Origin of the sequence: Rhizobium subbaraonis, assembly GCF_900220975.1 — a bacterium.
In the GTDB taxonomy this organism is placed as follows: Bacteria; Pseudomonadota; Alphaproteobacteria; order Rhizobiales; family Rhizobiaceae; genus Mycoplana; species Mycoplana subbaraonis.
Window position 1 is genome coordinate 1 of the sequence record NZ_OBQD01000017.1, and the last position, 107622, is coordinate 107622.

Annotated in this window: 127 protein-coding genes and 4 tRNA genes (1 of these 131 only partly in view); 80 read left to right on the forward strand and 51 right to left on the reverse strand. The window is 62.3% G+C overall.

What is annotated here, in order from left to right:
• Positions 1-552: 552 nt before the first annotated feature.
• The 27 genes from rpsJ (at position 553) to rplQ (ending at position 15692) form a co-directional block, all read left to right on the forward strand.
• A complete protein-coding gene (rpsJ, locus tag CRO48_RS22765; RefSeq protein ID WP_003547547.1) occupies positions 553-861 on the forward strand; it encodes a 30S ribosomal protein S10 in 309 nt (102 codons plus the stop codon).
• 171 nt (positions 862-1032) lie between these two features.
• The gene (rplC, locus tag CRO48_RS22770) at positions 1033-1716 is read left to right on the forward strand and encodes a 50S ribosomal protein L3 (RefSeq protein ID WP_097142068.1); all 684 of its coding nucleotides are present in this window, start codon (positions 1033-1035) and stop codon (positions 1714-1716) included.
• A gap of 12 nt (positions 1717-1728) precedes the next feature.
• On the forward strand, positions 1729-2349 hold the full coding sequence (gene rplD / locus CRO48_RS22775) for a 50S ribosomal protein L4 (protein ID WP_097142069.1): 621 nt from the start codon (positions 1729-1731) through the stop codon (positions 2347-2349).
• Positions 2346-2639, forward strand: a complete 294-nt coding sequence (locus CRO48_RS22780) for a 50S ribosomal protein L23 (protein ID WP_097142070.1) — start codon at positions 2346-2348, stop codon at positions 2637-2639. The genes rplD and CRO48_RS22780 overlap by 4 nt, the downstream gene beginning before the upstream one ends.
• A gap of 31 nt (positions 2640-2670) precedes the next feature.
• The gene (gene rplB, locus CRO48_RS22785; RefSeq protein ID WP_097142071.1) at positions 2671-3507 is read left to right on the forward strand and encodes a 50S ribosomal protein L2; all 837 of its coding nucleotides are present in this window, start codon (positions 2671-2673) and stop codon (positions 3505-3507) included.
• Between the two features lie 16 nt (positions 3508-3523).
• Complete coding sequence (gene rpsS / locus CRO48_RS22790; RefSeq protein WP_075627127.1) at positions 3524-3802, forward strand: 30S ribosomal protein S19; 279 nt, start codon at positions 3524-3526, stop codon at positions 3800-3802.
• A 2-nt stretch (positions 3803-3804) separates the two neighbouring features.
• The gene (rplV, locus tag CRO48_RS22795; protein WP_097142072.1) at positions 3805-4194 is read left to right on the forward strand and encodes a 50S ribosomal protein L22; all 390 of its coding nucleotides are present in this window, start codon (positions 3805-3807) and stop codon (positions 4192-4194) included.
• Positions 4194-4910, forward strand: a complete 717-nt coding sequence (gene rpsC, locus CRO48_RS22800) for a 30S ribosomal protein S3 (RefSeq protein ID WP_097142073.1) — start codon at positions 4194-4196, stop codon at positions 4908-4910. Before rplV ends, rpsC begins: the two co-directional genes overlap by 1 nt.
• Before the next feature lie 34 nt (positions 4911-4944).
• Complete coding sequence (rplP, locus tag CRO48_RS22805; RefSeq protein WP_097142074.1) at positions 4945-5358, forward strand: 50S ribosomal protein L16; 414 nt, start codon at positions 4945-4947, stop codon at positions 5356-5358.
• A gap of 10 nt (positions 5359-5368) precedes the next feature.
• Positions 5369-5569, forward strand: a complete 201-nt coding sequence (gene rpmC, locus CRO48_RS22810; protein ID WP_097142075.1) for a 50S ribosomal protein L29 — start codon at positions 5369-5371, stop codon at positions 5567-5569.
• A 12-nt stretch (positions 5570-5581) separates the two neighbouring features.
• The gene (gene rpsQ, locus CRO48_RS22815; RefSeq protein ID WP_097142076.1) at positions 5582-5818 is read left to right on the forward strand and encodes a 30S ribosomal protein S17; all 237 of its coding nucleotides are present in this window, start codon (positions 5582-5584) and stop codon (positions 5816-5818) included.
• 247 nt (positions 5819-6065) lie between these two features.
• Positions 6066-6434, forward strand: a complete 369-nt coding sequence (gene rplN / locus CRO48_RS22820; RefSeq protein WP_003495199.1) for a 50S ribosomal protein L14 — start codon at positions 6066-6068, stop codon at positions 6432-6434.
• 13 nt (positions 6435-6447) lie between these two features.
• Positions 6448-6759, forward strand: coding sequence for a 50S ribosomal protein L24 (gene rplX / locus CRO48_RS22825; RefSeq protein WP_097142205.1), 312 nt, complete (start codon positions 6448-6450; stop codon positions 6757-6759).
• Positions 6752-7309, forward strand: a complete 558-nt coding sequence (gene rplE / locus CRO48_RS22830) for a 50S ribosomal protein L5 (protein ID WP_097142077.1) — start codon at positions 6752-6754, stop codon at positions 7307-7309. The genes rplX and rplE overlap by 8 nt, the downstream gene beginning before the upstream one ends.
• A gap of 34 nt (positions 7310-7343) precedes the next feature.
• On the forward strand, positions 7344-7649 hold the full coding sequence (gene rpsN / locus CRO48_RS22835) for a 30S ribosomal protein S14 (protein WP_097142078.1): 306 nt from the start codon (positions 7344-7346) through the stop codon (positions 7647-7649).
• Between the two features lie 12 nt (positions 7650-7661).
• Positions 7662-8060: a 30S ribosomal protein S8 gene (gene rpsH / locus CRO48_RS22840; protein ID WP_097142079.1), complete on the forward strand. Its 399-nt coding sequence runs from the start codon at positions 7662-7664 to the stop codon at positions 8058-8060.
• A gap of 42 nt (positions 8061-8102) precedes the next feature.
• Entirely contained in the window at positions 8103-8636 is a 534-nt protein-coding gene (rplF, locus tag CRO48_RS22845) for a 50S ribosomal protein L6 (RefSeq protein ID WP_097142080.1), read from the forward strand.
• 12 nt (positions 8637-8648) lie between these two features.
• Positions 8649-9011 carry a 50S ribosomal protein L18 gene (gene rplR / locus CRO48_RS22850; RefSeq protein ID WP_097142081.1) on the forward strand — a complete coding sequence of 121 codons (363 nt, stop codon included), beginning with the start codon at positions 8649-8651 and terminating at the stop codon, positions 9009-9011.
• 124 nt (positions 9012-9135) lie between these two features.
• Positions 9136-9702 (forward strand): 30S ribosomal protein S5, encoded by a 567-nt coding sequence (gene rpsE, locus CRO48_RS22855; protein WP_097142082.1) that lies wholly within the window; start codon positions 9136-9138, stop codon positions 9700-9702.
• A gap of 13 nt (positions 9703-9715) precedes the next feature.
• Complete coding sequence (gene rpmD, locus CRO48_RS22860) at positions 9716-9919, forward strand: 50S ribosomal protein L30 (RefSeq protein WP_097142083.1); 204 nt, start codon at positions 9716-9718, stop codon at positions 9917-9919.
• 13 nt (positions 9920-9932) lie between these two features.
• Positions 9933-10403 (forward strand): 50S ribosomal protein L15, encoded by a 471-nt coding sequence (rplO, locus tag CRO48_RS22865; protein ID WP_097142084.1) that lies wholly within the window; start codon positions 9933-9935, stop codon positions 10401-10403.
• Between the two features lie 402 nt (positions 10404-10805).
• Positions 10806-12146, forward strand: a complete 1341-nt coding sequence (gene secY, locus CRO48_RS22870; RefSeq protein WP_097142085.1) for a preprotein translocase subunit SecY — start codon at positions 10806-10808, stop codon at positions 12144-12146.
• Complete coding sequence (locus tag CRO48_RS22875) at positions 12143-12721, forward strand: adenylate kinase (RefSeq protein WP_097142086.1); 579 nt, start codon at positions 12143-12145, stop codon at positions 12719-12721. Before secY ends, CRO48_RS22875 begins: the two co-directional genes overlap by 4 nt.
• Before the next feature lie 233 nt (positions 12722-12954).
• Positions 12955-13323, forward strand: coding sequence for a 30S ribosomal protein S13 (rpsM, locus tag CRO48_RS22880; RefSeq protein ID WP_097142087.1), 369 nt, complete (start codon positions 12955-12957; stop codon positions 13321-13323).
• A gap of 263 nt (positions 13324-13586) precedes the next feature.
• The gene (rpsK, locus tag CRO48_RS22885; protein ID WP_023513823.1) at positions 13587-13976 is read left to right on the forward strand and encodes a 30S ribosomal protein S11; all 390 of its coding nucleotides are present in this window, start codon (positions 13587-13589) and stop codon (positions 13974-13976) included.
• Between the two features lie 103 nt (positions 13977-14079).
• Positions 14080-15090 carry a DNA-directed RNA polymerase subunit alpha gene (locus CRO48_RS22890; RefSeq protein WP_097142088.1) on the forward strand — a complete coding sequence of 337 codons (1011 nt, stop codon included), beginning with the start codon at positions 14080-14082 and terminating at the stop codon, positions 15088-15090.
• A gap of 179 nt (positions 15091-15269) precedes the next feature.
• On the forward strand, positions 15270-15692 hold the full coding sequence (gene rplQ, locus CRO48_RS22895) for a 50S ribosomal protein L17 (RefSeq protein WP_097142089.1): 423 nt from the start codon (positions 15270-15272) through the stop codon (positions 15690-15692).
• A gap of 310 nt (positions 15693-16002) precedes the next feature.
• Here the strand turns inward: rplQ and msrQ are convergent, their stop codons facing one another.
• Both msrQ and msrP read right to left on the reverse strand, forming a co-directional pair.
• Complete coding sequence (gene msrQ, locus CRO48_RS22900; RefSeq protein WP_097142090.1) at positions 16003-16647, reverse strand: protein-methionine-sulfoxide reductase heme-binding subunit MsrQ; 645 nt, start codon at positions 16645-16647, stop codon at positions 16003-16005.
• 2 nt (positions 16648-16649) lie between these two features.
• The gene (gene msrP / locus CRO48_RS22905) at positions 16650-17591 is read right to left on the reverse strand and encodes a protein-methionine-sulfoxide reductase catalytic subunit MsrP (RefSeq protein ID WP_097142091.1); all 942 of its coding nucleotides are present in this window, start codon (positions 17589-17591) and stop codon (positions 16650-16652) included.
• 201 nt (positions 17592-17792) lie between these two features.
• Between msrP and CRO48_RS22910 the strand changes: the two genes are divergently transcribed.
• Complete coding sequence (locus CRO48_RS22910) at positions 17793-19184, forward strand: DegQ family serine endoprotease (protein WP_097142092.1); 1392 nt, start codon at positions 17793-17795, stop codon at positions 19182-19184.
• Complete coding sequence (locus tag CRO48_RS22915) at positions 19181-20491, forward strand: replication-associated recombination protein A (RefSeq protein ID WP_097142093.1); 1311 nt, start codon at positions 19181-19183, stop codon at positions 20489-20491. The genes CRO48_RS22910 and CRO48_RS22915 overlap by 4 nt, the downstream gene beginning before the upstream one ends.
• Positions 20492-20525: 34 nt before the next feature.
• On the opposite strand, the gene CRO48_RS22920 is transcribed toward CRO48_RS22915, so the two are convergent.
• The 10 genes from CRO48_RS22920 to CRO48_RS22960 form a co-directional block, all read right to left on the reverse strand.
• On the reverse strand, positions 20526-20864 hold the full coding sequence (locus CRO48_RS22920) for a DUF1883 domain-containing protein (protein ID WP_097142094.1): 339 nt from the start codon (positions 20862-20864) through the stop codon (positions 20526-20528).
• A 143-nt stretch (positions 20865-21007) separates the two neighbouring features.
• Positions 21008-21304, reverse strand: coding sequence for a hypothetical protein (locus CRO48_RS22925; protein ID WP_245423632.1), 297 nt, complete (start codon positions 21302-21304; stop codon positions 21008-21010).
• Between the two features lie 29 nt (positions 21305-21333).
• A complete protein-coding gene (locus CRO48_RS22930; protein ID WP_097142095.1) occupies positions 21334-21522 on the reverse strand; it encodes a hypothetical protein in 189 nt (62 codons plus the stop codon).
• Positions 21523-21525: 3 nt separating this feature from the next.
• Positions 21526-22443, reverse strand: a complete 918-nt coding sequence (dapA, locus tag CRO48_RS22935) for a 4-hydroxy-tetrahydrodipicolinate synthase (protein ID WP_097142096.1) — start codon at positions 22441-22443, stop codon at positions 21526-21528.
• 19 nt (positions 22444-22462) lie between these two features.
• Positions 22463-22921, reverse strand: coding sequence for a hypothetical protein (locus CRO48_RS22940; protein WP_097142097.1), 459 nt, complete (start codon positions 22919-22921; stop codon positions 22463-22465).
• A gap of 15 nt (positions 22922-22936) precedes the next feature.
• The gene (locus tag CRO48_RS22945; RefSeq protein ID WP_097142098.1) at positions 22937-23158 is read right to left on the reverse strand and encodes a hypothetical protein; all 222 of its coding nucleotides are present in this window, start codon (positions 23156-23158) and stop codon (positions 22937-22939) included.
• A gap of 226 nt (positions 23159-23384) precedes the next feature.
• Positions 23385-23543 (reverse strand): hypothetical protein, encoded by a 159-nt coding sequence (locus CRO48_RS32335; protein ID WP_176526851.1) that lies wholly within the window; start codon positions 23541-23543, stop codon positions 23385-23387.
• A 37-nt stretch (positions 23544-23580) separates the two neighbouring features.
• Positions 23581-23898 carry a chaperone modulator CbpM gene (locus CRO48_RS22950; protein ID WP_097142099.1) on the reverse strand — a complete coding sequence of 106 codons (318 nt, stop codon included), beginning with the start codon at positions 23896-23898 and terminating at the stop codon, positions 23581-23583.
• A gap of 1 nt (position 23899) precedes the next feature.
• Positions 23900-24811, reverse strand: a complete 912-nt coding sequence (locus tag CRO48_RS22955; protein ID WP_097142100.1) for a DnaJ C-terminal domain-containing protein — start codon at positions 24809-24811, stop codon at positions 23900-23902.
• A 171-nt stretch (positions 24812-24982) separates the two neighbouring features.
• A complete protein-coding gene (locus CRO48_RS22960; protein ID WP_097142101.1) occupies positions 24983-25489 on the reverse strand; it encodes a hypothetical protein in 507 nt (168 codons plus the stop codon).
• Between the two features lie 286 nt (positions 25490-25775).
• Here CRO48_RS22960 and CRO48_RS22965 point away from each other — a divergent pair, with 286 nt between their 5' ends.
• Together CRO48_RS22965 and CRO48_RS33290 are read left to right on the forward strand one after the other, a co-directional pair.
• The gene (locus CRO48_RS22965; RefSeq protein WP_176526852.1) at positions 25776-27773 is read left to right on the forward strand and encodes a Calx-beta domain-containing protein; all 1998 of its coding nucleotides are present in this window, start codon (positions 25776-25778) and stop codon (positions 27771-27773) included.
• 134 nt (positions 27774-27907) lie between these two features.
• Positions 27908-29101 carry a M23 family metallopeptidase gene (locus tag CRO48_RS33290; protein ID WP_176526853.1) on the forward strand — a complete coding sequence of 398 codons (1194 nt, stop codon included), beginning with the start codon at positions 27908-27910 and terminating at the stop codon, positions 29099-29101.
• Positions 29102-29134: 33 nt separating this feature from the next.
• Here the strand turns inward: CRO48_RS33290 and CRO48_RS22975 are convergent, their stop codons facing one another.
• Together CRO48_RS22975 and CRO48_RS22980 are read right to left on the reverse strand one after the other, a co-directional pair.
• The gene (locus CRO48_RS22975) at positions 29135-30157 is read right to left on the reverse strand and encodes a glycoside hydrolase family 25 protein (protein ID WP_097142104.1); all 1023 of its coding nucleotides are present in this window, start codon (positions 30155-30157) and stop codon (positions 29135-29137) included.
• Between the two features lie 311 nt (positions 30158-30468).
• A complete protein-coding gene (locus CRO48_RS22980; RefSeq protein WP_097142105.1) occupies positions 30469-32457 on the reverse strand; it encodes a PhoX family protein in 1989 nt (662 codons plus the stop codon).
• Between the two features lie 249 nt (positions 32458-32706).
• Here CRO48_RS22980 and CRO48_RS22985 point away from each other — a divergent pair, with 249 nt between their 5' ends.
• The 3 genes from CRO48_RS22985 to CRO48_RS22995 all read left to right on the forward strand — a co-directional run bounded on the left by CRO48_RS22985 (position 32707) and on the right by CRO48_RS22995 (position 37350).
• Positions 32707-33378 (forward strand): CBS domain-containing protein, encoded by a 672-nt coding sequence (locus CRO48_RS22985; protein WP_097142106.1) that lies wholly within the window; start codon positions 32707-32709, stop codon positions 33376-33378.
• 85 nt (positions 33379-33463) lie between these two features.
• Positions 33464-35920 (forward strand): phosphoketolase family protein, encoded by a 2457-nt coding sequence (locus tag CRO48_RS22990; RefSeq protein WP_097142107.1) that lies wholly within the window; start codon positions 33464-33466, stop codon positions 35918-35920.
• 110 nt (positions 35921-36030) lie between these two features.
• Entirely contained in the window at positions 36031-37350 is a 1320-nt protein-coding gene (locus tag CRO48_RS22995) for a glucoamylase family protein (protein WP_097142108.1), read from the forward strand.
• Positions 37351-37369: 19 nt separating this feature from the next.
• On the opposite strand, the gene CRO48_RS23000 is transcribed toward CRO48_RS22995, so the two are convergent.
• Positions 37370-37552 carry a YegP family protein gene (locus CRO48_RS23000; protein ID WP_097142109.1) on the reverse strand — a complete coding sequence of 61 codons (183 nt, stop codon included), beginning with the start codon at positions 37550-37552 and terminating at the stop codon, positions 37370-37372.
• A 287-nt stretch (positions 37553-37839) separates the two neighbouring features.
• On the reverse strand, positions 37840-41658 hold the full coding sequence (locus tag CRO48_RS23005; protein ID WP_097142110.1) for a vitamin B12-dependent ribonucleotide reductase: 3819 nt from the start codon (positions 41656-41658) through the stop codon (positions 37840-37842).
• A gap of 810 nt (positions 41659-42468) precedes the next feature.
• Here CRO48_RS23005 and CRO48_RS23010 point away from each other — a divergent pair.
• Entirely contained in the window at positions 42469-45249 is a 2781-nt protein-coding gene (locus tag CRO48_RS23010; protein WP_176526854.1) for a M10 family metallopeptidase C-terminal domain-containing protein, read from the forward strand.
• A 42-nt stretch (positions 45250-45291) separates the two neighbouring features.
• On the opposite strand, the gene gpt is transcribed toward CRO48_RS23010, so the two are convergent.
• The 3 genes from gpt to CRO48_RS23025 all read right to left on the reverse strand — a co-directional run bounded on the left by gpt (position 45292) and on the right by CRO48_RS23025 (position 47741).
• Entirely contained in the window at positions 45292-45789 is a 498-nt protein-coding gene (gpt, locus tag CRO48_RS23015) for a xanthine phosphoribosyltransferase (RefSeq protein WP_097142112.1), read from the reverse strand.
• 136 nt (positions 45790-45925) lie between these two features.
• Positions 45926-46768: a universal stress protein gene (locus tag CRO48_RS23020; protein ID WP_176526855.1), complete on the reverse strand. Its 843-nt coding sequence runs from the start codon at positions 46766-46768 to the stop codon at positions 45926-45928.
• Between the two features lie 217 nt (positions 46769-46985).
• Positions 46986-47741 (reverse strand): competence/damage-inducible protein A, encoded by a 756-nt coding sequence (locus CRO48_RS23025; RefSeq protein ID WP_097142114.1) that lies wholly within the window; start codon positions 47739-47741, stop codon positions 46986-46988.
• A gap of 173 nt (positions 47742-47914) precedes the next feature.
• Here CRO48_RS23025 and wrbA point away from each other — a divergent pair, with 173 nt between their 5' ends.
• Positions 47915-48514 carry an NAD(P)H:quinone oxidoreductase type IV gene (gene wrbA, locus CRO48_RS23030; protein ID WP_097142206.1) on the forward strand — a complete coding sequence of 200 codons (600 nt, stop codon included), beginning with the start codon at positions 47915-47917 and terminating at the stop codon, positions 48512-48514.
• A 188-nt stretch (positions 48515-48702) separates the two neighbouring features.
• Here wrbA and CRO48_RS23035 read toward each other — a convergent pair whose 3' ends face one another.
• On the reverse strand, positions 48703-49902 hold the full coding sequence (locus tag CRO48_RS23035; protein ID WP_097142115.1) for an amidohydrolase family protein: 1200 nt from the start codon (positions 49900-49902) through the stop codon (positions 48703-48705).
• 215 nt (positions 49903-50117) lie between these two features.
• Positions 50118-50193, reverse strand: a tRNA-Val gene (locus CRO48_RS23040).
• 592 nt (positions 50194-50785) lie between these two features.
• Between CRO48_RS23040 and CRO48_RS23045 the strand changes: the two genes are divergently transcribed.
• From CRO48_RS23045 to CRO48_RS23165, 25 genes are all read left to right on the forward strand, one after another.
• A tRNA-Asp gene (locus tag CRO48_RS23045) sits at positions 50786-50862 on the forward strand.
• A gap of 51 nt (positions 50863-50913) precedes the next feature.
• Positions 50914-50990, forward strand: a tRNA-Asp gene (locus CRO48_RS23050).
• Positions 50991-51502: 512 nt separating this feature from the next.
• Entirely contained in the window at positions 51503-51868 is a 366-nt protein-coding gene (locus CRO48_RS23055) for an NADH-quinone oxidoreductase subunit A (protein WP_097142116.1), read from the forward strand.
• A complete protein-coding gene (locus CRO48_RS23060) occupies positions 51859-52437 on the forward strand; it encodes a NuoB/complex I 20 kDa subunit family protein (protein ID WP_097142117.1) in 579 nt (192 codons plus the stop codon). Before CRO48_RS23055 ends, CRO48_RS23060 begins: the two co-directional genes overlap by 10 nt.
• An 18-nt stretch (positions 52438-52455) precedes the next feature.
• Positions 52456-53061 carry an NADH-quinone oxidoreductase subunit C gene (locus CRO48_RS23065; RefSeq protein WP_097142118.1) on the forward strand — a complete coding sequence of 202 codons (606 nt, stop codon included), beginning with the start codon at positions 52456-52458 and terminating at the stop codon, positions 53059-53061.
• A 48-nt stretch (positions 53062-53109) separates the two neighbouring features.
• On the forward strand, positions 53110-54300 hold the full coding sequence (locus CRO48_RS23070; protein WP_097142119.1) for an NADH-quinone oxidoreductase subunit D: 1191 nt from the start codon (positions 53110-53112) through the stop codon (positions 54298-54300).
• Entirely contained in the window at positions 54300-54554 is a 255-nt protein-coding gene (locus CRO48_RS23075) for a hypothetical protein (protein ID WP_097142120.1), read from the forward strand. The genes CRO48_RS23070 and CRO48_RS23075 overlap by 1 nt, the downstream gene beginning before the upstream one ends.
• Positions 54555-54565: 11 nt before the next feature.
• Positions 54566-55666: an NADH-quinone oxidoreductase subunit E gene (locus tag CRO48_RS23080; RefSeq protein WP_097142121.1), complete on the forward strand. Its 1101-nt coding sequence runs from the start codon at positions 54566-54568 to the stop codon at positions 55664-55666.
• Positions 55667-55677: 11 nt separating this feature from the next.
• Positions 55678-56982: an NADH-quinone oxidoreductase subunit NuoF gene (nuoF, locus tag CRO48_RS23085; protein WP_097142122.1), complete on the forward strand. Its 1305-nt coding sequence runs from the start codon at positions 55678-55680 to the stop codon at positions 56980-56982.
• 4 nt (positions 56983-56986) lie between these two features.
• A complete protein-coding gene (locus CRO48_RS23090; protein ID WP_097142123.1) occupies positions 56987-57763 on the forward strand; it encodes a hypothetical protein in 777 nt (258 codons plus the stop codon).
• A gap of 127 nt (positions 57764-57890) precedes the next feature.
• A complete protein-coding gene (gene nuoG, locus CRO48_RS23095) occupies positions 57891-59969 on the forward strand; it encodes an NADH-quinone oxidoreductase subunit NuoG (protein WP_097142124.1) in 2079 nt (692 codons plus the stop codon).
• An 18-nt stretch (positions 59970-59987) separates the two neighbouring features.
• Positions 59988-61034 (forward strand): NADH-quinone oxidoreductase subunit NuoH, encoded by a 1047-nt coding sequence (gene nuoH / locus CRO48_RS23100; RefSeq protein WP_097142125.1) that lies wholly within the window; start codon positions 59988-59990, stop codon positions 61032-61034.
• Positions 61035-61071: 37 nt separating this feature from the next.
• A complete protein-coding gene (gene nuoI, locus CRO48_RS23105) occupies positions 61072-61563 on the forward strand; it encodes an NADH-quinone oxidoreductase subunit NuoI (protein ID WP_097142126.1) in 492 nt (163 codons plus the stop codon).
• Between the two features lie 145 nt (positions 61564-61708).
• Positions 61709-62323, forward strand: coding sequence for an NADH-quinone oxidoreductase subunit J (locus tag CRO48_RS23110; protein ID WP_097142127.1), 615 nt, complete (start codon positions 61709-61711; stop codon positions 62321-62323).
• A 28-nt stretch (positions 62324-62351) separates the two neighbouring features.
• Positions 62352-62660, forward strand: a complete 309-nt coding sequence (nuoK, locus tag CRO48_RS23115; RefSeq protein WP_097142128.1) for an NADH-quinone oxidoreductase subunit NuoK — start codon at positions 62352-62354, stop codon at positions 62658-62660.
• Between the two features lie 6 nt (positions 62661-62666).
• The gene (nuoL, locus tag CRO48_RS23120; protein WP_097142129.1) at positions 62667-64664 is read left to right on the forward strand and encodes an NADH-quinone oxidoreductase subunit L; all 1998 of its coding nucleotides are present in this window, start codon (positions 62667-62669) and stop codon (positions 64662-64664) included.
• A complete protein-coding gene (locus CRO48_RS23125) occupies positions 64664-66175 on the forward strand; it encodes an NADH-quinone oxidoreductase subunit M (protein ID WP_097142130.1) in 1512 nt (503 codons plus the stop codon). Before nuoL ends, CRO48_RS23125 begins: the two co-directional genes overlap by 1 nt.
• Before the next feature lie 17 nt (positions 66176-66192).
• On the forward strand, positions 66193-67635 hold the full coding sequence (gene nuoN, locus CRO48_RS23130; RefSeq protein ID WP_097142131.1) for an NADH-quinone oxidoreductase subunit NuoN: 1443 nt from the start codon (positions 66193-66195) through the stop codon (positions 67633-67635).
• Positions 67632-68399, forward strand: a complete 768-nt coding sequence (locus CRO48_RS23135; protein ID WP_097142132.1) for a biotin--[acetyl-CoA-carboxylase] ligase — start codon at positions 67632-67634, stop codon at positions 68397-68399. Before nuoN ends, CRO48_RS23135 begins: the two co-directional genes overlap by 4 nt.
• Positions 68400-68416: 17 nt before the next feature.
• A complete protein-coding gene (locus CRO48_RS23140) occupies positions 68417-70084 on the forward strand; it encodes a ribonuclease J (protein ID WP_097142133.1) in 1668 nt (555 codons plus the stop codon).
• Positions 70085-70130: 46 nt separating this feature from the next.
• Positions 70131-70535 (forward strand): methylmalonyl-CoA epimerase, encoded by a 405-nt coding sequence (mce, locus tag CRO48_RS23145; protein WP_097142134.1) that lies wholly within the window; start codon positions 70131-70133, stop codon positions 70533-70535.
• 192 nt (positions 70536-70727) lie between these two features.
• A complete protein-coding gene (locus CRO48_RS23150; protein WP_097142135.1) occupies positions 70728-70997 on the forward strand; it encodes a DUF1467 family protein in 270 nt (89 codons plus the stop codon).
• A gap of 564 nt (positions 70998-71561) precedes the next feature.
• Complete coding sequence (gene proS / locus CRO48_RS23155) at positions 71562-72887, forward strand: proline--tRNA ligase (protein ID WP_097142136.1); 1326 nt, start codon at positions 71562-71564, stop codon at positions 72885-72887.
• A 215-nt stretch (positions 72888-73102) separates the two neighbouring features.
• Positions 73103-74410, forward strand: a complete 1308-nt coding sequence (locus CRO48_RS23160) for a lipoprotein-releasing ABC transporter permease subunit (RefSeq protein ID WP_097142207.1) — start codon at positions 73103-73105, stop codon at positions 74408-74410.
• Positions 74411-74423: 13 nt separating this feature from the next.
• Entirely contained in the window at positions 74424-75110 is a 687-nt protein-coding gene (locus CRO48_RS23165; RefSeq protein ID WP_097142137.1) for an ABC transporter ATP-binding protein, read from the forward strand.
• 151 nt (positions 75111-75261) lie between these two features.
• Here CRO48_RS23165 and CRO48_RS23170 read toward each other — a convergent pair whose 3' ends face one another.
• Complete coding sequence (locus CRO48_RS23170) at positions 75262-75846, reverse strand: FG-GAP repeat protein (RefSeq protein ID WP_097142138.1); 585 nt, start codon at positions 75844-75846, stop codon at positions 75262-75264.
• Between the two features lie 386 nt (positions 75847-76232).
• On the opposite strand from CRO48_RS23170, the gene dnaE reads away from it, so the two are divergent.
• Positions 76233-79733, forward strand: coding sequence for a DNA polymerase III subunit alpha (gene dnaE / locus CRO48_RS23175; protein ID WP_097142208.1), 3501 nt, complete (start codon positions 76233-76235; stop codon positions 79731-79733).
• A gap of 246 nt (positions 79734-79979) precedes the next feature.
• On the opposite strand, the gene CRO48_RS23180 is transcribed toward dnaE, so the two are convergent.
• Both CRO48_RS23180 and CRO48_RS23185 read right to left on the reverse strand, forming a co-directional pair.
• The gene (locus tag CRO48_RS23180) at positions 79980-80372 is read right to left on the reverse strand and encodes a PRC-barrel domain-containing protein (protein WP_097142139.1); all 393 of its coding nucleotides are present in this window, start codon (positions 80370-80372) and stop codon (positions 79980-79982) included.
• A gap of 84 nt (positions 80373-80456) precedes the next feature.
• Positions 80457-80714, reverse strand: coding sequence for a hypothetical protein (locus tag CRO48_RS23185; protein ID WP_097142140.1), 258 nt, complete (start codon positions 80712-80714; stop codon positions 80457-80459).
• A 255-nt stretch (positions 80715-80969) separates the two neighbouring features.
• Between CRO48_RS23185 and CRO48_RS23190 the strand changes: the two genes are divergently transcribed.
• A tRNA-Leu gene (locus CRO48_RS23190) sits at positions 80970-81054 on the forward strand.
• A gap of 75 nt (positions 81055-81129) precedes the next feature.
• Here CRO48_RS23190 and CRO48_RS23195 read toward each other — a convergent pair.
• Together CRO48_RS23195 and CRO48_RS23200 are read right to left on the reverse strand one after the other, a co-directional pair.
• On the reverse strand, positions 81130-81714 hold the full coding sequence (locus tag CRO48_RS23195; RefSeq protein WP_097142141.1) for a hypothetical protein: 585 nt from the start codon (positions 81712-81714) through the stop codon (positions 81130-81132).
• A gap of 82 nt (positions 81715-81796) precedes the next feature.
• Complete coding sequence (locus CRO48_RS23200; RefSeq protein ID WP_097142142.1) at positions 81797-83254, reverse strand: TrkH family potassium uptake protein; 1458 nt, start codon at positions 83252-83254, stop codon at positions 81797-81799.
• A 117-nt stretch (positions 83255-83371) separates the two neighbouring features.
• On the opposite strand from CRO48_RS23200, the gene ilvA reads away from it, so the two are divergent.
• From ilvA to CRO48_RS23215, 3 genes are all read left to right on the forward strand, one after another.
• Positions 83372-84619: a threonine ammonia-lyase gene (gene ilvA, locus CRO48_RS23205; RefSeq protein ID WP_097142143.1), complete on the forward strand. Its 1248-nt coding sequence runs from the start codon at positions 83372-83374 to the stop codon at positions 84617-84619.
• Positions 84620-84775: 156 nt separating this feature from the next.
• On the forward strand, positions 84776-85090 hold the full coding sequence (locus CRO48_RS23210) for an HlyU family transcriptional regulator (RefSeq protein WP_097142144.1): 315 nt from the start codon (positions 84776-84778) through the stop codon (positions 85088-85090).
• A gap of 119 nt (positions 85091-85209) precedes the next feature.
• Entirely contained in the window at positions 85210-86499 is a 1290-nt protein-coding gene (locus CRO48_RS23215) for a GGDEF domain-containing protein (RefSeq protein ID WP_097142145.1), read from the forward strand.
• Here the strand turns inward: CRO48_RS23215 and CRO48_RS23220 are convergent.
• Complete coding sequence (locus CRO48_RS23220; RefSeq protein ID WP_097142209.1) at positions 86461-86922, reverse strand: Lrp/AsnC family transcriptional regulator; 462 nt, start codon at positions 86920-86922, stop codon at positions 86461-86463. The two genes, CRO48_RS23215 and CRO48_RS23220, sit on opposite strands and share 39 nt — an antisense overlap.
• Positions 86923-87092: 170 nt before the next feature.
• Between CRO48_RS23220 and ald the strand changes: the two genes are divergently transcribed.
• Positions 87093-88211 (forward strand): alanine dehydrogenase, encoded by a 1119-nt coding sequence (ald, locus tag CRO48_RS23225; RefSeq protein WP_097142146.1) that lies wholly within the window; start codon positions 87093-87095, stop codon positions 88209-88211.
• A gap of 352 nt (positions 88212-88563) precedes the next feature.
• On the opposite strand, the gene CRO48_RS23230 is transcribed toward ald, so the two are convergent.
• The 21 genes from CRO48_RS23230 to CRO48_RS23325 all read right to left on the reverse strand — a co-directional run bounded on the left by CRO48_RS23230 (position 88564) and on the right by CRO48_RS23325 (position 99623).
• Positions 88564-89811 carry a Rossmann-fold NAD(P)-binding domain-containing protein gene (locus CRO48_RS23230; RefSeq protein ID WP_097142147.1) on the reverse strand — a complete coding sequence of 416 codons (1248 nt, stop codon included), beginning with the start codon at positions 89809-89811 and terminating at the stop codon, positions 88564-88566.
• Positions 89811-90050, reverse strand: a complete 240-nt coding sequence (locus CRO48_RS23235) for a hypothetical protein (RefSeq protein ID WP_097142148.1) — start codon at positions 90048-90050, stop codon at positions 89811-89813. The genes CRO48_RS23230 and CRO48_RS23235 overlap by 1 nt, the downstream gene beginning before the upstream one ends.
• Positions 90047-90511: a hypothetical protein gene (locus tag CRO48_RS23240; RefSeq protein WP_097142149.1), complete on the reverse strand. Its 465-nt coding sequence runs from the start codon at positions 90509-90511 to the stop codon at positions 90047-90049. The genes CRO48_RS23235 and CRO48_RS23240 overlap by 4 nt, the downstream gene beginning before the upstream one ends.
• Entirely contained in the window at positions 90504-90809 is a 306-nt protein-coding gene (locus CRO48_RS23245; RefSeq protein ID WP_097142150.1) for a hypothetical protein, read from the reverse strand. The genes CRO48_RS23240 and CRO48_RS23245 overlap by 8 nt, the downstream gene beginning before the upstream one ends.
• Positions 90806-91267 carry a hypothetical protein gene (locus tag CRO48_RS23250; protein WP_097142151.1) on the reverse strand — a complete coding sequence of 154 codons (462 nt, stop codon included), beginning with the start codon at positions 91265-91267 and terminating at the stop codon, positions 90806-90808. The genes CRO48_RS23245 and CRO48_RS23250 overlap by 4 nt, the downstream gene beginning before the upstream one ends.
• A complete protein-coding gene (locus CRO48_RS33005; RefSeq protein WP_097142152.1) occupies positions 91260-91715 on the reverse strand; it encodes a hypothetical protein in 456 nt (151 codons plus the stop codon). The genes CRO48_RS23250 and CRO48_RS33005 overlap by 8 nt, the downstream gene beginning before the upstream one ends.
• A gap of 177 nt (positions 91716-91892) precedes the next feature.
• Entirely contained in the window at positions 91893-92594 is a 702-nt protein-coding gene (locus CRO48_RS23260; RefSeq protein ID WP_097142153.1) for a hypothetical protein, read from the reverse strand.
• Positions 92591-92812: a hypothetical protein gene (locus CRO48_RS23265; RefSeq protein ID WP_097142154.1), complete on the reverse strand. Its 222-nt coding sequence runs from the start codon at positions 92810-92812 to the stop codon at positions 92591-92593. The genes CRO48_RS23260 and CRO48_RS23265 overlap by 4 nt, the downstream gene beginning before the upstream one ends.
• A complete protein-coding gene (locus tag CRO48_RS23270; protein ID WP_097142155.1) occupies positions 92812-93009 on the reverse strand; it encodes a hypothetical protein in 198 nt (65 codons plus the stop codon). Before CRO48_RS23270 ends, CRO48_RS23265 begins: the two co-directional genes overlap by 1 nt.
• Entirely contained in the window at positions 93010-93639 is a 630-nt protein-coding gene (locus tag CRO48_RS32340; RefSeq protein WP_176526856.1) for a hypothetical protein, read from the reverse strand.
• Positions 93636-93920 (reverse strand): DUF3850 domain-containing protein, encoded by a 285-nt coding sequence (locus CRO48_RS23280; RefSeq protein ID WP_097142156.1) that lies wholly within the window; start codon positions 93918-93920, stop codon positions 93636-93638. Before CRO48_RS23280 ends, CRO48_RS32340 begins: the two co-directional genes overlap by 4 nt.
• Positions 93917-94402, reverse strand: coding sequence for a hypothetical protein (locus CRO48_RS23285; protein ID WP_097142157.1), 486 nt, complete (start codon positions 94400-94402; stop codon positions 93917-93919). The genes CRO48_RS23280 and CRO48_RS23285 overlap by 4 nt, the downstream gene beginning before the upstream one ends.
• Positions 94399-94785 (reverse strand): HNH endonuclease, encoded by a 387-nt coding sequence (locus CRO48_RS23290; protein WP_245423633.1) that lies wholly within the window; start codon positions 94783-94785, stop codon positions 94399-94401. The genes CRO48_RS23285 and CRO48_RS23290 overlap by 4 nt, the downstream gene beginning before the upstream one ends.
• Before the next feature lie 70 nt (positions 94786-94855).
• Positions 94856-95143: a helix-turn-helix domain-containing protein gene (locus CRO48_RS23295; RefSeq protein WP_097142158.1), complete on the reverse strand. Its 288-nt coding sequence runs from the start codon at positions 95141-95143 to the stop codon at positions 94856-94858.
• Positions 95143-95919, reverse strand: coding sequence for a recombination protein NinB (locus CRO48_RS23300; RefSeq protein WP_097142159.1), 777 nt, complete (start codon positions 95917-95919; stop codon positions 95143-95145). Before CRO48_RS23300 ends, CRO48_RS23295 begins: the two co-directional genes overlap by 1 nt.
• 1 nt (position 95920) lies before the next feature.
• Positions 95921-96886: a recombinase family protein gene (locus tag CRO48_RS23305; RefSeq protein WP_097142160.1), complete on the reverse strand. Its 966-nt coding sequence runs from the start codon at positions 96884-96886 to the stop codon at positions 95921-95923.
• Positions 96886-97914 carry a hypothetical protein gene (locus CRO48_RS23310; protein WP_097142161.1) on the reverse strand — a complete coding sequence of 343 codons (1029 nt, stop codon included), beginning with the start codon at positions 97912-97914 and terminating at the stop codon, positions 96886-96888. The genes CRO48_RS23305 and CRO48_RS23310 overlap by 1 nt, the downstream gene beginning before the upstream one ends.
• Positions 97915-97936: 22 nt before the next feature.
• On the reverse strand, positions 97937-98089 hold the full coding sequence (locus tag CRO48_RS32345) for a hypothetical protein (protein WP_176526857.1): 153 nt from the start codon (positions 98087-98089) through the stop codon (positions 97937-97939).
• Positions 98090-98093: 4 nt separating this feature from the next.
• Entirely contained in the window at positions 98094-98693 is a 600-nt protein-coding gene (locus CRO48_RS23315; protein WP_097142162.1) for a hypothetical protein, read from the reverse strand.
• A 4-nt stretch (positions 98694-98697) separates the two neighbouring features.
• Positions 98698-99285: a hypothetical protein gene (locus tag CRO48_RS23320; RefSeq protein ID WP_097142163.1), complete on the reverse strand. Its 588-nt coding sequence runs from the start codon at positions 99283-99285 to the stop codon at positions 98698-98700.
• Positions 99285-99623, reverse strand: a complete 339-nt coding sequence (locus tag CRO48_RS23325) for a hypothetical protein (protein ID WP_245423634.1) — start codon at positions 99621-99623, stop codon at positions 99285-99287. Before CRO48_RS23325 ends, CRO48_RS23320 begins: the two co-directional genes overlap by 1 nt.
• 763 nt (positions 99624-100386) lie before the next feature.
• Here CRO48_RS23325 and CRO48_RS23330 point away from each other — a divergent pair.
• Complete coding sequence (locus tag CRO48_RS23330; protein WP_097142165.1) at positions 100387-100608, forward strand: hypothetical protein; 222 nt, start codon at positions 100387-100389, stop codon at positions 100606-100608.
• A 403-nt stretch (positions 100609-101011) separates the two neighbouring features.
• On the opposite strand, the gene CRO48_RS23335 is transcribed toward CRO48_RS23330, so the two are convergent.
• The 3 genes from CRO48_RS23335 to CRO48_RS23345 are packed head-to-tail and all read right to left on the reverse strand — an operon-like array spanning position 101012 to position 102361.
• Positions 101012-101248: a hypothetical protein gene (locus CRO48_RS23335; protein ID WP_097142166.1), complete on the reverse strand. Its 237-nt coding sequence runs from the start codon at positions 101246-101248 to the stop codon at positions 101012-101014.
• The gene (locus CRO48_RS23340) at positions 101248-101652 is read right to left on the reverse strand and encodes a hypothetical protein (RefSeq protein WP_141402104.1); all 405 of its coding nucleotides are present in this window, start codon (positions 101650-101652) and stop codon (positions 101248-101250) included. The genes CRO48_RS23335 and CRO48_RS23340 overlap by 1 nt, the downstream gene beginning before the upstream one ends.
• A 13-nt stretch (positions 101653-101665) precedes the next feature.
• Positions 101666-102361, reverse strand: coding sequence for a hypothetical protein (locus CRO48_RS23345; RefSeq protein WP_097142168.1), 696 nt, complete (start codon positions 102359-102361; stop codon positions 101666-101668).
• A 93-nt stretch (positions 102362-102454) separates the two neighbouring features.
• Between CRO48_RS23345 and CRO48_RS23350 the strand changes: the two genes are divergently transcribed.
• The 12 genes from CRO48_RS23350 to CRO48_RS23390 all read left to right on the forward strand — a co-directional run.
• Positions 102455-102697: a hypothetical protein gene (locus CRO48_RS23350; RefSeq protein WP_176526858.1), complete on the forward strand. Its 243-nt coding sequence runs from the start codon at positions 102455-102457 to the stop codon at positions 102695-102697.
• Positions 102694-103308, forward strand: coding sequence for a GIY-YIG nuclease family protein (locus CRO48_RS23355; protein ID WP_097142170.1), 615 nt, complete (start codon positions 102694-102696; stop codon positions 103306-103308). Before CRO48_RS23350 ends, CRO48_RS23355 begins: the two co-directional genes overlap by 4 nt.
• Entirely contained in the window at positions 103305-103691 is a 387-nt protein-coding gene (locus tag CRO48_RS23360; protein WP_141402105.1) for a hypothetical protein, read from the forward strand. The genes CRO48_RS23355 and CRO48_RS23360 overlap by 4 nt, the downstream gene beginning before the upstream one ends.
• 1 nt (position 103692) lies before the next feature.
• Positions 103693-103869, forward strand: a complete 177-nt coding sequence (locus tag CRO48_RS32350; RefSeq protein ID WP_176526859.1) for a hypothetical protein — start codon at positions 103693-103695, stop codon at positions 103867-103869.
• 97 nt (positions 103870-103966) lie between these two features.
• On the forward strand, positions 103967-104200 hold the full coding sequence (locus CRO48_RS31870; protein ID WP_141402106.1) for a hypothetical protein: 234 nt from the start codon (positions 103967-103969) through the stop codon (positions 104198-104200).
• 165 nt (positions 104201-104365) lie between these two features.
• Positions 104366-104674: a hypothetical protein gene (locus tag CRO48_RS23365; protein WP_141402107.1), complete on the forward strand. Its 309-nt coding sequence runs from the start codon at positions 104366-104368 to the stop codon at positions 104672-104674.
• Positions 104671-105204 (forward strand): hypothetical protein, encoded by a 534-nt coding sequence (locus CRO48_RS23370; protein ID WP_097142173.1) that lies wholly within the window; start codon positions 104671-104673, stop codon positions 105202-105204. The genes CRO48_RS23365 and CRO48_RS23370 overlap by 4 nt, the downstream gene beginning before the upstream one ends.
• Before the next feature lie 88 nt (positions 105205-105292).
• Positions 105293-105631 carry a hypothetical protein gene (locus CRO48_RS23375; RefSeq protein ID WP_097142174.1) on the forward strand — a complete coding sequence of 113 codons (339 nt, stop codon included), beginning with the start codon at positions 105293-105295 and terminating at the stop codon, positions 105629-105631.
• A complete protein-coding gene (locus tag CRO48_RS23380; protein ID WP_097142175.1) occupies positions 105628-106251 on the forward strand; it encodes a hypothetical protein in 624 nt (207 codons plus the stop codon). Before CRO48_RS23375 ends, CRO48_RS23380 begins: the two co-directional genes overlap by 4 nt.
• Positions 106248-106400, forward strand: coding sequence for a hypothetical protein (locus tag CRO48_RS32355; protein ID WP_176526860.1), 153 nt, complete (start codon positions 106248-106250; stop codon positions 106398-106400). Before CRO48_RS23380 ends, CRO48_RS32355 begins: the two co-directional genes overlap by 4 nt.
• Positions 106397-106975, forward strand: a complete 579-nt coding sequence (locus CRO48_RS23385; RefSeq protein ID WP_245423635.1) for an MT-A70 family methyltransferase — start codon at positions 106397-106399, stop codon at positions 106973-106975. The genes CRO48_RS32355 and CRO48_RS23385 overlap by 4 nt, the downstream gene beginning before the upstream one ends.
• A gap of 5 nt (positions 106976-106980) precedes the next feature.
• On the forward strand, positions 106981-107622 hold the 5' portion of the coding sequence (locus tag CRO48_RS23390) for a DnaB-like helicase C-terminal domain-containing protein (RefSeq protein ID WP_245423638.1). Its footprint extends 816 nt past the window's final position; the window shows 642 of its 1458 coding nt (coding positions 1-642); its start codon is at positions 106981-106983; its stop codon lies beyond the right edge, outside the window.

The window sequence follows — 107622 nt, forward strand, 5'->3', positions numbered from 1 at the left end:
TCGATCGTCGAGTAATCGACGAGGGCGACGGGGCCGAAAGCTGCCGACGGCTGATAAGTGGTGCAGATGGCGCGCAAGCGCGATCTGCACGCGGCGCCGGCATCGTCGCCTCGATCGTCGAGTAATCGACGAAGGCGACGGGGCCGAAAGCTGCCGACGGCTGATAAGTGGTGCAGATGGCGCGCAAGCGCGATCTGCGCGCGGCACCGGAATCGTCGCCTCGATCGTCGGGGTATCGACGGCGCAACAGCGGAGAACCCGGATCGCGGTGCTATGCGGTCCGGGCATAGCCGCCACGAAAGAATTAGTCGGTCGCACCGCTTGCCGACGACGCGAAAATAGTGCAAATGGCGCGCAAGCGTGATTTGTACCGTGCTTCGTCCGGTGCGATCGCCAGGAACAAGGCCAGCCTTGGCCGCTCAAATAGGAAGGGGCAGGGGAAACCCTGTCCCTCCGATCTTTGAAAAGTTAGCGGACTGGCTGAAGATTAAACGAAGTTCAATGCGTGTTCCCTAACGGGAGCCGCGACAAGCAAGAACAAGGACAAGTCGTATGAACGGCCAGAACATCCGCATTCGCCTCAAGGCGTTTGATCACCGGATCCTCGATGCCTCCACGCGCGAAATCGTGTCGACGGCCAAGCGTACCGGTGCCAGTGTCCGCGGCCCCGTGCCGCTCCCGACACGTATTGAGAAATTCACGGTCAACCGGTCGCCTCACATCGACAAGAAGAGCCGCGAACAGTTCGAGATGCGCACTCACAAGCGTCTTCTCGATATCGTCGACCCGACCCCTCAGACGGTCGACGCCCTGATGAAGCTCGATCTCGCCGCCGGCGTCGACGTAGAGATCAAGCTCTAATCAGGACTTTGTGAAAGTCCGGCGCAAGCCGAATAACAAGGAAGGTACGTGGCGGTGACGCCAACGGCTTCTAGGAACGGGAAACCCGAAGGTCGGATGGCCTCCGTGGAATCCTTAAACAAGAGGCGTGTAGGGGCCTTGCCCCCACAGGACTTCTAAGAGGAATGAACCATGCGTTCAGGTGTGATTGCACAGAAAGTGGGAATGACTCGCGTCTACAACGACGCAGGAGAGCACGTTCCCGTAACAGTTTTGCGATTGGACGGCTGCCAGGTCGTCGCTCATCGCACGGAAGACAAGAACGGCTACACCGCAGTTCAGCTGGGTGCCGGCCGCTCGAAGGTTAAGAATACGTCGAAGGCGCTCCGTGGCCAGTTCGCTGCCGCCAGCGTCGAGCCGAAGGCGAAGCTCGTCGAGTTCCGCGTTTCCGCGGACAATCTGATCGACATCGGTGCGGAACTTTCCGCCAGCCACTTCATCGCCGGCCAGCTGGTCGACGTGACGGGCACGACGATCGGTAAGGGCTTTGCCGGCGCGATCAAGCGTCACAACTTCGGTGGCCTGCGCGCCACGCACGGCGTATCCGTCTCGCACCGTTCGCATGGTTCGACCGGCTCCAACCAGGATCCGGGTCGCGTCTGGAAGGGCAAGCGCATGGCTGGTCACATGGGCCAGACGCGCGTCACCACCCAGAACCTCGAGGTCGTTTCGACCGATGAGGACCGCGGTCTGATCCTCGTCAAGGGCGCGGTCCCGGGCTCCAAGGGCGCCTGGATCGTCGTTCGCGACGCCATCAAGTCCGGCACGCCGGCCGACGCTCCGCGTCCTGCCGCTGTCCGCGCTGCAGCTAAGTAAGGGAGCCTGGTTATGGATCTCAAAGTCACGACCCTCGAAGGGAAGGACGCCGGCAAGGTTTCCCTCTCCGACGCGATCTTCGGCCTCGAGCCGCGCGAGGACATCATTGCCCGCGTCGTTCGCTGGCAGCTCGCCAAGAAGCAGCAGGGCACGCATAAGTCCAAGGGCCGCGCGGAAGTTTCCCGCACCGGCGCCAAGATGTACAAGCAGAAGGGTACGGGCCGCGCTCGTCACCATTCGGCTCGCGCTCCGCAGTTCCGCGGCGGCGGCAAGGCTCACGGCCCGGTCGTTCGCAGCCACGCTCACGACCTTCCCAAGAAGGTTCGCGCCCTCGGCCTGCGTCATGCCCTCTCGGCCAAGCTGAAGGCTGAAGACATCATCATCGTTGATGACTTCGTCGCCAAGGAAGCCAAGACCAAGGCGCTGGCCGGCTCGTTCGCCAGCCTCGGCCTGACCAACGCCCTCTTCATCGGCGGCGCTGAGCTCGACAACAACTTCAAGCTCGCAGCCCAGAACATCCCGAACGTGGACGTTCTGCCGATCCAGGGCATCAACGTGTACGACATCCTGCGTCGCGGCAAGCTCGTGCTTTCCAAGGCTGCAGTCGAAGCTCTGGAGGAGCGGTTCAAATGACGGATCTTCGCCACTACGATGTGATCGTCTCGCCGGCGATCACCGAAAAGTCGACGCTGGTATCCGAGCATAACCAGGTCGTATTCAACGTTGCCAAGACCGCTTCCAAGCCTGAGATCAAGGCTGCAGTCGAAGCGCTCTTCGGCGTCAAGGTCACGGCTGTGAACACGCTCGTCCGCAAGGGCAAGGTCAAGCGTTTCCGCGGCTTCTCCGGCCGGCAGGGAGATGTCAAGAAGGCTATCGTCACGCTTGCTGACGGTCAGTCGATCGACGTCTCCACCGGGCTCTAATCGGGCAGTCGGCTAAAGAGGACATAAGAAAATGGCATTGAAAAGTTTCAATCCGACCACCCCGAGCCAGCGTCAGCTGGTCATCGTCGACCGTTCGGGCCTCTACAAGGGCAAGCCGGTCAAGGCGCTGACCGAAGGTCTCTCCAAGAGCGGTGGCCGTAACAACCTCGGTCGCATCACGGCCCGCTTTATCGGTGGCGGTCACAAGCGCACCTACCGTCTGGTTGACTTCAAGCGTCGCAAGTTCGACGTCGAAGGCACCGTCGAGCGTCTGGAGTACGACCCGAACCGCACCGCGTTCATTGCGCTCGTCAACTATGCCGACGGCGAACAGGCCTACATTCTCGCTCCGCAGCGCCTCGCTGCCGGCGACAAGGTCATCGCTTCGGAGAAGGCTGTTGACGTCAAGCCTGGCAACACGATGCCCCTGCAGTACATCCCGGTTGGCTCGATCGTTCACAACGTCGAGATGAAGCCGGGCAAGGGCGGCCAGATCGCCCGTTCGGCAGGCACCTTCGTCCAGCTCGTCGGCCGCGACCAGGGCATGGCGATCCTGCGTCTGAACTCGGGTGAGCAGCGCCTCGTGCACGGCTCCTGCCTGGCTTCGATCGGCGCGGTTTCCAACCCGGATCACGGCAACATCAACGACGGCAAGGCCGGTCGTACGCGTTGGCGCGGCAAGACCCCGCATAACCGCGGTGTCGTCATGAACCCGGTCGACCACCCGCACGGTGGTGGTGAAGGCCGCACGTCCGGTGGTCGTCACCCGGTTTCCCCGTGGGGCAAGCCGACCAAGGGCAAGCGCACCCGTTCGAACAAGTCGACCGACAAGTTCATCATGCGCTCGCGCCACCTGAAGAAGAAGTAAGAGAGGTTAGTCAGAAATGGCTCGTTCAGTATGGAAAGGCCCGTTTGTTGACGGCTATCTTCTCAAGAAGGCTGAGAAGGTGCGCGAGGGCGGCCGCAACGAAGTGATCAAGATCTGGAGCCGTCGCTCCACGATCCTGCCGCAGTTCGTCGGCCTCACGTTTGGCGTCTACAACGGCAGCAAGCACGTTCCGGTCAGCGTCAACGAAGACATGGTTGGACACAAGTTCGGTGAATTCTCTCCGACCCGGACCTACTACGGTCACGGTGCGGACAAGAAGGCGAAGAGGAAGTAACGATGGGCAAGGCAAAAGCCGAACGTCGGCTGAAGGATAATGAGGCGCAAGCAGTTGCGCGCACGATCCGCGTCAGCCCCCAGAAGCTCAACCTGGTTGCCGCGATGATCCGCGGCAAGAAGGTCGACCGCGCTCTGGCCGAACTCGAGTTCTCCCGCAAGCGCATTGCCGGCACCGTCAGGAAGACGCTGGAATCGGCAATCGCAAACGCCGAAAACAACCACGATCTCGACGTCGACTCGCTCGTCGTCGCTGAGGCTTTCGTTGGCAAGTCGATCGTCATGAAGCGCTTCCACGCCCGTGGCCGTGGTCGCGCATCGCGCATCGAAAAGCCCTTCGCGCACCTGACGATTGTCGTCCGCGAAGTCGAAGCCAAAGGGGAGGCCGCATAATGGGTCAGAAAATCAATCCGATCGGCTTCCGCCTCGGCATCAACCGTACCTGGGATAGCCGCTGGTTTGCCGACAACGCCGAATACGGCCAGCTCCTTCACGAAGACCTGAAGATCCGCAAGTATCTGATGGCCGAACTGAAGCAGGCCGGCATCTCCAAGGTCGTCATCGAGCGCCCGCACAAGAAGTGCCGCGTCACGATCCACTCGGCTCGCCCGGGTCTGATCATCGGCAAGAAGGGTGCGGACATCGAGAAGCTGCGCAAGAAGCTCTCCGAGATGACCAATTCGGAAACGCACCTCAACATCGTCGAGGTGCGCAAGCCCGAAACCGACGCGACGCTGGTTGCCCAGTCGATCGCCCAGCAGCTCGAGCGCCGCGTGGCTTTCCGCCGTGCGATGAAGCGTGCTGTTCAGTCGGCCATGCGTCTTGGCGCCGAAGGCATCAAGATCACCTGCGCCGGCCGTCTGGGTGGCGCGGAAATCGCGCGTACCGAATGGTACCGTGAAGGCCGCGTTCCGCTGCACACGCTGCGTGCGGACATCGACTATGGTACGGCAGAAGCGGAAACCGCTTTCGGCATTTGCGGCATCAAGGTCTGGATCTTCAAGGGCGAAATCCTTGAGCACGATCCGATGGCCTCCGAGCGCCGCGCGACCGAAGGTGAAGCCCAGGGCGCAGGCCAGGGCGAACGCCGTCGCCGTGAAAACGCTTAATTCGCTTTAGGCGAGCAGATCGGAGAATAGAAAAATGTTGCAGCCAAAGCGTACAAAGTACCGCAAGCAGTTCAAGGGCCGCATCAAGGGCGTCGCCAAGGGCGGCTCGGACCTCGCCTTCGGCGAGTTCGGCTTGAAGGCTCAGGAACCCAACCGCGTCAACGCGCGCGAGATCGAGGCGGCCCGCCGCGCGATCACCCGCTACATGAAGCGTGCAGGTCGCGTCTGGATCCGCGTGTTCCCGGACACCCCGGTAACCGCAAAGCCCACCGAAGTCCGTATGGGTAAGGGTAAGGGCTCGGTGGAATACTGGGCAGCCAAGGTTAAGCCCGGCCGTATGATGTTCGAGATCGACGGCGTCAGCGAAGAGATCGCTCGCGAAGCTCTTCGTCTGGGTTCGGCCAAGCTCTCGGTCAAGACGCGCTTCGTTCAGCGCATTGCAGAGTAAGGATTGAGCCATGAAAGCCGTAGATGTTCGCGCACTGAGCGCCGACCAGCTTAATGACGAGCTCGCAAAGCTGAAGAAGGAGCAGTTCAACCTGCGCTTCCAGAAGGCGACCGGCCAGCTCGAAAAGTCCTCGCGTATCAACGAAGTCCGCAAGGACATCGCCCGCGTGAAAACCATTGCCCGCCAGAAGGCGGCAGAAGCCAAGGCCTAAGGACCAAGAAAAATGCCGAAACGCATTCTGCAGGGCACTGTAGTCAGCGACAAGAACGACAAGACTGTTGTCGTTCGCGTCGAACGCCGCTTTGCACACCCGCTTCTTCAGAAGACCGTTCGTCGCTCGAAGAAGTACAAGGCGCATGACGAGGCCAACCAGTACAAGATCGGCGACGTCGTTTCCATCCAGGAATGCGCCCCGATTTCGAAGGACAAGCGCTGGACGGTCGTTTCCGCCCAGGCTTAATTTATGCACTTTTCGCGCAAGGGGTTGCCCTTTGCGCGAAATCCTGTATGAAGCAGCGCAAGGACGCTCGGAATCGGGCGTTCTTTTGCTTTGAGCGCAGGGAAGGTCCCGGGGTTTCGCCAGGCGGAACCGACGAGGAAACCACCTTGGCAAGACCCATCCCGCGCGAAAAACATAGATTCTCATAAGCTGGAACAGGGGGCTTCTGTGCCCAACCGGTCCGGTTACAACAAGAAGGCGACCTGACATGATTCAGATGCAGACTAACCTCGACGTCGCGGATAATTCCGGCGCACGTCGTGTCATGTGCATCAAGGTGCTGGGCGGCTCCAAGCGCAAGTACGCTTCTGTCGGCGACATCATCGTCGTCTCGATCAAGGAAGCTATTCCGCGTGGCCGCGTGAAGAAGGGCGACGTGATGAAGGCGGTGGTCGTTCGTACCGCCAAGGACATCCGCCGTGCAGATGGCAGCGTCATTCGTTTTGACAACAACGCAGCCGTCCTGATCGACAACAAGAAAGAGCCCATCGGCACCCGTATCTTCGGACCGGTTCCGCGCGAGCTGCGCGCCAAGAACCACATGAAGATCATCTCGCTGGCTCCGGAAGTACTCTAAGGGAGCGATGGCAATGCAGAAGATTCGCAAGGGCGACAAGGTCGTCGTTTTGACCGGTAAGGACAAGGGCCGTACCGGTGAAGTCGTTCAGGTCATGCCGAAGGAAGATCGCGCGATCGTGCGTGGCGTCAACGTGGTCAAGCGCCACCAGCGCCAGACCCAGTCGCAGGAAGCCGGCATCATCAGCAAGGAAGCTTCGATCCACCTGTCGAACATCGCGATCGCCGACCCCAAGGACGGCAAGCCGACCCGCGTCGGTTTCAAGATCGAGGGCGACAAGAAGGTTCGTGTAGCAAAGCGTTCGGGAGTGTCGATCGATGGCTGACACCAAGTATGAGCCGCGGCTCAAGAAGGATTACGTCGAGCGCATTCGCGCGGCGCTGAAGGAGCAGTTCTCCTACGCCAACGAGATGCAGATCCCGCGCCTGGACAAGATCGTCATCAACATGGGCGTCGGCGAATCGACGGGCGACTCGAAGAAGCCTTCGGTTGCTGCGGCCGACCTGGCAGCGATTGCCGGCCAGAAGCCGGTTATCACCCGTGCCCGCAACTCCATCGCGGGCTTCAAGCTCCGCGAAGGCATGCCGATCGGCGCCAAGGTCACCCTTCGCGGCGTGCGCATGTACGAATTTCTGGATCGCCTCGTGAACATCGCGCTGCCCCGCGTGCGCGACTTCCGTGGTCTGAACCCGAAGTCCTTCGATGGCCGTGGCAACTTCGCCATGGGTATCAAGGAGCACATTGTGTTCCCTGAAATCAACTACGACAAGGTTGATCAGATGTGGGGCATGGACATCATCGTTTGCACGACGGCCAAGACGGACGACGAAGCTCGCGCTCTCCTGAAAGAGCTCAACTTCCCGTTCCGCCAGTAATCCGTAACGACAAGCGTAAAGAAGGATAACTGTTATGGCGAAAACGAGCGCAGTCGAAAAGAACAAGCGCCGCCGCAAACTGGTAGCCAATCATGCCGCTAAGCGTGCGGCCCTGAAGGCGATCATCCAGAACCAGTCGCTTCCCATCGAGGACCGGTTCAAGGCCACCCTGAAGCTTGCCGCCCTGCCGCGCAATGGCTCCAAGACCCGCATTCGCAACCGTTGCGAAGTGACGGGCCGTCCGCGCGCATTCTATCGCAAACTCAAGATGTCGCGTATCGCGCTTCGCGAACTGGGCAATCTCGGCAAGGTGCCGGGCATCGTCAAGTCGAGCTGGTAAGGAGACGGGTACATGGCAATGACTGATCCTTTGGGCGATATGCTCACCCGTATCCGCAACGGCGCCGCACGCCGCAAGTCCAGCGTTTCCACGCCGGCTTCCAAGCTGCGCGCCCGCGTTCTGGATGTCCTTCAGGCTGAAGGCTACATCCGCGGATACTCCGAGGTCGAATTCGACAACGGCAAGGCCGAGCTGAACATCGAACTGAAGTACTACGAAGGCGCGTCCGTGATCCGCAAGATCGACCGCGTCTCCAAGCCGGGCCGCCGGGTCTATGTCTCGGTAAAGTCCATTCCGCAGGTCGCGAACGGCCTCGGCATCACCATCCTTTCGACCCCGAAGGGCGTGATGGCCGATCACCAGGCACGCGAACAGAACGTTGGTGGCGAGATTCTTTGCTCTGTCTTCTAAGACAGGGCAGGGATCTCCATAACGAACAGACAGGATAAAACAATGTCTCGTATCGGTAAGAAGCCCGTTCCGGTTCCCGCTGGTGTCACCGCGACCGTCGATGGTCAGAAGGTCACCGCAAAGGGCCCGAAGGGCGAACTGTTCTTCGTCGCCAATGACGAAGTGTCGGTAAAGCTGGAAGACAACGCCGTTGTCGTTCAGCCGATCAACGCCAGCAAGGATGCTCGCTCCAAGTGGGGCATGTCCCGCACGATGGTCGAGAACATCTTCAAGGGTGTCAAGGACGGCTACGAGCGCAAGCTCGAAATCAACGGCGTCGGTTACCGCGCGTCGCTCCAGGGCAAGAACCTGCAGCTGGCACTCGGCTTCAGCCATGACGTGGTCTATGAGCCGCCGGTCGGGATCAGCATCGCTGTTCCCAAGCCGACGGAAATCATCGTCAGCGGCATCAACAAGCAGCAGGTCGGCCAGGTCGCTGCGGAGATCCGCGAATACCGTGGCCCCGAGCCCTACAAGGGCAAGGGCGTCAAGTATGCCGAAGAGCGGATTGTCCGCAAAGAAGGCAAGAAGAAGTAAGGATCACGCGAAATGGCTAGCAGGAAAGAAGCTCTCGTGCGCCGCGCCAACCGCGTGCGCCGTTCCATCAAGGCGGTCGCCAACGGCCGTCCGCGCCTGTCGGTTCATCGCTCGTCGAAGAACATCTACGTACAGGTTATCGACGACGTGGCCGGCAAGACGCTTGCGTCCGCCTCCACGCTCGACACCGATCTGCGCTCGTCGCTGAAGACGGGCGCCGACACGGCAGCTGCTGCTGCCGTCGGCAAGCTCATTGCTGAGCGCGCCACCAAGGCAGGCGTCAAGGAAGTGGTATTCGACCGCGGCGCCTTCATCTATCACGGCCGCATCAAGGCTCTTGCCGAAGCTGCCCGTGAAGGTGGCCTGAGCTTCTGATTGATCCTGGCGGGCTTCGTGCCCGCCACATTCGATCAGTGGGTACCGGTCGCTTGCCCAAGAATGGGCAGGCGACTTTTGTCAATCTGCCGATTGCACCCGGAAAAGAAAAAGGAAAAGGACAATGGCACAAGAAAGACGCGGTCGTGAAGACCGCCAGAACCGCGAAGAGCGCGACAGCGAGTTTGTCGACAAGCTCGTAGCAATCAACCGCGTCGCCAAGGTGGTGAAGGGCGGCCGTCGTTTCGGCTTTGCAGCCCTCGTCGTCGTTGGTGACCAGAAGGGCCGCGTTGGCTTCGGTCACGGGAAGGCCCGTGAAGTTCCGGAAGCCATCCGCAAGGCAACCGAAGCTGCCAAGCGCGAACTGATCTTCGTTCCGCTGCGTTCGGGCCGCACGCTGCACCACGACGTGCAGGGCCGCCACGGCGCCGGCAAGGTTCTCCTGCGTTCGGCCAAGGCCGGTACCGGTATCATCGCCGGTGGCCCGATGCGTGCCGTCTTCGAAACGCTCGGCATCCACGATGTCGTCGCCAAGTCGACCGGTTCGTCGAACCCCTACAACATGATCCGTGCGACGTTTGACGCGCTGAAGAGCCAGATGCATCCCAAGGACATCGCTGCACAGCGTGGCCTGAAGTATGCAACGCTGCAGGCCCGCCGCGCTTCCGCCGGCGTCGCTTCCGAAGAATAAGGGAGCTTGACCAATGGCTAAGAAAGAAGCTGCAAAGAAGACGGTCTCCGTCGAGCAGATCGGTTCGCCGATCCGCCGCCCGGCCATTCAGCGCCAGACGCTGATCGGCCTCGGTCTCAACAAGATGCACCGGGTCAGCACGCTGGAAGATACGCCTTCCGTTCGTGGCATGATCCGTGCCGTCCAGCACCTCGTTCGCGTCGTCGACGAGAAGTGAGGGGGATAAGATCATGAAACTGAACGAAATCAAGGACAACGAAGGTTCTACCCAGAACCGCAAGCGCGTCGGCCGCGGCATCGGTTCCGGCTCCGGCAAGACCGGTGGCCGCGGTGTCAAGGGTCAGAAGGCTCGTTCGGGCGTCGCCATCAACGGCTTCGAGGGCGGCCAGATGCCGATCTATCGTCGCCTGCCGAAGCGCGGCTTCAACAACATCTTCGCATCTGAGTTCGTCACCGTTTCGCTGGCGCGCCTGCAGACCGCGATCGATGCCAAGAAGCTCGACCCGAAGGCGACCGTCGATGCTGCTGCCCTGAAGGCTGCCGGCGTCATCCGTCGTCCCAAGGACGGCGTTCGCATCCTCGCCGACGGCGAGCTGAAGGCGAAGCTCTCGATCGAAGTTGCTGGCGCTTCCAAGGCTGCCATCGAGAAGATCGAACAGGCTGGCGGCAGCATCAAGCTGCTTTCGGCTGCTGCTGAATAATCCATTCGGATTTTCTGCGCCCGGGGTGCTTCACTCCGGGCGTTTGCGCTCCCATATGTGAACCTGCCCCGAGGGGGGCAAATGGTCGCAACGTGGTAAGGGCGCGCTGCCCAATTCCTTAGATCCCATCGGCTTTAAGGAATTCGGCAGGGGCGGGAGAGATATCCGCTGTCTGTTTCCGGGGAGTTTCGACCGGGCGAGGGGTCGGATTGCTTGACAATCGAGGTTTCGCCCGGTTTACCCTCCGTGCCGCCTGCTTTGCCCTGGCAGGGCCGGGGGAAAATTTTCGAGCGCGCGCTTTGAACGGAAGGCCTTCCGCAAGAACACGCGCTGCAACGGTTCAGCCATTGCCCGGGTCCGGCACTCCGGCCTCTTCCCGGGCATGGTTACGCGGAGAAACGCATGGCATCGGCAGCGGAACAACTCGCCTCCAATCTCAATTTTTCGACCTTCGCCAAGGCCGAGGATCTCAAGAAGCGCCTCTGGTTCACGCTGGGCGCGCTGCTGGTCTACCGTCTCGGCACCTACATTCCGCTTCCCGGCCTGAACGCCGATGCATTCGCCCGTGCCTTCCAGGGCCAGAGCGGCGGTATTCTCGGCCTGTTCAACATGTTCTCGGGCGGTGCGGTCGAGCGCATGGCAATCTTCGCGCTCGGCATCATGCCCTACATCTCCGCCTCCATTATCGTTCAGCTGATGACGTCGGTCGTTCCGGCGCTGGAGCAGCTGAAGAAGGAAGGCGAGCAGGGCCGAAAGATCATCAACCAGTACACCCGCTATGGCACGGTGCTGCTCGGCACTCTGCAGGCCTATGGCATCGCCGTTGGTCTTGAGGGCGGGGAGGGGCTTGTCGTCGACCCGGGCTGGTTCTTCCGCATTTCCACCGTGATCTCGCTGCTCGGCGGCACGATGTTCCTGATGTGGCTAGGTGAGCAGATCACTTCGCGCGGCATCGGTAACGGTATCTCGCTGATCATCTTCGCCGGCATCGTCGCGCATTTGCCGACCGCCATGGCAGGTACGCTCGAGCTCGGTCGCACCGGTGCGCTCTCGTTCGGCGTGATCGCAGCCGTCGTCGTCATGGCCGTTGGCGTCATCGCGCTGATTGTCTTCGTCGAGCGCGCCCAGCGCCGCCTGCTGATCCAGTATCCGAAGCGCCAGGTAGGCAACCGGATGTTCCAGGGCGATACGTCGCACCTGCCGCTGAAGCTCAACACCGCCGGCGTTATCCCCGCGATCTTCGCCTCGTCGCTCCTGCTGCTGCCTGCGACGCTTGCCGGCTTTAGCAACACGACCGAGCTGCCCGGCTGGGCGACCACGATCATTGCCGCGCTTGGTCACGGCCAGCCGCTCTATATGGCGCTCTATGCCGCGATGATCGCCTTCTTCGCCTTCTTCTACACTGCCATCGTCTTCAATCCGAAGGACACGGCGGATAATCTGAAGAAGCACGGTGGCTTCATTCCGGGCATTCGTCCCGGCGAGCGTACCGCGGAATATATCGACTACGTGCTGACCCGTATCACGGTGCTCGGCGCCATCTACCTGGTATTCGTGTGCATCCTTCCGGAAATCCTGATCGCGCAGACCGGCGTGCCGTTCTACCTTGGTGGTACGTCGCTTTTGATTGTTGTCAGCGTGACCCTTGATACTGTAGCACAGATTCAGGGTCATCTGATCGCCCAGCAATATGAAGGGCTGATCAAGAAGTCTAAGCTGCGTGGAGGAAAGAGGGGACGATGAGACTGATATTCTTGGGGCCGCCGGGTGCCGGCAAGGGCACGCAGGCAAAGCTCCTGACGGAGAAGCATGGCATTCCCCAGCTCTCCACCGGCGACATGCTGCGCGCCGCCGTCGCCGCTGAGACGGACGTCGGCAAGCGGGCGAAGGCGGTCATGGATGCCGGCCAGCTCGTCTCCGACGCGATCGTCAACGAAATCGTATCCGACCGAATCGATTCGGCTGATTGTCTCAACGGTTTCATTCTCGACGGCTATCCGCGCACCGTGCCGCAGGCGCAGGCGCTGGATGAGATGCTCGCCGGCAAGGGGCTTCGCCTCGACGCCGTCATCGAGCTCAAGGTTGACGAGGAAGCACTGGTCAGGCGGATGGAGAACCGTGTCGCGGAGACGATCGCGGCCGGCGGCAACGTCCGCTCCGACGACAATCCGGAGGCCTTCAAGCGGCGGCTGACGGAATACCGCGAGAAGACGGCGCCGCTGTCGGAGTACTATTCCTCGACCGGAATGCTGAAGACGGTTGACGGCATGGCCGACGTGAAGGTCGTGACGGAACAGATCGGCAGGATCCTGGCTTAGGGCCATTAATCTGCCATTCGGATCGGCCGGGGTTGACTTTTTCGGCCGATTCCTCTTAAGAGAGCGCCAACTCGCGACAAGCTAGCGATCGGCGCGGATTTCTCGACAAGAACGAGATCCGGAGGCGGTCGCTTTTGACATGTCCCGAACCTCGAAATTGAACGCGCGGCCGCAGGGTCGCATGACGAAGAAACCCACTTGCCGGATGGCAACTGGAAGCAAGGAGAACAGGCGTGGCTCGTATCGCTGGCGTCAACATCCCGACTGCAAAGCGCGTTGTCATCGCGCTGACCTACATCCACGGGATCGGTCCGAAGTTTGCACAGGAAATCATCGAGAAGGTTGGCATCCCGGCCGACCGTCGTGTTCATCAGCTGACCGACGCCGAGGTTCTGGCGATCCGCGAAGCGATCGACCGCGACTATCAGGTCGAAGGCGACCTGCGCCGCGAGACGTCGATGAACATCAAGCGTCTGATGGATCTCGGCTGCTACCGCGGCCTGCGTCACCGTCGCGGCCTTCCTGTTCGCGGCCAGCGCACGCACACCAACGCTCGTACCCGCAAGGGTCCGGCGAAGGCCATCGCGGGCAAGAAGAAGTAATTTCCCTATATGGGGAATTTGGAGGCTGGCGCCTGCGCCGGCCTCTTTTGAGTTTCGAACGGGGCCCTGGCCGCAATTGCGGTGACCGCTTTTCAAGGTCGTCCCGGTCGGTGGAGCTGCTGGTGTTACGGCAGTGACGATATCGCCGCACGATAGCCTTCGAAGGTGACGTGCACATAACAATCAGGGCAGGGGCGGTAACGCTCCCACCCGGTGGAGCCGCTGGAACTACGGCGGTGTCGAGATCAACGAAAGGAATACCCATGGCCAAGGAAGCCGCACGCGTCCGCCGTCGCGAACGCAAGAACATCACCTCCGGTGTTGCTCACGTCAATTCGTCGTTCAACAACACGATGATCACCATCACCGACGCGCAGGGCAATGCTATTGCCTGGTCGTCTGCCGGTGCCAAGGGCTTCAAGGGTTCGCGCAAGTCGACCCCGTTCGCCGCCCAGATCGCTGCTGAAGACTGCGCCAAGAAGGCTCAGGAGCACGGCATGAAGTCGCTCGAAGTCGAAGTCTGCGGCCCAGGTTCCGGTCGCGAATCGGCTCTGCGCGCCCTGCAGGCTGCCGGCTTCATGATCACCTCGATCCGCGACGTGACGCCGATCCCGCACAACGGCTGCCGTCCGCGCAAGAAGCGCCGCGTCTGATCATTCGCAATCGTCATGCCGGCCGGCGCGCCTTTCGCGCCGACGGCTCTTCAAGGCTCGGCCGCCACGATTGGATGGTGGTGGCGAACGGAAGGCAAAAGATATGATCCAGAAAAACTGGCAGGAACTGATCAAGCCGAACAAGGTGGAGTTCGCCTCGTCGGGCCGCACGAAGGTTAGCCTCGTCGCGGAACCGCTGGAGCGCGGCTTCGGCCTGACCCTCGGCAACGCGCTTCGCCGCGTTCTGCTGTCGTCGCTGCGTGGCGCTGCCGTCACCGCAGTACAGATCGACGGCGTTCTGCACGAGTTCTCCTCGATCCCGGGCGTCCGGGAAGACGTGACCGACATCGTGCTCAACATCAAGGAAATCGCCATCAAGATGGATGGCGACGATTCCAAGCGCATGGTCGTGCGCAAGCAGGGCCCGGGCGTCGTCACCGCCGGTGACATCCAGACGGTCGGCGATATCGAGATCCTGAACCCCGACCACGTGATCTGCACGCTCGACGAGGGGGCCGAGATCCGCATGGAGTTCACCGTCAACAACGGCAAGGGCTACGTGCCGGCAGACCGCAACCGCGCCGAAGACGCGCCGATCGGTCTTATCCCGGTCGACAGCCTCTACTCGCCGGTCAAGAAGGTGTCCTACAAGGTCGAAAACACCCGCGAGGGCCAGGTTCTCGACTATGACAAGCTGACGATGTCCATCGAGACCGATGGCTCCGTCACCGGTGAAGACGCGATCGCGTTCGCTGCCCGCATTCTTCAGGACCAGCTGTCGGTCTTCGTCAACTTCGACGAGCCGCAGAAGGAAGCCGAGGAAGAGTCGGTCACCGAGCTGGCGTTCAACCCGGCGCTTCTCAAGAAGGTCGACGAGCTGGAGCTTTCGGTCCGCTCGGCGAACTGCCTGAAGAACGACAACATCGTCTACATCGGCGACCTGATCCAGAAGACGGAAGCGGAAATGCTCCGTACCCCGAACTTCGGTCGCAAGTCGCTGAACGAGATCAAGGAAGTTCTCGCTTCCATGGGGCTGCACCTCGGCATGGAAGTGCCGGCATGGCCGCCCGAGAACATCGAAGATCTCGCCAAGCGCTACGAAGACCAGTACTGAGCGGCACGAGAAAGCGTGCGGGCGGTCTTGCCGCTCGCACGTCGCGCCGATTGAAAGCAACCGAAGGCAGGGTAACGCCGCTGCCTTTCCCCGTCAGACAGCAGGCAGGTCGCCTGTATGTGCCAGGAAACGGCAGGACCGATGAGAGATCGGGAGCCCTGCATTGAAGGAGAATAGCAATGCGCCACCAGAAAGCCGGCCGCAAGCTGAACCGTACCGCCAGCCACCGCAAGGCGATGTTCGCCAACATGGCTGCCTCGCTCATCACCCATGAGCAGATCGTCACCACCCTGCCGAAGGCGAAGGAAATTCGCCCGATCGTCGAAAAGCTCGTCACGCTCGGCAAGCGCGGCGACCTGCATGCCCGCCGTCAGGCGATCTCGCAGGTTCGCGACGCCGCCGTCGTCTCGAAGCTGTTCGACGCGATCGCTTCGCGCTACGCCAACCGTAACGGCGGCTACCTTCGCATCATGAAGGCCGGCTACCGCACGGGCGACAACGCCCCGCTCGCCGTCATCGAGTTCGTCGACCGTGACGTTGCCGCCAAGGGCGCCGCCGACAAGGCCCGCGTCGAAGCCGAGGCTGCCGCCGAAGCCGCCTGATCTTTCGGGCAGCGGAATGAGTTGAGGAGGCCGGGTGCGAAAGCGCCCGGCCTTTTCGTGTTTGCGATACGCCGAAGAGCCGAGGTGCGGGAATGGAACGCGTAAACGTCGCCCTCATTGTGGTGTCTGGCGGATACAGCCCCTCACCCCAACCTTCTCCCGCCGGCGGGAAGAGGGGGCGTTGCGTGCGTTGGAGCCGAGGGTGGCGGAAGTGTCGCGGCGTGTGTCCTTCCCCCCGTTCGCGGGGAGAAGGTGCCGGCAGGCCGATGAAGGGCTGTATTCCCTCCGTCATGCGGATGAGGGCGGCGTCCTACCGCGCGGCGCCAAAGTTCGGCCGCGCGCGTTCGCGTCGCCGCTGGTTGAAGCGCGAGCGCAACAGCCGCCAGACGAGCAGCGCCGCAACTAGCGCGATATAGATCATCTGCTCCGGCCCGACCACCTTCACCGACATCGCAAAGTGTAGCGCACCTGCCGCCGCGATGACGTAGACGAGCTTGTGCAGTCGGATCCAGCGCGGCCCGAGCTTTCGGATCGACCAGTTGTTCGAGGTCAGCGCCAGCGGGATCAACATGACGAGGCCCGCCATGCCGATGGTGATGAAGGGGCGTCTGGCGATATCGGTGACGATCGAGGCGAAATCCAGATACTTGTCGAGGATCATGTAGGTCGCAAAGTGCATGACCACGTACCAGAACGCTAGAAGCCCGAGCGCCCGGCGGTAGCGGATCCAGTTGACGCCGAGGAGGTCGCGGATCGGAGTAATGCAGAGCGTGGCGATCAGGAACCGCAGGGCCCAGATGCCGAGCAGGTGTTCGAATTCCTTGATGGCGTTTCCCGGCAGTTGTCCGGTCGCGCCGAGATAGAACGCTGAGACGGCCGGGATGAAGCCGAGCGTGTACAGCGCCCAGACAGAGGCGCCGTGATACTTGCGGGGCAGGGCAGGGATCGAAGCCATGGTCAGAAATTCGCTGCCAGATCCATGCCGGCATAGAGGCTTGCAACCTCTTCCGCATAACCGTTGAAGGGCAGCGTATTGCGCCTGCTGCCGCCAAAGAAGCCGCCTTCGCCGATCCGGTTCTCCGTCGCCTGGCTCCAGCGCGGATGGTCGACGGCCGGGTTCACGTTGGCATAGAAGCCGTATTCGTTCGGGGCCGACAGGTTCCAGGTGGTCGGCGGCTGCTTGTCGGTCAGCGTGATCTTGACGATCGACTTGATTCCCTTGAAGCCGTACTTCCACGGTACGACGAGCCGCACCGGCGCGCCGTTCTGGTTTGGCAGCGTCTTGCCGTAGAGGCCGACGGAAAGAATCGTCAGCGGGTGGCGGGCCTCGTCAAGACGCAGTCCCTCGACATAGGGCCAGGGCAGGGGCTGGAAATATCCCGACTGGCCCGGCATCTGTTCCGGCCGCACCACCGTCTCGAAGGCGACATACTTGGCGCTTCCGAGCGGCTCGACCTTGTCGATCAGGCTTGCCAGGGGAAACCCGATCCAGGGAACAACCATGGACCATGCCTCGACGCAGCGCATGCGATAGGTCCGCTCTTCCAGCGGCATCGCCATCAGCTCGTCGAGACCGAATTCCTTCGGCTTGGCGACCATGCCGTCGACCTTGATCGTCCAGGGAGACGGCTTGAAGTCGCCGCTGTTAGCGGCCGGATCGCCTTTTCCCATCCCGAACTCATAGAAGTTGTTGTAGTTCGTGACGTCCTTTTCCGGCGTGAGCGGTTCGTCCACCCTGAACGACGACGGTGATGCCGTGAGATCGGCGGCAATCGCCCCGGCGGATGATGTCAGCAGCATGCTGCCTGCTGCAGCGCCCATGAAGGCGCGCCTGCTCAGGAACAGGCTTTCCGGTGTGATTTCATGCGACGCGATCTTCGGCGGGTGATAGGCAGCCATTGGTGAGTTCCTTTGACAAGTGCAGTCACCGTGTATGTACGTAAGGAATGACGCCAAAGTTACAGCCGCGCCCCCACGTCGCCGAGCACAATTTCGTGTGCCGGCCGTGAGTGGCAATTGCACCCGCGACCGTTGGCGCATTTGCCTTTTTTCGTGCGAAATCTTATCTGAACGTGGCGGCAACGAAAGGGAGAATCTTTTATGAAATTCGGCCAAGGCCTAGCCACCGCAACCCTCCTGCTGCTCACCGTCACCTCGCCCGCAGTCGCCCAGGACAAGACCGTTCCCGCCTCGCAGATGGAGATGCAGCTTTCCTTCGCGCCGCTGGTGAAAAAAACCGCCAACGCGACGGTAAACGTCTATGCGGAGCGCGTCGTCGAGCGGCGTTCGCCGTTCAACGATCCCTTCTTCGAGGAGTTCTTCGGCCAGCGCATGCCGAACCGGACGCAGAAGCAATCCTCGCTCGGCTCCGGTGTAATCGTCGGCAAGGACGGGATCGTGGTGACCAACAATCACGTGATCGAAGGCGCCGACGATATCAAGGTTGCGCTGAGCGATGGCCGGGAATACCCCTGCACGGTGTTGCTCAAGGACGACCGCGTCGATCTCGCCGTGCTGAAGATCCAGACGAGGGAGACGTTCGATGCGCTGCCTCTGGGCGACAGCGACGCCGTCGAGGTCGGCGATCTGGTGCTGGCGATCGGCAATCCCTTCGGCGTCGGCCAGACGGTCACGAGCGGCATCGTCTCGGCGCTGGCGCGCAACCAGGTCAAGGCCGGGGACTTCGGCTTCTTCATCCAGACCGACGCCTCGATCAACCCCGGCAATTCCGGCGGCGGCCTGATCGACATGAAGGGCGAGCTGATCGGCATCAACACGGCGATCTTCTCCCGTGGGGGCGGATCGAACGGAGTAGGTTTTGCGATCCCGGCCAATCTTGTGAAGGTCTTCGTCGCAAGCGCTATCGGCGGTAACACCACCTTCGACCGTCCCTTTGTCGGCGCGACCTTCGATGCGGTCACCTCCGACGTGGCCGAGGCACTTGGCCTGCACAAGGCCCGCGGCGCGCTCGTATCAAAGGTCCTTTCGGGAAGCCCTGCGGAGAAGGCCGGGCTGAAGCCGGGCGATGTCGTGCTAGCGGTGAACGGTATCGCTGTCGAGCATCCCGATGCGCTCGGCTATCGGCTGGCGACGGTCGGCATCGGCGGAACGGCCAAGCTGACGGTCAGCGACGGCGGCAGGCAGGAGCAGTTGACGATCGCACTCGACCGCCCGCCGGAAACCACGCCGCGCGACGAAAGGCTGATCGAGGGCCGCAATCCGTTCTCCGGCGCCGTCGTTGCCAATCTGTCGCCGCGCGTGGCCGACGAGCTGCGCATGCCGGCGGGCTCGGTCGGCGTGGTCGTGACCGACGTCAACCGCGGTTCGCCCGCCGCCCGCATAGGCCTGCAGCCGCGCGATATCATCATCGAGCTCAACGGCACCTCCGTCGCCTCGACGGAGGTTCTGGAGGGGCTCGTTTCCGACGATCCCTCCGTATGGCGGGTAGAGATCGAGCGGGACGGCCAGCGTATCCGGCAGTTCTTCCGATGAGCGATCTCTTTGCCCCGTCCGAACCGGCAGGCATGGCAAGCAGGCGGCCCTTGGCCGACCGGCTGCGCCCGCAGTCGCTCAAGGACGTGGCGGGGCAAGAGCACCTGACCGGCGAGGACGGGGTGCTGTCGCGCATGATTGCGTCCGGCTCGCTTGGCTCGATGATCTTCTGGGGACCGCCAGGTACCGGCAAGACGACCGTGGCAAGGCTCCTCTCCGGCGAAGCAGGGCTCGCCTTCGAACAGATTTCCGCGATCTTTTCCGGTGTGGCGGACCTGAAGAAGGTGTTCGACGCCGCCCGCCAGCGTCGCATGGGCGGTCGCCAGACGCTGCTGTTCGTCGACGAGATCCATCGCTTCAACCGTGCGCAGCAGGATAGTTTCCTCCCCGTGATGGAGGACGGTACGATCATTCTCGTCGGTGCGACGACCGAGAACCCGTCCTTCGAATTGAATGCGGCGCTTCTGTCCCGCGCGCGCGTGCTGACTTTCAAGTCGCACGACGAAACCAGCCTTGAGGAGTTGCTGAAGCGTGCCGAGGCGACGGAGGAAAAGCCGCTTCCGCTGGATGCCGATGCCCGCGCCGCACTGATCCGCATGGCCGATGGCGACGGCCGCGCCGTGCTGACCCTGGCCGAAGAGGTCTGGCGGGCGGCGCGCCCGGGCGAAATTTTCGGGCAGGACGCGCTGTTTCGCATCGTCCAACGCCGGGCGCCGGTCTACGACAAGGCTCAGGACGGCCACTACAATCTGATTTCGGCGCTGCACAAATCGGTGCGCGGCTCAGATCCGGATGCAGCCCTATACTATCTCTGCCGCATGCTGGACGCCGGCGAGGATCCGTTGTTCATCGGCCGGCGGCTGGTGCGCATGGCGGTGGAGGACATCGGGCTTGCCGATCCGCAGGCGCTCGTGATCTGCAACGCGGCGAAGGACGCCTACGACTTTCTGGGTTCGCCGGAAGGGGAACTGGCGCTCGCGCAGGCCTGCGTCTACATCGCCACCGCGCCGAAATCGAACGCCGTCTACAACGCCTACAAGGCGGCCACCCGCGCGGCGAAGGAAAACGGCTCGCTGCTTCCGCCCAAGCACATCCTGAACGCTCCCACGAAGCTGATGAAGAGCGAGGGCTACAACGAAGGCTATCGCTATGACCACGACGAGCCGGACGCCTTTTCCGGGCAGGACTATTTTCCGGAGAAGATGGGCCGCCAGACCTTCTATGATCCGCCGGAGCGCGGCTTCGAGCGCGATATCCGCAAGCGTCTCGACTGGTGGGCCAAGCTGAGGCGCGAGCGCAACGGCTGACCTGCCTGGATGCCATGGGGCCGGTTGTCAGCCCTCAGCGTTGGGCGGATTGCCGCGAGGGCGGGAAAAATCTGGGTCCGGCCGGTGCCTTGGGCTTCGGCACGACGCGGATGGACGATTCGACCGTGCCTTTGTGGCCTTCCATGTCGATGACCACGTGCCAGTGCGCATCTTTCGGGATCTTCAGGCGGATGGGCGACTTTTTCGCCACGCCGCCCAGGAACTTGTGATTCCTGGCATTCTTGAACAGATCGAAATCGGCATGCGTCATCAGCCTGACATTGGCAATGGCCGAAAGCGTGATCTCGATGACGACACCCTCGCGGATGTCCTGGAGATCGTAGTGGGTATAGGGGATGGAAGTCTGAGCCATTGCCGTCCTGTCTGCCTTGGTCCGCCGCCATCATGCATGGCAGCGGTTAAGGATCGGTTGGTGCAGGGCGTTGAAAGTCGAGGCGCGCCGGTAAGGCCAACGGAACCGACGGTGCGTCGGCGCGCCAAAAGGAAGAGGTGGGATCAGCTCCGTGCAGGGTTGACGGCTGACGTCCGCCGGACCTGGCGCTGCCGCGGGCGCTGCGCCCGCCGCGAGAGGTTTTCGAGCTCTACCGAAAGGCCCTCCGGCGCGCGGCACACGGCGGCGGGATTGCGGTCGCTCTCGTCCCTGGCGAAATGCATGGCGGCGTCCTCGCTTGCGAAGAGACCGCCGACCTTGCCGAGCTTGTCCTGCACGACCCACCAACCGTGATGGTCGCGCCCGACCGTGAACCGGGCGGGCCTGGTTGAGACGTGCAGGCGGTGTGTTCGACTACCCATGATGCAGATTTCCTCTGTTGACGATGGTGTTAACCTGCCGACCAGTGGCCGATCAGCTGTATGGCGCCGGCAATCAGGATGGTGATGCCGAGCCGCAAGCCGATGTGGCGCAAAGCCAGCATTCCGGGGCTCTGGGCCGAATCGGGTCCCGGGCCGGGCGGAAGGGATTTCGGAAGCGGCGCTTCTGTGGCCGCCGGTTCGATGTCGGGGCTAATCATGGGCTAGGCCGTCCGGCTCATGAGTTCGGCACGTTCCGGCAAGGTGGAGACGGCACGGCGCAAATGCTTCTGCACCTCGAGCGAGGGGGGTGTCAGCGGCAGCCGCACTTCGGGCGAAAGCCCGAGGACAAACGACAGCGCGTCCTTCGTGCAGGCGACCACGTTTTCCGCCTCCAGTGCGGTCAACAGCGGGGTCAGCCGCTCCTGCAGGGCATAGGCGACGTCGACATTGCCTGTACGCAGCGCATTATGAAGTGCCGAGGTCAGGCGCGGGGTGACGTTCGCGGCAATCGAAAACGCGCCGCCACCACCGCAGAGGCTGAAGGGGCAGGCCGCCGCCTCGTGGCCACAGTAGTGGAGCAGGCGGGTTCGCAGCTCGGGCGCCGTCTGGGCAAAGCGCGAGACGTCGCCGGTGCAATCCACGAGGGCGACGACGGAGCCGATCGTCGCCAATCGTTCCACAGTGCGGGGTGTAAGATCGACGGCGGTGCGCGCCGGTGCGTTGCAGATGATCAGGGGAATATCGACCGCCGCCGCTACCGCTTCGAAGTGGCGGAAGATGCCTTCCTGCGACGGCTTGCTGTAGTAGGGTACGGTCAGCAGCGCCGCATGGGCGCCGAGCGCCCTGGCTTGCTCCGTCAGCGCGATGGTGGATTCGGTCGAATTGGTGCCGCAGCCGACGAAGACCGGCACGGTGCGCTCGGCGACCTCCACGGCGGTCTGGATGACGCTGCAGCGTTCGTCCATCGTCAGCGTCGGCGCTTCGCCGGCTTCGCCGCAGACGACCAGGCCGCTGATTCCGCTCCTGATCTGCCATTCGATCAGGGTCAGCAGGCCGACCCGATCGAGTTCACCGCCGCGAAAGGGGGTGACGAGATCGCAGACGGCGCCGCGCGGGAGAAGGGAATGGAATGGGGACATAGGGGACTCCGTGGCAAATTCAGGCGTCGGTGCAGCCGGAGGCGACGAGGGCCGCCAGCAGGGCGGCGGCCCGGTCCGGATGGTGGGCGGCGTGAATGCGTGGGCGCCGGCCCCGCTGCGCTGCCACCGTTGCAAGCCGGCAGCTCCAGATTCCGCTTACCTGCGATAGCTCCAGCAGTTCGCGCCGAGGCGCCGCGGATGCTGCCAGCAGCAGGATCGCGCCACCAAGATCATCGCGTTCCATCAGTTGCCGGAACCGGGCATAGTCGTCGCGCGCCTCGCGAAAGCCGGCGAGGCCCGGCAGCACGCGCACCGCCTCCCAGACGAGGTGCTCGCGCAGGACGCGGGCGGCGGAGATCCTGCGGCGCAGTGACGCTACCGAATCGGTCGTATCGTCGTTGCGATCCGCATCGGTGTCGCCGGGTTGACGGCGCATGCCCGTCGGAAAGGGGGCAATCGGGCTGGTGTGTATCGGCATGATCGCAGCTCGCCGTCAGCCGAACAGGATGAGCCAGCCGGTGCCGGCAGCGATCAGTGCCAGTACGATGCCGAAGCGGACCCGCGCGCCTTCGCGTTCGCGATGCCGACGTCCACCGGCCTCCGGTAGTCGGCGGCGCATCCGCCGCGCTCTTTCGGCGGCACGTATTGTTGCCTTGGCGAAGATCGTCCGGGTGCTGAGCGGCGTTTGGGCGCCATGTTCGTGATGGGTGGCCATGACATCGTATCCAGTTGACGATGCCGGGAATCTAGAGGGGTCTGGGATAGGATTTCGATTGGGAAAGGCCGCGCCGAACGTAAAAAAATCATAAGGGTCGGCGGAAGCGGGAGGAGGGCGGGCAAGGCTGCCTGGCCCGCCTCAATCGGCTCGACTGCGAAGCAGGAAGGGCCGCATGCGTGCTGTCACCCTCCTTGATCTCGCCGGTGCCTTTCCAGCGGGGGGATCAGTTCTTGCTGTCGTCGAACTTTGGCGGAGCGATCGGGTCGCTGGCCGGAAACGTCTCTTCCAGCGCCTCGTCGAGATATTCGTCGTCCTTCTGCTTCTCCTTGGCCTTTTGCTGCGGGCTCTTCGGGGCAGGCTTTTCGGGCTTGGTCGTGGGCATGGCAATCTCCTGGTCGTGATGATGACAGAGCGGCGGCTCAATGTTCCTCGTCGATCAGGGCGAGAATGCGCCGCTGGACCTCTTCGTCCTGGCTGCGGATGGCCTGCATCAGCAGGCCCAGTCTACCACGCAGGCCGTGGATCTGGTCGAGGAGTTGCATGGCGACGTCGACGCCGTCCTCGTTGACCCCCATCGGGCCGATCAGGTCCTGTATCAGCCGTGCACGGGCGAGGTCGGAGTCATGGAACTGCCGTGCCCCGTCCCGTTCTTCCGGGACCAGCCAGCGATGCTCGATCCACGTGTCGAGAATGGTGATCTCGATTTCGAGGGAACGGCAGAGTTCGGTGTCTTTCATGTCAGCCTCCCATGTGCCGGCGCGGGTTGTGCGCCTTGCCCGTCTCCCAGCCTTCGACGAAGGCGGTCAGGTCCGGATCGGGCGCCTGCGGCAGAACGACCTGCAGCGTGACATAGGCGTCGCCGTGCCCGCCAGCCTTCCTGTGCAGTCCCTTGCCCTTCAGGCGCAGGGTCTTGCCGGTGTTCGAGTTTGCGGGAATCGTCACGTTGACGGCACCGTCGAGCGTCGGCACGCGGATCTTGCCGCCAAGAACGGCTTCGCTCAGCGAGATCGGAACGTCGTATCTGACGTCGTCCCCGTCCTGCCGGTAGAACGGATGCGGCCGCACGCTGATTTCGATCAGTGCGTCGCCCGCCGTGCCGCCGTTGAAGCCGGGCTCGCCCTTGCCGCGCAGCCGCAGCGTCTGCCCGTCGCGCGTGCCTGGCGGGATAGTGAGATCGAGCGGCGGCCCGTCCGGGAGGTTGATCTGCTTTTTCGCCCCGTTCGCCGCCTCCAGGAAATCGATCTCCATCGAAAAGTGCGCGTCGCGCCCGCGGCCGCTCTGCTGACGGCGCCCGCGTTGCGAAAAGAAGCTGGAAAAGATGTCGTCCGTGTCGCCGAAGTCGGAGAAGCTGTGCGCACTCTCATATCGACCTGCGGTATCGCCGGCCGACGCGTAGTCACGGTAGTACTGCCGCGGCGGCGTCTCCGCGCCGGTTTCGTCGATCTCGCCGCGGTCGTATTTCCCCCGCTTTTCCTCGTCGCCGAGCAGCGCGTAGGCCGCAGAGACGGCCTTGAACTTCTCCTCGGCCTGCTTGTCGCCGGGGTTGAGGTCTGGATGCAGCTTCTTGGCGAGCTTCCTGTAGGCGCTCTGGATGTCCTTCTGGGTCGCGTTCTTGCTCACCTCAAGGACTTCATACGGACTGCGGCTCATGCGGACTTCCTTCGAACCATGTTTTCATCGTGAGGCGGGACGGGAAAACTGCGCGACGCCCGCGATGCATGCAGCGTGTCACGTCTCGGCCTCGATCTCAATCATAGAGCGGCCTTTGAAAATGGACAGGGTTCGGGCATGAGTTGCTGCGCCGAAGGCGAGCGGTGGACGTCATTGTCGCTTGAGCGCGATGTCGCTCGTCGTCACCATCTTGCCGCTGGAAGGATCGCGATCAATCGTCCGCAGCCTCAGGCCGTTCGCACCGACCTTTTCGATGATCATCTCGGCTGCGCGATCCCCATTGACGAGCTTGTTCCAGCGGACCGCAAGATCGATTGCATTGCCCTTGCGGCGTCCCGATAGCGCCGATCGCCCGCCGGCGGGTCCGACATAGATGCCACCGTAGCGATTGCCGCGGGCCGTGAGATCGGCCGAAATCGTTCGGTTGACCACGAGCATGCCGCGACAGGTCGCCTTCATCGACACCGATGCGTCCCCGGCGGTCGAACGCAACCGGCAATTGACATTGATCGCCGGCTTGCCGATCCGCATGATCACCGTGCCCCTTCCGCTCCATTCGCCGGCAAGCGATCGCAGGAAGGGGCGCTCGTCCGCATTTGCGGTTGTTGCAAAACACAGGATCAAGGGAATGCAGAGCAGTCTTGCGATACGCGGCATCGCAGCACCTCGCGCCAATGAAACATACCTCGACCGGGATATATTGGGTCCGAACAGGCGAAACTTCCAGAAGATCGAAGCAAGAAAAGTTGATCGCCCGCCAAAGACTTATCGGAATTCCCGGCAGACTAGACAAGAAGAGCTATCCCGCCTCCCGCGTCTTCGTGATAAAGCATTCGCTAATATAAATCCTCTCAAGGGCTCGTCTGGCTGAATTGCTGCACGAGGTACGCCTGCGCGTGCCCGGCTGGGGAATTCGTCTCTACTCGTTTTCATGGAGAGAAGAATGGCTGTTCCTACGATTAGCATCGTGCGTGCCGAAAGTGTGGAGAACGGCTATGCCCGATTTGTGGTGCGCCTGAGCGCGCCGACGAGCGACGAGGTGCGGATTGACTATCGCGGCATCGAAGGGACGGCACGCAGCGCCCCGCTCAATGCGCAGGACTTTACGGTCTCCCGCGGCGTGCCGTCGCTCTACGGTCTCGATACCCTTGTCATTCCGGCTGGTCAGACGGAAGCGGAGATCCTTGTGCGCGTGCGCCACGACTACGAGGACGAGGCCGACGAATCCTTCTGGCTCGAGCTGTACAATCCTAAAGGTGCCGCATTTGCCGGAAACCCGGCGGTCTTGCGCTCGCTCGGGGTGGCGAAGGACAACGACGGGACTGGTTCGAACCTCGCGCTGTTCGTGTCCAGCCCGACGGTGGTCGAGGGGCATGGCGGAAACAGGAAGGCGATTTTCGAGGTACACATCTCCGAGGCCCAGGCAACCGACATGAATTTCAGCTACAGGACCGTTGATGGATCGGCGCGTGCCGGCAGCGACTACCTGGCCAAGCAGGGGACGGTGAAGATCGGCGCCGGCGAAACGACGGCGACCGTGGCCATCGATCTCGTCGAGGACACCGTCGCGGAGATCAACGAGTTCTTCTCGCTGCTGCTAACCCCGAACAGCGCCATCAGGAACGGCTTTTCCGGCAGCAGCGGCGTGGCGTCCGTTCTGGATGACGATACCAGCAAGTCGCAGCCGGTCATCTCGGTCGAGCGGGCGGACCAGACGGAAGGCGGGACCATGCAGTTCCGCGTCGTCCTGTCACGCGCGACCGACGAGGAGGTCCGCATCGACTATCGCACGCTTGTCGGCTCAGCCGCCGACGCGCCGGCGAACAACCGCGATTTCACGCCGGAAACGGGAACGCTGGTGATTGCGGCCGGCAGCCGCGTCGGGTTCGTTTCGGTGCGAGTGCGACAGGACTACCTGGACGAAGTGGACGAGTCGGTCTGGCTGGAACTGTCCAGCACGACGAATGCGCGTTTTGCCGGCAATCACAAGATCGAAAGGGTGCTCGGCGTCGTCCAGGACAATAACGGCACGGGCAGCAATCTCTCGGCCTTCGTTTCCAGCCCGACGGTGTACGAGGGCGACAACGGCGATCGGAAAGCCGTGTTCGAAATCCATCTCTCGCAAGCCTATGACAAGAACCTCACCTTCGCATTCAGGACCGCGGACATCACCGCCAAGAATGGCAGCGACTATGTCGGCAAGAAGGGCAACGTGACAATTCTGGCCGGACAGACCGTGGCGGCCGTCACTGTCGATCTCGTCGAGGACGAGCGACTGGAAGGCGACGAGACCTTCTCGCTCCTCGTGACGGCGCCAGGAGGAGGCGTCGTCAAGAATGTGATCACGGCGGGACGTGCGACGATCGCCAACGACGACGACATCCACGAGGTCATCAATGGCAATGCGGCCAACAACTATCTTTCCGGCGGCAGCGGCAATGACCGAATCTACGGCTATGGCGGCAACGACACGCTGCTTGGCGGGACCGGCAAGGACCGGATGGACGGCGGCTCGGGCAAAGACAAGGTGGATGGCGGGACCGGCAATGACAAGCTGTTCGGCGGTGCCGGAAACGACACCCTCATCGGCGGTGCCGGTCACGACAAGATGGGAGGGGGTCCCGGACGGGACACGTTTGTCTTCCGTGCGATCGGCGATTCGACGGCCAAATCGGAAGGGCGCGACAAGATCTCTGACTTCACCCGCGGACAGGACAAGATGGACCTGAAGCTGATCGATGCGAAGATCGGTTCTGCCGGCAACAACGCGTTCGTCTTCATCGGCAAGGAGGCCTTCGACAAGAAGGCCGGGGAACTGCGCTACGAGCACAAGAACGGCGATACGCTGGTCACCGCCGACGTGAATGGCGACCGGAAGGCGGACTTCGCGATCGTGCTGGAAGGCATCCTGAACCTGAAGGAGACGGACTTCATACTCTAGCTGGTCTGGGATATCTGGTCCCTTGTGGCGAAATCTGGCCGCTGGTCGCCGTTGTGGCGATGTGGCAGGCTCGCGCGTATGGGGCCGGCCCGAAAATGCCCGCTACGTCCAGCGACCTGAAAGCGGAGAAGTCCATGCGCATTCTTTCGCCCGTGCTCGCGGCGGTCGCCACGATCCTTGCGGGACAGCCGTCATACGCCCAGTCCTTGAAGGCCGACGAGGTTTTCAGCTCCATTGCGGTGCGACCGCTCAGCGCCCCCGATCCGGTCACGGGTGCGGACGGCAGGGTGCATCTCGCCTATGAGCTTCTGGTGGTCAACCCGAGCCGCCTGTTTGTCACCCTTGAGAAGGTCGAATCCGTGGATGCCGAGGGTCGCTTGCTCGGGTCGATGGAGGGCGACGCGCTTTCGAAAATGACCACGCCCTACGCCGGAACCGGATTGGAGATTCCGCCAGGGGGGTCTGCGACGGTCTTCATGGATGTCAGCCTTGCTGTCGGCGAGGCGCTGCCGCCGGACCTGTTCGCACGGATCACCGCCAAGCGGATGGCGGCAGGGGCGGACGGCAAGGCTCAGCCGCTGCCGAAGGACAGCCCGATACCGGAAACCTTCACCTTTGCCGGCGCCGCCACCGGCATCGGCAAGCCCGCAGTGGCGGTGGAGCCGCCGCTCAAGGGATCGGGCTGGGTCGCGGTCAACGGCTGTTGCGACGAGATTACCTCGCATCGCGGAGCGGTCATGTCGATCAATGGCCGGCTGCGCGTTCCTGAGCGCTTTGCGATCGACTGGGTGAAGCTCGACGACAAGGGTAAGCTGTTCGACGGCGACGTCTCCAGGCTGCAAAGCTATCCCTATTACGGCACGTCGGTTGTTGCCGCGGCCGACGGCATCGTCGTCAATCTTTATGACGAGGCCGACGAGCAGGTGCCCGGCGGGGATGCGAAGGGGATCACCACCGAAAACATCGGCGGCAACATGCTGGTGGTCGATATCGGCGGCGGCGCCTATGCCTTCTACGCCCATCTCCAGCGCGGCAGCCTCAAGGTGAAGCTTGGTGATCGCGTCAAGACGGGCGAGGTGATCGGCCTGCTCGGCAATACCGGAAACTCCACGGCGCCGCACCTGCACTTTCATGTCATGGACGGGCCGTCGCCGCTCGACGCCAACGGGCTTCCCTTCGTCTTCAAGCGGTTTTCCAGCCAGGGCACGCTTGCGCCCGGCTCTGACGAGGCGATCCAGCGCGGCGAGCCTGCCAGTATCGTGAAGACGCCGTCCGGCCAGCACGTCAACCAGTTGCCGCTGAACAACGAGGTCGTCGACTTCGACTAGAACCCTTCCAGCCGAAGCTGACGTGCCGCGGCGTCAGCTCGATTGGCCTGCGACCCAGTTGTGCCAGTCTGCCTTGCTGCCGCGGAAGACGTTCAGGTCGATCTTGCCGTCGACACCCTGCGACAGGCCGGAGCCGGAATACTGCCAGAACACCCACTCGCGGTTCGGATAACGCACGGAGGGGTGTGCTGCGACCGAGCGAAGCCAGAACGGATAGTCCTTGAACTCGCCCGTCAGGTTGTCCGCATAGAAATCCGGGGCGGTGTAGATGATCGGGCGCTTGCCGTAGTGGCGCTCGAGCTTGTCCATGAAGACCTGCATCTTCTCCAGGACGGTGGCGCGGGAAAGCCGGCGCTTGCACTTCGATTCGCCGTTGTACTCCACGTCGATGACAGGGGGCAGCGCGTCGGGGTCCTTGGGCACGTTGCGGATGAACCAGTCGGCCTGCTCGCCCGCCGTCCGGCACCAGTAGAAGAAGTGATAGGCACCCCGCTTGATGCCTGCTTCCTTCGCCTTGCGCCAGTTGGTCTTGAACATCGGGTCGAGGTGGTCGCCGCCGTCGGTGGCCTTGATGAAGGCGAAGTTGGCCCCCTGGGTCCGCAGCGTCGCCCAGTCGATGTCTGCCTGCCAGCGCGACACGTCGACGCCGTGCACCGCATGATGGCGCGGCGTGATCTTGCCGAAGTTGATCGGTTTGGCGTCGCGGAAGCGCTGGCTATAGATGCGCGAGCGCTTACCGGGGTTGGTCATGATGGCCGGTTCGACCGGCGCTATCGCTTCCAGCGGACGCTGCGTCGGCATCGCTGCCGTCCGCGTCAGCGTCTCGAACCGGTCCTGGTCGGGAACGGGACCTGCCCAGGCAAGTTCATGCGCCGCGGTCTGGCCGGTGTCGGCTTCGCCGACATCGTTGGCAGGAACGGGGGCTGCGGGACGGACGATGGAATTCGTCGTCTCCTTCGAGGTCAGGCCGGCCCGGAGATCGTCGGCGCCGGACCGCGAGCAGCCGGACAGCGCAAGGCCAACGAGAAGGATTGCTGGAACAGCCGAAAGACGCATGGGGACCCGTTACGCAAAACAACTACGGAAGGCGGCAACTCCGCCAGGGAAGCACTCGGAATAATTGCTAACGGAGAATTACCAAAAAAGACTGAATCCAATCTTTACGGCGCCCAAAAACGCCGGCTGTGGCACCGGCAACGCAGGGGGCGGATTGGCCACGGCCTCTGTTCCACGGAGGACACGGCGCGCTATCGATCTGAAACTACGACACAATATTCCGTGATGGTGATTTGTTCCCGCATTCCCGAAAAATGCGATTGGCCGGGGATACCCGGCCAATCTGGGACAGATGCGACAAACCGGAACGATCAAACGGCGATCTTGCCGCCGCCGATCTTCGTGATCGCAACGACGGCCGGACGAACCGGCATGTCGTCCTTGAAGTCGGGCCACCGGGTGGAGAGGTCCTCGTAGTAGGACGGGCGACCGTGGCCGTCCCAGTCCTCGCCGCCGTCGCCCGGGTGCTGGACGGCGACGAAGGCCGTCTCGTCGTCCGGGGTGAACAGCGGGCCGCACATTTCCGCACCCACAGGCACGCGGAAGAACAGCTTGGAGGTGGCGCGCGCGTCGCCCTCGGTATCGACCGCCCACAGACCGTCGGTGCGGCCCGTCGCCTTGTTCGAGTTGCCGTCGGTGGAGACCCACAGGCGGCCGGCAGCGTCGACGGCACAGTTGTCGGGCATGCCGAACCAGCCGTTCTTCGTCGTTTCCGTGGAGAAGGTGGCGCCCACCTCGGCGACGGAAGGATCGCCGCACTTCAGAAGCACCTCCCACTTGCCCGAGGTGGCGGTGAAGTCGCCGCCGTCTTCCTCGATCTCGATGATGTGGCCGAAGGCGTTCTCCGCGCGCGGGTTGGCGGCGTCGATCTGGTCGGCCTTGCGCTTGGTGTTGTTGGTCAGCATCACGTAGACCTTGCCGTTGACGCCGTTGGGCTGGACATCCTCGGGGCGGTCCATCTTGGTGGCGCCGAGCAGGTCGCCGGCGCGGCGGGTCTCGATCAGCACGTCGGCCTGGCTGGCAAAGCCGTTCTCGGTGGTCAGAGGACCTTGGCCGTGCACGAGCGGCAGCCAGGTCATCGTGCCGTCCTCGTTGAACTTGGCCACATAGAGCGTGCCGGCGTCGAGCAGGTCCATGTTGGCTGTGCGGTCGTCCGGATTGTAGGTGCCGTCGGTGACGAACTTGTAGACATAGTCGAAGCGCTCGTCGTCGCCGAGATAGAAGACCACCTTGCCGTTTTCCGCCACGATCGATTCGGCGCCCTCGTGCTTGGTGCGGCCGAGTGCCGTGCGCTTCTTCGGCACCGACGTCGGGTCCATCACGTCCACTTCGACGATCCAGCCAAAACGATTGGGCTCGTTCGGCTCCTTGGAAAGGTCGAAGCGGTCGTAGAAGTTGGCCCACTCGTAGCCGCCCTCGGGAACGCCGTAGCGCTCGTAGTTTCCGGCCTCGGCGTGGCCGGCCGGCAGTTCGCCGGAGAAGTAGCCGTGGAAGTTCTCTTCGGCCATGATGTAGGTGCCCCACGGGGTCACCCCGCCGGCACAGTTGTTGAGCGTGCCGAACACCTTCTGGCCGGTAGCGTCCGCATTGGTCTTGACGCGGTCGTGGCCGGCGACGGGACCGGACAGCTGCATCTCGGTGTTGACGGTGATGCGGCGGTTCAGCTTGCCTTCCGGCACCACCTGCCACTTGCCGTTCACCTTGCGGATCTCGACGACGGTGCCGCCGTGGGCCGCCATCTCGACGTCGACCTGGTCCTTCGACAGCGCACCCTGCTTCACCTTGCCGTCGACGATGGTGACCAGGCCGGGGAACATCAGGTGGGGATTGGTGTATTCGTGGTTGACCACGAGCAGTCCGTGCTCGGACGAGCCTTCAAGCGGAATGAAGCCGACATAGTCGTTGTTGTAGCCGAACTGGCGTTCCTGTGCGGCCGCAGTCTGCGCCATCGGGTCGAACGCAGGAGAATCGGCAAACAGCGCGTCGCCCCAGCGCAGCAGCACGTCGGCATCATAGCCCTCCGCCACATGATGCGTTGCATCGACGCCGGCTTCGACCTCGGTGAACGAGAAGGCGGAACCGCCGGCTGCCCGCGCCTTGTCGGCGCTCATGAGCGCGACGGGGCCTACGGTCGCGGCGATCGCCGAGACGGCGAGCGAACCCTGCAAGAAGCCGCGGCGCGAAAACCGCTTGCCGATGATCTCGCCCATCGTCGGATTCAGGCTCGGATTATGTCCGTCGCCGTCCGCATCCTCGAGTTGCGTCGTCGGGAAGGTCTTTTGAGTGAAATGTTCGGTCATCAGACGGTCTCCAATTGCTGTCGCGGACTCCTGGTTTAGAGCCATTCTAGCCTTTAGAGACGGCATGTATCGGTTTTGCGACAAAAGCCGCCGCAAGACTGTCGCAAGCCGATTGGCCGATCCCCTGCCGGTGGGCTGGGCGACGCCCTGGTCGACTGCTCGGGAAGGAAGCGGTTGTCCCGGCTTCCCAGCGGGTTTAATTTGGTAGAGACTGATGACGGTTTCAGGGCTTTGCCGGAGGTGGAGCACATGCGCGTCAAGGATGTGATGACGAAGGTCGTCGTCAGGCTTTCACCCGACAACAGTGTGCGGCAGGCCGCAAGGCTCATGCTCGACCATCACGTAAGCGGTCTTCCGGTCGTCGACGACGAGGGGCATGTGGTCGGCGTCATCACCGAGGGCGATCTCATTCGGCGCACCGAGCTCTGCAGCGGCGTCGCGGGTAGCCCGGCCGAACCGACGACCCCGGCTGAGGCGCGGGCGACCGCCTATGTGAAACGCAGCTCGTGGAAGGTCGGGGATGCGATGACTGCCGCCCCGGTCACCATCGACGAGGACGCCTCGATCACGCGCGTCGCGACGATGATGCAGGAACGCGGGGTGAAGCGCATCCCCGTGCTGCGAGACGGCGAACTGGTCGGCGTCGTCAGCCGCGCCGATCTGCTGCAGGCAATCCTGGCTGCCAAACAGGACGAGACACAGACCGGCGACGACGCGATCCGGCGAAGCATTCTCACCCGGCTTGACGAGAATACCGGCCTGGAAGGGCTTGGTATTGAAGTTTCGGTCTCAGACGGGACCGTGCATCTCTGGGGCAAGGTGGAAACCGCCGAATGCCGCAAGGCCGCACGGGTCGTCGCAGAGGGCGTCCACGGCGTCAGGGGCGTTGTCGAGCATTTCCCCGATCCCTTTCCCGGCTAGGATCACAGGCCTGCCACAACCTGTGCCTATGCTGGCAACGGCAAGTTTAAAAGAACAATGATGTCTTTGCGATCGGGAGGTTGGCATGGCTTCGGTTGAGATGGCAGCGACGAGAGAGCAGGCCGCCGGCGGACGGGCGGCAGGCCTCGACGCGGACGAGCTTCGCCTGATGGATGCCTACTGGCGGGCGTCGAACTACCTGTCCGTCGGCCAGATCTATCTGCTGGACAATCCGCTGCTGCGAGCACCGCTCAAGCGCGAGCACGTCAAGCCGCGCCTGCTGGGCCACTGGGGCACGTCGCCCGGCCTGAACATGCTCTACGTGCATCTCAACCGGCTCATTCGGCGCGACGACCTGAACATGATCTATGTGATCGGCCCTGGCCACGGCGGGCCGTCGCTTGTGGCGCATGCCTATCTGGAAGGCACCTACAGCGAGTTCTACCCGAACATCAGCCAGGATACGGAGGGGATGCAACGGCTGTTCAAGCAGTTCAGCTTTCCCGGCGGTATTCCGAGCCATGTCGCGCCCGAGACGCCCGGCAGCATCCATGAAGGCGGCGAACTCGGCTACGCGCTGAGCCACGCCTATGGTGCCGCCTTCGACAATCCTGACCTGATCGTCGCCTGCGTCGTCGGTGACGGCGAGGCGGAGACTGGACCGCTTGCCACCGGCTGGCAGGGAAACAAGTTCCTGAACCCGGCCCGGGATGGCTGCGTGCTGCCGATCCTGCACCTGAACGGATACAAGATCGCCAACCCCTGTTTCCTTGCCCGCATTCCCAAGGAGGAGTTGCAGAAATTCTTCGAGGGCATGGGCTACAAACCCCATTTCGTGGAAGGTCATGAGCCGGAGGACGTCCATCGCCAGCTTGCGGAAGTCATGGACACGGCCGTCAGCGAGATCCGCGCCATCTGGGCCGACGCGCGCGAAAACGGCAACCTCAAGCGGCCCGCATGGCCGATGATCGTCTTCCGCACGCCGAAGGGCTGGACATGCCCCGAAGAGATCGACGGCAAGAAATGCGAGGGCTACTGGCGCTCGCACCAGGTGCCGATGGGCGACATGGACAAGCCGGAGCACATCCGCATTCTCGAAGGGTGGATGAAGAGCTATCGCCCGGAGGAACTGTTCGACGACGAGGGGCGGTTGATGCCGGAAATTGCGGCACTGGCGCCGGTGGGGCGGCGGCGGATGAGCGACAATCCGCATGCCAATGGTGGTGTTCTGCTGCGCGACCTGAAGATGCCGGACTTCCGTAAATACGCGGTCGAGGTTCCAAGTCCCGGCGCTACGGTAGCCGAATCCGCCCGGGTGATGGGAAAGTTCCTGCGCGATGTCATGAAGCTGAACCTCGGCGACAGCAATTTCCGCCTGTTCAGCCCGGACGAGAACAATTCCAACCGCTGGCAGGACGTGCTGGAGGTGACCGACCGCTGCTACATGGCGGAAATCTATCCGGAGGACGACCACCTCTCGCCGGATGGCCGCATCATGGAAGTGCTGAGCGAGCACCAGTGCCAGGGCTGGCTGGAGGGCTACCTGCTCACCGGCCGGCACGGCTTCTTTTCGTGCTACGAGGCCTTCATCCACATCATCGATTCCATGTTCAACCAGCATGCCAAGTGGCTGAAGGTGTGCAACGAAATCCCCTGGCGTCGGCCGATCGCCTCGCTGAACTATTTCCTCAGTTCCCATGTCTGGCGACAGGATCACAACGGCTTCAGCCACCAGGACCCGGGTTTCATCGACCATGTCGTCAACAAGAAGGCCGAGGTCGTCCGCGTCTATCTGCCGCCGGATGCCAATACGTTGCTCTCCGTCACCGACCACTGCCTGCGCAGCCGCAATTACGTCAATGTGGTGATCGCAGGCAAGCAGCCGGCGCCGCAATGGCTGACGATGCCGGAGGCCGTCCGCCATTGCGCCATGGGGCTCGGCATCTGGGAATGGGCGAGCAACGACAGGGGCGGGGAGCCGGATGTGGTGATGGCCTGCTGCGGCGACGTGCCGACGCTGGAGACGCTCGCCGCCGTCCAGCTCTTGCGTGAGCATTTGCCCGAACTGAAGGTGCGGGTGATCAATGTGGTGAACCTGATGAAGCTGCAGCCGGCGGAGGAGCATCCGCACGGCCTGTCGGACCGCGATTTCGACGCGCTGTTCACGCGCGACAAGCCGATCATCTTCGCTTTCCACGGCTATCCCTGGCTGATCCACCGGCTGACCTATCGCCGGACGAACCACGGCAATCTCCATGTGCGTGGCTACAAGGAGGAGGGCACGACGACGACGCCCTTCGACATGGTGGTGCTCAACGAACTCGACCGGTTCCACCTGGTCGGCGACGTCATCGACAGGCTGCCTCAGCTCGGCGCGCGCGCTGCCTATTTCAAGCAGGCCATTCAGGCCAAGCTGATTGAGCATCGCGAATACATCGAGAAGCACGGCGACGACATGCCTTCGATCAGTGGATGGAAGTGGGGCGTGAAGGCGGGTGCGAAGACGGCCGTAGCGACGTCCACGGAAGGCGACAACACCTGACCATCTGCCCCGGCGCCTGCGGGCACCGCAATGCCGATCGCGCTCCGCCGAAGACATTGTCCCGCGCGGGCCGGAGGGAACCGCAAAGCACATCTAATAGTTGATTGGCCATGTCCAACTTGTTGTCGACCGATCCCGAACTGAAGCGGATGCCGACCGAACAGGATCTCGGCCGGCTCCAGTTCACCACGATTCTCTATTACCTGCACTGCACCAACCCGGATAACGGGCTTGTCCGCGACAAGACCCAACCCGATGCACCCGCCAGCATCGCGGCCATCGGCATGGCGCTCGCCACCATTCCCGTCCTCGTCGAGCGCGGTATCATCATCCGCAAGTTTGCCGCCAAGATCGCCCGCCGGCGGCTGGAGTTCCTGCTGGACCTGCCACAGGGGCCGGAACCCGATGCTTCAGGCTACAAGGGCTTCTTCTATCACTTTCTCGATATCGAGACCGGACGCCGGGTCTGGGAATGCGAGCTGTCGACGATCGATTCGGCGTTCCTCTTTGCCGGCGCCCTGACGGTGGCGGCCTATTTCGATGGGAAAGCGGCGGAAGAAGTCGAGATCCGCCGTCTCGCAAACGCGCTGTACGAGCGGGCCGACTGGAACTGGGCGCGCGACGGCGGCCTGACGCTAACCCATGGCTGGCGGCCGGAAAACGGCTTCATTCCCTATCGCTGGCGCGGCTACGACGAAGGCCTGCTTCTCTACATCCTCGGGCTGGGCTCTCCGACCCATCCGCTGCCGGCCGACTCCTATGCCGCCTATACGCACAGCTATGAGTGGCGGAACATCTACGGTCGCGAACTGCTTTATTCGGGGCCGCTCTTCACGCATCAACTGTCGCACATGTGGATCGATTTCCGCGGCATCCGCGACGCGTTCATGCGCGAGCACAACAGCGACTATTTCCTGAACAGCCGGCACGCCACCTTCGTCCAGCAGGAATACGCCATTCGCAACCCGATGAATTTCGCCGGCTACGGCGAGCATTGCTGGGGGTTCACGGCGTCCGACGGCCCGGGCTGGACTAAGCGCAACGTCGATGGCATCGACAGGGAGTTCTTCGACTACATCGCCCGCGGCGCTCCCTACGGTCCCGACGACGGAACGGTGGCGCCCTGGGCGGTCGTCGCCTCGCTGCCGTTCGCACCCGAGATCGTCATTCCTACCATCAGCAACTTCGCGCGCATGGATCTCGGCATGACACGCCTCTACGGCTTCAAGCCTTCCTTCAATCGATCCTTTGCGATGGAAAACGGTCACACCGGCTGGTGGGTCAGTCCCTATCACTTCGGCATCGACCAGGGGCCCGTCGTCCTGATGATCGAGAACTACAGGAGCGAGCTCCTGTGGAACATCATGCGCCACTGCGGGCCGCTGGTCGTGGGCCTGCGACGCGCCGGATTTTCAGGCGGTTGGCTGTAAGCGGAGAACTTGTTCCGCGCTACGCCGGAGTGCAGGCCATTCCGTTGCGGCGGGCATTGTCTACGCAGTCGCTGCGGTTCACGTAGGATTCGGTCGAGGCCCCGACGATCCGCCCGTTTGCCGCAGTCCTGCGCCAGCGCCACCTTCCGTTGCTCTGATAGATTTCCCAGATATCGCCGTCCCGATCCTTGCACGTCGCCATGGTCAACTCCTCTTGGTCTGGAGGTGACGCTAGGTGATTCGGAGAGGGTGCTCCACGAATTGAGGACAATCATGGATTGCTGCCTCGGTGGCGTCGGTTGTGTGGCGGCCGACGTGTGCGACAGATGGAAAGCTTCGCATTCCAGACACTCCGATTGACGTGTCCCAAAATGCAATAAGCCCGCTCAAACGGCGGGCTTACGGCAAGTCTTGACGCCAGTTCCTGGCGTTATCGGTCTACAGGCACACAGGACGGACAGATACGTTGCTGGCTGCCCGCCGACGTCCTCAGCTGCACCCGCTCGTCGCGCCGCAGGTGTCGCACTTCTCGCAGGTGCCGTTGCGCACCATCGTGAAGTTCTGGCACTCCGAGCACATGTTGCCGGTATACCCTTGCGCGATCGAGCGCATGCGGCGTTCGTTCTCCACCTTCTTGGCCTCCGCCTTGGCTGCGGCCGCGTCGGCTGCTGCCTTGTCGGAGAAGAGGGCGGTGACGGACTGCTGGCTTTCGGTCGCGACCTCTTCGGAGATCTCTTCCGCAATCTCTTCGGCCAGTTCGGCGGCGCGTTCCTCGTAGTCGCGCTTGAAGGCGACGATTTCCGAGGTCGAGATGGCGGTGGCCGTTTCCAGCTTGCGGGCGGCGTTGCCGGCAAAGGCGGTGACGTTGCCGCCGCCGGAAGCCTTGGCGGGAGCCGCCGTCGCCGCGCCCTTCGGTTCGCCGAGCTGACGCTCGCCGCCGGAGACGAGCGTCGGCTTGTAGCCGCGGGTCCAGCCGGTCGAGACGAGGTTGGTCTTGCCCTCCTGGATGCCCTTGCCGAGCGCGGTGTTGCCGAAGTCGGAGGTGTCGACATGGGCGAGGTCGTGGCGGCCGAGATAGGAGACGGCGAGTTCGCGGAACACGTAGTCGAGGATCGACGTCGCGTTCTTGATCGCGTCGTTGCCCTGCACCATGCCGGCCGGTTCGAACTTGGTGAAGGTGAAGGCCTCCACGTATTCTTCGAGCGGCACGCCGTATTGCAGGCCGAGCGAGATGGCGATCGCGAAGTTGTTCATCATCGCCCGGAAGGCAGCACCCTCCTTGTGCATGTCGATGAAGATCTCGCCGAGGCGGCCGTCACCGAATTCGCCGGTGCGCAAGTAAACCTTGTGCCCGCCGACGACGGCCTTCTGGGTATAGCCCTGGCGGCGGTTCGGCAGCTTCTCGCGCTCGCGGGTGACGCGCTCGATGATCCGCTCGACGATCTTCTCGGTCACGGTGACGGCCTGGGCGGCGGCCGGTGCTGCGACCAGTTCCTCGACCGCATCCTCGTCCTCCTCGTCCTCGATCAGCGAGGCGTTGAGCGGCTGCGACAGCTTGGAGCCGTCGCGGTAGAGCGCGTTGGCCTTCAGCGCCAGCTTCCACGACAGCATGTAGGCGTTCTTGCAGTCCTCGACGGTCGCCTCGTTCGGCATGTTGATCGTCTTGGAGATCGCACCCGAAATGAACGGCTGGGCGGCCGCCATCATGCGGATGTGGCTTTCGACCGAGAGGTAGCGCTTGCCGATCTTGCCGCAGGGGTTGGCGCAATCGAAGACGGGCAGGTGCTCCGCCTTCAGGAAGGGTGCGCCCTCCAGCGTCATCGCGCCGCAGACGTGGATGTTGGCGGCCTCGATGTCCTTGCGCGAGAAACCGATGTGCTCGAGCAGGTTGAAGCTCATGTCGGCAAGCTGGGCGTCGGTGACCTTCAGCGTCTCCTTGAGGAAGTCGGCGCCGAGCGTCCACTGGTTGAAGACGAACTTGATGTCGAAGGCGGCCTTCAGCGCTCCGTTGACGGCGGCGATCTTCTCGTCCGTGAAGCCCTTGGCCTTCAGCGAGCCGGGGTTGATGCCGGGCGCCTGGTTCAGGTTGCCGTGGCCGACCGCATAGGCCTCGATCTCGGCGATCTGGGCTTCCGAGTAGCCGAGCGTGCGCAAGGCTTCCGGGACGGCGCGGTTGATGATCTTGAAATAGCCGCCGCCGGCGAGCTTCTTGAACTTCACCAGGGCGAAGTCGGGCTCGATGCCGGTGGTGTCGCAGTCCATCACGAGGCCGATCGTGCCGGTCGGCGCGATCACGGTCGTCTGGGCATTGCGATAGCCGTGCTTTTCACCGAGGGCCACGGCCTGGTCCCAGGCCGCCATGGCATGGACGATCAGGTCCTGGTCGGGGCAATCATCGTGGACGAGAGCCACCGGGGCGACCGACAGCCTCTCGTAGCCGCTGCTCTCGCCATAGGCTGCGCGGCGGTGGTTGCGCATCACCCGCAGCATGTTGTCGCGGTTTGGCGCAAAGCCCGGGAAGGTGCCGAGCTCGCCGGCCATCTCGGCCGAGGTCGCATAGGCGACGCCGGTCATGATCGCCGTGAGCGCACCGGCAATCGCCCGGCCCTCTGCCGAATCATAGGGAATGCCCGACGACATCAGCAGGCCACCGATATTGGCGTAGCCGAGGCCGAGCGTGCGGTATTCATAGGAGAGTTCGGCGATCTGGCGGCTCGGGAACTGCGCCATCATCACCGAGACTTCCAGCACGATCGTCCACAGGCGGACGGCATGCTCGTAGTCGGCGATGTTGATGTTCTTCGTCGCCGCATCCTTGAATTGCAGAAGGTTCAGCGAGGCGAGGTTGCACGCCGTGTCGTCGAGGAACATGTATTCCGAGCACGGGTTGGAGGCGCGGATCGGGCCGGCCGCCGGGCAGGTGTGCCAGTCGTTCATCGTCGTGTTGAAGTGCAGGCCCGGATCGGCGGATGCCCAGGCGGCGTAGGAGATCTGCTCCCAAAGGTCGCGCGCCTTGAGCGTCTTCATCACCTTGCCGTCCTTGCGCGCGGTCAGGTTCCAGTCGCCGTCGTTCTCCACGGCGCGCAGGAAGTCGTCCTTCAGCGAGACCGAATTGTTGGAGTTCTGGCCGGAGACGGTGAGATAGGCTTCCGAATCCCAGTCCGTGTCGTAGGTCTTGAACTCGATGTCCTTGTAGCCCTGCTTGGCGAACTGGATGACGCGCTTGATGTAGTTTTCCGGAACCTGGTCCTTCTTGGCGGCGCGGATCTCGCGCTTCAGCGCCGGGTTCTCGTTGGGGTCGAAGCAGGCGTCGTTGTCGGCGGCGCAATTGATGCAGGCCTTCATGATCGCCTTCAGGTGGGTGGCGACGATCTTGGAGCCGGTGACGAGGGCCGCCACCTTCTGCTCTTCCTTGACCTTCCAGTTGATGTAGGCCTCGATGTCGGGATGGTCGATGTCGACCACGACCATCTTGGCCGCGCGGCGCGTCGTGCCGCCCGACTTGATCGCGCCGGCCGCGCGGTCGCCGATCTTCAGGAAGCTCATCAGGCCGGAGGAGCGGCCGCCGCCGGAAAGCTTCTCGCCTTCGCCACGCAGGTGGCTGAAGTTGGAGCCGGTGCCGGAGCCGTACTTGAACAGGCGTGCCTCGCGCACCCACAGGTCCATGATGCCGTTCTCGTTGACGAGATCGTCCTCGACCGACTGGATGAAGCAGGCATGCGGCTGCGGGTGCTCGTAGGCCGACTTGGACTTCGTGAGCTTGCCGGTGAACGGGTCGACATAGAAGTGGCCCTGGCCGGGACCGTCGATGCCGTAGGCCCAGTGCAGGCCGGTGTTGAACCACTGCGGGCTGTTGGGCGCGACGCGCTGGGTGGCGAGCATGTAGGCGAGCTCATCCTTGAAGGCGGACGCATCTTCTTCGGATGCGAAGTATCCGCCCTTCCAGCCCCAGTAGGTCCACGTCCCGGCGAGACGGTCGAACACCTGCCGTGCGTCGGTCTCCGAGCCGTAGCGCTCACCCTCGGGGAGCGCCTTCAGGGCTTCGGTGTCGGCGACGGAGCGCCACAGGAAGGAGGGGACGTCGTTCTCCTCGACCTTCTTCAGCCTGGCCGGCACGCCTGCCTTGCGGAAATACTTCTGCGCCAGGATGTCGGCTGCGACCTGGCTGAACTGCGCGGGGACGTCGATGTCGGCGAGCCGGAAGACGATCGAGCCGTCCGGGTTCTTGATCTCGCTGGTGGCCTTGCGGAATTCGATCTCTGCATAGGCCGATTGGCCCTGCTTGGTGAAGCGACGTTCTATGCGCATGGTCCGTTGTCCCTTTGGTTGTCGCGCCACCCGTGGCCGGGGCGCGAATATCCACGTCCGGCCGCGGTTCTTCGCAGCCAGCTCAAATTCTTCACTCTGTTCGGGAAACCCGTTCTCGCGGCACCCTGTATCTTGTGCTGAGCATTGCTGCAAACACTAAATATAGTATTAACAGCTTCTTTACGCCAGTCTTTTGGCTGCTCCTGCCATCAGAAAATAGTGCGCAAAAACCTCCCCTGCGGCCGGTGCTTCATCCACCTCGACGCATGGTCACAAAACGCATTTTTTTGATTGAAGGGCTCGGACTTACAAACTCTCGCGCCCTGCCGCAGTTGCAGCGTGGAAACCATTAACGACATGGCACCCGATTCCGTCAAGGGGTGGTTTATGACGGATTTGTGGACGCTAGATGTTGTGTGCTCTGCCTGTGGAAAATGGGGACATGTGGTAAATGCTGGAATTCCAGCCGGTTGAGGTGCCGCGCTTGAAGCTTACGCCAATCAGTTGTGGAGAACCCAAGAAATAAGGGGGCAAAATTAAGGGTAGTTTGCGACCTCTCTGCCACAGCGCGATTGTCACATGCTTGCCATGGGACAGCGGATGTGGTTGCGGCGGCCCGCCGCTTACACCTTGAGCCCTGCTACCCGCCCGAATATCCGATGGGTGCCTTTACAAAGCCGCTTTTTGCAAGAACAACCTAAATTAGGAGTATGTCGATTGTAACCGCGGCGCACGCCGCGCTAGCATCGGCTATGGCGTGCGGATTGTGTTGGAGTTGCCGGCCCGTTCACATGCTGAATGGGAGGCTACATGGCTGCAGGCATCAGGTCGGTTCCGACGGGCAATCCATATATCGACGGTATTCTCTACGGCACGCAGTGGAGCGGCCGGATCACCTACAGCTTCCCGGATGCGATTTCGGACTACGGGGCAGACTACGGCCACCCGGTCACCGGCTTCAGCGCCGTCGGCAAGCAGCAGAAAGACGCGGTCCAGTCGATCCTGGAGGGGAAGGTGACCTCCGGCACCGCGCCGTTCACATACGGCTCCTTTTCGCAGATCTCCAATGTGCAGTTGGCGCTCGCTGCGGATCCCGCCGGAAAGTCCGATATCATGGTCGGGCAGGCGGACCATATCGACGGCGCGAACCTGCCGACCGCAGAAGTGCTGACCTTCGTCGGCACCACCGGCAAGACATCCGACGGCGACCTCTGGTTCGGCAATGATTATGCCGGTACGTTCAGCGATTACCGCAAGCCGCAGCTCGGTACCTACGCCTGGCTCACCCACATCCACGAGATCGGCCATGCGCTCGGCTTGAGCCACGGTCACGATGCCGGAACGGATATCGACGGCTTCAAGCTGGCGCTGCCGCAGGATCGCGACGGCATCGAATTCTCCGTGATGACCTATCGCTCGTTCCTCGGGGGCATGGTGGCGCCCTATTCGGCCGAGGAGTACGGGTCGCCCCAGACGCTGATGATGAACGACATTGCCGCCATCCAGCATCTCTACGGCGCGAATTTTTCCACCAATGCCGGCAACACCGTATACAGCTGGTCACCCGAAACCGGCGAGATGTTCGTCGACGGTAGGGGGCAGGGGGCGCCGGGCGACGGCAAGGGGGGCGCTGCCAACCGCGTCTTCCTCACCATCTGGGACGGTGGCGGCAACGACACCTACGACTTTTCGAACTACGATCAGGACGCCTTCATTGACCTCGCACCAGGCAGTTGGTCGCTCGTCTCCCAGTACCAGCGCGCGCAACTGGGCTACACGGCGCGGGCAAACGGCAACGTCTACAACGCCCTCCAGTACGCTGGGGACGCCCGCTCCCTGATCGAAAATGCCAGGGGCGGCTCGGCGAAGGATGACATCGCCGGCAACGCCGCGAACAATCGGCTCTACGGCAATGACGGCAACGACATGCTGACGGGCCGTTCCGGCAACGACCGGCTGTCCGGCGGCAACGGCAACGACATCCTCTATGGCGACAACCGCGCCGGCAAGGCCTATCTCGGCCCTGGCGTTTTCTTCGAACCGGGCGGATTGCGGCATGACACGCGCGCATCCGCGCTGTCGTTGGACAAGGCGATCGGCATGCGCCAGGACCCCAATATCCAGCATTCGGACACCAACCCCACGGTCAAGGTGTCGGGCTCCGGCGACTGGAGCATGGATTTCTACTCATTCGCCGTGCGCGCGGCGGGACAGTTGATCCTCGATACCGACGGGACGATGGATTCGCACCTCCAGCTGATTGACAGCCGAGGCAACATCCTGACGCAGAACGAGGATTCCGCCTCGGACCCCGGTGACGAGGGCTACGGCTTTCAGAGCTTCATCTCCTATACGGTGACGAAGCCGGGGCTCTACTACGTTCGCGTTTCGCTCTACCCGGGCGACGGTGTGCTGCCTGCCGGCGCCAGCTACACCCTGAACCTGACACTGCCTAATCCCGTCGAAGCTGATACGCTTGCTGCGGGCGACGACATCCTGAACGGCGGCGCGGGAAAGGATGTGCTCTTGGGCGGTGCCGGCAACGACACCTATGTGCTGGGGGCCGGGCGTGACACGGTGATAGACAGTGCGGGCATCGACACGATCACCTCCATGATTTCCCGCTCGCTGGTGGCCCATCCGGCGATCGAGAATCTGCGGCTGCTCGGGACGGGCGGCCTCACGGGGCGCGGCAATGCGCTGGACAATGTCATTACCGGCAATATCGGCAACGACCTGCTTGACGGCGGCGCCGGGCGCGACACGCTCATCGGCGGCGCGGGCGACGATACCTATGTGCTGGGAGCGGAAAAGGACAGGATCGCGGACAGCGCGGGGCAGGACACGATCACATCGACGATATCCCGCTCGCTGACGTCCTATCCGATGATAGAGAAGCTGAGGCTACTCGGCGAGGGCGACACTCATGGTCACGGCAACACGTCGAACAACACGATTATCGGCAACTCCGCCAACAATCTTCTGGACGGAGCCGGCGGCCGGGACCATCTGATCGGCGGCGCCGGCAACGACACCTATGTGCTGAGCGCCGGCTCGGACCGGGTCACCGACACGTCGGGCAGCGATACGATCACCTCGACGACCACCCGCTGGCTCGGCCATTACACCGGCATCGAGAACCTGACCCTGATCGGCGAGGCGGATGCAAAGGCCACGGGCAATGCGCTGTCCAATCGCATCATCGGCAACGGCAGCGACAACATCATCGACGGCCGCGCTGGCAACGATCACCTGATCGGCGGAGCGGGCAGGGACGACTTCGTCTTCTCCACCCGGCTGGATGCCGCGAAAAATGTCGATAAGGTGCTCGACTTTACGGTAGGCGAGGATCTGTTCCGGCTCGACAGTGACGTCTTTGCCGCGCTTGGCCCACACGGCATCCTCGCGGCAGGCGCTTTTGCCAGCAATAGTTCCGGCAACGCGCAGGACGCTCGCGACCGGATCATCTACGAGCGCGATACCGGCGATCTTCTCTACGATCCCGATGGTACCGCGAAGGGCGGCGCGATCCAGTTTGCAAAGCTGGCACCGCATCTCTCGCTGTCTCACAGCGACTTCTTCATCCTGTAGGGATGCAGGACAGGGGACAGGGGAATGGCGGTGCGTGCGCCGTCAGCCGCGCGTGCCCTTGGCAATCGGTTCCTGGTAGGTGAAGCCCATGTCCCAGGGGAAGTAGATCCAGGTGTCCTGGCTGACTTCCGTGATGAAGGTGTCCACCTGCGGGCGTCCCTTCGGTTTGGCATAGACGGCGGCAAAATGCGCCTTCGGCAGCATGGAGCGCACCTGGGCTGCGGTCTTGCCGGTGTCGGTCAGGTCATCGACGATGAGGATGCCTTCGCCGTCGTTCTGCAAAAGCTCCGGCGAGATACCCTTCAGCACGTGCATTTCGCCCTGTGACAGGTAGTCGTGATACGACGCTACGCAGACGGTCTCGATCAGGCGGATGTTTAGCTCGCGCGAGATGATGGCCGCAGGAACCAGCCCGCCGCGGGTGATGCAAACGATCGCCTTCCATTCGCGGTCGTTGTCGGAAAGGCGCCAGGCCAGCGCGCGGGCGTCACGATGAAACTGGTCCCAGGAGACGGGAAAGGCTTTGTCGGGAAGCGACATGGCAGGCTCCTATCGCCGGCGGCCGGCAGAATTGCGGATAATTTCGCCTTTCTAGGGCATAAGATGCGCGAAGGGAAACGGAGCAGAACCGTTCCCCCTGCGCGATCCACAATGAAACGTCGCAATTTCCGCGATTTCAGCGCGACATGATCGCCGGAACACGCAAATCCTTCAACATTGCGCTGGTTACGCCGCCGAACAGGCGATGGCGCAGCCAGGAATGGCTGAAGGCGCCCATCACGAGCAGGTTGGCGCCGGTTGCCGAGACCCGCCGGTTGATGACATGGGCCACCGTGTCGCCGTTCGAGCTTGCGGAATTCACGGTGACGTTGAGGCCGTGACGCGTCAGCGTCGAGGCGATCTCGGTTCCCGAAAAGGCGGCGTGCTGCGTGGCATCGTCATGGCCGTCCACCGTGAAGATCTCGATCTCGCTGGCCTCCTTGAGAAGCGGCAGTGCATCGAAGACGGCGCGCGCCGATTCGCGCGTTCCGTTCCAGGCGATCAGCACGCGGCTGGGCGCTTCGGGACCCGCGACTGCGTCGGAGATCAGGCACAGCGGTCGGCCGCTTTCGTAGAGAAGGTCTTCGATGTCTGCGCGGGACGGGCCATCGCCTGCTGGATCGAGCTGGACGGCGACCACGATGTCGCTGCCGCGCGCGCTGTCGATGATGCCGCTGGCACTATAACCGGCGCTGCCGGTGAAAAGCCGCCATTCATACGAGACGCCCGATCGCTGCGCCAGCGTGCGGAAGGTCGTCTCGATCGAGCGCGATACGGCCTGTGCCTGCGCCTGCTGCTCCATGATGGCGTTGGGATCGGGAAATTCCATCGGGGCGGCTATGGTGACGACGATCGGCGTCTCCGCATGCACGCCGATCACGTGGGCGCCGTGCCGCTCCGCCAAGGCGAGGGCGTGCTGCGTCACCTTTTCCGCGTCGTCCGCAGTGCTGAGCACAGCAGTAATGGTCTTGTAGGTCATGGCGATCTCCGGTTCGAACCCACGTTCTTTTGCAAGGCGCCGGGCCATGCGGTCACGGTGCCGTAACGCCTTGAAATTCTGAGATGATCTTTTCCCCAAATCGCCCCTTATTCAAGCGCAATCCGCGGACGTGACCATCGAAACGTTCAAAACCCTGCGATGTCAGGCCGCGTGGATTCAATCTAGGGCGCGCCGGCACAATCGGCGTTGACGCCGATCAACCCGCAGCCTTCGCCGCGGCGATATCGGCGATCATGGCGAGCACGTCCCGCTCGGCCGCAGCCGCCGGCGCCTCGTTTCGGCTTCGGATGACGATCTCGGTCGAGAACCGGTTTCCGTCGTAGCGCGGGTAGGAGCCGATCGAAGTCTCCGGGTGCGCCTGCTGGATCGCCGACAGCCGGGATCCGATATCGCCCTCGCCGAACGGCGAGGCGACGCTGCGCGAGAGCACGGGCGCACCGGTCTCGAGCGTGGGCAGCAGCACGTCCAGCATGGCGACGAACACCTGAGGCACGCCGGCCATGACGTGGACGTTGCCGATGATAAAGCCCGGCGCGGTCGAGACGCTGTTGGGGATGTGCCGCGCGCCGACCGGCATCCGCGCCATGCGCTGGCGGGCCTCGTTGAATTCGACGCCACGGCGGGCATACATGGCGCCGAGCAGTTCCATCGCGTCTGTGTCGTGCGTGCAGGGCACGCCGAAGGCCTTTGCGACCGCGTCCGCCGTGATGTCGTCATGCGTCGGGCCGATACCGCCGGAGGTGAAGACGTAGTCGTATCGGCTGCGCAGGGCGTTCAGCGCCTCGACGATCATCTCCTCCTCGTCGCCGACGATGCGCACTTCCTTGAGGTCTATGCCGGCGAGGAAGAGCATGTCGGCAAGGTGGCCGATGTTCTTGTCCTTGGTTCGTCCCGACAGCAGCTCGTCGCCGATGGCAAGCATGGCGGCGGTGATGATTTTCGCTGAACCCATTGAAAAATCTCCTGATGCGGGATGGCCGGCTGCTGCGACACAATGACTGTCAATCGAATGTGAACAGTCTGTTGCTCGGCAAGCCGCTGGCGTCATGGCTCTCTCTGCTACATCTTCGCGCCGACCGCAATCAAGCGGAAACGCTGCAATCAAGACGCGACAGGAGATTTGAATTGGCAAGAGTTCTGGTTCTCTACTACTCGGCCTACGGCCATATTGAAACGATGGCCAATGCCGTGGCCGAAGGTGCGAAGTCCGCCGGCGCGGACGTCGTCGTCAAGCGCGTACCGGAGCTCGTGCCCGAAGAAGTCGCCAAGGCGTCGCACTTCAAGCTCGATCAGGCCGCCCCGATCGCGACGGTCGAGGAACTTGCCGAATACGACGCGATCATTGTCGGCGCCGGCACGCGCTTCGGCACGGTTGCCTCGCAGATGCGCAATTTCTGGGACCAGACGGGTGGTCTCTGGTTCAACGGCAAGCTGGTCGGCAAGGTCGGCTCCGTTTTCACCTCGTCGGCGACCCAGCACGGCGGCCAGGAATCCACCATCCTCGGCTTCATCCCGACGCTGCTGCACCACGGCATGGTCGTCGCAGGCCTCCCCTATGCGTTCCAGGGCCAGATGGGCGTTGACGAGATCAAGGGCGGCTCGCCCTACGGCGCCTCCACCATCACCGACGGCGACGGCTCCCGTCAGCCTTCGGCAGTCGAGCTCGATGCCGCCCGCTTCCAGGGCGCGCACGTCGCCAAGCTGGCCGCCAAGATCGCCGGCTGAAACGCATCGGTGGCATAATCGGGGAAGGGCGCGGCCGGTATGGCGCGCCCTTTCTCGTTTGAGACGACTTGGAATTCAGCGGCGTTCGGCACGTCACGAAAGACTGACGTACGGGAAACCGCCAGTCGCCAGCGGGCACGTCCGGGCGTGAGTGATTCGCACTTCGCTGGTGGCTCTGCCAGATTGCTCTATCGCGCCATCATCCTGCCGTTGGAGGCCACCAGACGGCCGCCCTTGTAGACGTCGCGCGACTTCGGAACCTCCACGACGGCCTGTGGAATGTGCGGTGCATCGAGCACGACGAAATCTGCGCGCGCGCCGGCGCGCAGCCCGTAGTCGTCAATTCCGAGTGCTGCGGCGCCGGCGTGCGTCACCACATCGAAGGCGGCCGCCAGCATGTCGTCGGTATAGAAGCCGGACCGGTAGGCGATGACGCCGGCCCGGCTCAGCATGTCGCCATCTCCGAACGGCCACCACGAATCACGGATGTTGTCGCTGCCGGAAAAGACGGTCACGCCTTCGCTCCTCAGAAGGGCTACCGGCGGGAACGCATGGTCCCCCGGCGCATTCGTCATGATCGATACGCCGGAACGTGCAAGCAGCGCGCCTGTCTTTCTCGCGACCGGTTCGGGGACGTCGCCCAGCCCGTAGGCGTGGCTGATTGCCACCCGTCCCTCCATTCCAAGCGCGCGCGCGCGGGCGCAGATCTGCTCGATCTCGAAGACGCCGAGCGTACCCATGTCGTGCAGGTGGATGTCGACCCCGACACCGTGTTTGTCAGCCACGCCGAAGACGAAATCCAGGTGACGCTCGACATCGCGGTCGACACTGGCGGGATCGAGACCGCCGACCAGGTCGGCCCCAAGCGTGATGGCCTCGTCCAACAGTTCGGGCGTCCCCGGGCTGGAAAGGATGCCGTTCTGCGGGAATGCCACGATCTGGATATCGATGAGATCGCGATACTCCTCGCGCACGGCAAGAATCGTGCGGAGTGATTCCAGCCCGACCGAGCCGTCCACCATGACGTGGCTGCGCATGTGCGTCGCACCGTTGGCGATGCAGAGCTCGAGCTGGCTGCGCGCACGGACGTCCATCGGAGCGGCGTTCGCCATGTTATCGGCCTGGAAGGCGACCCGCTCGCGTACGTCGAAGCCGTTGGTGCAGGGGCGGTGCGGCTTCCAGGCGTCGCCGTAGAAGCTGGTATCGAGGTGAATATGACCCTCGATGAACCCCGGAACGACCAGCCGACCCGAAAGGTCGGTCGAAGGCCTCGATTCGGATACGCCGCCGGCGGACACGATCGCGCCGATCACGCCGTCGGCAACGCGGATATCCACCAATTGCCCGTCGGCAAGGCGTCCGTTTCGGAACATCATTTCGCGGGCCATCTGCTCTCCTTCTCAGTCTCTGTTTCACCGAGCCTACGTGCGCCGCCGGGGGCGTTCAATATGGAGGCCGGGATTGCCGTCGGCGCGGCAAGGAGATCAGGAACGCGGGGAAGGGGCGGTTGCGGTACCAGGGAGACCGACGTTGCCCCGATTGCGCGCAAACGTAAAAAAGCCCCGCACTTGAAGGGCCTAAAAACCACTTCTTTTAGGGAAAATGGTGGGCGATGAGAGACTCGAACTCCCGACATCCTCGGTGTAAACGAGGCGCTCTACCAACTGAGCTAATCGCCCGCCGCGTTGGTGGCCGTGATCTATGCGGAACCGGACGAAACCGCAAGAGGCGTTTTGATAATTTTCGCAAAATTTTGCAGCGGGGGTGTAGATGGCCCCCGTGGGAAGGGCTTGTGGACCCACAGGCCCGGTGTCGAACGTCCGCGCAGCCATACATATAGTCTGCGTATGGACGTAGTGTGCCTCTGGAGGCGGCGCGCCGGTGCAGAGGATATGTGGTGGCGGCAAAAATTCGGCAACCGGTCGCATGTCGCGGTTTGATCCGAACAGGCGAACGGGAGCGCGGCACGCGACCGCGACGTTCCCCGGGACGGCGCCGATACTATGACTGTATTGCCGAATGTGGATAAACGGGAATCGATCTTTCCTGCCCCAGCGGCGTGGATCGACTGTGAAAGCGTCGGCAAGGCAGGGCGTGTACGCGACGTGTCTCCCCGGCGCCTCCGGGACAGTTTTCAACATTTCGCGCCGCGTCATCGTTTTGTCTTCAAAGCTGCTTGACACCCATAAGGGAACCCCTTAGTTAGCCGCTCATCGAACGGCCCAGCCGCTTCGAGAGGGTGCCTCGGGCATCCGGACTTGGAAGATAAAAGCGGGTGTAGCTCAGTCGGTTAGAGTGCCGGCCTGTCACGCCGGAGGTCGCGGGTTCGAGCCCCGTCACTCGCGCCATCTTCCAGAAACCGGATATTCGAAAGTACCAAGGCCGAAACGGCCAAATGCGCGGGTGTAGCTCAGTCGGTTAGAGTGCCGGCCTGTCACGCCGGAGGTCGCGGGTTCGAGCCCCGTCACTCGCGCCATTCCATCTCAAGACGTGATGAAGGTATTTGCCGCCAGGCTAGTGGCGCATCTGCAGATGCGGCCCCGACATCAACAATGCCGGCGACTTGTGCGGCACAAGCGGAATGGCGCAGATTGCGGCGATGAGGCCGGCGACGAGTATTACGCCTAAGTTCACTCTTTTCATTTCCCGGTGACGATTCGATGAGGAGCGGATGGTGCCACTCTGCCGGCTGAAGCTGACGCCTTGCTGAATGCAGGGCTGCCCGGCGGTGCGCCGACCGTCGTCCGTGTGGCTGTCGTGGAACTTGAGACGGGACCGCGGACGCAGCGATGGCGACGGTTCACATTTTGTGCCCGGATGCGGACGGTACGAAATGTGCGCAATGAGTGGGCGAATGCCCGATCAAAGCCTTGCGCGGGGGCGCTCACTGCGCTAACGACGTGGGCGTTGCAACATACTTTCTCGGCTTGCAGGTCTTTCGACCCAACGGCGTTTCTCCGACGCCCGATGCAGGCAGGACGGACGAAAATGACTGAACTTCTTGGCTCCTACATTCCGATCGCCATCTTCATCGGCATCGCGCTCGTGATCGGCATCGCGCTTTTGATCGCGCCGTTTGCCGTTGCCTACAAGGCGCCCGATTCGGAAAAACTCTCTGCCTATGAGTGCGGCTTCAATGCGTTCGACGATGCGCGCATGAAGTTCGACATCCGGTTTTATCTGGTTTCGATCCTCTTCATCATCTTCGATCTCGAGGTGGCATTCCTTTTCCCCTGGGCGGTTTCTTTCCACGATCTGGGCTGGTTCGGTTTCTGGTCGATGATGGCGTTCCTCTTCGTGCTCACCATCGGCTTCATCTATGAATGGAAGAAGGGAGCGCTGGAATGGAACTGACATCCGGCACCACGCTCGTGGCCCCTAGGGCAAAGGGCATCATCGATCCCGCAACCGGCAAGCCGGTTGGCAGCGACGATGCCTTTTTCGGCGAGATCAACAACGAGCTGGCCGACAAGGGCTTCCTCGTCACATCGACCGACGAACTGATCAACTGGGCGCGGACCGGCTCCCTGATGTGGATGACCTTCGGTCTCGCCTGTTGTGCGGTCGAGATGATGCAGCTCTCCATGCCGCGCTATGACGTCGAGCGCTTCGGCTTCGCCCCGCGCGCCTCGCCGCGCCAGTCGGACGTGATGATCGTTGCCGGCACGCTGACCAACAAGATGGCGCCTGCTCTGCGCAAAGTCTACGACCAGATGCCGGAGCCGCGCTACGTCATCTCGATGGGCTCCTGCGCCAACGGCGGCGGCTACTATCATTATTCCTATTCGGTGGTGCGCGGCTGCGACCGCGTCGTGCCGGTCGACATCTATGTGCCGGGCTGTCCTCCCACGGCGGAGGCGCTCCTTTACGGCGTGCTTCTGCTGCAGAAGAAAATCCGCCGCACCGGCACGATCGAGCGATAAGGGCAGGGGACTTATATAATGAGCGAGGCCCTCCAGGAGCTTGCTTCCTATCTCGGTGAAGTTCGCGGGAACCTGATTTCCGAGGCGGCGATTGCCTATGGCGAGCTGAACGTGACGACGACGAACGAAAACGTCATCGCGCTTCTGACGTTCCTGCGTGACGATGTGCAGTGCCGGTTCGTGAACCTGATCGACGTCTGCGGCGTCGACTGGCCGGCCCGAGAGGCGCGTTTCGACGTTGTCTACCACCTGCTTTCGCCGCAGCAGAACCTTCGCATCCGCGTCAAGGTCGCGACCTCGGAATTCGAGCCCGTGCCGTCCGCGTGCAGCGTCTATCCGGGTGCCGACTGGTTCGAGCGCGAGGCCTACGACATGTACGGCATCCTGTTCACCGGCCATCCGGACCTTCGCCGCATCCTGACGGATTATGGCTTCGAGGGCTATCCGCTGCGCAAGGACTTCCCGACGACGGGATTCGTCGAGGTTCGCTATGACGACGAGGTCAAGCGCGTCGTGTATGAGCCGGTGCAGTTGAGGCAGGAATTCCGCAACTTCGACTTCCTCTCTCCCTGGGAGGGCACGGACTATGTGCTGCCGGGCGACGAGAAGGCGAAGACGAACTGATTTTGGGGTGCGCATCTCAAAGGTGCGGCATCCATTGGAGCAAGCGGCATGACGGAACACAACGTCCGCAACTTTAACATCAACTTCGGCCCGCAACACCCTGCGGCGCACGGGGTTCTGCGTCTCGTCCTTGAGCTGGACGGCGAGATCGTCGAGCGTGTGGACCCGCATATCGGCCTGCTGCATCGCGGCACCGAGAAGCTGATCGAGACCAAGACCTACCTGCAGGCCGTGCCCTATTTCGATCGCCTCGACTACGTGGCGCCGATGAACCAGGAGCATGCCTATGCGCTGGCCGTCGAAAAGCTGCTGAGCGCCGAGGTGCCGATCCGCGGTCAGCTTATCCGCGTTCTCTATTCGGAAATCGGCCGTATCCTGTCGCATCTTCTGAACGTCACCACGCAGGCCATGGACGTCGGCGCGCTGACGCCGCCGCTGTGGGGCTTCGAAGAGCGCGAAAAGCTGATGGTGTTCTACGAGCGGGCCTGCGGTTCGCGCATGCATGCCGCCTATATTCGTCCCGGCGGCGTCCACCAGGATCTTCCCGACCAACTTGTCGAGGATATCGGCAAGTGGATCGATCCGTTCCTGAAGACGCTTGATGACATCGACGAGCTTCTGACCGGCAACCGCATCTTCAAGCAGCGCAACGTCGATATCGGCGTGGTCAAGCTGGAAGACGCCTGGGCCTGGGGCTTTTCGGGCGTGATGGTGCGCGGCTCGGGTGCCGCATGGGACCTGCGCCGCTCGCAGCCCTACGAATGCTATTCGGACCTCGAGTTCGACATTCCGATCGGCAAGAACGGCGACTGCTACGATCGATACCTGATCCGCATGATCGAGATGCGCGAGTCGGCGAAGATCATGCGCCAGTGCGTCGACCGGCTTCTCGGCGATGCCAAGGTCGGACCTGTCTCCTCGCTCGACGGCAAGATCGTGCCGCCGAAGCGCGGCCAGATGAAGCGCTCGATGGAAGCGCTGATCCATCACTTCAAGCTCTACACCGAGGGTTACCACGTACCGGCCGGCGAAGTTTACGCCGCCGTCGAGGCGCCCAAGGGCGAGTTCGGCGTCTACCTGGTCGCCGACGGTACCAACAAGCCGTATCGCTGCAAGATCCGCGCTCCCGGTTACGCTCACCTGCAGGCGATGGACTTCCTCTGTCGGGGACACCAGCTTGCCGACGTTTCGGCCGTGCTGGGCTCCCTGGACATCGTTTTCGGTGAGGTGGATCGCTGATGCTTCGACTGAGCTTCGCCCTTGCCGCACTGGTCGCCTCGACCGGGATCGCCAACGCCCAGGACGCCGAAGCCGGCGGCGAGGGCGGGGCAACCCAGTCGACGATGGCCCGGCTTCTCGCCGATGGCTACGAGATCAAGGGCACCGCTCAGGCCAGCAGCCGCTACATCGTGTTCATGCAGAAAGACAAGACGGCCTATGCCTGTCAGTTCGTCACCGTGACGACGACGCGCTGCGGCCTGATCACTGAATAAGGCGCCAAAGAATGTCCGTTCGTCGATTGGCCGATGAGGCCGTGCAGTCCGCAAGCTTCGCCTTCTCCGAGGAGAACGCGGTCTGGGCTCAGGCAACGATCAACAAGTATCCGAAAGGTCGCGAGCAGTCCGCCGTGATCCCTCTTCTCATGCGGGCGCAGGAGCAGGACGGCTGGGTCACCAAGGCTGCGATCGAGAAGATCGCGCAGATGCTTGGCATGGCCTATATCCGCGTTCTGGAAGTGGCGACCTTCTACACCCAATTCCAGCTCAAGCCGGTCGGAACCCGCGCCCACGTTCAGGTCTGTGGCACCACGCCCTGCATGCTGCGGGGCGCCGAAGACCTCATCAAGGTCTGCAAGCACAAGATCCATCCCGAGCCGTTCCACACCAACGATGGTGGCACGCTGTCGTGGGAAGAGGTCGAATGCCAGGGCGCCTGCGTGAATGCGCCGATGGTGATGATCTTCAAGGACAGCTACGAAGATCTGACGCCCGAGAGGCTGGAAGAGATCATCGACCAGTTCGAGGCCGGCCGTGGCGCCGACGTCAAGCCAGGTCCGCAGGTCGACCGCATCTTCTCGGCGCCCGCAGGTGGCCTGACGTCGCTCAGCGAGCCGGATGCGGCCGCCGGGAAGCCGTCTGCCCCGCGCGCCAGGAAGAGCGCCGAGGAAGCTGTCAGCGTTCCGCCGTCAAACGCTGCGCGCGCCATGACCGACGCCGAGGAAACCGATCCGTCGCTGAAGACGCCGGCGACCGCCAAGTCGGAAGCGGCAGCAAATGCAAAGGTCAAGGGCGACACGCGCGCCGAGGGCGGCAAGCCGTCGCTGGAGGACAAGAACCGTCCCGCCGGAGTCGCAAGGCCTGACGCGCCTGACGACCTGACACTGATTTCGGGCGTCGGTCCCAAGATCGCCGGCACGCTCAACGATCTCGGCATCTTCACCTACGCGCAGGTCGCCTCGTGGAAGAAGGCCGAGCGCGAATGGGTGGACGGTTATCTGAATTTCAAAGGCCGCATCGAGCGCGACGACTGGGTCAAGCAGGCCAAGGCGCTCGCGAAGGGCGGCGAAGCGGAATATGTCCGCGTCTTCGGCAAGAAGCCGCGGTAAAGAGGTGAAACATGCTTAGAGACCAGGATCGCATCTTCACCAACATCTACGGCCTGAAGGACAAGTCCTTGAAGGGCGCGATGGCGCGTGGCCACTGGGATGGTACCAAGCAGCTTCTGGAAAAGGGCCGCGACTGGATCATCAACGAGGTCAAGGCTTCCGGCCTGCGCGGCCGCGGCGGCGCAGGCTTCCCGACCGGCCTGAAATGGTCCTTCATGCCGAAGGAAAGCGACGGCCGCCCGCATTACCTCGTCGTCAACGCGGACGAATCCGAGCCCGGCACGTGCAAGGACCGCGACATCATGCGCCACGATCCGCATACGCTGATCGAGGGCTGCGTGATCGCGTCCTTCGCCATGGGGGCGCACCATGCCTTCATCTACGTGCGCGGCGAGTTCATGCGCGAGCGTGAAGCGCTGCAGGCGGCGATCGACGAGTGCTATGAGTACGGCCTGCTCGGCAAGAACAACAAGCTCGGCTACGACATCGACATCGTCGTTCATCACGGCGCCGGTGCCTATATCTGCGGCGAAGAGACCGCACTTCTGGAAAGCCTGGAAGGCAAGAAGGGCCAGCCACGCCTGAAGCCGCCGTTCCCGGCCAACATGGGCCTCTACGGCTGCCCGACGACTGTCAACAACGTCGAATCCATCGCCGTGACGCCGACGATCCTGCGTCGCGGCGCCAGCTGGTACACGAGCTTCGGCCGCCCGAACAACCACGGCACCAAGCTTTACTCGATCTCCGGCCACGTCAACCGTCCCTGCACGGTCGAGGATGCCATGTCGATCACCTTCCAGGAACTGATCGAGACCCATTGCGGCGGCATCCGCGGCGGCTGGGACAATCTTCTCGCCGTCATTCCCGGCGGCTCGTCCGTTCCCTGCGTGCCCGGCGCGCAGATGAAGGACGCGATCATGGATTATGACGGCCTGCGCGAGCTGGGCTCCGGCCTCGGCACCGCTGCAGTCATCGTCATGGACAAGTCCACCGACATTGTGAAGGCGATCTGGCGTCTGGCGGCCTTCTACAAGCATGAGAGCTGCGGCCAGTGCACGCCGTGCCGCGAAGGCACCGGCTGGATGATGCGCGTCATGGAACGCATGGTGAAGGGCAATGCGCAGAAGCGCGAGATCGACATGCTTTTCGACGTTAGCAAGCAGATCGAGGGCCACACCATCTGCGCGCTCGGCGACGCGGCTGCCTGGCCGATCCAGGGTCTGATCCGCCATTTCCGCCCCGAGATGGAAAAGCGGATCGACCAGTACACGCACAATGCCATGGCGCATGGCGCCGTGCTCGAGGCAGCGGAGTAAGGCGATGACGAAGCCGGCAGGACAGGAAGCAGAAGCAACCCAGTTCCCGCCGGCGGCAGCGGAGAGCGACGATCCGTTCGGCTTGTCGCCCTGGCTGAAGGAAATGCCGTCGATGGCGATACCGCCGCTGATGGCGCACCCGATGGCGGCGATGGCTGCCGCAACCGCGATCGGCTTTGGCATGACCAGCCATCTGGCCGGGATCATGCTGGGAGCGATGCAGTCAAGCGCGGAACGCGCCAGGGCGTTGCTCGAAGAGGCGGTCGAAGCGGATGCGGAGAAAGCGCGGGGCGCAGAGGTGTCGGCAACGACGCCGGACGCAGATGGGGCAGGTGATGCAGTCATCGCGCCCGCTGCGCCGAAACCGGAGCGCAAGGCGCGCCGCGCCAGCCCTGAGGGCCGGAAGGCGACCGCGGCGAAGGTGAAAAGCCCCGAGACGCCGGCAGGGCCGGTGACGACGGGGATGGCGGCGGGCAAAGCGAAGGCGAAAGCCGGCCCGACCGCCGTGAAGACGAAGGCGCTGGCAACGGTTCGGAAAGGTTCCGGGCCTAATGCGGGCAGCGAGAAGGCAGGCAGGCGCGACGACCTGAAGATGATTTCGGGCATCGGGCCAAAGCTGGAACAGGTGCTGAACGGCAAGGGGATTTTCCGCTTTGCCGATATCGCGCATTGGTCCGGCGCCGACGTGGAGAAGATCGAAGCCGAACTCGGCCTCGACGGGCGGATTGCCCGCGATGGCTGGGTGGAGCAGGCAAGGGCGCTGGCTGGGGCGAAGGGCTGAGAGGCCCGGAGCGAATCGGCCGACGAAAAACGACTGACGCGGACGGGAAGCGGGTTAGCCGCTACCGGCCGCGAATGACATGGCGCTGGCACGGCGGAAGCGGTGCATCGGAAGCGGGAAGACGGATATGGCAAAACTGAAAGTCGACGGAAAAGAGATCGAGGTTCCGGATCATTTCACGCTGTTGCAGGCGTGCGAGGAGGCCGGCGCCGAAGTTCCGCGCTTCTGTTTCCACGAGCGGCTGTCGGTTGCCGGCAACTGCCGCATGTGCCTGGTCGAGGTGAAGGGCGGCCCGCCGAAGCCGGCGGCATCCTGCGCCATGGGCGTTCGCGACCTGCGTCCCGGACCGAACGGCGAACCGCCGGAAGTCTTCACCACCACGCCGATGGTCAAGAAGGCCCGCGAAGGCGTGATGGAGTTCCTGCTGATCAACCATCCGCTGGACTGCCCGATCTGCGACCAGGGCGGCGAATGCGACCTGCAGGACCAGGCGATGGCCTTCGGCATCGACAGCTCGCGCTATCAGGAAAACAAGCGCGCCGTCGAGGACAAGTACATCGGTCCGCTCGTCAAGACGATCATGAACCGCTGCATCCACTGCACGCGCTGCGTCCGCTTCACCACCGAGGTGGCCGGCATCAGCGAGCTCGGCCTGATCGGTCGCGGCGAGGATGCCGAGATCACCACCTATCTCGAGCAGGCGATGACCTCGGAGCTGCAGGGCAACGTGGTCGACCTCTGCCCCGTCGGCGCGCTGACCTCCAAGCCCTTCGCCTTCACGGCCCGTCCTTGGGAGCTGAACAAGACCGAATCGATCGACGTCATGGACGCCGTCGGCTCGGCGATCCGCGTCGACACCCGCGGACGTGAAGTCATGCGCGTGCTGCCGCGCGTCAATGAAGCGATCAACGAGGAGTGGATCTCCGACAAGACCCGCTACATCTGGGACGGCCTCAAGACCCAGCGTCTCGATCGCCCCTATGTCCGCAAGGACGGCCGCCTGCAGCCGGCAAGCTGGGCCGAGGCATTCGGTGCCATCAAGGCTGCCGTCGCCGGCAAGCCGGGCGACCGGATCGGCGCGATCGCGGGCGATCTCGCTTCGGTCGAGGAAATGTACGCCTTGCGTGAACTGATGTCGGCGCTGGGTTCGGCCAACATCGACTGCCGCCAGGACGGCACGGCGCTGCATCCCTCGTTCGGCCGCGCGAGCTATCTCTTCAATCCGACGATCGCCGGCATCGAACAGGCCGACGCCCTTCTCATCGTCGGTGCCAATCCGCGCGTCGAGGCGGCGGTACTCAACGCCCGCATCCGCAAGCGCTGGCGCATGGACGGCTTCCCGATCGCCTTGATTGGTGAGCAGGCGGAACTGCGTTACGGCTACGAATATCTCGGTGCCGGCCCGGATTCTCTCGCCGAACTCGTTGCCGGAAACGGCAAGTTCGCAGAGACGCTGAAGAACGCCAAGAACCCGATGATCATCGTCGGCCAGGGCGCGCTGTCGCGCGAAGACGGCGTTGCCGTTCTGGCAAACGTCGTGAAGCTGGCGGAATCGGTCGGTGCGATCAGCGCCGAATGGAATGGTCTCGGCATCCTGCATACGGCCGCCGCGCGCGTCGGCGGTCTCGACCTCGGCTTCGTTCCGGGCGAGGGCGGCAAGACTGCAGCGGAAATGCTGACCGGTACCGACGTGCTCTTCCTGCTCGGTGCTGACGAGATGGACTTCGCAGGCAAGTCTGCCTTCACCGTCTATATCGGCTCGCATGGCGACAACGCGGCGCATCTGGCCGACGTGATCCTGCCGGGCGCGACCTACACTGAAAAGTCCGGCACCTGGGTCAACACCGAAGGCCGCGTCCAGCAGGGCAACCGTGCCGGCTTCGCGCCGGGCGAAGCCCGCGAAGACTGGGCCATCCTTCGCGCCCTTTCCGACGTGCTCGGCAAGAAGCTGCCGTTTGATTCGCTGGCCCAGCTTCGCTCGAGGCTCTATGCGGCGCACCCGCATTTTGCAGGCGTGGACGAGATCGCCCCCGCCAACAGCGCCGAACTGGCCGCTCTTTCGAAAAAAGGCGGGAAGATGACGAAATCCGGGTTTGCGTCTCCCGTGAAAGACTTCTATTTGACGAACCCGATAGCGCGTGCCTCCGCGGTCATGGCCGAGTGCTCGGCACTCGCCCGCAACAACTTCAAAGCCGCAGCGGAATAAGCGCGAGGGAATAGCATTATGGACGCTTTTGTTTCGAGCTACGTATGGCCTGCGGTCATCATGATCGGCCAGTCGCTGCTGCTGCTGGTCGCGCTGCTCCTTTTCATCGCCTACATCCTGCTGGCTGACCGCAAGATCTGGGCGGCCGTGCAGTTGCGTCGCGGTCCTAACGTCGTCGGTCCCTGGGGGCTGTTCCAGTCTTTTGCCGACCTTCTGAAGTTCGTGTTCAAGGAACCGGTCATCCCGGCGACCGCCAACAAGGCGATCTTCCTTTTGGCGCCGCTCGTTTCCGTGACGCTGGCGCTTGCCACCTGGGCGGTCATCCCTCTCAACGAGAACTGGGTCATCGCCAACATCAATGTCGGCATCCTTTACGTGTTCGCCATTTCCTCGCTCGAGGTCTACGGCATCATCATGGGCGGATGGGCCTCGAACTCGAAGTACCCGTTCCTCGGCGCCCTGCGGTCGGCAGCCCAGATGGTTTCCTATGAAGTCTCCATCGGCTTCGTCATCGTTACCGTCCTCCTGACGGTCGGTTCGCTGAACCTGACCGACATCGTCAACGCCCAGCGTGACGGCCTCGGTACGATGATCGGCCTGCCGGGCTCGTTCCTTGACTGGAACTGGCTGGCGCTGTTCCCCATGTTCGTGATCTTCTTCATCTCCGCGCTCGCCGAGACGAACCGTCCGCCCTTCGACCTTCCGGAAGCCGAATCCGAACTCGTCGCCGGTTTCATGGTGGAATACGGCTCCACGCCTTACATGATGTTCATGCTCGGCGAGTATGCCGCAATCTGCCTGATGTGCGCGCTCACGACGATCCTCTTCCTTGGCGGCTGGCTGCCTCCGGTCGACGTTTGGTTCCTCAACTGGGTTCCGGGCATCGTCTGGTTTGCCCTGAAGGCCTGCCTCGTGTTCTTCATGTTCGCGATGGTCAAGGCATTCGTGCCTCGCTACCGCTACGACCAGCTGATGCGGCTGGGCTGGAAGGTCTTCCTGCCGCTGTCGCTTGCCATGGTCATCATCGTTGCATTCGTGCTGAAGCTCACCGGTTGGGGCGCCTGATGGCGGCCGGTCGTTTCAGCAGCATTGGAGCTCAGTAATGGCTAGTCTTTCGCAAGCCGTAAATTCGCTGTTCCTGAAGGAGTTCGTCGGCGCTTTCTTCCTGTCGATGCGCTATTTCTTCCGGCCGAAGGCGACGTTGAACTATCCCTTCGAGAAGGGACCGGTAAGCCCGCGCTTCCGCGGCGAGCACGCGCTGCGCCGTTATCCGAACGGCGAGGAACGCTGCATTGCGTGTAAGCTGTGCGAGGCGATCTGTCCGGCTCAGGCCATCACGATCGAGGCTGGCCCGCGCCGCAACGACGGCACGCGCCGTACCGTGCGCTACGACATCGACATGGTGAAGTGCATCTATTGCGGCTTCTGCCAGGAAGCCTGCCCGGTCGATGCCATCGTCGAAGGGCCGAATTTCGAGTTCGCTACGGAAACGCGCGAAGAGCTCTACTACGACAAGCAGAAGCTTCTCGAGAACGGCGATCGCTGGGAACGGGAAATCGCGCGCAACATCGCAATGGATTCGCCCTACCGCTGACAAGTGGTCGGGAAGGGGACCGCCGCCCTCACGGGCGGCGGGCATCAATACTGGATAAGTGCTTGGTGGCGACGGGCCGCCAAGCTTCGACGGAGAAGGGCGGCCTTGGCGCGGTTCTTTCCGGGGAAGACGAAAAGGCACCAAAATGGGTCTGCAGGCTCTTTTTTTCTATATGTTCGCCTTCGTGGCGGTGGCGTCCGCGTTCATGGTGATCGCGGCGAGGAACCCGGTCTATTCCGTGCTGTTCCTGATCGTCACGTTCTTCAACGCCGCGGGTCTCTTCCTGCTGACCGGCGCCGAATTCCTGGCGATGATCCTGCTGGTCGTCTATGTCGGCGCGGTTGCGGTTCTCTTCCTCTTCGTCGTCATGATGCTGGACATCGATTTCACTGCCCTTCGCTCCGGGATCATCGAGCATGCACCGGTAGGCGCGCTGGTCGGTCTCGTGCTGGCGGCTGAGCTGATCATCGTCGTCGGCGGCTCGACGCTTTCGCCAGAGATAGCGAGTAACGCGGCGCACCCGATCCCGCCGATCGCGGAACGAACGAACACCGCCGCACTCGGCGACGTGCTCTATACGGATTACGTCTACTTCTTCCAGATCGCCGGCCTGGTGCTGCTGGTGGCGATGATCGGGGCCATCGTGCTGACGCTGCGCCATCGCGAGGGAATCAAGCGGCAGGACATCTCCGCCCAGGTCGCCCGTACGCCGGCTACCGCCGTCGAGGTGGTCAAGGTCAAACCGGGGCAGGGTCTCTGAGGCGCGCTGGACTTAAGGAATTCGCATCATGGAAATCGGTATTTCCCACTATCTCACGGTCAGCGCGATCCTGTTCACGCTCGGCGTCTTCGGCATCTTCATCAACCGCAAGAACGTCATCGTCATCCTGATGTCGATCGAGCTGATCCTGCTCGCGGTCAACATCAACATGGTCGCTTTCTCGGCCTTCCTGAACGACATCGTCGGCCAGGTCTTTGCTCTGTTCATCCTGACGGTCGCGGCTGCCGAAGCGGCGATCGGTCTTGCAATTCTCGTCGTCTTCTACCGCAACCGCGGCTCCATCGCCGTGGAAGACGTCAACGTGATGAAGGGTTGATCGGTCATGGATACCGTCATCAAAGCAATCGTCTTCCTTCCGCTGATCGGCTTTCTGATCGCGGGTCTCGGTGGTAACACGATCGGCGCCAAGGCTTCCGAATTCGTCACCAGCGGTTTCATGGTGATCGCGTGCGCGCTTTCCTGGGTTGTCTTCTTCCAGGTCGCACTCGGCCACGAGGAACTGATCAAGGTTTCGGTCATGCGCTGGATGCAGTCCGGCGGGTTCGACGTCGAATGGGCGTTCCGCGTCGACACGCTGACGGCGGTCATGTTCGTCGTCGTCAACACCGTGTCAATGCTCGTGCATGTCTACTCCATCGGCTACATGCACCATGACCCGCATCGGCCGCGCTTCTTCGCCTACCTGTCGCTGTTCACATTCGCGATGCTCATGCTAATTACGTCGGACAATCTGCTGCAAATGTTCTTCGGCTGGGAAGGCGTGGGCCTGGCGTCGTATCTGCTCATCGGCTTCTGGTTCAAGAAGCCGTCGGCGAACGCGGCCGCCATGAAGGCCTTCATCGTCAACCGTGTGGGTGACTTCGGCTTCGCGCTCGGCATCTTCACCGTCTTCTATCTGTTCGGCTCCGTCAGCTTCGAGACGATCTTCGCCACGGCTGCGACCTATCTGCCGGCCGAGGGTGCTGCAGATGCCGCAGAGCCGGTCATCACGCTGTTCGGCATGCATCTCGACAAGGCGAATGCGATAACCGCCGCCTGCCTGCTGCTCTTCATGGGCGCCATGGGCAAGTCTGCACAGTTCCTGCTGCACACCTGGCTCCCGGACGCCATGGAAGGCCCGACCCCGGTCTCGGCCCTCATTCACGCCGCAACCATGGTCACCGCCGGCGTCTTCCTCGTCGCCCGCATGTCGCCTCTGTTCGAACTGTCGCCGGATGCGCTGACCGTGGTTACCTTCATCGGTGCGATCACGGCCTTCTTCGCCGCGACCGTCGGCCTGGTGCAGAACGACATCAAGCGCGTCATCGCCTATTCGACCTGCTCGCAGCTGGGCTACATGTTCGTGGCGCTCGGCGTCGGCGCCTACGGTGCCGCGGTGTTCCACCTCTTCACGCACGCCTTCTTCAAGGCGCTGCTGTTCCTTGGCGCCGGCTCGGTCATCCATGCCGTCGACGGCGAGCAGGACATGCGCTACATGGGCGGCCTGCGCACGCACATTCCGGTCACCTTCTGGATGATGACGATCGGTACGCTGGCGCTGACGGGCGTCGGAATTCCGGGAACCGTCATCGGCTTCGCCGGCTTCTTCTCGAAGGATGCGATCATCGAGTCCGCCTTCGCGTCGCACAGCACGGTCGCCGGCTTTGCCTTCACCCTGCTGGTGATCGCAGCGCTCTTCACGAGCTTCTATTCCTGGCGCCTGGCGTTCATGACGTTCTTCGGCAAGCCGCGCGCTTCTTCCGACGTCATGCACCACGTCCATGAATCGCCCGCCGTCATGCTGGTTCCGCTCTATATCCTCGCCGCCGGCGCGGTGTTCGCGGGCTTCCTGTTCCACGACTACTTCTTCGGCCACCACTATGCCGAATTCTGGCAGGGTGCGCTTTTCACCGGCCCGGAAAACGAGATCCTGGAAGAGTTCCACCACGTTCCGCTGTGGGTGAAGTGGAGCCCGTTCGCCGCGATGGCACTGGGTTTCGTCACCGCCTGGTTCATGTACATTCGTCGTCCGGACCTGCCGAAGTACCTGGCAGAACAGCACCGCGGCCTGTACCAGTTCCTGTTGAACAAGTGGTACTTCGACGAACTGTACGACTTCCTGTTCGTGCGCCCGGCGCTCTGGATCGGCCGGGTGTTCTGGAAGGGCGGTGACGGCGCCGTCATCGACGGGCTCGGCCCGAACGGGATTGCCGCGCGCGTCCTCGACGTTACCGACCGCGTCGTCCGCCTGCAGACCGGTTACCTTTATCACTATGCCTTTGCGATGCTGCTCGGAATTGCGGCACTCGTTACCTGGATGATGCTCGGGAGTTCCATCTGATGACCGATTGGCCGATTCTTTCCGCGGTCACCTTTCTTCCGCTGGTTGGCGTGGCGCTGCTGCTGCTGACCCGCGAGGATAGCCCTTACGGGCGGCGGAACATCCTGAACGTCTCGCTGCTGACGACGGTCTTCACCTTCATCCTGTCTGTCTTCATCTGGATTGGCTTCGACTATTCGAACCCCGGCTTCCAGATGATCGAGAAGCATGAATGGCTCGGCACCGGCATTGCCTATCATCTGGGCGTGGACGGCATTTCGATGCTGTTCGTCATCCTGTCGACGTTCCTCATGCCTTTTTGCGTGCTGGCGAGCTGGAACTCGGTCGAGAAGCGCCTGAAGGAATACATGATCGCCTTCCTCATCCTGGAAGTGTTCATGGTCGGCGTCTTCGTCTCGCTCGACATCGTCCTGTTCTACGTCTTCTTCGAGGCAGGCCTCATTCCGATGTTCATCATCATCGGCGTGTGGGGCGGCAAGGATCGCGTCTATGCGTCCTACAAGTTCTTCCTCTATACGTTGCTCGGTTCGGTGCTGATGCTGCTCGCCATCATGGCGATGTACTGGCAGGCCGGCACGACCAGCATTCCCGAACTGCTCGCCTACGGCTTCCCGGAGCAGATGCAGACGTGGCTGTGGCTTGCCTTCTTCGCCTCGTTCGCGGTGAAGATGCCGATGTGGCCGGTCCACACCTGGTTGCCCGATGCGCACGTTCAGGCGCCGACGGCAGGTTCGGTCATCCTGGCCGGCATCCTCTTGAAGCTCGGCGGCTACGGCTTCCTTCGCTTCTCGCTGCCGATGTTCCCGCTGGCATCCGACTACTTCGCGCCGTTCGTCTTCACGCTCTCGGTCGTCGCCATCATCTACACCTCGCTGGTCGCGCTGGTGCAGGAAGACATCAAGAAGCTGATCGCCTATTCGTCGGTTGCGCACATGGGCTACGTGACCATGGGCATTTTTGCGGCCAACGAGCAGGGCGTGCAGGGCGCACTGTTCCAGATGCTCTCACACGGTATCGTGTCCGGCGCACTCTTCCTCTGCGTCGGCGTCGTCTACGACCGCCTGCACACCCGCGAGATTGCGGCCTATGGCGGGCTTGCCAACAACATGCCGAAATACGCCGTCGCCTTCATGATCTTCACGATGGCCAATGTCGGTCTGCCCGGCACCTCCGGCTTCGTCGGTGAAATCATGACGCTGCTCGGTGCCTTCCGGGCCAACACCTGGGTAGCGTTCTTTGCAACGTCCGGCGTCATCCTGTCGGCGGCCTATGCGCTGTGGCTGTACCGCCGCGTGATCTTCGGTCCGCTCGAGAAGGAAAGCCTCAAGGCGCTGCTCGACCTGTCGGGGCGCGAGAAGGCCATACTCTATCCGCTCGTGCTGCTGACGATCTTCTTTGGTGTCTATCCCATGCCGGTCCTTGACGTGACCGCCGCCTCGGTCGATGCCCTCCTGAACAATTACACCGCGGCCCTCGAAGCAGCGCAATCCGTTGCGCTCTCGGCGAACTGACGACGGGATCATTGGATATGACTGCTGAACTCCTCCTTGCCAGCCTTCAGCTCTCGACGCCCGAGGTCATTCTGGCTCTGGGTGCGATGGCTCTCCTGATGATCGGCGTGTTCTCCGGCGAACGCTCGGCGACAACCGTCACCGGGCTGGCCGTAGCTCTGCTGATCATCGCTGGTCTCATGCTGGTGATGAAGAGCCCCGAAGGCGTTGCCTTTGGCGGCGCCTTCGTCTCCGATCCCTTCGCCCGCTTCATGAAGATCCTGACGTTGATCGGTTCGATCACGGCGCTGGTCATGACGGTCGGCCATGCCCGCTCGCAGCAGCTGGACCGGTTCGAGTTTCCCGTTCTCATCGTGCTGGCGACGCTCGGCATGCTGCTGATGATCTCGGCAAATGACCTGCTGTCGCTGTATCTGGCGCTGGAACTGCAGTCGCTGGCTCTCTATGTCGTTGCCGCGATCAACCGAGACAGCGTCCGCTCCACCGAAGCCGGCCTGAAATATTTCGTGCTCGGCGCGCTGTCGTCCGGCATGCTGCTCTACGGCATGTCGCTGGTCTATGGCTTCACCGGCCACACCAACTTCGAGCAGATCGCAGCCGCCCTGTCGGCCGAGGGCCGCTCGCTTGGCCTCGTCTTCGGCCTCGTCTTCGTCCTCGCGGGCCTGGCCTTCAAGATTTCCGCCGTTCCGTTCCACATGTGGACGCCGGACGTTTACGAGGGTGCGCCGACGCCGGTGACCGCCTTCTTTGCCGCAGCACCGAAGGTTGCGGCGATGGCGATGCTCGTGCGTATCGTCATCGATGCCTTCGAGCCGGTCGTTGCCGACTGGCAGCAGATCATCGTCTTCATCTCGATCGCCTCGATGCTGCTCGGCTCGTTCGCCGCGATCGGCCAGAAGAACATCAAGCGGCTGATGGCCTATTCGTCGATCGGTCACATGGGCTATGCGCTCGTCGGCCTTGCCGCCGGCTCCATGGCCGGTGTGCGCGGCGTCGCGCTCTACATGCTGATCTACATGGTGATGACGCTCGGCACGTTCGCCTGCATTCTCGCCATGCGGCGTCGTGAAGGCGGCAACGTGGAATCGATCGACGATCTCGCCGGCCTTTCCACCACGAATCCCTTCATGGCCAGCGTTCTGACGGTCATGATGTTCTCGCTTGCCGGCATTCCGCCGCTGGCAGGCTTCTTTGCCAAGTACTTCGTCTTCATGGCGGCGATCGAGGCGCATCTCTATGCGCTTGCCATTATCGGCGTGCTGTCTTCGGTGGTAGGCGCCTATTATTACCTGCGTCTCGTGAAGGTGATGTGGTTCGATCCGGCGACGGACGAGTTCGCCCGCACGCCGGGCGAGCTGAAGCTTGTCTTCGGTCTCGCCGGCCTGTTCGTGGCAGGATACGTCCTGATTGGCGGACCGATCGGCGAAGCGGCCGAAGCGGCCGCGCGGACCTTCTTTTGACAGGGCGGACGGGCACCGGCCGGCTCACGCTGGATGATTTCCGGCATGAGGCACTGGTCGAGACCACTTCCACCAACGCGGATTGTTTGGAGCGCGCCCGCAGGGGCGCGCTTTCCGGTCTGTGGATCACCGCGGCGCGGCAGACCGGGGGCAGGGGGCGGCGCGGTCGCCCGTGGACGTCGGAGGCCGGAAATCTCTATGCCTCGCTGCTGCTAATCGATCCGGCGCCCATGGAGCGCCTCGGTTCGCTGCCTTTGGCGGTTGCCGTGGCGGTCCAGTCGGCGATTTCGTCGATCATGCCTCTCGATGCGCCACCGGTGAAGATCAAGTGGCCGAACGACCTGCTGATCGAGCGCAGGAAAATCTGCGGTATCTTGATCGAGGCGGAAACGATGGCCGACGGTCGCCAGGCGATCGTCATCGGCTGCGGTATCAATGTGGCAGTGGCGCCGGAAACCGGGCTCTACCCGGTCGCGCGCCTCTCCGACTATGGCTGTACGGTCGGGCCCGCCGAGCTCTTCGCCCATCTCTTCCGGGAGATGGCGGATATATTGCGGCTTTGGGACAGCGCCAACGGGATCGGCGAGATCACGGCCCGCTGGCGAAAGGTCGCCGGCGGCATTGGTGAACGTATAACGGTCAATTTGCCGACCCAATCAATTTCCGGGCGCTTCGTCGGAATTGATGATAGTGGTCTGCTGAAGCTTGAGGCTGACGAGGGTGATGTGCGCCTGATCGCAGCCGGTGATGTTTTCTTCGAATAATCGGATTTTTGCAGAATATGGCGAACCAAGAAGACCTGGTGTTCCTGCCGCTCGGCGGGGTTGGCGAGATCGGTATGAATCTCGCACTCTACGGATACGGCACACCGGGCAATCGCAAGTGGATCATGGTCGACTGCGGCGTGACGTTCCCCGGGCCCGACCTGCCGGGCGTGGATCTCGTGCTGCCCGACATCCGTTTCCTCGCCGAAGAGCGCAAGAACCTCAAGGGCATCATCATCACCCATGCCCATGAGGATCACTACGGCGCCCTGAATGATCTGTGGCCGGGGTTGAACGTGCCGGTCTATGCCTCACCGTTCACGGCCGGCATGCTGGAAGCCAAGCGCGATTTCGAGCGCAGCCGCACCGAGATTCCGGTGACGATCTTCAAGCAGGGAGACCGCATCAATGTCGGTCCGTTCGAAATCGAAGGCATCGGCGTCAACCATTCCATTCCCGAGCCGATGTCGCTGGCGATCAAGACGCCGCTCGGCACGGTGATCCACACCGGTGACTGGAAGATCGACCTGCACCCATCGCTCGGACCGCTGACAGACGAGACGCGGTTCCGCAAGCTGGGGGACGAGGGCGTTCTGGCGCTCGTCTGCGACAGCACCAACGCCCTGCGCGATGGCGTCTCCCCGTCCGAGGAGGAGGTGAGCGAGAGCCTGGCGAAGATCATCGAAAGTTCGGAAGGGCGCGTGGGCATCACGACCTTCTCGTCGAATGTCGGCCGTATTCGTTCCATCGCCAAGGCGGCGGAGACGGCGGGACGCGAGGTGCTGCTGCTCGGCAGTTCGATGAAGCGAGTGACAGCGGTGGCGCGCGACATCGGCCTGATGGAAGGCATAAAGCCGTTCATCGACGAAGACGAGTTCGGCTACATTCCGCGCGACAAGGTCGTCGTCATCCTGACCGGAAGCCAGGGCGAGCCGCGTGCAGCACTCGCCAAGATCGCCCGCGACGAGATGCGCAACGTGGCGTTTACCGCCGGCGACACGATCATCTTCTCCTCGCGCGCCATTCCCGGCAACGAGAAGGCGATCAACGACATCAAGAACGGCCTCGTCGACCAGGGTATCCACGTCATCACCGACGGCGAGGCGCTGGTGCACGTCTCCGGCCATCCGCGCCGCAGCGAACTGCAGCAGATGTACGCCTGGACCCGGCCGAAGATCGTGGTGCCGGTCCATGGCGAGGCGGCCCATCTGGTGGCGCATGCGGAGCTTGCCGAGCAGTCTGGCATCGGCGTGGTGCCGCGTGTTCGCGACGGGCAGATGCTGCGGCTGGCGCCGGGCGTTCCGGAGGTGCTCGAGGAAGTTTCGTTCGGCCGCATCTTCAAGGACGGAAACCTGATCGGCGACTATGAGGAAATGGGTATCGGCGACCGCCGCAAGCTCTCCTTCGTCGGGCACGTTGCCGTGAACGTCGTGCTCGATGCCCGCTACGACTTTCGGGGCGACCCGGAGATCGTTCCCTTCGGGCTGCCGCAGTTCGACGACGAGGGCGAAGACATGGGCGACACGCTCTATGATGCGGTCCTTGGCGCCGTCGAGAGCATTCCGCGGGCGCGCCGCAAGGATCTGGACACGATCCGGGAAGCGGTTCGCCGCGCCGTGCGAGCGATGGCGAATGAAATTTGGGGCAAGAAGCCGGTCGTGACGGTGTTTGTAACCCGCGCGTAAAGTGCGTACCGGAACGCGTCATGAGTTTGTCTTTGGGAGGACAGGCGTGCTTGGACGAGTAAATCATATCGCGATCGCCGTGCCGGATCTGGCCGCGGCGGTCGCTTCGTACCGGGACGTGCTAGGCGCACGGGTGACCGAGCCGCAGGCGCTGCCTCAGCATGGCGTGACCGTTGTCTTCGTCGAGTTGCCGAACACCAAGGTCGAGCTGCTGGAGCCGCTGGGTGACGCCTCGCCGATTGCTGCCTTCCTGCAGAAGGCGCCAGGCGGCGGCATGCACCATGTCTGCTACGAGGTGGACGACATTCTGGCTGCGCGCGATCGGCTTGCCGCCGGCGGCGCGCGCGTGCTTGGCGACGGCAATCCAAAGATCGGCGCCCACGGCAAGCCCGTCCTGTTCCTGCATCCGAAGGATTTCTTCGGTACGCTGATCGAGCTGGAAGAAGTGTGACAGCTGGCCGCTGCCATCGGGTTTGAATTCCTCCGCAGTCGGGGTTAAAGGTGGCAGGTGGCCGAGCCGCGCATTTTCATCAACGCCGGAAATGCTCTGGCGAGAGGCCAGGTCTTGTATCAATACGCTTGGCGGCAGGCGTTCGGTTCCGTGGAGCCGCGCCGCCCGGTCAGCGCCTGACGGGATAGGCTCATGCCTCTGTTTTCACTCTTCGCCGTGTACTTCATCATCTGGTGGGTGACCCTTTTTGCCGTGCTGCCGTTCGGTTTGCGGACCCAGGCCGAGGAAAACGACGTGGTGCCGGGCACGGTCGAGAGCGCGCCGGCGCGTTTCCGGGGCTGGCGGGTGGTGCTGATTACCACAGTCGCTGCCGCCTTGATTCACCTCGGCTGGTATGTGCTGTCGGTCAGGTTGGGCTATGGCATCGACGCCATTCCGCAGCTCTATCCGAAGTTCGATTGAGCGACCGCCCGCGGGCCTGGATACGTTCATATTTTCGTATTGTTTCGGCATTGTTTCACGCATGTGCGCGTTTGCCGCAGGCTGGTGTCATCCAGCCGTCATGATGACAGTGTAGGCACAGCATCGTTCATAAAGCCAAAAAAAAACAAGGCCAGAAGCCTTGTTTTTAAAGTATCGCGTGATCTTTATCCGTCGCCGGTGGCAGCGTCTGCGCGCGCCAAAGATCTGATCCTCCCAAGACTTGACCGCGAAATTGGCAAGAATTTATACTCCTTGCCTGTTTTGTGGCCTGAAACTAGCCCAAAGGTTGGGCGTTGTCATCTGATTTTTTGCATAATTGTTACAGTCACGGAAAATTTTTCCGTTGACTTCGAAATTGAAATTTCCGTTATTACCGCCCCCGTTTTCCGTGATGAACCGGTCCGGCGGTTCCCGCGGCCGATTTGGCGAGGGGCCTGCGCACGCGGGTTCACTTCGCCTCGCGAAGCGTTTATGAACGCACGAATTCAACGTCATTTCGCCCGATTCCATCACTAGGCGAATAGTGTCAATTTGGAACCCGCCATGCGCCTTTCCCGCTTTTTCATGCCCATCCTCAAGGAAAATCCCAAGGAGGCGGAAATCGTCTCGCATCGCCTGATGCTGCGCACGGGCATGATCAAGCAGCAGTCAGCCGGCATTTACACGTGGCTGCCGCTGGGCAAGCGCGTGCTCGACAAGGTGAACGCGATTATCCGCGAGGAGCAGAACCGCTCCGGCGCCATCGAACTGCTGATGCCGACGCTTCAGTCGGCCGAACTCTGGCAGGAGAGCGGGCGCTACGACGCCTATGGCAAGGAGATGCTGCGCATCAAGGATCGCCAGGACCGTGCCATGCTCTATGGCCCGACCAACGAGGAGATGATCACGGACGTGTTCCGCTCCTACGTCAAGTCCTACAAGGACCTGCCGCTGAACCTCTATCACATCCAGCTGAAGTTCCGCGACGAGATCCGTCCGCGCTTCGGCACCATGCGTTCGCGCGAGTTCCTGATGAAGGACGCCTATTCCTTCGATCTGACGCGCGAAGGGGCGGAGCACGCCTATAACCGCATGTTCGCAGCCTATCTGCGCACCTTCACGCGCCTCGGCCTGCGGGCAATCCCCATGCGCGCCGATACCGGCCCGATCGGCGGCAATCTCAGCCACGAATTCATCATCCTGGCGGATACGGGCGAGTCGGAAGTCTTCTGCCACAAGGACTTCCTGGGTTTCGATATTCCCGGCATAGAAACCGATTTCGAGGACGTAGCCGGCCTGAAGACGATCTTCGAGAAATGGACGTCGCGCTATGCGGCGACCTCGGAAATGCACGACGAGGCCGCATTTGCCGCGATTCCCGAGGGCGAGCGCCTCTCCGCACGCGGTATCGAGGTGGGGCACATCTTCTATTTCGGTACCAAGTACTCCGAGGCGATGGGTGCCAAGGTGCAGGGTCCGGACGGCAAGGAGCATGCCGTGCACATGGGCTCCTACGGCATCGGTCCGACGCGGCTCGTGCCGGCGATCATCGAGGCCTCTCATGACGAGAACGGCATCATCTGGCCGCGTTCTGTGGCGCCCTTCGAGGTTGTCATCATCAACATGAAGGCCGGGGATGCGGCGTGCGACACCGCTAGCGAACAGATCTATGCAGCGCTCGGCAAGGCTGGCATCGACGTGCTGCTTGACGACAAGGACGAGCGCGCCGGAACCAAGTTCGCCACCGCCGACCTGATCGGAGCCCCGTTCCAGGTCATCGTCGGGCCGCGCTCGGTTGCAGCCGGCGAAGTCGAGGTGAAGGATCGCAAGACAGGCGAGCGCGAGACGCTGACCATCGAGGCTGCGATCGCCCGCCTCGTGGCCGCCTGATTTCGATCCGCTGGGATCGATTTTCGACAGGCTTTGTGCGCAGACTTCTCCTGCATGATTCCCCTGCCGGCCCGGCGCCGTGCAAAGGGATCGTGCAGGATCTGAACATTCGGCTTTCGCGCGTCGCAGACGATGCGCGGAGCGCATGGCTGGAGTGGGGCATGGTTCGCGGCCGCAGGTCGCCGATACGCCCCGGCAAGACGACCGGAGGCATCATGGCAGAAACGACCGGCGAGGGCAGCGCGGCCAAGGCGAAGGCGGCGCCCGCAAGTCGTCCGTTCTCCGGTTTCGAGCGGATGGTTGCCTGGCGCTACCTGCGATCGCGGCGCAAGGAAGCGTTCATCTCCGTGATCGCCGGCTTTTCCTTCATCGGGATCATGCTGGGCGTGGCCACGCTGATCATCGTCATGGCCGTGATGAACGGTTTCCGCACAGAACTGATTTCGCGCATCCTCGGCATCAACGGCCACATGATCGTCCAGCCGATCGACGGTCCCCTGAACAATTACGCCGAACTGGCCGAAAAGTTTTCGCAGGTGCCGGGCGTCAGGCTGGCCATCCCGCTGGTCGAAGGCCAGACGCTCGCCTCCGGCAGGGATGGCGCCGGTACGGGGGCTTTGGTCCGCGGCATCCGCACGGACGACCTGACCAGGCTCAAGACCGTTTCCGACCACATAACCTCGGGCGATCTCACCGGCTTTGCCGCCGGTACCGGGGTTGCGATCGGCGCGCGGATGGCCGAGCAGCTCGGTATTTCCGCCGGCGACACGATTACGCTCGTCTCCCCGGAAGGAGACGTCACGCCGCTCGGTGTCAATCCGCGCGTGAAGAGCTACCCGGTATCGGCAATCTTCGAGATCGGCATGTCAGAGTATGACGCCTCGATCATCTACATGCCGCTCGAGGAGGCTCAGCTCTACTTCAATGCCGACGGACTGGTTCAGTCGATCGAGCTGTTTGTCGACAATCCCGACGCGGTCGACCAGTTGCGCCAGCCGATCGAGGCGGCAGCCGAGCGGCAGATCTACGTGACAGACTGGCGGCAGCGCAACCGAACCTTCTTCTCGGCGCTGGAAGTCGAGCGCAACGTCATGTTCATGATCCTGACGCTGATCGTCCTCGTTGCCGCGCTCAACATCATCTCCGGCTTGATCATGCTGGTGAAGGACAAGGGCAGCGATATCGCCATCCTGCGCACGATGGGGGCGACGTCGGGCTCGATCATGCGCATCTTCTTCATGACGGGCGCTGCGATCGGGACCGTCGGCACCATTGCCGGCGTACTGCTCGGTGTTATCGTCTGCCTGAACGTCGAATCGATCCGGCAGTTCTTCTCCTGGCTGTCCGGACAGACCCTGTTCGATCCCGAGCTCTATTTCCTCAGCCAGCTCCCTGCCGACATGAACTTCGGCGAAACGATGTCGATCGTCATCATGGCGCTGCTGCTGTCGTTCCTGGCGACGATTTTCCCGGCTTGGCGGGCGTCAAAGCTCGATCCCGTACAGGCCCTGCGGTATGAATGAAACGGAACGATCGATGAATTCGCGCGTGGCGTTGCAACTGGCTGGCGTGGACCGGCACTATGGTCAGGGCGACAGGCTGCTGACGATCCTGAAGGGCGCCGATTTCTCCCTGCGGAGCGGAGAGATCGTGGCGCTGGTGGCACCGTCGGGCACGGGCAAGTCGACGCTTTTGCATATTGCCGGCCTGCTGGAAAAGCCCGACGGCGGCGACGTTATCGTCAATGGGCACTCCTGTGCGCAGCTCGGCGACGAGGAGCGGACGGCCATTCGCCGTAACGAGATCGGCTTCGTCTACCAGTTCCATCATCTCCTGCCGGAGTTTTCGGCGCTGGAGAACATCATGATGCCGCAGCTCATCGGCGGCCTGCCTCGCTCCGAGGCGCGGGAGCGGGCAAAGCAGTTGCTTGACTACATGCGCATCGGCCACCGTGCGGACCACCGGCCATCGGAGCTTTCCGGCGGCGAGCAGCAGCGCGTGGCGATCGCCCGCGCCGTCGCCAACGCGCCGATCGTGCTGCTCGCCGACGAGCCGACCGGCAATCTCGATCCGGAGACGGCGGGTTATGTCTTTGAGGCGCTGCAGGCGCTCGTGCGCCAGTCCGGCCTGGCAGCGTTGATCGCGACGCACAACTTGGAGCTCGCGGGGCGCATGGATCGCAAGGTCACGATCGAGGACGGAAAGGTCCGCGAACTTCGCTGACGGTGATTGCGGTCGCCACACGCCGGCATGCTCAGGTGTCCCGTCGACCGCAACTGGAGTCTAGCGGATACAGCGACGGGCGTTTGCCTCGCTGTGGACGGCAGTATCTCGCACACGCGGCATCCGCAGACAGCCCCCTCGACCGGGGCGGTTATTGCGCGGAGAAGCCGCAGGCCTTCTGGCCGATCTCATCGCTCCACGCCTCGAACGTCACCGTTTCGGCCCTTGCCGTCACCGGCTTGCCGTTGGCCATCCCCTTGCCGGTCAGCACGTTGAGATCGCATTGCGAGGTGTTGTTGGGATCGAGGGTATCGTAGGACGAATAGGTGTAGCCGGCGACGACGAACTGGCCGTTGCGATAGGCGATCGCCAGGCTCTGTTCCCAGCGGTCGCGCCCGACCGCGCTGTTCTGCGACGTCAGCTTGATCGAACCATTCGCAAGCGCTGCGACAGCTGGTTCCTGGCCGAACAGAGTCAGGTTTCCCCACACCTTGTTCGGCGCGGCGACCTTCAGCTGCAGCCGGGCTTCCGAGGGCTCGGCGAGGTAGATGTAGACCCCGTTGTCGTCGCTGCCCTCCGACGGCCTTGCGATCACCACCAGATCCGGGCTTCCATCCTTGTTCCAGTCCCCCATGGCTGCGGCAAAGATGCGCTCGGCGAGAAAGTCCTGCGCGGACGCGGCAACAGCGAGACCGGAAAACAGAAGGCTCGGTGCAAGCAGCCGTAGGGTTCTCATGAAGGTTGATCCTTAAAAGTTGTCGACCGCGACCATATGCATTCCGCCCAACAGCGTCCAGAGGTGGCCGAGCGCCGTTGCGGCCGGGGCGGGCCAGCAATTTTCAGTTTAGTGGTTGACGCATGAACAAAAATAGAACAAAATAAAAACATAAACAGATTGGAGCCGTCAAATGACCGAATTCATGCGTGATCTTGCCGCCTTTGCGTCCATTGCATTGTTCATTGCGAGCTTCTCGGTTCTCGCGCTAGGCCTTTGACGGCCTGCTGGCCCTGGCGTGCCTGGGATTGGGGCAGCCGGGGATAAGGCACCCGTCCAGAACCTTTGACTGGACATTGGCTGCCAGAATCCGCTTATCGTGGTCGCTCTGAAAAGGAGTGGTGAAGATGGCGGATGCTGCGGCGGTGACGGTTGGCGGAGAAGCGGCGGGGCAGGGCGTGCAATTCGTTCATCTGCGCGTCCACTCGGCCTTCTCGCTGCTTGAGGGTGCGCTGCCGATCAAGAAGATACTGGGTAAGGCGGTCAGCGACAGTCAGCCGGCGATCGCCATTACCGACACGAACAATCTCTTCGCAGCACTTGAGTTTTCACAGAAGGCGGTCTCGGACGGGATCCAGCCGCTGATCGGATGCCAGCTTTCGATTGACATGGAAGACAGCGGCGAGGGCGAGCGCCGCAACGGCGCACAAGCGCTCGCAAAGCTCCCTTCACTCGTGTTGCTGGCGGCGACCGATGCCGGCTATGCGCGGCTGGTCGACCTCGTCAGTCGCGCCTATCTGGATGGCGAAGGGGGCGGGCATTCCGTCCATATCTGCCGTTCCTGGCTGGAGGAGGGAGCCGAGGGGCTCATCGCGCTGACGGGCGCGTCCACCGGCCCGGTGGACATGGCGTTTGCCGCGGGCCAGCCGGCGATGGCCGAAGCACGGCTTCTGGAGCTGAAGCGGTTCTTCGGCGACCGGCTCTACATAGAATTGCAGCGTCACGCCAACTACGACCGCCGGCACGAGCGGCAGATGATCGAGCTCGCTTATGCGCATGACGTGCCGCTGGTTGCGACCAACGAACCGTTCTTTCCCGCGCCCGACGACTACGAGGCGCACGACGCGCTGATGGCGGTGGCGCACAATGCCATGGTTTCCGACGACAACCGCTTCCGCCTGTCGCCGGACCACTACCTGAAGAGCCGCTCGGCTATGGCGGCGTTGTTCGCCGATCTTCCCGAGGCGCTGGACAACACGGTGGAGATCGCCAAGCGTTGCTCCTTCGTGCTCAAGACCCGCGCCCCCATCCTGCCGCGCTTCACCGGTGCAACCGATGATGCGGAGGAGGCGGAGCGCGCCGAGGCTGCGGAACTGCGCCGACAGGCCGTCGAGGGGCTGGAGGGAAGGTTGGCGCAGCTCGGCTTGTCCCCGGGCTACAGCGAGGCGGATTATCGCGAGCGGCTCGACTTCGAGCTTGGCGTCATCGAGCGCATGAAGTTTCCGGGTTACTTCCTGATCGTTGCGGACTTCATCAAGTGGGCCAAGCAGCAGAACATTCCCGTCGGCCCCGGCCGCGGCTCGGGTGCCGGTTCGCTCGTCGCCTACGCGCTGACGATCACCGATGTCGATCCGCTCCGCTTCTCGCTGCTGTTCGAACGCTTCCTCAATCCGGAACGTGTCTCGATGCCGGACTTCGACATCGACTTCTGCCAGGACCGCCGCGAAGAGGTGATCCGCTACGTCCAGCGCAAGTACGGCCGCGAACAGGTGGCGCAGATCATCACCTTCGGTTCGCTGCAGGCACGTGCGGCGCTGCGCGACGTCGGGCGCGTGCTGGAAATGCCCTACGGCCAGGTCGACAAGATCTGCAAGCTCGTGCCGAACAACCCGGCCAACCCGACGCCGCTGTCGAAGGCGATCGAGGAGGAGCCGAAGCTGCAGGAAGAGGCGGAGAAGGAGCCGGTTGTCGCCCGCCTGCTCGACATCGCCCAGAAGATCGAGGGCCTCTATCGCCACGCCTCGACGCACGCAGCCGGCATCGTGATCGGCGACCGGCCGCTGTCGAAGCTCGTGCCGATGTACCGTGATCCGCGCTCCGACATGCCCGTCACCCAGTTCAACATGAAGTGGGTGGAGCAGGCCGGGCTGGTGAAGTTCGACTTCCTCGGTCTGAAGACGCTGACGGTGCTGAAGACCGCCGTCGATTTCGCCCGCAAGCGCGGCATCGAGATCGATCTGGCGGGCCTGCCGCTCGATGACAGCCTGACCTACGAGATGCTGTCGCGCGGCGAGACGGTCGGCGTGTTCCAGGTGGAAAGTGCCGGTATGCGCAAGGCTCTGATCGGCATGCGCCCGGACTGCATCGAGGACATCATCGCGCTGGTGGCGCTCTATCGCCCGGGCCCGATGGAGAACATTCCGGTCTACAATGCCCGCAAGCACGGCGACGAGGAGATTGAATCGATCCATCCGATGATCGATCACCTGCTGAAGGAGACGCAGGGCGTCATCGTCTACCAGGAGCAGGTGATGCAGATCGCCCAGGTGCTCTCCGGCTATTCGCTCGGCGAGGCCGACCTTCTGCGCCGCGCCATGGGCAAGAAGATCAAGGAGGAGATGGACAAGCAGCGCGCCCGCTTTGTCGAAGGTGCGGTGAAGAACGGCGTTTCCAAGCCGCAGTCCGACCTGATCTTCGATCTGCTGGCCAAGTTCGCCAACTACGGCTTCAACAAGAGCCATGCTGCGGCCTATGCGATCGTCTCCTACCAGACGGCCTATCTGAAGGCGCATTATCCGGTCGAGTTCCTGGCCGCGTCGATGACCTACGATATGTCGAACACCGACAAGCTGAACGACTTCCGCCAGGATGCGGCCCGTCTCGGCATCAAGGTCTTTCCGCCGTCGATCCAGACCTCCTATGCGCATTTCGAGACCGGAGAGGGCTGCATCTATTATGCGCTGGCCGCGATCAAGGGCGTGGGCGAAGCGGCCGTGCACCATATCGTCGAGGTGCGCGGCGACAGGCCGTTCGAGAGCCTCGAGGATTTCTGCCTCCGGATCGACCCCAAGCTGGTCAATCGGCGGATTTTCGAAAGCCTCATCTGCGCCGGTGCATTTGATTGCTTCGGCCATGATCGCGCTGCCCTGATTGCCGGCATGGACCGGCTGCTCGGCTATGCCCAGCGCGCGCAGGAAAACAAGACGAGCGGCCAGAGCGACATGTTCGGGGCAGGGGCAGCAACCGGCCCGGAGGTGATCTCGTTCCCCTCCTATGCGCCATGGCTCGCCTCGGAGAAGCTGCATCGGGAATTTCAGGTGCTGGGCTTCTACCTGTCCGCCCATCCGCTCGACACCTACAGCCCTATACTGGCAAAGATGCGCGTGCAGAATTTCGCCGACTTCGCCGTCTCGGTAAAGCAGGGCGCCACGGCCGGCCGCCTGGCCGGCACGGTCACGTCGAAGCAGGAACGCAAGACCCGCACCGGCAACAAGATGGGCATCGTCGCCTTCTCCGATGCATCCGGCCAGTTCGAGGCAGTGCTGTTTTCGGAAATGCTGCACCAATACCGCGACCTGCTCGAGCCGGGCAAGTCGCTGGTCATGACGGTGCAGGCAGAAGAGCGCCCGGAGGGCATCGGGCTGCGAATCCAGACGCTGAGGTCGCTGGAGGAGGAGGCCCTGCAGCAGCAGAAGGCGCTGCGCGTGTTCCTGCGCGATTCCGGCCCCTTGCGCTCGATCGCCGCGCATCTGAACGCTAGGGGCGACGGCCTCGTTTCCTTCATCGTGATCAAGGACAACGGCGAACGCGAGATCGAAGTCGAACTCAACGAGCGCTACCGTATCTCGCCCGAGATCGCCGCCGCGCTCCGTTCTGCCCCCGGCGTGGTAGACGTGGAACTCGTCTGACGCTCCCCTTTATCCGGCCTTGGCGGGGGTGGGCCAACCGTTATCCGGCCGCTTGCGGCGGGATGCGGCGCGCTCGCGGCCGCGTTCAATCGGTTGCGCTGCGCATCCCTTGGTGACGCATGGATAGCCATATTGCGGGTGTTTCGGGACTGACAGGCAGCAGGCCGGTCAATTTTGAGATCAGCCTCCTGCCAGTCCTCGGTTCGTTTGAAGGCTCAGCGCCCCGATACGGGCGCGCCTCTGGGATCAGCGCTCGAAGCGTCCCTCGTACTTGAATTCGGGCGCCTTTTCGAGCTGATCCTTGGTTGTGTTCATCATTGCCGTCCACTTCTTGTCGTTTTCCAGATAGGTGATTTTCACGGCGGCCGGAGTGACCATGACGAAGTGTTCGCCCATGCCGAGAAAACCGCCCACCGAAACGACGTAGCCGGCAAGCTGCCCTTCAGAGATGACGATATCCTTGATCTCGCCGATCGCTTCGTCTGCCTCGTTGGTGATGTTCAGCCCGACAAGATTGTAGCTGAGCACATCTGTCGGCTGGACGGTGACGAACGTTTCGGTTTTGGTGACCTCGGCCGTTTGGGCGTAGGCCGCTCCTGCGATCATCATCGTGGCAAGTGCGGTTGTAATGAAGCGCATCGTGAATCCTCCGGCATTGATACGGCAAGAAGAACGTCGCGTGGTAGACAATGTTCCCGCGACGGCCCCTGCCTGCAGCCGCTGCTATGCTCTCCGCTTGAACGACGGCAGAAGCGCTGCCTTGATGAACGTTCCGTCGCGCTGTCCCTGGGAGTAGAGCCGGATGATGGCCACTCCCAGCGATTCTGCGGCTTGGCTGTCGATGGGGAAGGTGCATTCCTGGAGGCAGTCGTCGAAGATGTGCTGCATCCGGTTCAGGTCGTCAGGGCTGAACACCTTCGAGTTGGAACCGCATGGAAAGACCGGATAGCCGGCGGCGTCGTAGTAGAAAGATGTAGACACGAGTTTCCTCCCTCTGGGGGGCGCGGAAGCTGCCATCTCCCTGTCGCTCCTGCCCTTTATGTGGAAGCGATGAGGCAAGTGTGCGCCTTCTATGTCCGATGCGTCTATTAATTTTGACACTGGCATCAGGCATTCGCCGGTGGCGCGCGCGTTGCGCAGTTGGAACGCCGTCCTGCCATTTCGCTCAAGGCCCTCATTTCGCCGCTGAAAACATGGCCTTGATTTTTGGGCGCAAGTTGTTGAGAACACGGGCAGGCGGACGTGGCGAAACTGGTAGACGCAAGAGACTTAAAATCTCTCGGAGTGATCCGTACGGGTTCGATCCCCGTCGTCCGCACCACGTTGCCATATATCTCACCGGTAAATCCGGATGACCGGGTATTACTGGATGAACGCGGGTCTGAGCCGCGGCGTTCTAGGGTACGATCGAGAATTTCTGGTCCGAAAGCGCGACTGCACCGCTGATCGCGTCGCGGAACCGATAGCGCAGCACGTACTCGCCGGCCGGTGGCCCTTCGACGCTGAGCGTCAGCTTGGCAAAGACCTCCTGGTTGCGCACGAAGCCGCGGAATGTGAACGACCCGAAGGCCTTTTGCTCGGCCAGCGTATCGCCCTTGTCGTTTAGAAGCTCGAGATCGACGGTGAATTGCGCCTCGACCTTGCCGCCGTCGATGGGGCGCCAGCTCAGGCCCACGGGTTCTACATAGGAAATCAGTGATTCGCCGGGCTTGTAGACCGCGTTCGGCCGCGGCGTGTACATGCCGTAACCCTCGGGCGGATCGGCGACGAAGGTCGCCTTGCCGATCGAGAAGGGCAGTGTGGAGGAAAAGGTGCCGAAGGCTTCCCGCAAGGCGTCGTGCGCGCCGACCGGGTCGCCCGACGTCGCCAGTTGCTCCGCCTTCGTGGCGGCGTCGACCAGCATGCCGGCGGCGGCGGGAAAGGCCCAGAGGCCGAGCATTGCGGCAAGCGTTAGTGCGGATGCAGACGGCATTGCGGGCATGCGGCCTCCCTCGGATCGTCCACGAAAGATGCGCAGATGCTTAGGGCCAGTCAAGAAAGTGTTTGAGCCGCGCCCAGTGACCTCAGCTTTTCCAGAAGAGCGGTGTCAGGATGACGAGGACGGTCAGCACTTCCAGGCGCCCCAGCAGCATCAGGAAGGACAGGAGATAGAGCGCCGGATCGCTCATCTCGGCAAACGTGCCACTCGGCCCAATCGAAGGCGTAACACCCGGCCCGACGTTGGAAAGGGCTGTCGCGGCGGCGGATATCGATGTCAGCGCGTCGTAACCCAGAAGCCCGAGGACGACGCTGCCGGCAACGCAGATCATCATGTAGCTGATGAAGAACAGAAACACGTTGCGCTGCACGTCGACGTCTACGGTGATGGGGCCGTAGCGCACCGCGTGGATCCCGCTCGGATAGATGAGGCGGTAAAGGCCCGATCGGACGAAGTTGAACAGGATGATGATGCGGTAGGCCTTGATTCCGCCGGCCGTCGAGCCCGAGCACCCGCCCATGAACGTGGCAATGAAGGCGAGAATGACGATGAAATGGCCCCATTGGGTATAGTCGTCGCTGGCAAACCCGGTCGTCGAGAGGATGGAGGTCACGGTGAAGAAGGCATGGGCCAGCGCCTCGTGAAACGGCACGCCGTTCTCCAGCCGCTGGTAGAGGCTGGCTGCGATCGCAAAGAGCGCGACATAGGCGAGAAAGACGATGATCTGCGGATCTTTCAGCGTATCCAGCCGTCCGCGCACCAGAAACAGGATGAGCACAGAGAACGGCAGGCTGCTGAGCGTCATGAAGAACGAGGCCGCCCACAGCAGTGGCAGGCTGTTCTTATAGTAGCCGAAGGAGGCGTCGTGGGTCGAAAACCCGCCGGTCGCCACGGTGGACATCGCATGATTGAGCGCATCGAAGCGGGTCATGCCGAGCGCGTTGTAGGTTATTGCGCCGAAGAGCGTCAGCAGCACGTATATGAGAAGAAAGGCGCGGGTGTAGACAGCCATGCGCGCAAACGGCTTGTCGCTGGTGTCGGACGATTCGAGCTTGAAGAACGACAGGCCGCCGACGCGCAGGTACGGCATGATGAACAGGCCGAGCGCCAGGATACCGATACCGCCGAGCCAGTGCAGCAGGGATCGCCACATCAGGATGCCGGGTGGCGCGTTGTCCAGGCCGACGATGACCGTCGAGCCGGTCGTGGTCACGGCGGAGACCGCTTCGAAGAAGGCTTCGGCGAAGTCCATGTTCAGCGAAGACATCCAGAACGGGACGGCGCCGAGCAGGCAGCAGACGAGCCAGAGCAAATTGACGACGAGAAAGCCCATTTTCTTGGTGTAGGGCGGAGGACCGGCGCGCGTCGCCATGGCGGTTGCCGCCGAAAGCCCGCCCATCAGGAAGGCCGAAATGCCGAAGATTTCCCAGTCGGGGCTGCCGTAATAGAGATCGACTGCCATCGGCAGCAGCATCGATAGCGAAAGGTACAGACCGCAGGTGGCCGCGATGTTGATGGCGGAGCGATAGATCGTGGCGTTCAAATGCGTCTCGTTCTGGCTTGGCCGCTGCCATGTCCCTGTTTCGAAAGACGGGTGGCCTCCGCTTCTTCGATATGCAATAGCGATAGCCGCAATCAAACTCAAGGACGACGGCTTGTCATGAAACAGGATGTCGAGCGTGCAACCGACGCGTTGCGCACGCTTTTCCCCGAAACCCCTCTGCAACTGAACGAGCATCTGAGCGTCCGCTACGGCGCCCAGGTCTATCTCAAGCGCGAGGATCTCTCCCCGGTCCGCTCCTACAAGATTCGCGGCGCCTTCAACTTCTTCCGCAAGATCATTGCGCAGAAGGGGACCGGGAACAGCTTCGTCTGCGCCTCGGCCGGCAACCACGCCCAGGGCTTCGCCTTCGTCTGCCGACATTTCGGCGTCCAGGGAACGGTCTTCATGCCAGTGACGACGCCGCAGCAGAAGATCGACAAGACGCGCATCTTCGGCGGCGAATTCGTAAAGATCCGTCTGGTCGGCGACATCTTCGACCAGTGCTACCGCGCAGCGCAGGACCATGCGCGCGATAGCGGGGCGATCATGGTGCCGCCGTTCGACCACGCGGACATCATCGAAGGGCAGGCGACGGTCGCAGCCGAGGTCGCCGCGCAACTGGGAAGCGGCGTTCGTCCCGACCTGGTGGTGCTTCCAGTTGGCGGTGGCGGGCTGGCTGCCGGCGTCACCGGCTATCTCGAAGGGGACGTTCCGGACGACGCCTTCCTGTTCTGCGAGCCGGAAGGCGCGCCGAGCCTCCGCCGCAGCCTGGAGGCGGGCGAGGTGATCACGCTCGACCAGGTGGACAACTTCGTCGACGGTGCCGCCGTCGGCCGAATCGGCGACCTGAATTTCGATCGTCTCCGGAAGTTTCGGCCGGAGCAGGCCATGCTCCTGTCGGAAAACGCGATCTGCGTCACGATCATCGACATGCTGAACGTCGAGGGCGTGGTACTGGAGCCGGCGGGTGCGCTTTCGATCACGGCGCTGGAGGCGATGGGACGCGAGAAACTGCAGGGCAAGACCGTCGTGGCGGTCGTCTCCGGCGGCAATTTCGACTTCGAGCGCCTTCCCGACGTGAAGGAACGGGCCATGCGGCACCGTGGCCTGAAGAAATACTTCATCCTGCGCATGGCGCAGCGCCCGGGCGCGCTGCGTGACTTCCTCAACCTGCTGGGGCCTGAGGACGATATCTCCCGTTTCGAATACCTGAAGAAATCGGCGCGTAATTTCGGCTCTATCCTGATCGGGATCGAGACCAAGGCGCCAGAAAACTTCGACGTGCTGAAGGCGGCCTTCGACCGGGTGGGTCTGCGCTATCAGGACATTACCGAAAACGAGATCCTGTCCAATCTGATCATCTGACGCTCCTCGAGGCCAATCGGAGAGGCACGCGCGCAGGAGACACGCTGGAGGGTACGCTGCCTTGGCCGAGCCGAGGCCGCCGCCCGGCTCTCCTCAAAGACGGGCCGTTCGTTCGGCAACCGTTGACACGATGCCATGCTGTGTTACCACTCCGCCATGGCATCGTTCTTTTCCAAGCTTTTCGGTCTTTCCGGCAAATCCGATTCTCCGGCGGCGACGCCTGAGGAGCGCGAGATCTACAACGACCTTGTCCTCATCGCCGCGCCGATGAAGGAGGGGTCGCAGTTTCGCCTGGCGGGCCGTATCGAGAAGTACGATGGGGATGTCGTGCTCGTGCGCAGCTTCATTCGCGCCGACCTCTTCACGAGCCGGGACGATGCGGTCGCCACCGCCTTCCGCAAGGCCAGGCAGATCGTTGACCAGAATGGGCCGCTGCTCTTCTCCGACGGCGAACAGTCCCGATCCGTTTGACGAAGCGGTTTGTACGCTGCGTGTGTGCAGGCTCTGATCTTGTTCAATTCTTAGATGTTCCTTGATATGCCTCGGGACGGCGGCGTTGAGCGCTTCGGACGATTTCTGCAGGCAAGTGCATGGAAACAAAGAATCTCATCCTGTTTCTCGTGGAGGCGCTGGTCTATTTCGCCTTCATGGTCGGCCTGCTGCACCAACGCCATCGCATCGGGATAGGCGTTTTCATCACCGCACTTGGCGTGCTGCACTTTCTGGAAACCTACCTGGCAGCGGTCTTCTACGTCGAACTGCCGTTCGGCGTGCTCTCGCCGGGTTCCTCGGTCCTTTTCTCCGGCAAGCTGATGATGATCCTGCTCCTCTATATCAAGGAGGATGCGGCGACGGTCCGTGCGCCGATCTACGGCCTGCTGGCCGGCAATTTCATGACCGTCATTCTCGCCGGGATCCTGCAGTATCACGAGACGATCAGCGTCGTGCCCGGCCGCGTGGTGGATCTCACCTTCATCGACGAGATGGGCTGGCTGATGCTGTGGGGCACGACGCTGCTCTATGTCGATGCGCTGGCCATCATATTGATTTACGAGCGGCTGGGGCGGGGAAGACGGATGCCGATGGCGCTTCGCCTGTTCTTATCCGGGGCAGCGGTCCTCACCTTCGATCAGCTTGGCTTCTTCGCCGCGCTCAATCTGCTGAACGATGCCCCGATGTCCGTCCTGTGGGGCGGGTGGCTGGCGAAGATGATGGCGGCGGCGCTTTTCGCGGTGCTGACAACTGCCTACCTGAGCTTTGCCCGCCTTGCCGTCCTTCCCGCTTCGTCGCGCCCGATCGCAGACATCTTCAACGACCTGACCTTCCGCGAACGCTATGAGGACCTTCTGGACCGGTCCGGCCACGATGCGCTGACCGGCGTGCTCGACCGCAGCCGCCTGGAATTCGAGGGCCCGCGCCTTCTTCAGGCCGCAAATGCGGCGGGTGCTGTGACGAGCCTGATGATTGTCGATGCCGATCACTTCAAGGCGGTGAACGATGCCTTCGGCCATCTTGCCGGTGACCGGGTGCTCAAGGAGGCGGCTGCGACGTTGCAGGACGGTCTGCGCGCCGGCGACCGCGTCTACCGCTTCGGCGGCGAGGAATTTGTCATCCTGTGCGAGGGGCTTTCGCACGAGGGCGCGCTTGCACGCGCCGAACAGATCCGCCGCGCCGTGGCCGAACACATCGTTCTGCCGGACGGTATGCCGGTGACGGTCAGTATCGGCGTGGCCAGCACCGATCACGATGGCGGCACGCTGAACGGCCTTTTGTCGGCGGCCGATCAGCGCCTTTACGCCGCCAAGCACCGCGGCCGCGACCGGGTCGTCGGTTGGGAACCGTCAGACGCCGACATTCGGCCTGTCGATGATTTCACGTAAGGCAAAGCTCGAATTGATCTTCACCACATGGGGCAGGGCGGAAAGCCAGTCGCGGTGGATGCGCTCGTAGTCGGCGAGATCCTTTGCCGCCACCCGCAGGATGTAGTCGTATTCGCCCGACATCAGGTAGCAGACCAGCACGTTCGGACAGAGCTTCACCGCCGCCTCGAACTCCGCCAGCGTCTTGGCGAACTGCCCCGACAGCGAAATGTGCACGATCGCGATCATCCGGTAGTCCAGCGCCTTTTGTGAAAGGTGCGCGTGGTAGCCGCTGATAACGCCGGACTTCTCCAGGATATCGAGCCGGCGGGAGCAGGCGGAAGGAGAAAGCCCGACACGCTCGGCCAGTTCCGCATTGGAGATGCGCCCGTTCTGCTGCAAGATGCGCAGCATTGCAGCATCTATCGAATCCAGTGCACTCAATGCAATATCCTTCGAAAATTGATGGATGTCGAGCAAGGATACGCGAAAATCGCTTCGTATTCCAACCGTCTTCGCAAGGACATTGCGCGGGACTTCTGATCCAATTCTGATCGACCCGCGGGGAGTGGCGGGCATTTCAGATTGGCAAATCAGATGAGAGAGGAACGCGCATGCGTGTCGGTTGCCCGAAGGAAATCAAGAACCACGAGTACCGTGTCGGCCTGACGCCCGGCTCGGTGCGCGAATACGTGGCGCACGGCCATGAGGTGATCGTCGAGACGAAGGCCGGCGCCGGCATCGGCGCGGACGACGATGCCTACCGCGCTGCCGGCGCAAGGATCGTCCCCAGCGCGAAGGACATTTTCGAAAAGGCCGACATGGTCGTAAAGGTCAAGGAGCCGCAGCCCGCCGAATGGGCGCAGCTTCGCGACGGACAGATTCTCTACACCTATCTTCATCTTGCGCCTGATCCCGAACAGACCGAGGGCCTGCTGGCGTCCGGCGTGACCGCGATCGCCTACGAGACCGTCACGGACGAGCGCGGCGGCCTGCCGCTGCTAGCGCCGATGTCGGAGGTCGCAGGCCGGCTTTCCATCCAGGCCGGGGCGACGGCGCTGCAGAAGGCCAATGGCGGCCGCGGCATCCTGCTCGGCGGCGTTCCGGGTGTTCCACCGGCAAAGGTCGCGGTGATCGGTGGCGGCGTAGTCGGCCTGCATGCGGCCAGGATGGCGGCCGGGCTTGGTGCCGACGTCGCAATCCTCGATCGCTCGATCCCGCGCCTGCGACAGTTGGACGACATCTTCAACGGCCGCGTCCATACGCGCTATTCGACGATCGACGCGCTGGAGGAGGAAGTTTTCGCCGCCGACCTCGTCATCGGTGCCGTTCTCATCCCCGGTGCTGCGGCACCGAAGCTCGTCACCCGCGAAATGCTGTCGGGCATGAAGAGGGGCTCGGTGATCGTGGACGTGGCCATTGACCAGGGCGGCTGCTTCGAAACCTCGCATGCGACCACCCATTCCGATCCTACCTACGAGGTCGACGGGGTTATCCACTATTGCGTCGCGAACATGCCGGGCGCGGTGCCGATTACCTCGGCCCAGGCGCTGAACAACGCGACCCTGCACTATGGCCTGCAACTGGCCGACAAGGGGCTCAAAGCGATTGCGGAGGACCGTCACCTGCGCGCCGGGCTCAACGTCCACCGTGGCCGCATCACCAACAAGGCGGTCGCAGACGCGCTGGGCTACGAGATGGTATCCCCGGAAGCGGTGCTGAACGTCGCCTGACCAGCCCGGTTAGAGGCGTTGTCAAATACCCCGGGGGTCGGAAAGCGACCCCCGGGGTTTTCCGTTGCCGCGATCAACCGGCTGTCAAAAGGGTTGCGGCGCCTTTTCCCGCGAACCGCGGGACGAGGCGGGCAATGACCGTGGCTGTGGAAAGCTCATTTCACAAATCCGAGAGGGCATATTTCGGAAATAGCCCCTTGCACGGAAAATGGATTCGTTCTAAACGCCCGACACCACACGCTTTTAAGCATACGGATGGCCTCGTGGCGGAGTGGTGACGCAGAGGACTGCAAATCCCAACATCTTTCAATGTTTTCAATGCGCGGTCTGAACAAGACGCGTTTTTTGCAGTCTATTTCGCCTTTTTCTCTGTACTGAATTCATTGACCTTTTCGGCGCGTTCAGAATGGCCGAAGCGCTTTTTTGTCGCCTCCAGGACCCGCTTTTCGGTGTCCTTCGCGTAGCCCCGATATGCGCCGCTCGTGCGGTGCTTCGACAGAGCTCTGCCCTGTCCCTCGGTGAGCCCGCGTTCCTCCAGCTCAGTCATCCCCCCATGCCTCGCCTTGTCGAGCGTGAAGCCCCGAACAGGGGTTCCCTTGTCTGCCAGCTTGTTGGCGATGTCAGTCACTTCCTGAGATAGCCGGGTGCCGTCTCCGAACAGGTTCCCGTTCCGTTGGCAGACGATCGAAAGACCGTTCTTCGGCACCTGCTTTAAAATCCGCTCTGCGTCGGCGTACAGCAGCTTTAGGCTACCGTCGGCGTCGATGTACTCCAGCGGGTGCATTGCGCGCTCGTCGGTCTTCCTGTGGCCGATGATGATCTTGTCCGGTTCCGATTCCCCGCGATACCCGCTCCAAGCCGCATAGCCGGCGCCGATCGATGACGGGCGCATCAGGAATTCGAAGGCGAGAACGGCGGCGGCGGCAAGCTCCGGCCGCCCCAAGGCAACAGCCCCATCAGCAAATGCGTAAACCGTCGCCCGCTCGACGTGGCCCTTGACCTTCTTCGTGCGCTTTTTCAGCGTGACGCCTTCCCAAGGGTTGGGCGTGTCCTGCCGGAAGAGATCGGGATGGTGAGGTTTCATCCGCTTCCACATTGCCTTGCAATAGGTGACGACCTTTTCTCCGGTTCGTGCAGACTGGCCGTGGAGAATTTCGTAGATCTTGGTTGCCGTCGATACGGTGATGTTTGCGATCTTCGCATCGCCTATGCGCGCCTTGAGCCCGATGTCGTCTCGGATGATCTCTGTTGCGCACACCCGGTCTAGCACGCGCCGATAATCTGGCCGGCTGAACTCCGACACGCGCTCGAGGAACGCGTCGTGTTTCAGGTAGGTGTTCACCAGCCACTCGACCGTCCCGTACCGCGTCGTGTCGGGGGTATCCATCGGCGATTGCTCTTTGAGCCAGCCGTTTAGTCTCTCGTTCCAGAGCTCCGCCGAAGCGTTCAACTCCTTCTGCGAGAGATTGACGCCAAGCGCGGCCGACAGATACGGGCAGTTGCGCTTGCGATAGCGGGTAGGGCACGTCCAATAGTAGCCGGTGCTGCCGTCCGCGAGCGTCTTGAACGAGGTGTAGCGCGGCAGCTCGACGGCGACCATCACCACCCCGCCAGGTCGGCGGCGGCGCTTCCTGGATCGATCACCTTGTCCAGATCGCTCTTTCGCCACGCCCGGAACTTCCCCTTGCCTGTTCCTGTGTCGATGAATGGCCGAGGCCACACCGTGCCGACACGGCTCAAGAACGCGTCGACGGTCTTCTCGCCAGCATAGGCCGCGGCGAGCTCATCGCGCAGGACAGCAGGCCAGCAGCCGGTTGGAATGACAGCGTGCTTGGTCATGTATCCCCGCTTTCCACTGTTTCAACAGGCGCGGTCCCGCTTTCCCCGCTAGCTGCCTGGCGGATGGCGGCGGCGATCGAACGAGCCATGCACATCATGGCGATGATCTGCGATCCGGAAACCTCATCGACCTGTCCCGGCGCGTGCTGTGCCATTCTCTTGGCGGTGGCTTCGTCGGCCTCCGCAATCTGCGCGGCCCGCTCGAAAGCCTCGGCGCGGGCTTGCTGGCGTTCTGCCGCGATACGCGCCGACATTTCGGGAAACAGGCTCTCCCTTGTCTCTGCCCGTTCAATTGCTGGCTTGGCGATGACGGCGCGCAGTTCTTCCACCTCCGCTCTAAGGCGCGTGATCTCGGCGGCGGCTTCCTTCGGCAGATGCTCGGGATAGTCATAGGCTCGTCCAACGCTGTCCCATGTGCGGGCTGTCGGCGTGGTCAAGAGGCGTTCAACGATATCAACCATGGCTGCATCCTTGCATCAGGTGGTGACGCGATTTGCGTTCCCACGCAGCCAGATCGGTTTGATACTGTTCCTCGAGCCAAAGGGCGACCGTGCCGCTACGGGTTGAAATAGGCGTGTCGGGCCTGTCGATGTTGTGGCGTTCGACGTACTTGTCGAAAAGGCCGCTCTCGACCCATGATTCCGCGTGACTAGACGCGGCTAATGTGGCAGCGCGCCGGTCCATTGCGTCCATGCTCCGGGCGCGGACGCATAGGTCCAGACCTTCGGACAGGAGTTCGCGGCAGGTGTCGCAGGTCATTCCTCACTCCTTCCTGTGCCAGAGGAAAGGGAGGGGGCGGCGGGCAAGGGCTGCCACAACGTCGGCTCGTGCCACATGCAATCGCTCATCGGACTGTCGAAGTGATCCGCCACGCTTGTCCCGGCCCACCACCAATCGCCATCTCCGTAGTTTTCGGGATCGAAGTACGCCTCGCCGACGGTGTAACCGTCGAGATCCTTGTCGGGTACGGCCACGATAACGTGCGTCTTGTCCCGTGGGGCCGTCTCGATCGGCTGCCACGTCACCACATCCGGGGTGCGGCGCTCGCGCTCGGCGAGGAGGGCGGCTTCGGAGAACAGCGGCTCGACAATATCAGGATCGCCGAAACGGAATGGACCGGGGCGTTTGCTCCCATAATGCCACTCGCCGTCGTCGCTGAATTTCCAGCGGAAGGCTACCACGTTTGCCTCCATGATATCATTCGGCACGTCAGTCATGTCGGTCTCCTTCCGGCCCCGGCAGAAGGCCCTGTGATGTGATGCGGTCAAGCACGGTGTCACCGTTCGCCAGCAGGATTTGCCCGAGGAAGGCGCCCTCAAACGACAGGATGCCGGTTTCGACGGCGGTCAACTGGCCCTTGATCCAGTCGCGCAGGATCGACCAGACGGCGATCTGCCCCTTTTCCAGAGCGAACCGCTCGTGCTCGATGCGGGACCTCCGCATGCGCGACGAATGCGGATTGTGCCGAAGCCATGCGGCGGCGTACCCTTTGGCGCTGGCCGTAACCTGCACGGCGCGGCCGCGATATTCGAACTGGATAGCGATCGTGCCAGCCTGGAAATCCTCCATAGGTGCGAACTTGGAGCAGCCGAACGCCATGATGGTCTTGCGGATATCGTCCATAGCCGAACGGCCCGAGGTGCTGTTTTCGTAGGGCAGTCTCACGGGCGGTCTCCTTCAGATAGGGCGCGGCGGGTCTCGACCCGGATCGGGCCGGGGCATGGCTTGTTCGGTTTGTCGGGATTTTTGATGAAACCGCAGTTCATGCAGCAGAGTATTCGCATCGATGAATAGACGCGCTCGTGCCATACATGCCCTGTCTCGTCTACTGGCGGTAGCAGCTTACCCATCTGTGCTGCCCTCCGTCTGTGGGGCGGAGGAGGCGGGGAGAGCTTCGAAGATCCGGCGCAACCCGTCTAGTTCGTCGGACAGCGGGTCGCCTTCCCACGATGGCCCCATATTCGAACGGAATTCCTTGTCTGCCTCAAGGACCGCCGCGACTGCGAGGCGAAGCAGTCCATCCCCGGCAGGCGTGGGGGCGGGATGGGCGTAGAGGAGGGTATTTGCCGGGATCAGCTTCAGCAGTTCGATATTGTGGTGCCCATCGTTTCCGCAATCGATCAAGCCATTGCCACGGTAGATCGCCACAGCTTCCCCCTCCACCCCCGACGATGCCGGGGAGGTGGTGAGGGCGGAGAGGACCCGAGAGATATCACCCGCCCTGACGTTGCCGATAATGCGAGCCTCTGGCACCCATGCGTTGGCGCAGGCGAGAACGGCCGCCAGAACGTCTTCGGTCGTGCCGTTGTCAGGGGCCACAATCGTTTCGAGCTTCGCATAGGTGCGATCCTCGTCCGTCCCCGCCTCTACCGCCAGCGCGGCGGTGAGGGCCGGGTATGCGGCTCGGGCATCGCGTGCCCGCTCGGCAAGAACTTTCCAGTTCGTGTTGCCGATGACTTCCCTGATTTCATTCTCAAACGCAGCGAGGCCAAAAACCTCATTGATCAGCTTGAGAAATGGCTCTGCCTCTGTCGGTCCAGTCATGGCTTTGTCTCCGGGGTGCGGTGGGTGGCGGGTGATGACCATTCCACTTCGAATGGGCCGACGTAGAGCCTGCGGTAAGGCTTGACAGGGAGGTGAACATAGTCGAAGCGCCAAGCCCATCGGGCCGCGAACAGGACGTGCCCCACCTCGCCGATAAATGAGACGAAGACGCCGTTCCCCCGCCAGTCGTCGTGAAATCTTCCGAGCTTGACGCGCATCACGCCTCCCTCTCGTCTTTTATGCGCCGGTCCAGCGACGTGCCCTTGCGCGGGCCTCGCTCACTCGCCCATTCGTGGCGGCAATCGTTGCATTCGAAGGTGGTGGAGCCGAAATAGTCCGTGCCGGTTCTGGCGAAGCCAAGGCATCCGCACATCGGGCAGGAGCGGCGATGAACTTTCACGAGCGTGCTGCGCATTCACCCCTCCCTCTCGGCTGCATTGGCGTTAGTGAGGGCGGAACGGGCGTCCGGTATGTCGAAATCCTTGACGGCGAAGTCGCGGTAGGCGTCCTTCTGTGTGTCGAAGGCGCTCAGCAACAACTGCGGCTCTGGGTGCCATTCAGTCGAGCCGAGCCAAATCCGAACAAGGTGAAGGACGCGGACTGACGTTTCGCCACGGTAGTTCGTGTAGGTGAGTTCGTGGGATGCGGTCGGCCATTCCCTGATCAAGTGCAGTAGATAGGCTGCGTTGTCCCGCTCGCGGATCAGCGCATCCCTCTCAGCGGTGAGGGTGGAGATGGTGGCGAGGTGCTTAACGTCGTCGTCTGTAATGGCGTCCATGACCTTGATGCAGGTGTCCCGCTCCGCTTCCGCCGCATCCGCCCTTGCCTTCTCCAGCGCAAGCTGCCCGTCTCGTTCCCACACTAACTCGCGTTCGGCGTCTAAGTGGGCTTGCAGTCCATCCGCCCTTGCCTTCTCGGCGGCGAGGCCGTCGAGCAGCGCAAGGACCGTTTTCTGCTGTTCCGCAGAGAGATACAGAACGTCGTCTGCCAAACGCTGGCGTCCCATGTTAATGGCTTCTCTCAGCTTCGCGTATTTGTCGGTCATGGGCTGGGCTCCTCGTCGACATCAGCGAGGCCAAGTACGCAATAGCGCGGCTCGATGCCGAACTGGCCGCCCTGCAAAAGATAGGTGATGCGCTTGCGAATGGTCTTCTCGAAGGTGTCGTAGTAGATGCCGCCGGCCGCACCTTTTGTGCAGCGCTGCAATTCCAAGATATCGCCTGTCTGGAACGCCCGATCGTTCAGGCGAACCTCAAATGTCTTCTCGCCGGATTTTACTGCATCGAAATAGTGGGCAAGCGTCTTGAGCTTGTGAATGGTGCTCACTGGTTCGTCTCCTCACGGTCTCGGGGGTGCATGTGGGCGCGGACGGCCTTGAGGATCGCAAGGCAGAGGGCGAGGGGTGCGGATTTGTGGTAGCCGAACACATCAAAATCGGCCTGGTACGGTTGCACTCCGGGCCAGACATTCCCTTGGAAGTCATCTTCCGGGGTGTCCCCCTGAGTAACGCCCCAGCGACACCCCGGTAGCACTCGCTCTGCCAGCTCTACGGCAGCATCGAGAGATGCGGTGAAGGAGGGAACGGTGATGAGCCGCCCGGTTTCGTCTCTCGTCTCGTCGATGTCGTACGGAGGCCATGCGCCCGTTGCGGACACGACGTGCTGGACACTGCGGGTGACGCCGGGGCTGGTCTCAAGCCAGATCCGAGAATCAAGCTCCCGATCCGGCCCTTCTGCCTTCTCCAGCCTCTCGATCAACTCGTCCAGCTTGTCGGCGGCTATCTGCTTGGAGGTGCGGGTCTCAGTCATCTCGACAAAACCTCGCCGGTGCGCGTGTCGATCACGGTCCCGTCCATTTTGCGTTTCAGGTGCTTGGGGAAGCCGCCGCGCTTTTCCGACTTGATGCCGAGGTGCTTCTTGCGGGTACGGTTGCACTTCGCGCGGACCTTGGCCTCGGTAGCCGTCTTGCGCTTGTGAGCGTCGGACGTGACCGCCTGTAGGTTCCGTTCGGTGTTGGTGCCGCCCAGCCAGAGTGGGACGATATGGTCGTATTCGACCTTGGCGTCCGATCCGAGCGGGACACCGGTGAGGGCGCAGACATGGCCCTGGCGCTCTCGGATGCGATCCTTGACGCGCGGCGGCGGCATGCTGTCGTCGGTCTTCCCGATCCATTCTGGTACGGTGCGCGCCATCAGATCGCCCACCAACCGGAGATGATCGCGTCGAGGATTCGGCGCCAGAGAGGCTTGCGGGCGAGCGCGGTCATGCCGTCACCTCGCGATACTCGCCATGCAGCGTTTTGATGCGGGGAAGAGACACGCCACGATCGTTGACGACCTTCCGGGCGCTCTCGGTGACGATGTTCGGGAGCTGAGCCGGAGCATCACCCGTCGACCGGGTCCAGCCGTTGCGTCGGACATATTGCCGAACGGTTTCAGCGGAAACGCCATAGGCTTCGGCCATGACGTTGTAACTCATGCCCCGCGCCAGGTCTGTCATGATGACCTTGTCGGACGGGAGCTTGCGGGCGTACTGGTTCGGCTTGCCCATCACTCGCCTCCAATCTCGCGGACGTCGCATCCCGCATAGCCGGCGACCATCTTCATCGCATTCGCCGGGTCGATCTCGTGAAGCACGACCTGCTTGCAGCGGCGGTACATCGATCCGGCGCGGTCTCGTTCTTCCTGGGTGGCGTTCTCCGGCACTGGCACGGCCTTTCGTTGGTTGTTGAGCAAGTCGAGGTTGTCGTCGGTGTTGCCGGTCGAGTGCGTGGCGGCCCAAAGCATCCGGGCGCACGTGGTCAGCCACTCGACGGGAGAAGAGGAGGAGGGCGACGAGGATGAGGACTCGCCGCCCTCGGACGCGGTACGGGGGAGGTCCGCGTCGTCACCGGTCGAGGGAGGGGACGCCTCGCCGGAATTGGATTGGTCGGAAGCCTGCGGCTCCTTGAACACGACAGGGTGCTCCGGCTGCGCGCCGAAGGCGTAGATAAGCTCGATCAGGTTGCTCATTTCCTCGATCGTCATCGTCGAGGTGCGCATGCCGAGCGGGACAAAGGTGCCCTTGTCGATGCCGGGGACGACGCGCGCGTGCCGTAGGGAGGCCGTGAAGATGTCCTTCCAGTCATCTGCTTCCAGCTTCTGCCCGTACCATTCGACCTGATCGGCTACCTCTGAGAGCATGGCCCACATTTTCGCGGACTGCTCCGTCGAGCGGCTTTTTTTGCGGAAGGTCACGACAGTGCCGACAGACGTCTGGTGCGCCCACCGGGCCACTGTGGCGCGGTCCTGATCGCTGTTGATGGTGACGGAGGCGCGCGTCGTCATGTCAGCCTCCGTTCACCGGGTTGATCTGCGCCAGGCGGCGAGCCTTGATCTTGTGCGCGATGTCGAGGTTGAGGTCGTCGCCGTCGAAGGTCCCTTCCGGGTCGAGCGCGGTCCAGATCTCCTCTACGGTCGCTTCGTCCATGGCGCCGGACAGCGCCTCCTCGAGTTCTTCGAAGAATGCGGCGGTGTCGATCTGTTCTTCGGCGGGCTGTTCCTCGGCCGTCACATCGACGACGTTGGCGTCCTCGACCGTAGGCGACGGCGGCGCGGGCGGCATCGGAGGAGCGGGCGGCTGGCGCGGGGTGATGTCGCGCATGTCCTCGGCGTCGGCGATCTCGCGGGCTTCGAACTCGTCTCGGATGCCGCCGAGCACGTCGCCGAACAGTTCACGAAGGCAGTAGCCTGCCGCGCGCCACGCAAGCATGCGCTGCGGGAAACGCCACCAAGGGCTATCGTTCGGCTTCTGCTCGTTCTTCTTGTCCCACTTGTTCCATTTTGTGATGACGGCTTCGGTCTGCCACAGGCCGGCGCGGATCGCGTCCTCCTGGGAGAACTCGACGCGCTTGTCTTCGTCGGTGTCGTTCCGCTTCGCTTCGCACCAGCCGACCATCTGGCCGTCGCGCGTTTCGCAGCCGGTGCGCAGATAGGCGACCTTGCCAGACTGGCGCACGACATTGATGAGGCCGTCGCCGTAAAGGGCGGGCTTGCCGTTGATGACGGTGAAGCTGCGCAGCGCAACCATCGGCTTGAGGCCGAGCTCGGCGCCGGACATAATCGCCACGGTCACGGCGCTGATGGCCGCATCGCCTTCGAGCTTGCCGATCAGAGCCGACGGCGCGAGACCGCCGAGATAGACGGCCTTGGCGACACGGAAGGTTTCTTCGAATGTCTGAGGCACGATAGCCATGACATTGCCGCCGCCGGCGAGCGATGGGAGACGGGTGACTTCCTGGGTGTGAGCGTTCATCAGACGACCTTCTCTTCTTCGCGGACTTCCATGCCGTCGAAGGGCATGCCGGCCTTGGCGGCGCGCTGCGCGAGCTTGTCGATGATTTCGATGAGATCCTTGTGCCGCATCGCGACGAGCGCGGCCGCAGCCTTGCCGTAGTCGGTCACGACGCCGATCTTGTCAGTCCGAACAGACACCTTGGCCCCTGTGCGGCCCGCCTGAGCGTTCCTGACCTCGGCAGCCTTCTCCGCCTCCTGAGCCTGACGAAGCAGCTCAGCGCGCTTCTTCTCAGCTTCCTGCGGGTCGACATTGTACTGCTGCGCGGCGCGGGCTTCCTCCTCCGCCTTCCGGCGCAGCGCAGCGGCTTCCTCTGCAGCTTTCCGGGCCCGGGCTTCCTCTTCACGCTTCTTGGCGATCAGGAATGGCTCGATATGGCGCTTGAGGGCGACGGAAAGGTCCTTGGCCTCACCGACCGGGCCGCGCCACTTGTCGTCGACGGCCTTGCTGGCGGCGAGGTGCGGCTCTTTCTCGACGATGCGGTGATTGTCGGCGCGCTTCGCCAGATCGGAGAGGCGCTTCGACCAGATGCCTGCCTTGTCGGCGTCGGCCTGTGTCTTGATCTCAGAGCGAAGGAACTCCTCCGCCATTTCCTTTTCGCCGGCGAGTTCCTGGGCGATCTGGTCGAACGGATCATCCGAGCCGCTGTTGTCGCCGATCGTCGCGAGCGCGGGCTCATCGTCGAAGCCCTTGCCGTCCATCGCCTTCACGTATGCGTCGTAAGTGATCGGGTTGGTTCGGCAGAAATTCCAAGCCTCGCCCGGGTCGACCTCCTTTCCGTTGCGGTAGGCGACGATCTGGTCTGAGCCCTCGGGATAGTAGATCGCGACGGGCTCCCACTGACCGCCTTTGAAGCGCGTGCGGTAGTAGCCCTGCTCTGGCTGGCCTTCGTGCATCGGGCCGAAGTTGCCCTTGAGCGCGTTCTGCCACCATGCCCAACGGTTGACGACGAACTTTTCGGCGAGCGCGCCGATAGACTGAGCGGTCATGCGAATTCCCTCCTGGGTTTGGTCAGACGACAGCGGGCGCGACCTGCGCCGCCCAGCCGATGATGATTGCGATGGTGATAGCGGCGAGCCAGATGAACCGGCTGGCCGTGATGTCGGGAGTCCGGGTCTGGCGGGACGCGGCAGAGCCGGGGAAGGTGCCCAAATCGTGCTTCATCGGCTCAATCCACGTATTCGATATCGAGTTGCGCCATCGCCTCAGGCGAATTGGCCGTTTCTCGGAGGATTGATGACATGCAGCCAGAGCAGGCCGTGAACCCCTGTTTCCCGTATTTCAGGAGCCGACGCATGGTGGCTACAGGGTACGTGATCCGGTGCACGGCGAGCCGCTTGCGACCCAAGTCCCACAGTGCATAGGGCGTGGTCACGAGGTCGTCGCCGTCGAGGCAGAACATCGTGATCGTGTAGTCGAAGCTATCGATGACTGCTTCGGCGCTCTCGTAGAACTTGAACGTAATGGCCTGGATATCGATCGGCAGATCGGACCCTTCGACAGTTCCGCGCCAGTGCTTGTGGTGCGCCGTCTCCTTCACCAACCGGAATGTGCCGGGTAGGTTTGCTTCGAAAATCTCGGCGTGCTCCTGCGAGCGGAAGAAGAAATCGAAGTCGCTATCCAGAGACATCCCGGCCAGTGTTCGGCGGATCGCCCCGCCGGCAAGCCAAGCATCTGGAAGGGCAGACGCGATCCTTCTCAGGTCCGCCGTATCCCGGCCGGAACGATCACAGAAATCTTGGAAGTTGAGACGAATGAATTCCGCCATCGCCTTACTCCGCCGCCAGCAAGGCCGGAGCCTCGCCATTGAGAGCAGGACCCAGAACCTTTTCGATCCGGCCACGGACCTTGGCGAGATCAGCCGCCAGTTCGCCGTCGCGAGTACGGGACGATGCGTGGATGCGGTTGAAGGCAAAGGCGAGGGCGGTGTAGGCTTCACGAAGAACAACGGCCTGCTCTGTCACCTTGTCCTCGGCCTTCTCGGCCCGCGCCTTCTGCGCCCGAATGTCAGCGTAAGGATCGGTCGTCATCCGGAGGTGCGGGACCTCGGCGTCGATCAACCAGGCTTCGCAAGCATCCTTGAGGTCGCGCAGTGCGTCGGCGTCGTTCGTGCTGCCGAAATAGCAGCGGTCGCCTTCGTCCTCGATGTGGTCCGTGACCTGCACTAGACGATTGCGGATCTTCGCGAGAAGCCTCGTCTTGGAGGCGTTCTTGCCCTTGTGGACAGCAAGCTCCGTGGCGAGCGTGGCAATGTCCTTCTGAGCGTCGGCGGCGAAATAGGTGATCGCTGCCGGGGAAGCGGTGGCGATGGCCTCCGGCTTGACGCCGGCCCATTGGGTGAGGGTGCGTTCGAGCTTCATCACAGCCACCCCATCGCCTGATAGTCGCGGCGCTCGTCATGGGCGCGGTCAGGATCGCCCTGCCGGTAGTCGCCCAGCGCCTCGCCGAACGTCTCCTGAGCGTGCTGGCTGGTCTCGATCTGCTTGGCGATCGTGAGGAAAATGTCCTTATTGGTCGACGAGAAGAACTGATCCGAGCCGTAGCCGTGGCGGTTGAACGTCTTCCCGCAGATCTGGATCTCCGAGACGTAGAACTCGCCGTCGCCGTCCTCGACCAACGTGGCAGTGCCCCAAGCCATCAGGCCGTCGCCGACCAACTGGATTTCCTCGAACTCGTACTCGATGCTGAATGCGGTCATTTGCTTCCCCATCCTCTTGAGTGCGACCGGTGTGCTCGCGGCCCGGCCCGATCGCTGTTCATCCGGGCAATCGGCTACATGGCGACCTCCGGGTTTGAGCATCTGCCTTGCGGAGGTCTTCGTGCCCTGGGGCAGATCGTTCCGTTCGGCTGATGAGGGGATATTCGCGATAATCGCAAAAACAGTCAAGAGAAAAGATCGCGATAATCGCAAATTTGTTTGACAGCCTTTGCGATCAGGCGCAAAAGAAAAGCCCCGGCGGGATGATCCGACCGGGGCTCTAGACAGCTATCGTTGATGAATTCTGCTTAACACATCACAATTATTGATGGAAGCGGAAAGGCTGCCTGGAGGTGCGAAAAGCGCCGATTTCTGGGACTGCTCGGAGGTTCCCGCCAGAATGAAACGCTCGGGTCACAAAGGCAGCGGTCTTCTGGCGATTGTCCCGCTTCACCGATCATCCGGCGCATGAATCTCCAAGCGGTCCCGGCTCCAGGCTAACCGGGCGGTCCGGACGGGTAGACGCCGTCTGAATGACTTGGATGCGGTCTGACGTGTAAACTCGACGACATAACCTCAAGCCTTGAGATGGTTTGGCCCACCAGAGAAACGGGCAGTCGAGGATATCCGGACTTCATAGCATCCCGCGCTGCCGGCATAAGGCAGGGCGAAAGGACGGAAGGCCTCGGCTTGAGGTTGAACGTCTTGATAGGGCGAAGTGTGTCTAGATTCTTGCTCTGAGGGTAATTGTTAGAAGGGTCGAATGATGGATTCTGAAACAGTCCAGTGGGGCTTGATATTGTTTGCTCAGGTCGGCGTCATGGTTATCGGCTTCAGCCTTCTGGTCACGGCGATGTCTTTGTGCCGAACCCTTTCGGTCTTGGCTTCAAGGCTCAATGATACCCAAACACGATTGGTCCATCTGGAAAACGAGGAAGGTCTGAGGAAAAGCGAGACGCGCACCGTGTCGCCGCCGTGTCCGTGAAAATGCGTGGAGCCAGATGGCCCAATGGAGAGCCCAAGCTCGACAGAATCGGGCAACTGACTGGGAGGGATGCTATCCAGCGGGATAAGCTTCGGATCGTAGTCTTCTCCTTCAGTCGGGCGCGAGTAGGTTGAGAAAATTGGCGATCGAAGCGGGAACCGGGTCTTTGCGCTAACCATCTCCCAAGCTTCTTGGGTTCGGTTTCTGACGACTATTTCTAGCCTGTACCAACCCGGATTTTCCTCATCCCAAGTGTGGTAGTCTACTTCGACACCAGGATGTGATGGGCCTTCGGCCGCGATTGCTGATCTCCGCGTGTACCATGCAGACGCAATTGCCGTGATTAACCCAAGGGTGCCGGTCACTGTTCCGACCAGGCCAAGCCAAAAAGCGCTGTCGCCGTTCAATCGGCCGGCCTCAAATGCTGCTCGATCAGTTCCCGCGCCGCCTCGAACACGCCGCTGTCGTCGCCGCCTTGGCCTTCTTCCAGCATCAGCAGGGCGTGTTCGTAGATCTCACGCTCACCTTCCGCAGTCACAAGGCCGACACGTCGAAGGTATTGCATCAACGCGGCGAACGTCGCGGAGTTGGAAAGCGCTACAGCGCCAGCGGAGAGAATGGCGGGGTCGCGTTTGCCCATCAGCACTTCTCGTTGCCTTCGGCCCAGCCCACAACGGTCTTGAGCATGCTGTCCTGTGCCAAGGTGTTGCCTGAAACGACACTGAGCCGGCTGCCCGATCCGGCCTTCTCGACCTTGGCTTTCCAGTAGTAATTTCGGGTGCCCATGTTTTGGAGGGACAGCGTCACCTCGCCATAGCCAAGTTCGCTATAGAGTTCGGTGTCGAGCTCGAACGAGGTGAAGCGACCAGAATTCCCGCCTGAACATAGACGGGCAGTCCGAACCAAGCGGCGGTAGACTTCCTGATAGTTCTCGCTGAAGACCTTCTCGGTGCGATCGGCAGATTTACTCTGCTCAAGAGCCTCCGGCGTTGACGAGCACCCCGCAAGCGTCGCTATCACGACAACTGCGCTAAATCTTTTCATGTTCCCTCGGTCTCTATGATGCCACGCGGCGGCCGCTGGTGGTTACATCCTCGATGGGATGGTGAGGATTTCGCCTCGCAAATTTCTGGGCGGCGTAGCGAGTTTTGATGTCGGTGACGACAGCAAAATATCTAACCGGCACATCCAGCATCATTGGAGCGTTGATGCTCTCGAGGTTGAATAGGCCAGGCTCGCGCCCGGGATGGGGGATCTTTACAAGGACGCGGTCATCTTCGAGGAAGCACACGCACATGTGACCCATATGCTCTGGTCGCGGCGCCTCTTTGTCTTCGTAGAAGATGATGTAACCGTCACCTGCAATTCCATACATGGAGTTCCCCCGTACCTCTAACGCTTCGGCGGTGCTTGCGGCATCTTTTGGAGCTTCGATCTCCCCAAAGTTGCCGTCTCCGGTGGCGTAGTGGACTTCTGTGTCTGGTCCAGCTCCTGCCAGCCCGGCTATCGGAACAAAACGGATTGCGGTGGGGTCGCCACCGGGCGGCTCTTTGCCAAAAAAGCGTGCAATCGCTCCCAGCTCGTGAGCCTTTATTTCTCGAACTTCCTTGCCTTCGCTTTCGGTATTCAGCATTCGCGTGATCGCATCGGGGCGCACGCCAAGCGCGGCAGCGAGACGGCCTTTGGAGCCGTGCCCCAAAGCCTCCAAGTTTTCCTTCATCCAAATGCGAATTTCGATCTGTGGGTCGCTCATGAGGCGGATGATCGCGACTTTCGCAAAAATTCATATCGCGTAATTCGCAAATTTGGCTTGACAGAAACTCGCGATAATCGCAAATATGGCGACATGAGCGAAAAACATCTCGAACCAGCCAAGTCCATCATCGCCAAGATCGGCATCGATAAGGTGTCCGAGATCACCGGTAAGCACGTCTCGAGGGTATATCGCTGGATGTACCCGAAGGAGCGTGGCGGCACCGGGGGCATGATCCCGCAGAGCGAAGCGCCGGCTCTTCTGGCGTACGCAAAGGCCAACAAAATCGAACTGTCTCCGGCCGACTTCTTTGCCATCCCGGAGAACGCGGCATGACTACCAAAGGGCAGCACATCTACTTCATGCGTCCGGTCGGTATGGTCGGCCCAATCAAGATTGGCTGCTCTGCCAGCGTCGGTGAGCGCTTGGAAAGCCTCGCCGTGTGGTCCCCGTTCAAGCTCGAGATTTTGTACACCGAGCCGGGCGGCTACAAGCTTGAGCAGAAGATCCACCAAGCGTTCGCAGATTATCACTCCCATCGGGAATGGTTCCATCCCGGCGAACGACTGTTGGCATCCATTGGAAGGCTTCTCAACGGGGAGAAGATTGAGGCAGCCATAGACCTCACCGTGCCCCGCGGTAGCATCAGGAATGTCGCTCGCAAGCCCCGCAGACCAGTACCCGAATATCAAAAAGAGCTGAGAAGCTATCGGTCTCGAAAGTACTGGGCTGAGAAGCGTGTCGAGAAGGCGCGCGGGCAAGCAATGTTCGCGCCAGAAAGCATCAACGCGATCATCTACGCGTGGGAGGGTTCGTGGAGAGAAAAGCGGATGGACGGGAAGCGTCCAACGCCGGAGCAATTTGCTCTGCTCGATGACTTCCTTGCAGATCCTCACAAGTACTGCCTCACGCGTGAAGAGAAGTGGCCGAAGAGGACCGCCGCATGAGCCCATTGTCCTTCGATCTCAGCGCCGCACCGCGCGACGGCACACACGTCATTCTGGCGCTGCCGAACAAGCAATCGCTCCGGTCCTACTGGTGCAAGCCGAAGGGCGAGCCCGAGCACTGGTGCATGCTGAGCCACAAGAACGAGCCGGTGGCTTGGATGTTGTGGCCGGAACATCCTTTCCTGGCGAAAGCCAATGATGAAGCGTGCGAGACAGCCTCGGACCAGAGGCGCGCAGAGGCGGAAGCCAATGCATCCGACGGCGTGGAGTTGGTGAGTAGGGTTGCCGGTGGCCGAACACCGGCTGCAACGACTGAGAGAATGGCCGTGACAGCCGGAGAGACGGCACTTCAATTCATCATCGACGACGTGGGGAGCATGTGACATGGACACCATGACTTTTGTTTTCGCTGGCATCTCTTTCGCCGTGGTGACTGCTGTCTTCCTGGCGGGGAGTGTGGCTCGCGAGGTTCGCAACGAGAACTCCGTCGATCTCGACGAGCGCATGTTCGATATCGAACTGACCGTTTTCGGTCTCACGTCGAGCCGGGTGCCGGCATGACCAGCGCGGCTATCATCGGCGCGGGTCTATCATTCAGCCTTTTCGCGGCTCTCTGCCTTGCCTGTGTGGCTTGGTACTGCCGCGCGGGGAGGGACATGTGACCTCCAAATCCAAATCCACTTGGAGAGGGTTGTCGGCCCTGCAGTTGTTCCGTCAGGGCCATGACACCTCGTCCATTTCCAAATTGCTCGGCATTTCTGAAGCAGCAGCGCTTGCTCAAGTTTCTCAGGCTCGCAGCGCCGAACTTCATCGTGCCGATCCTTACCATCATCCAAATGTCCCGAAGTCGAAACGGCATTCCGGCCTGATCGGGTATGCCGGGCGGCCTTAACTCCTTCCGTGGTTGCCGCGCTCTGATGGGGACAACCTATCAGGAGCGGCGAACCAAATGCGGAAAACCTCTGACCGATTTTTGTCAAACGATAACAACGCGGGAAAGACGATGAGTAGCATACCAGTCTTAGGCCCAGACCTGCCGGCGTCATACGTCCGGAAGATGATTGAAATGGAGAGCCGCGGCAACGGCGATCAGCTGAACGCTATGGAGCGGGTAGGGCGGGACATTGGTGTTTCGGCCCGCTCGATCCGGCGCCTTGTCAGTGGGGAGACAGACCCCGGCATGAAGCTCTTCACCCGAATTCACAGGGCGTACCTCGACAAATGCGCGCGGATGGCCGCCGCCCTTCTTCATCAGATCGAGATCGAGAAAGCGAGGCTCGGGAGTGAGCATTTTGAAGATATTGGCGCTGAGGCTTTGGCTCTTCACGCGAAAATTGAAGCTCGAAAAGAAAGGATCTCAGGATGACAGCAAGCACAGGCCATAACACCCAACTGAGCGAGGGTGACCGGCAGAAGCTATTCGCCCACCACTTCCGCAAGGAACTCTCGGCCGAGACCAAGCGCCGGGAAGCCGCGGCTGAGAAGACGGCAAACCGCAAGATCGCGAAGGCTGCCGATCCGACCTTCACCGGCCAGAAGTTCGACCACTACCTCAAGGCCCATTTCGGCGAGGACGACCAGAAGCCGGTCGATCGGCTCAAGTCGGACAGAGAGAATTTGATCTGGCTTGGTCTCATCCCCGATACCACCGGCGACTTGCTCGCCCAGGTCGACCGCGTTGACCGCGAAGGCATGATCCGCGCCAAGGGCTACAAGGCCGGTCTCCTCGGTCTGGACCGCGTGTCCGAATACGACGGCGGCAGTGTCGACGACAAGCTATGGCTGGAGGCCTACGACGCCGGCAAGGCCGAATACGAGACCGATATTCCCGACATTCTCGCGCGCATCCAGGAAGCGGCCGACCCAGAGGCGCCGCCATCCGATCAGGACGACTGAGTTACCGGGCGCTTCGCATCCTCCCTGCTTGAGGCGCCCTCACTGTCCGGTCGCGAATGACCGGAACTTTCTCTCCTAAGGTACGGCAATGAATATCCATTCTCGCAAGACCTATTGCTGCCCGAACTGCGGCAGCTCGATCGGAGAAGCTTCCCCTGTTGAGCGTATTCTGGATGCCGATCTCACGAGACAGCAGCGATTGATCGTCACGGCTCTATCAGAGCGCGTTGGTGAGTGGGTCCGCGTCTCTCACCTCGAAAACCTGATCTGGGCTGGCAACGAGACCAAGCGTCCTATCGATGTCAGCCGGCAGAGTATCTCGACGCAGATTTTCAAGATCAAGGAAGTGATCCGCCCTCTTGGCTGGTTTGTCGGGAGCGATCGCCGCGGCAACTACCGCCTTATCCCATTGGAGAAGACGCCATGATCGTGATGGGACTCGACCTTGCAACCCGCTCCGGCTGGGCCGTCCGGGACAGCACCAAGCACCGATCGAGCATCCTTTGCGGGACGTTCTCGGTCAAAGACTATCAGTGGGAAGAGAAGTACGCGATCGCCGCGAATCTCTTCTATCGGCTGGTGAAGGAACACACACCCGACTTCGTCGCTATCGAGCGTCCCGAGCACGGGGTCCGGCAGTTCAAGAAGAAGGGCAAGGCAGACCTAACCGGGAAGGAAGAGACCGTCTCGACCATCAACCCCGCCGCGCTGCAGCTCACCGGCATCGCCGGCGCGGTGATTGCCATCTGCCAGATCCGAAACATCCCTTACGGCACCATCGCCGCCACCAGTTGGCGACCGGTCTACTACGGCAAGGGCGCGAAGCCGGCCGAAGGGCAGGACTGGAAAGACCTCGCCATCGCATATGCCGAGCGGGAGAACATCGTCCTGCCGCCTACCAAGGCAGAACAGAAGGACGCGGCCGAGGCGATCGGCGTCTGCACCTGCTGGCACAACTGCGCCATCCCGGAAATCAAATGGATGCAACAGCGGTTCATGGAGCTCCGCACCGGGGCCTACGAGCAGAAGAGGGCGGCCGCAGCATGACCCGCACCTCCCAACAATCCCCCACGGTGATCAACGCAAAGCGGACCTATCTGCCCCCTTCATGCGAAGCGACGGCCGACGAGATCGTCCAGCAGATCATTGAGCATTTCCCAGACAGCACGCGCCAGGTGCGGAAGGAGGCGGCTTGAGACTCTTCGCGGACCTTTGGCCCTTCGGCGATCTGCCGCCGCACTCCTTCGACTTCATCATGGCTGACCCGCCTTGGCGATTCCAGACCCGCTCTGAGAAGGGCGAGGGCAAGTCTGCGCAGCGCCACTACCGTACGATGCCGATCGAGCAGATAAACGCGCTACCGGTTCTGGATCTCGCCTCCGAACACTGCACACTTTGGCTCTGGTGCACTGCTCCGATGCTGCCGCAGCAGCTGACTACGGTGGCCTCATGGGGCTTCACCTACTGCACCGAGGGCGTCTGGGTAAAGATGACGGTGAACGGCAAGGTCTCGTTCGGGACAGGCTACGGACTGCGCGGATCGCACGAGCCCTTCATCATCGCCAAGCGCGGCGAGCCGAAGCTGACCCGGTCCACTCGTTCGGTCATCCACGGCAAAGTCCGTGGCCACTCCCAGAAGCCAGAAGAAGCCTATCGCGAGGCAGAACGGCTGATGCCTAAGGCGCGTCGTCTCGAGCTATTCAGCAGGACCGACCGCAAGGGCTGGACCACCTGGGGAGATGAAGCCGGCAAATTCGGAGAAGCAGCGTGAACGCCATGGACCTCTCCCTCCACCAAACCTACCGAGACCAGCAGCGGGAATTGCCGACGAACATCGAGGCGGAGCAAGCCTTGCTCGGAGCAGTGCTGGTCAACAACGAGGCGTTGGACGCCATCCGCGTGCCGCTCGAGCCGAAGCACTTCTCCGAAGGCATCCATGAGGCGATCTTCGACGCAATGCTTGACCTGAAGAAGGCCGGCCGCCTGATCACCACGATCACCCTGAAATCCTACATGCCGGCCACCATGATCGGGGAGATGACCCCGGCGCAGTATCTGGCGAACCTCGCCTTCAACGCGGCCACGGTCATCAATGCGCCCGACTACGCCTATGCGATCATGGACGCGGCTGCCCGTCGCGCCGTTGTCAGCCTCAGCCAGAAGATGAGCGAGGCGGCCTATTCCAACGATCTCGAAATCATGGATGAGGTCGACGCACTGCGGGCGAGGTTTGAGGACGTGATCAGGGGCCTGAATGGGCCGGGCCAGACACGCACACTGGCTGACGCCGCCAAGGTCGCGTTGGCGGCGACTGCAGACGCATACCAGGGCAGGGGCATTGCGGGCGTCGACTACGGCCTACCATGGCTCATGGGTATGATCGGCCCGCTTCTGCCGGGGCAGTTGGTCATCGTCGGG

Coding starts and splice junctions, on each gene's coding strand:
- CRO48_RS23075 (WP_097142120.1), top strand. CDS start 54,300: ATGCTTCGACTGAGCTTCGCCCTTGCCGCACTGGTCGCCTCGACCGGG.
- CRO48_RS23125 (WP_097142130.1), top strand. CDS start 64,664: ATGACCGATTGGCCGATTCTTTCCGCGGTCACCTTTCTTCCGCTGGTT.
- rpsK (WP_023513823.1), top strand. CDS start 13,587: ATGGCCAAGGAAGCCGCACGCGTCCGCCGTCGCGAACGCAAGAACATC.
- CRO48_RS23065 (WP_097142118.1), top strand. CDS start 52,456: ATGAGCGAGGCCCTCCAGGAGCTTGCTTCCTATCTCGGTGAAGTTCGC.
- CRO48_RS22915 (WP_097142093.1), top strand. CDS start 19,181: ATGAGCGATCTCTTTGCCCCGTCCGAACCGGCAGGCATGGCAAGCAGG.
- CRO48_RS22980 (WP_097142105.1), bottom strand. CDS start 32,457: ATGACCGAACATTTCACTCAAAAGACCTTCCCGACGACGCAACTCGAG.
- nuoN (WP_097142131.1), top strand. CDS start 66,193: ATGACTGCTGAACTCCTCCTTGCCAGCCTTCAGCTCTCGACGCCCGAG.
- CRO48_RS23305 (WP_097142160.1), bottom strand. CDS start 96,886: ATGAACGCTCACACCCAGGAAGTCACCCGTCTCCCATCGCTCGCCGGC.
- CRO48_RS23270 (WP_097142155.1), bottom strand. CDS start 93,009: ATGCGCAGCACGCTCGTGAAAGTTCATCGCCGCTCCTGCCCGATGTGC.
- CRO48_RS23380 (WP_097142175.1), top strand. CDS start 105,628: ATGATCGTGATGGGACTCGACCTTGCAACCCGCTCCGGCTGGGCCGTC.
- msrQ (WP_097142090.1), bottom strand. CDS start 16,647: ATGGCTTCGATCCCTGCCCTGCCCCGCAAGTATCACGGCGCCTCTGTC.
- nuoF (WP_097142122.1), top strand. CDS start 55,678: ATGCTTAGAGACCAGGATCGCATCTTCACCAACATCTACGGCCTGAAG.
- CRO48_RS23295 (WP_097142158.1), bottom strand. CDS start 95,143: ATGGGCAAGCCGAACCAGTACGCCCGCAAGCTCCCGTCCGACAAGGTC.
- CRO48_RS23035 (WP_097142115.1), bottom strand. CDS start 49,902: ATGGCCCGCGAAATGATGTTCCGAAACGGACGCCTTGCCGACGGGCAA.
- CRO48_RS23300 (WP_097142159.1), bottom strand. CDS start 95,919: ATGACGACGCGCGCCTCCGTCACCATCAACAGCGATCAGGACCGCGCC.
- CRO48_RS23310 (WP_097142161.1), bottom strand. CDS start 97,914: ATGACCGCTCAGTCTATCGGCGCGCTCGCCGAAAAGTTCGTCGTCAAC.
- CRO48_RS23110 (WP_097142127.1), top strand. CDS start 61,709: ATGGGTCTGCAGGCTCTTTTTTTCTATATGTTCGCCTTCGTGGCGGTG.
- CRO48_RS22965 (WP_176526852.1), top strand. CDS start 25,776: ATGGCTGTTCCTACGATTAGCATCGTGCGTGCCGAAAGTGTGGAGAAC.
- CRO48_RS23170 (WP_097142138.1), bottom strand. CDS start 75,846: ATGAGAACCCTACGGCTGCTTGCACCGAGCCTTCTGTTTTCCGGTCTC.
- CRO48_RS23340 (WP_141402104.1), bottom strand. CDS start 101,652: ATGAAAAGATTTAGCGCAGTTGTCGTGATAGCGACGCTTGCGGGGTGC.
- CRO48_RS23055 (WP_097142116.1), top strand. CDS start 51,503: ATGACTGAACTTCTTGGCTCCTACATTCCGATCGCCATCTTCATCGGC.
- CRO48_RS23140 (WP_097142133.1), top strand. CDS start 68,417: ATGGCGAACCAAGAAGACCTGGTGTTCCTGCCGCTCGGCGGGGTTGGC.
- rpsE (WP_097142082.1), top strand. CDS start 9,136: ATGGCACAAGAAAGACGCGGTCGTGAAGACCGCCAGAACCGCGAAGAG.
- rplB (WP_097142071.1), top strand. CDS start 2,671: ATGGCATTGAAAAGTTTCAATCCGACCACCCCGAGCCAGCGTCAGCTG.
- nuoI (WP_097142126.1), top strand. CDS start 61,072: ATGGCTAGTCTTTCGCAAGCCGTAAATTCGCTGTTCCTGAAGGAGTTC.
- rplE (WP_097142077.1), top strand. CDS start 6,752: ATGGCTGACACCAAGTATGAGCCGCGGCTCAAGAAGGATTACGTCGAG.
- CRO48_RS23245 (WP_097142150.1), bottom strand. CDS start 90,809: ATGACCTGCGACACCTGCCGCGAACTCCTGTCCGAAGGTCTGGACCTA.
- CRO48_RS23160 (WP_097142207.1), top strand. CDS start 73,103: ATGGCAGAAACGACCGGCGAGGGCAGCGCGGCCAAGGCGAAGGCGGCG.
- CRO48_RS32340 (WP_176526856.1), bottom strand. CDS start 93,639: ATGACCGACAAATACGCGAAGCTGAGAGAAGCCATTAACATGGGACGC.
- CRO48_RS22910 (WP_097142092.1), top strand. CDS start 17,793: ATGAAATTCGGCCAAGGCCTAGCCACCGCAACCCTCCTGCTGCTCACC.
- CRO48_RS23025 (WP_097142114.1), bottom strand. CDS start 47,741: ATGGGTTCAGCGAAAATCATCACCGCCGCCATGCTTGCCATCGGCGAC.
- CRO48_RS23330 (WP_097142165.1), top strand. CDS start 100,387: ATGATGGATTCTGAAACAGTCCAGTGGGGCTTGATATTGTTTGCTCAG.
- CRO48_RS22945 (WP_097142098.1), bottom strand. CDS start 23,158: ATGGCCACCCATCACGAACATGGCGCCCAAACGCCGCTCAGCACCCGG.
- CRO48_RS23215 (WP_097142145.1), top strand. CDS start 85,210: ATGGAAACAAAGAATCTCATCCTGTTTCTCGTGGAGGCGCTGGTCTAT.
- rplV (WP_097142072.1), top strand. CDS start 3,805: ATGGGCAAGGCAAAAGCCGAACGTCGGCTGAAGGATAATGAGGCGCAA.
- rpsQ (WP_097142076.1), top strand. CDS start 5,582: ATGCCGAAACGCATTCTGCAGGGCACTGTAGTCAGCGACAAGAACGAC.
- CRO48_RS23345 (WP_097142168.1), bottom strand. CDS start 102,361: ATGAGCGACCCACAGATCGAAATTCGCATTTGGATGAAGGAAAACTTG.
- CRO48_RS22780 (WP_097142070.1), top strand. CDS start 2,346: ATGACGGATCTTCGCCACTACGATGTGATCGTCTCGCCGGCGATCACC.
- CRO48_RS23375 (WP_097142174.1), top strand. CDS start 105,293: ATGAATATCCATTCTCGCAAGACCTATTGCTGCCCGAACTGCGGCAGC.
- CRO48_RS22955 (WP_097142100.1), bottom strand. CDS start 24,811: ATGAGCCGCAGTCCGTATGAAGTCCTTGAGGTGAGCAAGAACGCGACC.
- CRO48_RS32345 (WP_176526857.1), bottom strand. CDS start 98,089: ATGAAGCACGATTTGGGCACCTTCCCCGGCTCTGCCGCGTCCCGCCAG.
- CRO48_RS23060 (WP_097142117.1), top strand. CDS start 51,859: ATGGAACTGACATCCGGCACCACGCTCGTGGCCCCTAGGGCAAAGGGC.
- CRO48_RS23250 (WP_097142151.1), bottom strand. CDS start 91,267: ATGACTGACGTGCCGAATGATATCATGGAGGCAAACGTGGTAGCCTTC.
- nuoL (WP_097142129.1), top strand. CDS start 62,667: ATGGATACCGTCATCAAAGCAATCGTCTTCCTTCCGCTGATCGGCTTT.
- CRO48_RS32335 (WP_176526851.1), bottom strand. CDS start 23,543: ATGCCCACGACCAAGCCCGAAAAGCCTGCCCCGAAGAGCCCGCAGCAA.
- rpsN (WP_097142078.1), top strand. CDS start 7,344: ATGGCGAAAACGAGCGCAGTCGAAAAGAACAAGCGCCGCCGCAAACTG.
- rpsC (WP_097142073.1), top strand. CDS start 4,194: ATGGGTCAGAAAATCAATCCGATCGGCTTCCGCCTCGGCATCAACCGT.
- msrP (WP_097142091.1), bottom strand. CDS start 17,591: ATGGCTGCCTATCACCCGCCGAAGATCGCGTCGCATGAAATCACACCG.
- CRO48_RS23350 (WP_176526858.1), top strand. CDS start 102,455: ATGAGCGAAAAACATCTCGAACCAGCCAAGTCCATCATCGCCAAGATC.
- CRO48_RS22875 (WP_097142086.1), top strand. CDS start 12,143: ATGAGACTGATATTCTTGGGGCCGCCGGGTGCCGGCAAGGGCACGCAG.
- rplF (WP_097142080.1), top strand. CDS start 8,103: ATGTCTCGTATCGGTAAGAAGCCCGTTCCGGTTCCCGCTGGTGTCACC.
- rplR (WP_097142081.1), top strand. CDS start 8,649: ATGGCTAGCAGGAAAGAAGCTCTCGTGCGCCGCGCCAACCGCGTGCGC.
- CRO48_RS23325 (WP_245423634.1), bottom strand. CDS start 99,623: ATGACCGCATTCAGCATCGAGTACGAGTTCGAGGAAATCCAGTTGGTC.
- CRO48_RS22960 (WP_097142101.1), bottom strand. CDS start 25,489: ATGCCGCGTATCGCAAGACTGCTCTGCATTCCCTTGATCCTGTGTTTT.
- proS (WP_097142136.1), top strand. CDS start 71,562: ATGCGCCTTTCCCGCTTTTTCATGCCCATCCTCAAGGAAAATCCCAAG.
- rplO (WP_097142084.1), top strand. CDS start 9,933: ATGAAACTGAACGAAATCAAGGACAACGAAGGTTCTACCCAGAACCGC.
- rpsJ (WP_003547547.1), top strand. CDS start 553: ATGAACGGCCAGAACATCCGCATTCGCCTCAAGGCGTTTGATCACCGG.
- CRO48_RS22940 (WP_097142097.1), bottom strand. CDS start 22,921: ATGCCGATACACACCAGCCCGATTGCCCCCTTTCCGACGGGCATGCGC.
- CRO48_RS23360 (WP_141402105.1), top strand. CDS start 103,305: ATGAGCCCATTGTCCTTCGATCTCAGCGCCGCACCGCGCGACGGCACA.
- CRO48_RS23195 (WP_097142141.1), bottom strand. CDS start 81,714: ATGCCCGCAATGCCGTCTGCATCCGCACTAACGCTTGCCGCAATGCTC.
- dapA (WP_097142096.1), bottom strand. CDS start 22,443: ATGTCCCCATTCCATTCCCTTCTCCCGCGCGGCGCCGTCTGCGATCTC.
- CRO48_RS23210 (WP_097142144.1), top strand. CDS start 84,776: ATGGCATCGTTCTTTTCCAAGCTTTTCGGTCTTTCCGGCAAATCCGAT.
- CRO48_RS33290 (WP_176526853.1), top strand. CDS start 27,908: ATGCGCATTCTTTCGCCCGTGCTCGCGGCGGTCGCCACGATCCTTGCG.
- CRO48_RS23320 (WP_097142163.1), bottom strand. CDS start 99,285: ATGAAGCTCGAACGCACCCTCACCCAATGGGCCGGCGTCAAGCCGGAG.
- rplN (WP_003495199.1), top strand. CDS start 6,066: ATGATTCAGATGCAGACTAACCTCGACGTCGCGGATAATTCCGGCGCA.
- CRO48_RS23370 (WP_097142173.1), top strand. CDS start 104,671: ATGACAGCAAGCACAGGCCATAACACCCAACTGAGCGAGGGTGACCGG.
- CRO48_RS23260 (WP_097142153.1), bottom strand. CDS start 92,594: ATGACTGGACCGACAGAGGCAGAGCCATTTCTCAAGCTGATCAATGAG.
- nuoK (WP_097142128.1), top strand. CDS start 62,352: ATGGAAATCGGTATTTCCCACTATCTCACGGTCAGCGCGATCCTGTTC.
- CRO48_RS23315 (WP_097142162.1), bottom strand. CDS start 98,693: ATGGCGGAATTCATTCGTCTCAACTTCCAAGATTTCTGTGATCGTTCC.
- secY (WP_097142085.1), top strand. CDS start 10,806: ATGGCATCGGCAGCGGAACAACTCGCCTCCAATCTCAATTTTTCGACC.
- CRO48_RS23180 (WP_097142139.1), bottom strand. CDS start 80,372: ATGCGCTTCATTACAACCGCACTTGCCACGATGATGATCGCAGGAGCG.
- CRO48_RS22890 (WP_097142088.1), top strand. CDS start 14,080: ATGATCCAGAAAAACTGGCAGGAACTGATCAAGCCGAACAAGGTGGAG.
- CRO48_RS23265 (WP_097142154.1), bottom strand. CDS start 92,812: ATGCGCGTCAAGCTCGGAAGATTTCACGACGACTGGCGGGGGAACGGC.
- rpsH (WP_097142079.1), top strand. CDS start 7,662: ATGGCAATGACTGATCCTTTGGGCGATATGCTCACCCGTATCCGCAAC.
- CRO48_RS23080 (WP_097142121.1), top strand. CDS start 54,566: ATGTCCGTTCGTCGATTGGCCGATGAGGCCGTGCAGTCCGCAAGCTTC.
- rplX (WP_097142205.1), top strand. CDS start 6,448: ATGCAGAAGATTCGCAAGGGCGACAAGGTCGTCGTTTTGACCGGTAAG.
- CRO48_RS32355 (WP_176526860.1), top strand. CDS start 106,248: ATGACCCGCACCTCCCAACAATCCCCCACGGTGATCAACGCAAAGCGG.
- rplQ (WP_097142089.1), top strand. CDS start 15,270: ATGCGCCACCAGAAAGCCGGCCGCAAGCTGAACCGTACCGCCAGCCAC.
- CRO48_RS23000 (WP_097142109.1), bottom strand. CDS start 37,552: ATGGCGACGTGCAAGGATCGGGACGGCGATATCTGGGAAATCTATCAG.
- CRO48_RS22995 (WP_097142108.1), top strand. CDS start 36,031: ATGTCCAACTTGTTGTCGACCGATCCCGAACTGAAGCGGATGCCGACC.
- CRO48_RS22925 (WP_245423632.1), bottom strand. CDS start 21,304: ATGGGTAGTCGAACACACCGCCTGCACGTCTCAACCAGGCCCGCCCGG.
- CRO48_RS23240 (WP_097142149.1), bottom strand. CDS start 90,511: ATGGTTGATATCGTTGAACGCCTCTTGACCACGCCGACAGCCCGCACA.
- ald (WP_097142146.1), top strand. CDS start 87,093: ATGCGTGTCGGTTGCCCGAAGGAAATCAAGAACCACGAGTACCGTGTC.
- rpsS (WP_075627127.1), top strand. CDS start 3,524: ATGGCTCGTTCAGTATGGAAAGGCCCGTTTGTTGACGGCTATCTTCTC.
- CRO48_RS23335 (WP_097142166.1), bottom strand. CDS start 101,248: ATGGGCAAACGCGACCCCGCCATTCTCTCCGCTGGCGCTGTAGCGCTT.
- rplC (WP_097142068.1), top strand. CDS start 1,033: ATGCGTTCAGGTGTGATTGCACAGAAAGTGGGAATGACTCGCGTCTAC.
- CRO48_RS23090 (WP_097142123.1), top strand. CDS start 56,987: ATGACGAAGCCGGCAGGACAGGAAGCAGAAGCAACCCAGTTCCCGCCG.
- rpmC (WP_097142075.1), top strand. CDS start 5,369: ATGAAAGCCGTAGATGTTCGCGCACTGAGCGCCGACCAGCTTAATGAC.
- CRO48_RS23230 (WP_097142147.1), bottom strand. CDS start 89,811: ATGGTCGCCGTCGAGCTGCCGCGCTACACCTCGTTCAAGACGCTCGCG.
- nuoG (WP_097142124.1), top strand. CDS start 57,891: ATGGCAAAACTGAAAGTCGACGGAAAAGAGATCGAGGTTCCGGATCAT.
- CRO48_RS23150 (WP_097142135.1), top strand. CDS start 70,728: ATGCCTCTGTTTTCACTCTTCGCCGTGTACTTCATCATCTGGTGGGTG.
- nuoH (WP_097142125.1), top strand. CDS start 59,988: ATGGACGCTTTTGTTTCGAGCTACGTATGGCCTGCGGTCATCATGATC.
- CRO48_RS23005 (WP_097142110.1), bottom strand. CDS start 41,658: ATGCGCATAGAACGTCGCTTCACCAAGCAGGGCCAATCGGCCTATGCA.
- CRO48_RS22975 (WP_097142104.1), bottom strand. CDS start 30,157: ATGCGTCTTTCGGCTGTTCCAGCAATCCTTCTCGTTGGCCTTGCGCTG.
- CRO48_RS23020 (WP_176526855.1), bottom strand. CDS start 46,768: ATGACCTACAAGACCATTACTGCTGTGCTCAGCACTGCGGACGACGCG.
- CRO48_RS23010 (WP_176526854.1), top strand. CDS start 42,469: ATGGCTGCAGGCATCAGGTCGGTTCCGACGGGCAATCCATATATCGAC.
- CRO48_RS22920 (WP_097142094.1), bottom strand. CDS start 20,864: ATGGCTCAGACTTCCATCCCCTATACCCACTACGATCTCCAGGACATC.
- CRO48_RS23365 (WP_141402107.1), top strand. CDS start 104,366: ATGATTGAAATGGAGAGCCGCGGCAACGGCGATCAGCTGAACGCTATG.
- CRO48_RS23290 (WP_245423633.1), bottom strand. CDS start 94,785: ATGGCGCGCACCGTACCAGAATGGATCGGGAAGACCGACGACAGCATG.
- CRO48_RS22950 (WP_097142099.1), bottom strand. CDS start 23,898: ATGAAAGACACCGAACTCTGCCGTTCCCTCGAAATCGAGATCACCATT.
- rpmD (WP_097142083.1), top strand. CDS start 9,716: ATGGCTAAGAAAGAAGCTGCAAAGAAGACGGTCTCCGTCGAGCAGATC.
- CRO48_RS23355 (WP_097142170.1), top strand. CDS start 102,694: ATGACTACCAAAGGGCAGCACATCTACTTCATGCGTCCGGTCGGTATG.
- ilvA (WP_097142143.1), top strand. CDS start 83,372: ATGAAACAGGATGTCGAGCGTGCAACCGACGCGTTGCGCACGCTTTTC.
- rplP (WP_097142074.1), top strand. CDS start 4,945: ATGTTGCAGCCAAAGCGTACAAAGTACCGCAAGCAGTTCAAGGGCCGC.
- gpt (WP_097142112.1), bottom strand. CDS start 45,789: ATGTCGCTTCCCGACAAAGCCTTTCCCGTCTCCTGGGACCAGTTTCAT.
- CRO48_RS23165 (WP_097142137.1), top strand. CDS start 74,424: ATGAATTCGCGCGTGGCGTTGCAACTGGCTGGCGTGGACCGGCACTAT.
- CRO48_RS32350 (WP_176526859.1), top strand. CDS start 103,693: ATGGACACCATGACTTTTGTTTTCGCTGGCATCTCTTTCGCCGTGGTG.
- CRO48_RS23235 (WP_097142148.1), bottom strand. CDS start 90,050: ATGACCAAGCACGCTGTCATTCCAACCGGCTGCTGGCCTGCTGTCCTG.
- rplD (WP_097142069.1), top strand. CDS start 1,729: ATGGATCTCAAAGTCACGACCCTCGAAGGGAAGGACGCCGGCAAGGTT.
- CRO48_RS22985 (WP_097142106.1), top strand. CDS start 32,707: ATGCGCGTCAAGGATGTGATGACGAAGGTCGTCGTCAGGCTTTCACCC.
- CRO48_RS22930 (WP_097142095.1), bottom strand. CDS start 21,522: ATGATTAGCCCCGACATCGAACCGGCGGCCACAGAAGCGCCGCTTCCG.
- CRO48_RS23285 (WP_097142157.1), bottom strand. CDS start 94,402: ATGACTGAGACCCGCACCTCCAAGCAGATAGCCGCCGACAAGCTGGAC.
- CRO48_RS22990 (WP_097142107.1), top strand. CDS start 33,464: ATGGCTTCGGTTGAGATGGCAGCGACGAGAGAGCAGGCCGCCGGCGGA.
- dnaE (WP_097142208.1), top strand. CDS start 76,233: ATGGCGGATGCTGCGGCGGTGACGGTTGGCGGAGAAGCGGCGGGGCAG.
- CRO48_RS23070 (WP_097142119.1), top strand. CDS start 53,110: ATGACGGAACACAACGTCCGCAACTTTAACATCAACTTCGGCCCGCAA.